The organism is Coprococcus sp. AF99-45, from assembly GCF_027663865.1.
Classification (GTDB): Bacteria; Bacillota; Clostridia; order Lachnospirales; family Lachnospiraceae; genus Allocoprococcus; species Allocoprococcus comes.
Genome location: NZ_JAQDGZ010000005.1, coordinates 23583 through 138925 on the forward strand (window position 1 = coordinate 23583; position 115343 = coordinate 138925).

109 protein-coding genes and 2 pseudogenes (1 of these 111 only partly in view) are annotated in these 115343 nt (G+C 41.6%); 100 read left to right on the forward strand and 11 right to left on the reverse strand.

What is annotated here, in order from left to right; translation table 11 throughout:
* The coding region (locus PGR14_RS05530) for a transglycosylase domain-containing protein (RefSeq protein WP_270223120.1) at window positions 1–2529 on the reverse strand (2529 nt) is incomplete at its 3' end.
* Between the two features lie 216 nt (window positions 2530–2745).
* On the opposite strand from PGR14_RS05530, the gene PGR14_RS05535 reads away from it, so the two are divergent.
* Window positions 2746–3402 carry a YigZ family protein gene (locus PGR14_RS05535; RefSeq protein ID WP_008374480.1) on the forward strand — a complete coding sequence of 219 codons (657 nt, stop codon included), beginning with the start codon at window positions 2746–2748 and terminating at the stop codon, window positions 3400–3402.
* 114 nt (window positions 3403–3516) lie between these two features.
* On the opposite strand, the gene hpf is transcribed toward PGR14_RS05535, so the two are convergent.
* From hpf to typA, 3 genes are all read right to left on the reverse strand, one after another.
* Complete coding sequence (gene hpf, locus PGR14_RS05540) at window positions 3517–4053, reverse strand: ribosome hibernation-promoting factor, HPF/YfiA family (RefSeq protein ID WP_022220288.1); 537 nt, start codon at window positions 4051–4053, stop codon at window positions 3517–3519.
* Between the two features lie 208 nt (window positions 4054–4261).
* The gene (locus PGR14_RS05545) at window positions 4262–4873 is read right to left on the reverse strand and encodes a transporter (RefSeq protein WP_008374483.1); all 612 of its coding nucleotides are present in this window, start codon (window positions 4871–4873) and stop codon (window positions 4262–4264) included.
* Window positions 4874–4951: 78 nt separating this feature from the next.
* The gene (gene typA / locus PGR14_RS05550; protein WP_008374484.1) at window positions 4952–6778 is read right to left on the reverse strand and encodes a translational GTPase TypA; all 1827 of its coding nucleotides are present in this window, start codon (window positions 6776–6778) and stop codon (window positions 4952–4954) included.
* A 218-nt stretch (window positions 6779–6996) separates the two neighbouring features.
* Here typA and PGR14_RS05555 point away from each other — a divergent pair, with 218 nt between their 5' ends.
* From PGR14_RS05555 to PGR14_RS05605, 11 genes are all read left to right on the forward strand, one after another.
* Window positions 6997–7641 carry a single-stranded DNA-binding protein gene (locus PGR14_RS05555; protein WP_008374486.1) on the forward strand — a complete coding sequence of 215 codons (645 nt, stop codon included), beginning with the start codon at window positions 6997–6999 and terminating at the stop codon, window positions 7639–7641.
* A gap of 56 nt (window positions 7642–7697) precedes the next feature.
* On the forward strand, window positions 7698–8588 hold the full coding sequence (gene dapA / locus PGR14_RS05560) for a 4-hydroxy-tetrahydrodipicolinate synthase (RefSeq protein WP_008374488.1): 891 nt from the start codon (window positions 7698–7700) through the stop codon (window positions 8586–8588).
* Window positions 8589–8707: 119 nt separating this feature from the next.
* Window positions 8708–9466, forward strand: coding sequence for a 4-hydroxy-tetrahydrodipicolinate reductase (dapB, locus tag PGR14_RS05565; protein ID WP_022220287.1), 759 nt, complete (start codon window positions 8708–8710; stop codon window positions 9464–9466).
* Window positions 9467–9500: 34 nt separating this feature from the next.
* Complete coding sequence (locus tag PGR14_RS05570) at window positions 9501–11453, forward strand: fructose-1,6-bisphosphatase (RefSeq protein ID WP_055246730.1); 1953 nt, start codon at window positions 9501–9503, stop codon at window positions 11451–11453.
* Between the two features lie 73 nt (window positions 11454–11526).
* Window positions 11527–11799: a hypothetical protein gene (locus tag PGR14_RS05575; protein WP_055156975.1), complete on the forward strand. Its 273-nt coding sequence runs from the start codon at window positions 11527–11529 to the stop codon at window positions 11797–11799.
* Window positions 11800–11925: 126 nt separating this feature from the next.
* Window positions 11926–12699: a phosphoribosylformimino-5-aminoimidazole carboxamide ribotide isomerase gene (hisA, locus tag PGR14_RS05580; RefSeq protein WP_270223121.1), complete on the forward strand. Its 774-nt coding sequence runs from the start codon at window positions 11926–11928 to the stop codon at window positions 12697–12699.
* A 115-nt stretch (window positions 12700–12814) separates the two neighbouring features.
* Complete coding sequence (gene secA, locus PGR14_RS05585; protein WP_055156979.1) at window positions 12815–15382, forward strand: preprotein translocase subunit SecA; 2568 nt, start codon at window positions 12815–12817, stop codon at window positions 15380–15382.
* A gap of 50 nt (window positions 15383–15432) precedes the next feature.
* A protein-coding gene (gene prfB / locus PGR14_RS05590) for a peptide chain release factor 2 (RefSeq protein WP_117556961.1) occupies window positions 15433–16543 on the forward strand; the annotation gives its coding sequence in 2 pieces (ribosomal slippage) (window positions 15433–15507 and window positions 15509–16543; 1110 coding nt in all).
* Complete coding sequence (locus PGR14_RS05595; protein WP_008374505.1) at window positions 16536–16976, forward strand: ACT domain-containing protein; 441 nt, start codon at window positions 16536–16538, stop codon at window positions 16974–16976. The genes prfB and PGR14_RS05595 overlap by 8 nt, the downstream gene beginning before the upstream one ends.
* Window positions 16977–16984: 8 nt before the next feature.
* Window positions 16985–18202, forward strand: a complete 1218-nt coding sequence (locus tag PGR14_RS05600; RefSeq protein WP_055246727.1) for a homoserine dehydrogenase — start codon at window positions 16985–16987, stop codon at window positions 18200–18202.
* Between the two features lie 26 nt (window positions 18203–18228).
* Complete coding sequence (locus PGR14_RS05605) at window positions 18229–19437, forward strand: aspartate kinase (RefSeq protein ID WP_055246725.1); 1209 nt, start codon at window positions 18229–18231, stop codon at window positions 19435–19437.
* A gap of 68 nt (window positions 19438–19505) precedes the next feature.
* On the opposite strand, the gene PGR14_RS05610 is transcribed toward PGR14_RS05605, so the two are convergent.
* Window positions 19506–19955: a CYTH domain-containing protein gene (locus tag PGR14_RS05610; RefSeq protein ID WP_055246723.1), complete on the reverse strand. Its 450-nt coding sequence runs from the start codon at window positions 19953–19955 to the stop codon at window positions 19506–19508.
* 132 nt (window positions 19956–20087) lie between these two features.
* Here PGR14_RS05610 and PGR14_RS05615 point away from each other — a divergent pair, with 132 nt between their 5' ends.
* The 7 genes from PGR14_RS05615 (at window position 20088) to yihA (ending at window position 27630) form a co-directional block, all read left to right on the forward strand.
* Complete coding sequence (locus PGR14_RS05615) at window positions 20088–20639, forward strand: DJ-1 family glyoxalase III (RefSeq protein WP_008374514.1); 552 nt, start codon at window positions 20088–20090, stop codon at window positions 20637–20639.
* On the forward strand, window positions 20629–21309 hold the full coding sequence (locus tag PGR14_RS05620) for a hypothetical protein (protein WP_055246721.1): 681 nt from the start codon (window positions 20629–20631) through the stop codon (window positions 21307–21309). Before PGR14_RS05615 ends, PGR14_RS05620 begins: the two co-directional genes overlap by 11 nt.
* Before the next feature lie 83 nt (window positions 21310–21392).
* Window positions 21393–22679 (forward strand): trigger factor, encoded by a 1287-nt coding sequence (gene tig, locus PGR14_RS05625; RefSeq protein ID WP_055246719.1) that lies wholly within the window; start codon window positions 21393–21395, stop codon window positions 22677–22679.
* 40 nt (window positions 22680–22719) lie between these two features.
* The gene (gene clpP, locus PGR14_RS05630) at window positions 22720–23304 is read left to right on the forward strand and encodes an ATP-dependent Clp endopeptidase proteolytic subunit ClpP (protein ID WP_008374523.1); all 585 of its coding nucleotides are present in this window, start codon (window positions 22720–22722) and stop codon (window positions 23302–23304) included.
* Between the two features lie 64 nt (window positions 23305–23368).
* Window positions 23369–24619, forward strand: coding sequence for an ATP-dependent Clp protease ATP-binding subunit ClpX (gene clpX / locus PGR14_RS05635; RefSeq protein ID WP_008374524.1), 1251 nt, complete (start codon window positions 23369–23371; stop codon window positions 24617–24619).
* A gap of 79 nt (window positions 24620–24698) precedes the next feature.
* Window positions 24699–27038 carry an endopeptidase La gene (lon, locus tag PGR14_RS05640; protein WP_055246717.1) on the forward strand — a complete coding sequence of 780 codons (2340 nt, stop codon included), beginning with the start codon at window positions 24699–24701 and terminating at the stop codon, window positions 27036–27038.
* A complete protein-coding gene (gene yihA, locus PGR14_RS05645; RefSeq protein WP_008374529.1) occupies window positions 27028–27630 on the forward strand; it encodes a ribosome biogenesis GTP-binding protein YihA/YsxC in 603 nt (200 codons plus the stop codon). Before lon ends, yihA begins: the two co-directional genes overlap by 11 nt.
* A 304-nt stretch (window positions 27631–27934) precedes the next feature.
* Here yihA and fucO read toward each other — a convergent pair whose 3' ends face one another.
* The 3 genes from fucO to PGR14_RS05660 form a co-directional block, all read right to left on the reverse strand.
* Window positions 27935–29080, reverse strand: a complete 1146-nt coding sequence (gene fucO, locus PGR14_RS05650) for a lactaldehyde reductase (RefSeq protein WP_055246715.1) — start codon at window positions 29078–29080, stop codon at window positions 27935–27937.
* A 116-nt stretch (window positions 29081–29196) separates the two neighbouring features.
* Window positions 29197–29757 carry a TetR/AcrR family transcriptional regulator C-terminal domain-containing protein gene (locus tag PGR14_RS05655; protein WP_055246713.1) on the reverse strand — a complete coding sequence of 187 codons (561 nt, stop codon included), beginning with the start codon at window positions 29755–29757 and terminating at the stop codon, window positions 29197–29199.
* Window positions 29758–29769: 12 nt separating this feature from the next.
* On the reverse strand, window positions 29770–31119 hold the full coding sequence (locus tag PGR14_RS05660; protein ID WP_055246711.1) for an MATE family efflux transporter: 1350 nt from the start codon (window positions 31117–31119) through the stop codon (window positions 29770–29772).
* A 176-nt stretch (window positions 31120–31295) separates the two neighbouring features.
* Between PGR14_RS05660 and PGR14_RS05665 the strand changes: the two genes are divergently transcribed.
* The 15 genes from PGR14_RS05665 to PGR14_RS05735 all read left to right on the forward strand — a co-directional run bounded on the left by PGR14_RS05665 (window position 31296) and on the right by PGR14_RS05735 (window position 45861).
* On the forward strand, window positions 31296–32033 hold the full coding sequence (locus PGR14_RS05665) for a peptidylprolyl isomerase (RefSeq protein WP_008374535.1): 738 nt from the start codon (window positions 31296–31298) through the stop codon (window positions 32031–32033).
* Between the two features lie 226 nt (window positions 32034–32259).
* Entirely contained in the window at window positions 32260–33099 is an 840-nt protein-coding gene (locus tag PGR14_RS05670) for a C39 family peptidase (RefSeq protein WP_055246709.1), read from the forward strand.
* Between the two features lie 230 nt (window positions 33100–33329).
* Window positions 33330–34238, forward strand: coding sequence for a trans-4-hydroxy-L-proline dehydratase activase (locus tag PGR14_RS05675; RefSeq protein WP_055246707.1), 909 nt, complete (start codon window positions 33330–33332; stop codon window positions 34236–34238).
* A gap of 4 nt (window positions 34239–34242) precedes the next feature.
* Window positions 34243–36615, forward strand: coding sequence for a trans-4-hydroxy-L-proline dehydratase (gene hypD / locus PGR14_RS05680; protein ID WP_055246705.1), 2373 nt, complete (start codon window positions 34243–34245; stop codon window positions 36613–36615).
* Window positions 36616–36802: 187 nt separating this feature from the next.
* Window positions 36803–37219, forward strand: a complete 417-nt coding sequence (locus tag PGR14_RS05685; RefSeq protein ID WP_055246703.1) for a Fur family transcriptional regulator — start codon at window positions 36803–36805, stop codon at window positions 37217–37219.
* A 42-nt stretch (window positions 37220–37261) separates the two neighbouring features.
* Window positions 37262–37561 (forward strand): hypothetical protein, encoded by a 300-nt coding sequence (locus PGR14_RS05690; protein ID WP_055246701.1) that lies wholly within the window; start codon window positions 37262–37264, stop codon window positions 37559–37561.
* A 93-nt stretch (window positions 37562–37654) separates the two neighbouring features.
* Entirely contained in the window at window positions 37655–37885 is a 231-nt protein-coding gene (locus PGR14_RS05695; RefSeq protein WP_055246699.1) for a metal ABC transporter substrate-binding protein, read from the forward strand.
* Window positions 37886–38060: 175 nt separating this feature from the next.
* Entirely contained in the window at window positions 38061–39143 is a 1083-nt protein-coding gene (locus PGR14_RS05700) for a YibE/F family protein (RefSeq protein WP_055157331.1), read from the forward strand.
* Entirely contained in the window at window positions 39137–39907 is a 771-nt protein-coding gene (locus PGR14_RS05705) for a YibE/F family protein (protein WP_055246697.1), read from the forward strand. Before PGR14_RS05700 ends, PGR14_RS05705 begins: the two co-directional genes overlap by 7 nt.
* A gap of 126 nt (window positions 39908–40033) precedes the next feature.
* On the forward strand, window positions 40034–40501 hold the full coding sequence (locus PGR14_RS05710; RefSeq protein ID WP_055246695.1) for a MarR family winged helix-turn-helix transcriptional regulator: 468 nt from the start codon (window positions 40034–40036) through the stop codon (window positions 40499–40501).
* Window positions 40498–42249 (forward strand): ABC transporter ATP-binding protein, encoded by a 1752-nt coding sequence (locus PGR14_RS05715; protein WP_055246693.1) that lies wholly within the window; start codon window positions 40498–40500, stop codon window positions 42247–42249. The genes PGR14_RS05710 and PGR14_RS05715 overlap by 4 nt, the downstream gene beginning before the upstream one ends.
* Window positions 42249–44144, forward strand: a complete 1896-nt coding sequence (locus PGR14_RS05720; protein ID WP_008374550.1) for an ABC transporter ATP-binding protein — start codon at window positions 42249–42251, stop codon at window positions 44142–44144. Before PGR14_RS05715 ends, PGR14_RS05720 begins: the two co-directional genes overlap by 1 nt.
* A 310-nt stretch (window positions 44145–44454) precedes the next feature.
* A complete protein-coding gene (locus PGR14_RS05725; protein WP_055157237.1) occupies window positions 44455–45330 on the forward strand; it encodes a YitT family protein in 876 nt (291 codons plus the stop codon).
* A gap of 80 nt (window positions 45331–45410) precedes the next feature.
* Window positions 45411–45674 (forward strand): type II toxin-antitoxin system prevent-host-death family antitoxin, encoded by a 264-nt coding sequence (locus tag PGR14_RS05730; protein WP_055246691.1) that lies wholly within the window; start codon window positions 45411–45413, stop codon window positions 45672–45674.
* Window positions 45675–45687: 13 nt separating this feature from the next.
* On the forward strand, window positions 45688–45861 hold the full coding sequence (locus PGR14_RS05735; RefSeq protein ID WP_156330660.1) for a type II toxin-antitoxin system RelE/ParE family toxin: 174 nt from the start codon (window positions 45688–45690) through the stop codon (window positions 45859–45861).
* Window positions 45862–46097: 236 nt separating this feature from the next.
* Here PGR14_RS05735 and PGR14_RS16390 read toward each other — a convergent pair whose 3' ends face one another.
* Entirely contained in the window at window positions 46098–46331 is a 234-nt protein-coding gene (locus PGR14_RS16390; RefSeq protein WP_172676575.1) for a relaxase/mobilization nuclease domain-containing protein, read from the reverse strand.
* 245 nt (window positions 46332–46576) lie between these two features.
* Between PGR14_RS16390 and PGR14_RS05740 the strand changes: the two genes are divergently transcribed.
* The 31 genes and pseudogenes from PGR14_RS05740 to PGR14_RS05890 all read left to right on the forward strand — a co-directional run bounded on the left by PGR14_RS05740 (window position 46577) and on the right by PGR14_RS05890 (window position 74767).
* Window positions 46577–48028, forward strand: a complete 1452-nt coding sequence (locus tag PGR14_RS05740; RefSeq protein WP_055246689.1) for an alanine/glycine:cation symporter family protein — start codon at window positions 46577–46579, stop codon at window positions 48026–48028.
* A gap of 3 nt (window positions 48029–48031) precedes the next feature.
* Complete coding sequence (locus PGR14_RS05745) at window positions 48032–49642, forward strand: amidohydrolase (protein ID WP_055246688.1); 1611 nt, start codon at window positions 48032–48034, stop codon at window positions 49640–49642.
* Window positions 49643–49875: 233 nt separating this feature from the next.
* A pseudogene (locus PGR14_RS16250) lies at window positions 49876–50216 on the forward strand (nucleotidyltransferase domain-containing protein).
* A gap of 27 nt (window positions 50217–50243) precedes the next feature.
* Window positions 50244–50633, forward strand: a complete 390-nt coding sequence (locus PGR14_RS05755; RefSeq protein ID WP_242859500.1) for a HEPN domain-containing protein — start codon at window positions 50244–50246, stop codon at window positions 50631–50633.
* 1 nt (window position 50634) lies between these two features.
* Complete coding sequence (locus PGR14_RS05760; RefSeq protein ID WP_270223125.1) at window positions 50635–50769, forward strand: hypothetical protein; 135 nt, start codon at window positions 50635–50637, stop codon at window positions 50767–50769.
* 184 nt (window positions 50770–50953) lie between these two features.
* A pseudogene (locus tag PGR14_RS05765) lies at window positions 50954–51223 on the forward strand (DEAD/DEAH box helicase family protein); the annotation flags it as partial.
* A 307-nt stretch (window positions 51224–51530) separates the two neighbouring features.
* Window positions 51531–52238 (forward strand): hypothetical protein, encoded by a 708-nt coding sequence (locus PGR14_RS05770; RefSeq protein ID WP_270223126.1) that lies wholly within the window; start codon window positions 51531–51533, stop codon window positions 52236–52238.
* Between the two features lie 14 nt (window positions 52239–52252).
* Window positions 52253–53866: a hypothetical protein gene (locus PGR14_RS05775; RefSeq protein WP_270223127.1), complete on the forward strand. Its 1614-nt coding sequence runs from the start codon at window positions 52253–52255 to the stop codon at window positions 53864–53866.
* A gap of 127 nt (window positions 53867–53993) precedes the next feature.
* On the forward strand, window positions 53994–54821 hold the full coding sequence (locus tag PGR14_RS05780; RefSeq protein ID WP_270223128.1) for a ParA family protein: 828 nt from the start codon (window positions 53994–53996) through the stop codon (window positions 54819–54821).
* On the forward strand, window positions 54799–55701 hold the full coding sequence (locus tag PGR14_RS05785) for a ParB/RepB/Spo0J family partition protein (protein WP_330663440.1): 903 nt from the start codon (window positions 54799–54801) through the stop codon (window positions 55699–55701). The genes PGR14_RS05780 and PGR14_RS05785 overlap by 23 nt, the downstream gene beginning before the upstream one ends.
* 266 nt (window positions 55702–55967) lie before the next feature.
* Window positions 55968–59036 carry a VaFE repeat-containing surface-anchored protein gene (locus PGR14_RS05790; protein ID WP_270223130.1) on the forward strand — a complete coding sequence of 1023 codons (3069 nt, stop codon included), beginning with the start codon at window positions 55968–55970 and terminating at the stop codon, window positions 59034–59036.
* Complete coding sequence (locus tag PGR14_RS05795) at window positions 59008–59322, forward strand: hypothetical protein (RefSeq protein WP_330663436.1); 315 nt, start codon at window positions 59008–59010, stop codon at window positions 59320–59322. Before PGR14_RS05790 ends, PGR14_RS05795 begins: the two co-directional genes overlap by 29 nt.
* 98 nt (window positions 59323–59420) lie before the next feature.
* Window positions 59421–59900, forward strand: a complete 480-nt coding sequence (locus PGR14_RS05800; protein ID WP_270223131.1) for a JAB domain-containing protein — start codon at window positions 59421–59423, stop codon at window positions 59898–59900.
* 137 nt (window positions 59901–60037) lie between these two features.
* Window positions 60038–61129, forward strand: a complete 1092-nt coding sequence (locus tag PGR14_RS05805) for an ABC-three component system protein (RefSeq protein WP_270223132.1) — start codon at window positions 60038–60040, stop codon at window positions 61127–61129.
* Window positions 61116–61574: an ABC-three component system middle component 2 gene (locus PGR14_RS05810; RefSeq protein ID WP_055246666.1), complete on the forward strand. Its 459-nt coding sequence runs from the start codon at window positions 61116–61118 to the stop codon at window positions 61572–61574. Before PGR14_RS05805 ends, PGR14_RS05810 begins: the two co-directional genes overlap by 14 nt.
* Window positions 61564–63417 carry a hypothetical protein gene (locus PGR14_RS05815; protein ID WP_270223133.1) on the forward strand — a complete coding sequence of 618 codons (1854 nt, stop codon included), beginning with the start codon at window positions 61564–61566 and terminating at the stop codon, window positions 63415–63417. The genes PGR14_RS05810 and PGR14_RS05815 overlap by 11 nt, the downstream gene beginning before the upstream one ends.
* A 170-nt stretch (window positions 63418–63587) precedes the next feature.
* Window positions 63588–64040, forward strand: a complete 453-nt coding sequence (locus PGR14_RS05820; RefSeq protein WP_055246662.1) for a hypothetical protein — start codon at window positions 63588–63590, stop codon at window positions 64038–64040.
* Window positions 64018–64593 (forward strand): DUF6575 domain-containing protein, encoded by a 576-nt coding sequence (locus PGR14_RS05825; protein ID WP_270223135.1) that lies wholly within the window; start codon window positions 64018–64020, stop codon window positions 64591–64593. The genes PGR14_RS05820 and PGR14_RS05825 overlap by 23 nt, the downstream gene beginning before the upstream one ends.
* A 12-nt stretch (window positions 64594–64605) precedes the next feature.
* Entirely contained in the window at window positions 64606–64989 is a 384-nt protein-coding gene (locus PGR14_RS05830; RefSeq protein ID WP_055246658.1) for a hypothetical protein, read from the forward strand.
* A 110-nt stretch (window positions 64990–65099) separates the two neighbouring features.
* Window positions 65100–66086, forward strand: a complete 987-nt coding sequence (locus PGR14_RS05835; RefSeq protein ID WP_117835686.1) for a DUF3991 and TOPRIM domain-containing protein — start codon at window positions 65100–65102, stop codon at window positions 66084–66086.
* Window positions 66087–66101: 15 nt separating this feature from the next.
* Window positions 66102–66413, forward strand: coding sequence for a hypothetical protein (locus PGR14_RS05840; RefSeq protein ID WP_055171646.1), 312 nt, complete (start codon window positions 66102–66104; stop codon window positions 66411–66413).
* A 189-nt stretch (window positions 66414–66602) separates the two neighbouring features.
* The gene (locus tag PGR14_RS05845; protein ID WP_117559215.1) at window positions 66603–66689 is read left to right on the forward strand and encodes a DUF3789 domain-containing protein; all 87 of its coding nucleotides are present in this window, start codon (window positions 66603–66605) and stop codon (window positions 66687–66689) included.
* 120 nt (window positions 66690–66809) lie between these two features.
* The gene (locus PGR14_RS05850) at window positions 66810–67796 is read left to right on the forward strand and encodes a DUF5688 family protein (protein ID WP_117559217.1); all 987 of its coding nucleotides are present in this window, start codon (window positions 66810–66812) and stop codon (window positions 67794–67796) included.
* Window positions 67793–68131 (forward strand): plasmid mobilization protein, encoded by a 339-nt coding sequence (locus tag PGR14_RS05855; protein WP_270223136.1) that lies wholly within the window; start codon window positions 67793–67795, stop codon window positions 68129–68131. The genes PGR14_RS05850 and PGR14_RS05855 overlap by 4 nt, the downstream gene beginning before the upstream one ends.
* The gene (locus tag PGR14_RS05860) at window positions 68122–69567 is read left to right on the forward strand and encodes a relaxase/mobilization nuclease domain-containing protein (RefSeq protein ID WP_195389438.1); all 1446 of its coding nucleotides are present in this window, start codon (window positions 68122–68124) and stop codon (window positions 69565–69567) included. The genes PGR14_RS05855 and PGR14_RS05860 overlap by 10 nt, the downstream gene beginning before the upstream one ends.
* The gene (locus tag PGR14_RS05865) at window positions 69542–70423 is read left to right on the forward strand and encodes a DUF3801 domain-containing protein (RefSeq protein WP_055157277.1); all 882 of its coding nucleotides are present in this window, start codon (window positions 69542–69544) and stop codon (window positions 70421–70423) included. Before PGR14_RS05860 ends, PGR14_RS05865 begins: the two co-directional genes overlap by 26 nt.
* Before the next feature lie 5 nt (window positions 70424–70428).
* Window positions 70429–71433: a hypothetical protein gene (locus PGR14_RS05870; RefSeq protein ID WP_270223137.1), complete on the forward strand. Its 1005-nt coding sequence runs from the start codon at window positions 70429–70431 to the stop codon at window positions 71431–71433.
* 26 nt (window positions 71434–71459) lie between these two features.
* Entirely contained in the window at window positions 71460–71663 is a 204-nt protein-coding gene (locus PGR14_RS05875; RefSeq protein WP_005342524.1) for a hypothetical protein, read from the forward strand.
* A complete protein-coding gene (locus tag PGR14_RS05880) occupies window positions 71650–73446 on the forward strand; it encodes a VirD4-like conjugal transfer protein, CD1115 family (protein ID WP_055157281.1) in 1797 nt (598 codons plus the stop codon). The genes PGR14_RS05875 and PGR14_RS05880 overlap by 14 nt, the downstream gene beginning before the upstream one ends.
* A 33-nt stretch (window positions 73447–73479) precedes the next feature.
* Entirely contained in the window at window positions 73480–73845 is a 366-nt protein-coding gene (locus PGR14_RS05885; RefSeq protein ID WP_009243983.1) for a hypothetical protein, read from the forward strand.
* 85 nt (window positions 73846–73930) lie between these two features.
* A complete protein-coding gene (locus PGR14_RS05890; RefSeq protein WP_235232916.1) occupies window positions 73931–74767 on the forward strand; it encodes a hypothetical protein in 837 nt (278 codons plus the stop codon).
* Between the two features lie 28 nt (window positions 74768–74795).
* On the opposite strand, the gene PGR14_RS05895 is transcribed toward PGR14_RS05890, so the two are convergent.
* Window positions 74796–75176 carry a hypothetical protein gene (locus PGR14_RS05895; RefSeq protein WP_029731817.1) on the reverse strand — a complete coding sequence of 127 codons (381 nt, stop codon included), beginning with the start codon at window positions 75174–75176 and terminating at the stop codon, window positions 74796–74798.
* 81 nt (window positions 75177–75257) lie between these two features.
* On the opposite strand from PGR14_RS05895, the gene PGR14_RS05900 reads away from it, so the two are divergent.
* The 4 genes from PGR14_RS05900 (at window position 75258) to PGR14_RS05915 (ending at window position 80213) form a co-directional block, all read left to right on the forward strand.
* Window positions 75258–75650 (forward strand): PrgI family protein, encoded by a 393-nt coding sequence (locus PGR14_RS05900; RefSeq protein WP_270223138.1) that lies wholly within the window; start codon window positions 75258–75260, stop codon window positions 75648–75650.
* Window positions 75631–77970, forward strand: a complete 2340-nt coding sequence (locus PGR14_RS05905) for a VirB4-like conjugal transfer ATPase, CD1110 family (RefSeq protein ID WP_270223139.1) — start codon at window positions 75631–75633, stop codon at window positions 77968–77970. Before PGR14_RS05900 ends, PGR14_RS05905 begins: the two co-directional genes overlap by 20 nt.
* Window positions 77971–78058: 88 nt before the next feature.
* Complete coding sequence (locus tag PGR14_RS05910; protein WP_005337968.1) at window positions 78059–78466, forward strand: DUF6075 family protein; 408 nt, start codon at window positions 78059–78061, stop codon at window positions 78464–78466.
* Between the two features lie 25 nt (window positions 78467–78491).
* The gene (locus tag PGR14_RS05915) at window positions 78492–80213 is read left to right on the forward strand and encodes a lysozyme family protein (RefSeq protein WP_270223141.1); all 1722 of its coding nucleotides are present in this window, start codon (window positions 78492–78494) and stop codon (window positions 80211–80213) included.
* A 105-nt stretch (window positions 80214–80318) separates the two neighbouring features.
* Here the strand turns inward: PGR14_RS05915 and PGR14_RS05920 are convergent, their stop codons facing one another.
* Entirely contained in the window at window positions 80319–80675 is a 357-nt protein-coding gene (locus PGR14_RS05920; protein ID WP_270223142.1) for a helix-turn-helix domain-containing protein, read from the reverse strand.
* 326 nt (window positions 80676–81001) lie between these two features.
* On the opposite strand from PGR14_RS05920, the gene vanR reads away from it, so the two are divergent.
* The 31 genes from vanR to PGR14_RS06075 all read left to right on the forward strand — a co-directional run.
* The gene (vanR, locus tag PGR14_RS05925; RefSeq protein WP_070101381.1) at window positions 81002–81697 is read left to right on the forward strand and encodes a VanR-ABDEGLN family response regulator transcription factor; all 696 of its coding nucleotides are present in this window, start codon (window positions 81002–81004) and stop codon (window positions 81695–81697) included.
* A 16-nt stretch (window positions 81698–81713) separates the two neighbouring features.
* Entirely contained in the window at window positions 81714–82223 is a 510-nt protein-coding gene (locus PGR14_RS05930) for a VanZ family protein (RefSeq protein WP_055290350.1), read from the forward strand.
* 13 nt (window positions 82224–82236) lie between these two features.
* Window positions 82237–83301 carry a sensor histidine kinase gene (locus tag PGR14_RS05935; protein ID WP_270223143.1) on the forward strand — a complete coding sequence of 355 codons (1065 nt, stop codon included), beginning with the start codon at window positions 82237–82239 and terminating at the stop codon, window positions 83299–83301.
* A gap of 139 nt (window positions 83302–83440) precedes the next feature.
* Window positions 83441–84328, forward strand: coding sequence for an ABC transporter ATP-binding protein (locus PGR14_RS05940; RefSeq protein ID WP_119241012.1), 888 nt, complete (start codon window positions 83441–83443; stop codon window positions 84326–84328).
* 1 nt (window position 84329) lies between these two features.
* The gene (locus PGR14_RS05945) at window positions 84330–85571 is read left to right on the forward strand and encodes an ABC transporter permease subunit (RefSeq protein ID WP_270223144.1); all 1242 of its coding nucleotides are present in this window, start codon (window positions 84330–84332) and stop codon (window positions 85569–85571) included.
* Between the two features lie 460 nt (window positions 85572–86031).
* Window positions 86032–86502, forward strand: a complete 471-nt coding sequence (locus PGR14_RS05950; protein WP_064786979.1) for an RNA polymerase sigma factor — start codon at window positions 86032–86034, stop codon at window positions 86500–86502.
* 593 nt (window positions 86503–87095) lie between these two features.
* Entirely contained in the window at window positions 87096–87617 is a 522-nt protein-coding gene (locus PGR14_RS05955; RefSeq protein WP_009243963.1) for a type II toxin-antitoxin system PemK/MazF family toxin, read from the forward strand.
* 150 nt (window positions 87618–87767) lie between these two features.
* Entirely contained in the window at window positions 87768–87995 is a 228-nt protein-coding gene (locus tag PGR14_RS05960; protein ID WP_005337954.1) for a helix-turn-helix domain-containing protein, read from the forward strand.
* On the forward strand, window positions 87992–89209 hold the full coding sequence (locus PGR14_RS05965; RefSeq protein ID WP_270223145.1) for a site-specific integrase: 1218 nt from the start codon (window positions 87992–87994) through the stop codon (window positions 89207–89209). Before PGR14_RS05960 ends, PGR14_RS05965 begins: the two co-directional genes overlap by 4 nt.
* Before the next feature lie 2 nt (window positions 89210–89211).
* Window positions 89212–90504 carry a site-specific integrase gene (locus PGR14_RS05970; protein ID WP_270223146.1) on the forward strand — a complete coding sequence of 431 codons (1293 nt, stop codon included), beginning with the start codon at window positions 89212–89214 and terminating at the stop codon, window positions 90502–90504.
* A 335-nt stretch (window positions 90505–90839) separates the two neighbouring features.
* Window positions 90840–92825: an excinuclease ABC subunit UvrB gene (gene uvrB / locus PGR14_RS05975; RefSeq protein ID WP_270223147.1), complete on the forward strand. Its 1986-nt coding sequence runs from the start codon at window positions 90840–90842 to the stop codon at window positions 92823–92825.
* 27 nt (window positions 92826–92852) lie between these two features.
* Window positions 92853–95693 (forward strand): excinuclease ABC subunit UvrA, encoded by a 2841-nt coding sequence (gene uvrA / locus PGR14_RS05980; RefSeq protein WP_008374560.1) that lies wholly within the window; start codon window positions 92853–92855, stop codon window positions 95691–95693.
* Window positions 95694–95790: 97 nt separating this feature from the next.
* The gene (locus tag PGR14_RS05985) at window positions 95791–96780 is read left to right on the forward strand and encodes a rod shape-determining protein (protein ID WP_055157310.1); all 990 of its coding nucleotides are present in this window, start codon (window positions 95791–95793) and stop codon (window positions 96778–96780) included.
* A 61-nt stretch (window positions 96781–96841) separates the two neighbouring features.
* Window positions 96842–99064: an SF1B family DNA helicase RecD2 gene (gene recD2 / locus PGR14_RS05990; RefSeq protein WP_008374564.1), complete on the forward strand. Its 2223-nt coding sequence runs from the start codon at window positions 96842–96844 to the stop codon at window positions 99062–99064.
* 38 nt (window positions 99065–99102) lie between these two features.
* Window positions 99103–99843: a ComF family protein gene (locus PGR14_RS05995; RefSeq protein ID WP_022220307.1), complete on the forward strand. Its 741-nt coding sequence runs from the start codon at window positions 99103–99105 to the stop codon at window positions 99841–99843.
* A 54-nt stretch (window positions 99844–99897) separates the two neighbouring features.
* Window positions 99898–100293 (forward strand): hypothetical protein, encoded by a 396-nt coding sequence (locus PGR14_RS06000; RefSeq protein WP_117836238.1) that lies wholly within the window; start codon window positions 99898–99900, stop codon window positions 100291–100293.
* The gene (locus tag PGR14_RS06005) at window positions 100293–101459 is read left to right on the forward strand and encodes a hypothetical protein (protein WP_173685498.1); all 1167 of its coding nucleotides are present in this window, start codon (window positions 100293–100295) and stop codon (window positions 101457–101459) included. The genes PGR14_RS06000 and PGR14_RS06005 overlap by 1 nt, the downstream gene beginning before the upstream one ends.
* Window positions 101460–101514: 55 nt before the next feature.
* Window positions 101515–102402, forward strand: coding sequence for a diadenylate cyclase CdaA (gene cdaA / locus PGR14_RS06010; protein ID WP_008374575.1), 888 nt, complete (start codon window positions 101515–101517; stop codon window positions 102400–102402).
* A gap of 58 nt (window positions 102403–102460) precedes the next feature.
* On the forward strand, window positions 102461–103660 hold the full coding sequence (locus PGR14_RS06015) for a CdaR family protein (RefSeq protein ID WP_172676574.1): 1200 nt from the start codon (window positions 102461–102463) through the stop codon (window positions 103658–103660).
* Window positions 103650–103913, forward strand: a complete 264-nt coding sequence (locus tag PGR14_RS06020) for an HPr family phosphocarrier protein (RefSeq protein ID WP_022220312.1) — start codon at window positions 103650–103652, stop codon at window positions 103911–103913. The genes PGR14_RS06015 and PGR14_RS06020 overlap by 11 nt, the downstream gene beginning before the upstream one ends.
* A 7-nt stretch (window positions 103914–103920) precedes the next feature.
* Entirely contained in the window at window positions 103921–105102 is a 1182-nt protein-coding gene (locus PGR14_RS06025) for a MerR family transcriptional regulator (protein WP_055246632.1), read from the forward strand.
* Between the two features lie 247 nt (window positions 105103–105349).
* The gene (gene rfbA / locus PGR14_RS06030) at window positions 105350–106246 is read left to right on the forward strand and encodes a glucose-1-phosphate thymidylyltransferase RfbA (RefSeq protein WP_055156554.1); all 897 of its coding nucleotides are present in this window, start codon (window positions 105350–105352) and stop codon (window positions 106244–106246) included.
* Between the two features lie 19 nt (window positions 106247–106265).
* Window positions 106266–107285: a dTDP-glucose 4,6-dehydratase gene (gene rfbB / locus PGR14_RS06035; protein WP_055156571.1), complete on the forward strand. Its 1020-nt coding sequence runs from the start codon at window positions 106266–106268 to the stop codon at window positions 107283–107285.
* A gap of 22 nt (window positions 107286–107307) precedes the next feature.
* Window positions 107308–108249, forward strand: coding sequence for a dTDP-4-dehydrorhamnose reductase (gene rfbD, locus PGR14_RS06040; protein ID WP_055246630.1), 942 nt, complete (start codon window positions 107308–107310; stop codon window positions 108247–108249).
* Between the two features lie 16 nt (window positions 108250–108265).
* Entirely contained in the window at window positions 108266–108877 is a 612-nt protein-coding gene (gene rfbC, locus PGR14_RS06045; protein WP_055156550.1) for a dTDP-4-dehydrorhamnose 3,5-epimerase, read from the forward strand.
* Between the two features lie 154 nt (window positions 108878–109031).
* Window positions 109032–109943 (forward strand): nucleotidyltransferase family protein, encoded by a 912-nt coding sequence (locus PGR14_RS06050; protein ID WP_055246628.1) that lies wholly within the window; start codon window positions 109032–109034, stop codon window positions 109941–109943.
* 18 nt (window positions 109944–109961) lie between these two features.
* A complete protein-coding gene (locus tag PGR14_RS06055) occupies window positions 109962–110906 on the forward strand; it encodes a glycosyltransferase family 2 protein (protein WP_055246627.1) in 945 nt (314 codons plus the stop codon).
* Between the two features lie 7 nt (window positions 110907–110913).
* Window positions 110914–111330: a GtrA family protein gene (locus PGR14_RS06060; protein ID WP_055156544.1), complete on the forward strand. Its 417-nt coding sequence runs from the start codon at window positions 110914–110916 to the stop codon at window positions 111328–111330.
* A gap of 5 nt (window positions 111331–111335) precedes the next feature.
* The gene (locus PGR14_RS06065) at window positions 111336–112130 is read left to right on the forward strand and encodes a glycosyltransferase (RefSeq protein ID WP_270223150.1); all 795 of its coding nucleotides are present in this window, start codon (window positions 111336–111338) and stop codon (window positions 112128–112130) included.
* Window positions 112131–112162: 32 nt separating this feature from the next.
* On the forward strand, window positions 112163–114508 hold the full coding sequence (locus PGR14_RS06070; protein WP_082424172.1) for a GH25 family lysozyme: 2346 nt from the start codon (window positions 112163–112165) through the stop codon (window positions 114506–114508).
* A gap of 159 nt (window positions 114509–114667) precedes the next feature.
* Window positions 114668–115343 carry the start of a glucosaminidase domain-containing protein gene (locus tag PGR14_RS06075; RefSeq protein ID WP_055246621.1) on the forward strand. The gene runs 2660 nt beyond the window's last position, so the window shows 676 of its 3336 coding nt (coding positions 1–676); the start codon lies at window positions 114668–114670; the stop codon falls past the right edge of the window.

Consider the following 115343-nt stretch of genomic DNA (forward strand, 5'->3'; position numbering starts at 1 on the left):
AGAATTGCCACTATTATTACCGGAATCAGTGCCGCCGCCGGTATTGCCGGAATCACCGCCGGTACCACCGGTAGTATCCCCATTAGTGCCGGTAGAGTTACCGGAGGAGTTTCCACCCGTTGTACTATTAGAATCGGATTTGTCATTCGAATTTTTTGTACTGTTTGTGGTAGTTGACTTGCTTGCATGTCCGGAACATGTCTCGGTCGGGACAGTATCCGGATCAAACCATTCGGTCTGTGACGGACAGCCGGAACCGGCAAGTTTACCGGAAATTGTACATACGCTCTTCTGAACGAGAGAACCTGGCATCGCGAAGTCTTTGTAGGTTAGTCCCAAAGCTTCATCGATCCGGTTCATGATCTTAGCCCAGATCTTGAAATGATAGTTCCAGCTTCCTTCAGACATTTCCTGGTTACCATCGTAACCCATCCAGATACCACAGGTATAATACGGTGTAAATCCTTCGAACCAGAAGTCACGGTTGTCGGAGGTTGTACCGGATTTACCGGATGCAGGCATATTATTGAGCTGTGCATCGGTTGCAGTACCCTTTGTGACAACATCCTGCATGGCGTTGGTAAGAAGTGCTGCAGTTGTATCTTTGATCACAGTGTGGCTTTCCGGATTGGAGTTGTCGATCAGGACATTACCATCATGATCCAATACCTTTGTGTACAGGGATGGTTTGTTATATACACCGCCGTTTGCAATGGATGCATAGGCTGCTGTCAGTTCATAGTTGTAAACACCATGGGAAATACCACCAAGAGCAAGAGACTCTACAGCATCGTCTTCGGTAAGTGTGGAAAGACCAAATTTCTCGCAGTATTCAAAACCAAGATTGATACCAATCTTATTCAATGTCTTTACCGCAATGATGTTCATGGACTGTTCGATCGCCTGACGGTATGTTACGGTACCTTTATAGTAATCGCCCCACCAGTTATGAACCTGATGATGTTCCAGGTCGTGCTGATAGTAGTATTCTTCATCAACTTCGGTGGTAGCAAGTGTAAGATCTGCGCTGTCCAATGCCGGAGCGTATACGGCAAGAATCTTGAATGTAGAACCTGCGTTACGGGTAGAACCCTTGTATGCGCGGTTCAGTCCACGGTTGGTTGTCTTTTGTCCACGGCCACCGACAAGAGCTTTGATCTGCCCTGTTTTCTGATCGATGATGGTAAGTGAAGTCTGCGGCTGTGGAGAGAGGTTGACATACTCATCATAGGTCTCGCCATCCTGGAGAAGACTGTTACGGAATGCGTCAATTCTTTCCTGCGCAGCTTCCTGTGATCCGAAGAGAAGTCCTTCATCATCACCGTACTGATCTGCCCCGAATTGTTTCAGGTGTCCGGCACTGTAGTTATCTACCGAGCCATCAGTATGATAGACTGTGAGGGCATAATCAACACCCCAGTCAATATTGGCCGGATAATTGTTGTCATCATTCAATTCTTCATCACAGATGTTCTGCATCGTAAGATTCTGAGTTGAATAAATGGTGAGACCACCGCTGTACAGTGCGTTCTCTGCCTGTGTCTGGGAATATCCAAGTCCGTCTTCTGAGGTGAGATCTTCGATCAGCTGCTCAGACAGGGCATCAACAAAATAAGAGTTGACGGTGTTGGTCTCTTCGATCCGTGTATTTACGTTCTGAATTCTGGAATATACGTCATCTGCCAGTGCCTCATCATGGGCAGCCTGGTCGATCCAGCCCTGATCGAGCATATTATCCAGAACTTTTTTGCGGCGGGTTGCGTTGTCTTCCGGATTGGTAATCGGATTGTATCTTCCCGGATTCTGTGTGATTGCAGCGATGGTTGCAGATTCGGAAAGGTTAAGTTCATTGACATCCTTATTAAAATATCTCTGTGCGGCTGACTGTACTCCCAGACAGTCCTGACCAAGGTTGATCGTGTTCAGGTAGCTTTCAAGGATTGAATCTTTATCAAGCTGCTTTTCAACCTGAATTGCGAGATACTGTTCCTGGATCTTACGTTCCAGCTTTTCTTCAAAAGTGCTTTCATTTACAAAGTCAGGGAAGACATTGTTCTTGATCAGCTGCTGGGTAATGGTACTGGCTCCTTCAGAGAAGTTGCCACCATGAGTGATACCAACAACAAAAGCACGGATAATACCTTGGATATCAACACCGTTATGCTTGTAAAAACGGGAGTCTTCGATTGCGACGAATGCATGCTGCAGATCCTCCGGGATCTGATCAATCGTCTTATATACACGGTTGGCACCTGCACCGGTGAATTCGGCTATTGTTGTCGTGCCGTCATCTGCAAGTGCGGTAGACGTATAACCCTGTGGTTTGATGCTGTCAGCTGTAATCTCAGGTGCATTATCAATCACATGCTTGATGATAAAGCCACCTCCGATCGCTGCGAGGATACAGCAGACAAAGATACATAATAGAAAACCTTTAAAAAGGCGAACGCCCAGTTTCTTTTTGTGCATATTCTTTTTCGATGTTATGCGTTTTTGTTTTTTAGAAGCTTTTCGCTTTCCATAATTCATGAATGCTTCCTCCTTCATATTGCAATATTATATCAAACTTGATAATCTAAATAAAGGAAAAATTGAAAACTTCAATGTTCCATTTTACAAAATTAAGAAAAATTTCGGAAATATAGGGAAATTGTAACATTTTTGTAATTTTCTTGCATCTGAAGAAATAGATTTGTATACTGGGAATAGTGAAAATATAAGGAAAATGAAGGGAAAAACGCAGACATGCAGGAAGAATACAAAACAGTATACCGGGGAGGAGAAGGGGAAATTGTTGAAAAGAAATCCCGTTTTATCGCAACGGTAAGACCGGTACACTCAGAAGAAGAAGTACTGGCATTTATAGAAGAAGTGAAGAAAAAATACTGGGACGCAAGACATAACTGTTTTGCTTATGTGATCGGTGTAACAAATCCAACTCTGAGATGTAGTGATGACGGGGAGCCTGCAGGTACAGCAGGAAAACCGATGCTGGATGTGCTTACAGGGGAAGGTCTTCACGATACGGCGGTTGTTGTGACCAGGTATTTTGGCGGGACGCTTCTGGGAACAGGTGGTCTGGTGCGGGCTTATCAGGGAGCAGTAAAGGAAGGTCTTCAGGCAAGTACTGTGATCACAAAGCGCCTGGGTTACCGGTATGAGATTGGAACGGATTATACCGGACTTGGGAAGATCCAGTATATCCTCGGACAACGGCAGATCAGTGTGCAGGATACACAGTATACGGATAAAGTGCTGATGAAAGTGATTCTGCCTTATGATCAGGAGCAATGTGTGGTTTCCGAGATTACAGAGGGAACAAATGGACAGGCTGTGATCGAAAAAGGAGACAGCTGCTATTTTGCGGAGGATGGAAAAGAAATCCTGGTTTTTGAGGAATAGAACAGGAAAAAGAACCCCTATACAGAACGGAGAATCCGTTCTGTATAGGGGTTTTAATGTCTTAGTATACAGGAGGAACTGCAGACAGCAGGTTCTCTGTATGAGCTTATTGGTTTACTGGAATTCCGGTTCGATCAGACCGTAGGTTCCATTCTTTCTCTTATATACGACATTGACTTCGTCTGTCTCAGCATTGCTGAATACGTAGAAGTTATGTCCGAGAAGTTCCATCTGAATGCAGGCATCCTCCGGGAACATTGGTTTGATGCCGAAACGTTTGGTACGGACGATCTCAATCTCATCTGACTCTGCTGCCGAAGTATCGGATTCAATAAATTCCTGACGGAAATCATGTCCGCCCTGCTGTTTTGCAATCAGTTTGGTTTTATACTTTCTGAGCTGACGCTCGATAATTTCTTCTACGAGATCAATGGATACATACATATCGCTGCTTTCCTGCTCGGAACGGATAATGTTTCCTTTTACAGGGATCGTAACTTCGATTTTCTGACGTTCTTTTTCTACACTGAGTGTAACGATAATGTCAGTTTCAGGAGTAAAATACTTTTCCAGTTTTCCTAATTTCTGTTCTACAGCCTGTCTGAGACCAGGTGTGATGTCAATGTTTCTTCCGCTAATGATAAAATTCATACAGCTCAACTCCTTTTTTCTCATATTTCTCATAGTATGTACGGAGATAAGTGCATCTATAAGAGCTTGACCGGCAGGATGTATAGATAGTTTTTATATCCTTCCGGCTATAGCTACATTATACTCTATCATAGGGGAGAGATGCAATGGTAAATGCAAAAAAATTATTAAAATTCTGTAAAGAAAACTGAATTATCAGAAAATTCTGTCAATGTATGGAGCGGATTACTTCGATACGACTGATCTTGCCGTTATGCATTTTGGCAACGCGCAGACCAAAATTGTCGAAGAATGTACTTGCACCAACACCAATTTCTGTTTTTTCCTGTTCAAATCTTTTAGTGATCACGTCATATAAGGTTTGTTCATCTTCATACGGAATATGGACGTGCAGGATGCTGTTTACAATCCGTGCTTTTGTAGTAGCACGGAAAATGATTTTTTCAGATTCATCAAATTCAATAAAAAGGAACTTTCTGGTTGCAAATAAAAGTGCGATGGAGATCACACCGATCAGGCTGGATACCGGATTATTATGTGCCATGATCACCTGTCTGGCGATGGCAAATAACAGCACCTCAAACACAGTGGAAGGCTTGTGCTGATAAAGCATACGGATCAGCTCGACACCAATGATCAGATTGAAACAGGTTTCTACCAGGTCTTCGTAATTTGGATAAATATTCAGATCCGGAACATTTGGCATGGACAGGATCAGCTGGACAAGCAGAATGATGATTCCGGCAGCCAGAACGAATGAAATGATAAATTCCAGAAGTACGGTCAGCTTATGGAGTGCTGCGTTTAAGTATTTTTTCATAAAAAATCCCCCTTGTTCGTTGTATACAAAGATTGTAACGGATACAAGGGGGAAGTGTAAAGAAAAATCTATAGTTTTTTACTGGAAATTGCTTCTCTTACGGAGTTTAGGATCCAGAATCTTTTTACGGATACGCAGGCTCTTCGGTGTGACTTCCAGAAGTTCATCGGTATCGATGAAATCAAGTGCTTCTTCCAGACTGAGGATTCTCGGCGGAGTAAGCTTTAAGGCTTCATCAGCACTTGAAGAACGGGTATTGGTAAGGTGTTTGGTCTTACATACATTCAGTTCGATATCATCTGTCTTCGCATTCTGACCGATTACCATACCGGAGTAAACCTTTTCACCAGGTCCGATGAAGAGTGTTCCACGATCCTGTGCGTTGAACAGACCGTAAGCTACAGCTTCACCTGTCTCGAAGGCGATCAGGGATCCCTGGCTTCTGTACTGGATATCTCCTTTATACGGAGCGTAGCAGTCAAAGGCTGTGTTCATGATACCGTTACCTTTTGTATCGGTCAGGAATTCTCCACGATAACCGATCAGACCTCTTGACGGGATGGAGAATTCAAGACGGGTGTATCCGCCATTAGACATTCCCATGTTGCGGAGTTCGCCTTTTCTCTGGCTTAATTTATCAATAACTATACCTGTAAATTCATCCGGTACATCAATGTATACGGTTTCCATTGGCTCGAGCTGCTTGCCGTTTTCGTCTTTTTTGTAAAGAACTTCGGCTTTGCTGACTGCGAATTCATAACCTTCACGACGCATGTTTTCAACGAGGACGGAAAGATGAAGCTCTCCACGTCCGGATACCTTGAAGCTGTCTGTGTTGTCTGTCTCTTCAACACGAAGGCTGACGTCTGTATTCAGTTCACGGAACAGACGGTCACGGAGGTGACGGGAAGTGACGAATTTACCCTCCTGTCCTGCAAACGGACTGTCGTTGACAACGAACTGCATTGCGATCGTAGGCTCGGAAATCTTCTGGAATTCGATCGGAACCGGATTGTCCGGCGAACAGATCGTATCACCGATGGAAATATCTGCAATACCGGAGATTGCAACGATAGAACCGATGCCTGCTTCTTTTACTTCTACTTTATTCAGACCGTCAAATTCATATAATTTGCTGATCTTTACTTTTTTCTGTTTGTCCGGATCATGATGGTTTACAACAACTACATCCTGGTTGACAGAAATCGTTCCGTTATCGACTTTTCCAACACCGATACGGCCAACGTATTCATTGTAATCGATGGTGCTGATCAGCATCTGTGTACCTGCATCAGGATCTCCTTCCGGAGCCGGGATGTAATCCAGGATGGTCTCAAACAGAGGAACCATGTCTTTCGGTTCATCGTCGATATTGTAAGTTGCATATCCGTCTCTTGCAGAAGCAAAAAGGAACGGGCAGTCAAGCTGTTCGTCAGATGCGCCCAGATCGATGAGAAGTTCAAGAACTTCATCGATAACTTCATCCGGACGTGCTTCCGGACGGTCGATCTTGTTGATACATACGATAACCGGGAGCTTCAGTGCAAGAGCTTTTTTCAAAACAAATTTGGTCTGTGGCATGGCACCTTCAAAAGCGTCAACCAGAAGAACCACTCCATTGACCATCTTAAGGACACGTTCTACTTCTCCGCCGAAATCGGCATGTCCAGGAGTGTCAATGATATTGATCTTTGTATTTTTATAAACAACTGCAGTGTTTTTGGAAAGAATGGTAATTCCACGTTCACGTTCGATATCGTTGGAATCCATTACTCGTTCGGCTACTTCCTGATTTTCACGGAAAACACCGCTCTGTTTTAAAAGTTCATCTACTAATGTTGTTTTACCATGGTCAACATGGGCGATGATAGCGATATTTCTAATGTCTTCACGTTTTGTCTTCATATTCTCAAAACCCTTCTTATTACCTATTTAAAGTTACAACCCGTATAGTTTATCACATTTTGAAAAATTTACAAGTAGAAAGAAAAAAATTTGACTTTCTGCAAAAAAAGAGTTTACTTTTTGTTCTAAAAACTGGAAAAGCTTCATAGATTAGATAGTGATCAAGAGTAAGAACGCGGTAAAATACGCCTGCGAAGAGGAAGGAGATTTACATTATTATGTCAGATAAGATTATTGAAAATAACCAGGTAACGATCATGGGAAAGGTAGCAACTGAATTTTCATTCAGCCATGAGGTCTTTGGAGAAGGCTTTTATATGGTAGAGGTAGAAGTGAAAAGACTGAGCAATTCAGAAGACCGTATTCCGCTGATGATCTCAGAGAGGCTGATCGACGTGACACAGGATTATACCGGAGAGTATATTATGGTGCACGGACAGTTCCGCTCTTACAATCGGCATGAAGAGCAGAAAAACCGTCTGGTATTATCCGTATTTGTACGGGAGATTTCCTTTATGGAAGAAGAACCTGACGGGACAAAGACCAACAGTATCTGGCTGGATGGCTATATCTGCAAGGAACCGATCTACCGAAAGACACCGCTTGGAAGGGAGATTGCAGATCTTTTGCTTGCGGTTAACCGCCCATATGGAAAATCGGATTACATTCCATGTATCTGCTGGGGGAGAAATGCAAGATATGCCTCCGGCTTTGAAGTGGGAGAGCATGTACAGCTTCTGGGAAGGATCCAGAGCAGGGAATATGTAAAACGGATTTCAGATACCGAGACAGAAAAGAGGGTTGCTTATGAAGTTTCGGTCAGTAAACTGGAAAAGACTCTGATTGACAGTGCCTGCATTTAATGCTAAACTTGATTTGATCGTTTAGTATCATAAAGCAACATGTCAGGAGGAATATTATGGCTATATTTACAGGATCAGGAGTGGCACTTGTAACGCCGTTTCATGAGGACGAGAGTATAAATTATGACAAACTGGATGAAATGCTGGACTACCATTGTACACATGGGACCGACAGTATTATCATCTGCGGAACAACAGGTGAATCCTCTACTTTATCAGAAGAAGAGCACATGGAATGCATCAAATTTGCGATCGAGCGTGTCAAGGGAAGAATCCCGGTGATCGCAGGTACCGGTTCCAACAGTACCTACACAACGATCCAGATGTCAAAAGAGGCAGTAGAAGACGGTGCAGACGGACTGCTGCTTGTAACACCATATTATAACAAATGTACACAGGACGGACTGATCGCACATTATACCGCTGTTGCAAAAGAAGCAAAAGCACCAATCATCCTTTACAGTGTGGCGAGCCGTACCGGTGTGAATATTGCTCCGGAGACAGTTGCAGCTTTACATAAAAATATAGAGAATATTGTTGCGGTAAAAGAAGCATCAGGCAATATTTCCCAGATTTCAAAGATCATGCAGCTGACAGATGGCAAGATCGATCTGTATTCAGGCAATGATGACCAGATCGTACCGCTCCTTTCTGTTGGAGGAAAGGGTGTCATCTCAGTTCTTGCGAACGTGGCTCCGCAGTATACACATGACATCTGTGCAAAGTTCTTTGAAGGAGATGTCAAGGGAAGCTGTAAGATGCAGCTGGATGCGATTCCGCTGATCGAGAAGTTATTCTGTGAAGTGAATCCGATTCCGGTTAAAAAGGCTTTAAATCTGATGGGATGGCAGGCAGGTCCTCTGCGTATGCCTTTGACAGAGATGACAGAAGCACATACAGCACAGCTTGCAAAAGAACTGGAAGCATTTGGAATTAAACTGGCATAATAAAGGGTCAGATTATAGAGAAAAGGGACTGACTGGAGTATCCATCAGTTCCTTTTGTGCTATACAGGAATTTGTGAAAAGATACACAAGAAAATGGAGATAACAAGGAGGAATACAAAATGGTTAAGGCAATTATGCATGGATGTAACGGAAAAATGGGACAGGTGATCTCGGGACTTGTAAAGGAGGATGATGTGATCGAGATCGTGGCAGGTATTGATAAATTCACCGGAATCGAGAATCCGTACCCGGTATTTACAAGCCTTGCAGAGTGTGATGTGCAGGCAGATGTTGTGATTGATTTCTCAAACGCAGCAGCAGTTGATGAGCTTCTGGATGTATGTGTGGAGAAAACTCTTCCGGTTGTTCTTTGCACAACAGGACTTTCTGAGGAACAGCTTGCAAAGGTGAAAGAAGCAGGAGAAAAAGTTGCGGTTCTCCGTTCTGCAAACATGTCACTGGGAGTCAATCTTTTGATGAAGCTTTTAAAGGATGCAGCAAAGGTTCTTGCTCCGGCAGGCTTTGATATTGAAATTGTAGAAAAACATCATAATCAGAAAGTTGATGCTCCAAGTGGAACAGCGATCGCACTTGCAGATTCGATTAATGAAGCGATGGCTGACCAGTATGTATATAATTATGACCGCAGTCATGAACGAAAAAAACGTGAGAAAAACGAAATCGGGATCGTTGCAGTACGTGGAGGTACGATCGTTGGACAGCATGACGTCATCTTTGCGGGGGCAGATGAAGTGATCGAATTCCACCACACTGCATATTCAAAAGCAATTTTTGGAAAAGGTGCAGTTGAAGCTGCCAAATTCCTGGCTGGAAAACCGGCAGGAATGTACGATATGAGTGATGTGATCGGACTGTAAGCAGAAAAAGCTTTTATACAAGAGGGAGGAAGTTATGAAAGCATTAGAGGAGAAATATCTGGAAGGGCTGTCGGAATTATTTCCATCAATCGCAGCTGCGTCCACAGAAATTATTAATTTACAGGCAATCGTGAATCTTCCAAAAGGAACGGAACATTTTCTGACGGATATTCACGGAGAATATGAAGCGTTTGCACATGTGCTGAAGAACGGATCGGGTTCGGTAAAGCGCAAGGTCGATGATGTATTTGCAAACACAATGAGCAGTCGGGACAAGCAGACGCTGGCAACCTTGATCTACTATCCGCGGGAGAAGATGGAGCGGATCCGGGAAGAAGAACAGAATATGGATGACTGGTACAAGATCATGCTGTACCGTCTGATCGAGGTAGCAAAACGTTCGGCGAGCAAATATACCAGATCGAAGGTCAGAAAAGCACTCCCGAAGGATTTTGCATATGTGATCGAGGAACTGATCACAGAAAAGTCAGGAATGACAGATAAGGAATCATATTATAATTCGATCATCAGTACAATTATCCAGATCGGAAGAGCGGAGGAATTTATTGTAGCCTTGTGTGAACTGATCCAGCGTCTGGTTGTGGATCACCTGCATATTGTCGGTGATATTTACGACAGAGGTCCGGGACCGCATCTGATCATGGACAAGCTGATGGAGTATCATTCGGTGGACATCCAGTGGGGGAATCATGATATCCTGTGGATGGGAGCGGCAGCGGGGCAGAAATGCTGTATTGCGAATGTAATCCGTATCTGTGCCCGCTATGGGAATCTGGATATTCTGGAGGATGGATATGGGATCAATCTGCTTCCACTTGCAACTTTCGCATGGAAACAGTATGCAAAAGATCCCTGTGAATGCTTTTTATTAAAAGGGCAGGATAACTGCAAACCACAGGAGCTGGAACTGAATATGAAAATGCACAAGGCAATTTCTGTTATCCAGTTCAAAGTAGAAGGACAGGCAGCAGAGCTTTATCCGGAATTTGGTTTCCAGAGAAGAAACTTTCTGGATAAGATCAACTACGAGGAAGGGACTATAACGATAGGAGGAAAAATCTATCAGCTTCTGGATGATTATTTTCCGACAATAGATCCGAAGAATCCATATCAGCTTTCAGCTGAAGAAGAAGAGATCATGAACCGCCTGGTAAAAGCGTTCCAGAGCTGTGAAAAATTGCAGCGGCATATGCGTTTCCTTTTGAACAAAGGAAGTCTTTACAAGATTTACAATTCCAATCTGCTGTATCACGGCTGTGTTCCACTGAATGATGACGGATCACTCAGAAAGGTAAAGATATACGGTAAAAGCTATCAGGGAAGGACACTTTATGATGTGATGGAGTCCTATGTGAGAAAAGGATTTTTTGCGGTAGATCCGGATGAAAAGAAAAAAGGGCGTGACCTGATGTGGTATATCTGGCAGGGTGCGAATTCTCCTCTTTTCGGCAAAGATAAAATGGCGACCTTTGAGCGTTATTTCCTTGCAGAAAAGGAGCTGTGGAAAGAGAAAAAGAATGCGTATTATCTTCTTCTTGAAGATGAAAATGTGATGAACGGAATTCTGGATGAATTTGGCCTGGACAGAGAAATTTCCCATATCATCAACGGACATGTTCCGGTGAAAACGAAAAATGGAGAGAATCCGGTCAAATGTGGTGGAAAAGTGCTTGTAATTGATGGCGGATTTTCAAAAGCGTACCAGAAAGAAACCGGAATTGCAGGATACACGCTGATCTATAATTCCTATGGACTGATCCTTGCGGCGCATGATCCGTTTGAATCGACGGAGGCAGCTATTGAAAAAGAAAGAGATATCCATTCGGACAGTGTGATCGTAAAACGGACACTCGAACGCAAGACGGTAGGAGATACTGATGTTGGAAAAGTACTGAAGGAACGGATCGCGGATCTGGAGGCATTGCTGGACGCTTACAGAAGTGGTCAGATCATCGAAAAAATTTAAAAATAAGTATAAAAATCCTTTTTCTGCGGATAGTAATAGTACAAGTATTTTACAGAAAAAGGAGAATTACAACATGCAATATCTAAGAAGAATGGTTCTGGTTTTTACCTGTGTGATGCTGATGGGAGGAATTACGGCGTGTGGAAATGGTGATAACGCTGCAAATCCGGATACGAATACCGGTGGGACGAATCAGAATGGAACGGTAAATGATGTCACAAACGATATCGGAGATGGTGTTGAGGATGCAGTAGATGATGTGGAAGACGGAGTCGATGATATGACCAGAAACAGGACAGAGGACCGGAATGTAAATGATAATCATACAATAGATGGTCAGGAATAGGGAAAAGGCAAGACTTTGCGGAAAAGTCTTGCCTTTTTTACAGACAAAAGGTAGTAAAATGTCCGTGGGTGTGATACAATATGACGGTATGCAAAGACGAGATCAACAGAAAAAGCGGAGGACTTCATGAAATTTCGACCATGTATAGATATTCATAACGATGCAGTCAAGCAGATTGTGGGTGGCAGCCTGAAAGATGCGGGAAATGCAGCGGTAGAAAATTACATATCCAGACAGGATGCAGATTATTATGCGACAATGTATAAGAAAGATGGACTTACCGGAGGACACATTATTTTGCTGAATCCGCCGGCATCGGAATACTATGATGCGACAAAGGCACAGGCACTGAAAGCACTACATGCCTATCCGGGCGGAATGCAGATCGGCGGAGGAATTACTGCAGAAAATGCTGCAGAGTATCTGGAGGAAGGGGCAAGTCATGTGATCGTTACATCCTATGTATTTCAGAATGGACAGGTGCGGTATGACCGGCTGGACCGGCTGAAAAAGGCAGTAGGGAAAGAGCATCTGGTACTGGATCTCAGCTGCCGGAGGCGCGAGAACAGTTATTATATTGTAACCAACAGATGGCAGACATTTACTGAGCTCAGACTGATACCGGAGGTCCTGGAAGAGCTGTCCGGATGGTGTGATGAATTTCTGGTTCACGGGGTTGATGTAGAAGGAAAAGCATCTGGTACAGAGGAGGAACTGGTCAGGATGCTTGCGGCGTGGAACGGACTTCCGATCACCTATGCCGGTGGAATTGGAAGCATGGAGGATCTGCGGGAGTTTGCACGGATCAGCGGGGAAAAGCTGGACTATACGATCGGCAGTGCACTGGATCTTTTTGGCGGTAAGATTCCGTATGCCGAGCTGACAGAACCGGTGAAATAAACTGATTGAAGAATAAAAGAAATGGTGCTACAATGGATACTGTCTATCTATAGCGGAAAAAAGCAAAACACTTCAGACAGAAGTGATAAGCAAGGAATATAAGGAGCTTAATAAAATGGGAATTATTGAAAAGATATTTGGAACGCACAGCGAACATGAATTGAAGCGAATCTACCCGATCGTGGATCATATTGATGCGCTGGAGCCGGAGATGCAGAAGCTCTCCGATGAGGAATTGAAAGAAAAGACGAAAGAATTCAAGGAGAGGCTTGCAAAAGGAGAGACACTGGACGATCTTCTTCCGGAAGCGTTTGCTGTTGTAAGAGAGGCAGCTGTCCGTGTACTTGGAATGCGCCACTACCGTGTACAGATGATCGGGGGTATCATCCTGCATCAGGGCCGTATTGCCGAGATGAAGACCGGTGAAGGTAAAACACTTGTATCTACACTGCCGGCATACTTAAATGCACTGACCGGAGAAGGGGTGCATATTGTAACAGTCAACGACTATCTGGCAAAGCGTGATGCTGAGTGGATGGGAAAGGTTCATGAATTCCTGGGACTGACTGTTGGAGTTGTTCTGAACCAGATGGATAATGATGAACGACGTGCAGCGTATAATTGCGATATCACTTATGTGACGAATAATGAACTTGGTTTCGATTACCTCCGTGATAACATGGTTATCTACAAAGAACAGCTGGTACAGCGCGGTATGAAATATGCACTTATCGATGAGGTTGACTCAGTTCTGATCGATGAAGCGAGAACACCGCTTATCATTTCCGGACAGAGTGGAAAGTCAACCAGACTTTACGAAGCATGTGATGTTCTGGCAAGACAGCTGGAGAGAGGTGAAGCAAGCGGGGAATTCTCTAAGATGAACGCCATTATGGGAGAAGAGATCGAAGAGACCGGAGACTTCATTGTCAATGAAAAAGAAAAGAATATCAACCTGACCGAAGAGGGTGTGAAGAAGGTTGAGAAGTTCTTCCATATTGAGAACCTTGCTGACCCGGAGAACCTGGAGATCCAGCACAACATCATTCTGGCACTGCGTGCACATAATCTGATGTTCCGTGACCAGGATTATGTAGTAAAAGATGATGAGGTCCTGATCGTTGATGAATTTACCGGACGTATCATGCCGGGACGCCGTTATTCTGACGGACTTCATCAGGCAATCGAAGCAAAAGAGCATGTAAAGGTCAAGAGAGAAAGCAAGACTCTGGCTACCATTACATTCCAGAATTTGTTTAATAAATATGAGAAGAAATCCGGTATGACAGGTACAGCCCTCACAGAGGAACAGGAGTTCCGTGATATTTACGGAATGGACGTTATTGAGATTCCGACGAATGTTCCGGTACAGAGAATTGACCTGGAGGATGCCGTTTACAAATCAAAGAAAGAGAAATTTAACGCGGTTATTGATGCAATCTGTGAAGCGCATGAAAAAGAACAGCCGGTTCTGGTTGGTACGATCACGATCGAAACTTCCGAGCTCCTCAGTAAGATGCTCAGTAAACGCGGCGTAAAACATAATGTACTGAATGCCAAGTTCCATGAACTGGAGGCTGAGATCGTTGCACAGGCAGGACAGCATGGGGCTGTTACGATCGCAACCAACATGGCAGGCCGTGGTACGGATATCAAGCTTGATGAAGAATCAAGAGCAGCCGGCGGACTGAAGATCATCGGTACAGAACGTCATGAATCCCGTCGTATTGACAACCAGTTGCGTGGACGTGCCGGACGTCAGGGCGATCCGGGAGAATCCAGATTCTATATTTCTCTGGAGGATGACCTGATGCGTCTGTTCGGTTCCGAGAGACTGATGGATGTATTTACCAAGCTTGGAGTAGAAGAAGGAGAACAGATCGAGCACAAGATGCTTTCAAGTGCGATTGAGAAGGCTCAGAAGAAGATTGAGAGCAATAACTTTGGTATTCGTAAGAACCTGCTTGAATATGACCAGGTAATGAATGAACAGAGAGAGATCATCTACGATGAAAGACGCAGAGTCCTTGACGGTGAGAATATGAGAGATTCTATCTTCCATATGATCACAGACTTTGTGGAAAATACTGTCGATGCCAATCTTTCTGAGGAACAGGATTTTGAAGAATGGGATCTTGGAGCAATGAACCGTGAACTTCTGGATGTGATTCCAACGCTTCCGCCGGTTACGGAGGAGGATGCAAAGGATAAAGAGCCAAAAGAGATCAAGCATCTCCTGAAAGAACGTGCTGCAAAAGCATACGAAGAAAAAGAAGCACAGTTCCCGGAAGCAGAGCATCTGCGTGAGGTGGAGCGTGTGTTCCTTCTGCGTGTGATCGATGCAAAATGGATGGATCACATTGATGATATGGATCAGTTACGTCAGGGAATCGGTCTGCAGGCTTACGGACAGAGAGATCCTCTGGTTGAATACAAGATGATCGGATATGATATGTTCGGTGAAATGACACGTGCAATCGAAGTGGATACAGTCAGACTTCTCTTCCATGTCAATGTAGAACAGAAGGTTGAAAGAGAACAGGTTGCAAAGGTAACCGGTACCAATAAAGATGACAGTGTTGCAAAGGGTCCAAAGGTACGTGCCGAGAAAAAGATATATCCAAATGATCCATGCCCGTGTGGAAGCGGCAAGAAATACAAACAGTGCTGTGGAAGAAAATAAATACGACTGTTTGGATTTTTATATAATTTTATGAGATTTGAGGTGATACAGTGGTTGAATTAGACGGATTTAAGCAGACATTAAATGCGTATGAAGAACCCCTGAAGGAAATGAGGGATTCACTTTGACCTGGCAGGCAAAGAAAAACGGATTGAAGAGCTGGAAAGAAAGATAGAAGAACCGGGGTTCTGGGACAAGACAGAGCTTTCGCAGAGGATTATGAAGGAACTCCGGAAAATGCAGGACTGTGTGAAGGAGGTCCGGGATCTGGAAAGTTCATATGAAGATATCAATGCACTGATCGAACTTACGGAAGAGGAAGAAGACCGGGAGATGATCAAAGAGATCCAGCGTGAGATCGCTAAATTTGAAAAAGAATTTGAAGATCTCAGGATCCGGACGCTTCTTTCGGGAGAATATGATTCCTGCAATGCAATCGTGACACTGCATGCAGGAGCCGGAGGAACAGACAGCTGTGACTGGGCAAATATGCTGTATCGTATGTATACAAGATATGCACAGTCAAAAGGATTTCAGATAACCGTGCTGGACTATCAGGACGGAGATATTACCGGACTGAAAGGAATCACGTTTGAAGTAACGGGAGATAATGCATATGGCTATTTTCAGTCAGAAAAGGGAGTGCACCGTCTGGTGCGTATTTCTCCGTTCAATTCAGCAGGCAAGAGGCAGACATCTTTTGCATCCTGTGATGTGATACCGGATATTGAAGATGATATTGACATTGAGCTGAATGACGACGACCTGCGGATCGATACCTACCGTTCGAGCGGAGCCGGAGGACAGCATATCAACAAGACTTCGTCTGCGGTGCGGATCACGCATCTTCCGACAGGAATCGTAGTGCAGTGCCAGAATGAACGTTCGCAGCTTTTTAATAAGGACAAAGCGATGCAGATGTTGAAAGCCAAGCTGTATCTTTTGAAAAAGCAGGAGCAGGAAGAAAAGGTATCCGGCATCCGGGGGGAAGTTCAGGATATCAATTTTGGAAGCCAGATCCGATCCTATATTTTACATCCTTACAATCTGGTCAAGGATCACCGTACCGGTGAAGAGACCGGAAATGTAAGTGCAGTTCTGGATGGGGAGCTGGATCCATTTATCAATGCTTATCTGAAACAGAGGAGTAACAATGGATAATACAAAGTACTATGTGGTAAAGAAAAAAGCAGTGCCGGAGGTGCTCATAAAGGTTGTCGAGACAAAGAGACTGCTCGCAACCAGACGTGGAATGACTATTCAGGAAGCGACAGAAGAGATCGGTATCAGCAGAAGTTCTTTCTATAAATATAAGGATGATATTTTCCCATTTCACGAAAATGAAAAAGGAAGGACTGTTACGATGGTTATTCAGCTTGATGATACACCGGGGGTTATGGCAGAGCTTTTAAACGCGGTGGCAAGGTATCAGGCGAATATCCTGACTATTCACCAGAGTATTCCGATCAACGGGGTGGCAACACTGACGCTCAGTGTGGAGGTGTTGCAGACAACGAAGAATCTGTCGGAGATGGTGGAAGAGATTGAACAGCATTCAGGTGTGCATTATTTGAAAATCGTAGGCAGGGAGTAGACAAAAAGATGAAGATTGCAGTATTGGGTTATGGTACCGTAGGTTCTGGTGTGGTAGAGGTTCTGGATGTAAATCAGAAGCTGATCGCGTCACGGGCAAAAGAAGAAATTGAAGTAAAATATGTGCTGGATCTGAGGGATTTCCCGGGAGATAAGATCCAGGAAAAGATTGTTCATGATTATGAGATTATCCTGAATGATCCGGAGATTGGAATTGTAGTAGAAGTGATGGGCGGTGTGGAACCGGCGAATACCTTTGTCAGAAAAGCACTGGAAGCAGGAAAAAGTGTTGTGACATCCAATAAGGCGTTGGTTGCCAAGCATGGATCCGCACTCCTTAAAACAGCACGGGAAAAGAATGTGAATTTCCTTTTTGAAGCAAGTGTGGGAGGGGGGATTCCAATCCTCCGGGCACTTGGATCATCCCTGACAGGTGATGAGATCGAAGAAATCGCAGGAATCCTGAACGGAACAACCAATTACATGATGACCAGGATGTTCTACGAGGGAGCGAACTATGAAGAGGTTCTCCGTGAAGCACAGAAGAATGGATTTGCAGAGGCAGATCCGACTGCTGATGTGGAAGGACAGGATGCATGCCGGAAGATCGCGATCCTTGCATCGATCATCTCAGGAAAATATGTGGATTTTGAAGAAATTTATACCGAAGGTATTACAAAGATCACAACAGAAGATATGCAGTATGCAAAGGCTCTGGGAATGAATATCAAACTTCTTGCTGAATGTAAGCATGTGGACGGAACTCTTTATGCGGGAGTTGCACCGGTGCTTCTTCATGCAGAACATCCGCTTTACAGTGTGAATGGTGTATTTAATGCCGTATTTGTAAAGGGGAATATGCTGGGAGATGCGATGTTCTACGGAAGTGGGGCAGGAAAGCTTCCGACTGCAAGTGCGGTTGTGGCTGACATTGTGGCAGTTGTACAGAATCAGGGCAGAGATATCATGAATTTCTGGAGCGAAGAAAAGCTTACATTGGAAGACAGAAGCAAGACCAGTAAGAAGTTCCTGGTGCGAATCCTTGGAAATGAGGATGCGTTCAAAGAACGAATCGGCAATGATTTTGGTGAAGTAAGATTTGTAGAGGCAGGGGTCAATGGAGAATTCGGTTTTGTCACACCGGTGATGACCGAGGGAGAATACGAGGAAAAAGCAAAAGCTTATCCGGAAATCCTGCATATGATAAGAGTAGAAGAAGAAGTCTAAAAATGCAGGAACTGTAGGAGGAAATTATGCTGGTAGTTAAGAAATTTGGCGGCAGTTCAGTTGCAGATAAAGAGAGGATCTTTAATGTGGCAAGACGCTGCGCAGAAGAGTATCAGATGGGGAATGATGTGATTGTTGTTCTCTCTGCAATGGGAGATACAACAGATGAACTGCTTGAGAAGGCAGCCGAGATCAATCCGTATCCATCAAAACGAGAACTTGATATGCTCCTTACCACGGGAGAGCAGGCATCTGTGGCACTGATGGCAATGGCACTTCAGTTTTTGAATGTTCCGGCAATCTCGCTGAATGCATTCCAGGTAAAGATGCATTCTACGGCGCGGAACGGAAATGCAAGATTTAAAAGAGTGGATACAGACCGTATCACCCACGAACTGGAGAACCGTAAGATCGTGATCGTAACCGGATTCCAGGGAGTCAACCATTATGGAGACTATACCACACTTGGAAGAGGTGGATCCGATACGACAGCTGTGGCACTTGCGGCTGCAATGCATGCAGACAAATGCGAGATTTATACAGACGTAGACGGTGTTTACACTGCAGACCCGAGAGTGGTACCGAATGCACGCAAAATCGAAGAGATCACCTACGATGAGATGCTGGAGCTTGCAACATCAGGGGCAAAGGTTTTACATAATCGTTCTGTAGAGATGGCGAAAAAATACGGGGTTGAGCTGGTTGTACGTTCCAGCCTGAACACAGAAGAAGGAACCCTGGTCAAGGAGGTAGCAAAGGTGGAAAAAATGTTAATTACCGGCGTTGCGGCAGATAAAAATACAGCGAGAATTTCAGTAATGGGTGTAGAAGACAAACCAGGTACTGCGTTTAAGATTTTCAATACACTTGCAAAGCATAATATTAACGTAGATATTATTCTTCAGTCAGTTGGACGTGACGGAACAAAAGACATTACGTTTACTGTATCACAGGATGATCTTAAAGAGGCAATGGAAGTTATGGAAGCCAGAAAAGAAGCCCTTACGATCAAAGAGATGAATTATAACGAAAAAGTTGCAAAGGTATCGATCGTAGGAGCTGGAATGCTCAGCAATCCGGGCGTTGCTGCGACCATGTTTGAGTCACTGAGCAATTCCAATATCAATATCAATATGATTTCTACATCAGAGATCCGTATCACGGTTCTGATCGATGAAAAAGATGCAGACCGTGCACTGGTTGCAATCCATGACGGATTTGGTCTGGAAGACTAATAAAAAGAATGTGGTCGCAAATGTACCGGATGGCGCATTTGCGAAAGAAAAAAGGATTGGGAAATTTCTCAATCCTTTTTCTGACTCAGTGTACTGTTATGATATTTGCTGGAAAAGGTGACATCCTCACCAAACCAGTCCGGCGGGGTAAAGGAATTTGCCTCTTCTTCGGAAGAAAATTCGACTTCGGCAAGGAGAAGAGGGGAGAGATCACCGGCGAAGACGTCAAGCTCGATCGTGAGATGATCTTCGTAAGGGATGCAGTAGCGTTCTTTTGTGATAATGCGCCCGTCTGCCTTTTCGCGCAGATGGCAGTAGGCTTCCTCGGTAAGAGGAAGATTATGTTCTTCACGCATCATCAGACCTTTGGATTTGTAGGTCAGGATGTAGTCATCAGCATCTCTGCGGACACGGACAACCGGTTCGGTGCATAGATAAGCCTGCTCAAGTGTGCGGTGCGGATAAGCTTCAAGGTGATCCGGAAGCTTATGAATCAGATATTTGCGTTCGATTTCCATGGGAAAGCCCTCCTTATACATTCATTAACAGTATAGCGGAGTTTTTCAGGGGAGACAAGGCAGAAAGTTGCCATTTTTGCAGGCTTCTGTTACAATGGGGAACATCAGGAAAAAGAAAGGATGGACAAGATTATGAATGAAGTATGTGTATTTCTTGCAGATGGATTTGAAGAGATTGAAGGTCTTACGGTCGTTGATCTTTTAAGAAGAGCCGGGATCGAGACCAGAACCGTTTCCATCATGGGACAGGAAGAAATCAAGGGGGCACACGGAATTATAGTAAAAGCAGACAGCTTGTTTGAAAATACAGATTTTTCAGAGGTGAAGATGCTGGTGCTTCCGGGGGGGATGCCGGGAACAATCCATTTAAAAGAACACAAAGGTCTTGAAGAGCTGATCCTAAAACATAATGAAGAAAAAAAATATCTGGCTGCAATCTGTGCGGCACCGACCGTATTTGGCGGAATGGGAATCCTGAAAGGAAAGAAGGCAATCTGCTATCCGGGAATGGAAGAAGGACTTATCGGAGCGGAAGTTACCTGTCAGCCGGCAGTGACAGATGGACATATCACAACCAGCCGGGGACTTGGAACCGCGATCGATTTTGCACTTGCGCTGATCAGCGAGCTGCGGGATAAAGAAAGCGCAGATACCATTTCAAAGCAGGTAGTCTATGAACGGTAGTTTCTGGAAAAAGAGAAAAGCAGGCAGTGTGTTTCTGGCAGTGCTGCTTTTGACTACACTGCTTGCCGGATGTGGGATCAATGAAGGAAAGGCGGAAAAATATGTGCAGGCGAACCTGGATCTGACTTTTCAGGGACAAACCCAGGAAGCAAAAGAAATCCTCGGAGCATCAGACAGTGATCTGAAAAAGGTCTATGAGAACGGGATCAATGCTTTTGTCCAGGACTGTCTGCTAAATGGTGTGGAGACGGAAAATGACTTTTCTGAGACATATGGTGTATTGATTAAAGAGATCTTTAGTTCCGCCCGTTATCAGGTAAGTGGTGTAAAAAAGACGGGGAGTAAGACCTGTGAGGTGACGGTAAAGTACCAGCCGGTGGATGTATTTACCCGCTTCATGCCGAAGCTGAAGGAAGAGTCCGAGAAGATCCAGGCAGACAAAGATGCAGGAAAGTACAGTGGAACAGATGAAGAAATCAAAGAGGCAATGGTGCTGGATTACATGACCGGTGCATACAGTCTTTTAAGAAGTTCTTATCTTGATATGCAGTATGGAGAGAAGCAGGAATATACCTTTACCGTGACGCAAAAAGGGCGGAATACCTGGTCGATCGGTGATGAGGAATTAAATGGCTTTATAGAACGAATTTTAGAGCTTGATAAACTGTAGAAGTTGTGCTATACTTGTAAAATGATTGTAATGTAGATAAGTCTGTCGACTTTTTGCATATGTAAATTTAGGAGGAAATGGTAATGAGTTTACAAGTTGAACAGTTAGAACACAATATGGCGAAACTCACAATCGAAGTTTCAGCAGAAGAATTAGAAGGAGCACTTCAGAAAGCATACCAGAAACAGAAAAGCAGAATTAATGTTCCTGGATTCCGTAAAGGAAAAGTTCCGCGCCAGCTCATCGAAAAGATGTACGGACCGGAAATCTTCTATGATGATGCAGCAAACGCTCTGATTCCGGAAGCATATTCAAAAGCATACGATGAAAGCGGACTTGAGATCGTATCTCAGCCGAAGATCGATGTAACACAGATCGAAAAAGGAAAACCGTTCATCTTCACAGCTGAAGTAGCTACAAAGCCGGAAGTAGAACTTGGCGAATACAAAGGAATCGAAGTTCCGAAATATTCTAACCGCGTAACACAGAAAGAAATCGACGCTAAGCTTGAGGAAGAACAGCTTAAGAACGCAAGAACAATCACAGTAGAAGGACGTCCGGTACAGGATAAAGACGAAGTTGTCCTTGATTTTGAAGGATTTGTAGACGGAGAAGCTTTTGAAGGTGGAAAAGGAGAAAACTATCCGCTGACAATCGGTTCAGGATCTTTCATTCCGGGATTTGAAGAACAGCTGATCGGTGCAGAACCGGAAAAAGAAGTTGAAGTTAAGGTTACATTCCCGGAAGATTACCATGCAGAAGACCTCAAAGGAAAAGAAGCTGTATTCAAATGCACAGTTCATGAGATCAAAGCAAAAGAACTTCCGGAGCTTGATGATGAATTTGCTTCAGAAGTATCAGAATTCGATACTCTTGATGAATTAAAAGCTGATATCAAAGCTAAGATCAAAGAGCAGAAAGTAAACGATGGCAAGAGAGCACAGGAAGATGCAGCTGTAGATGCGATCATCGAATCAGCTAAGATGGATCTTCCGGAAGCTATGGTTGATACACAGGCAAGACAGATGCTTGATGAATTCGCTCAGAGAATGCAGCAGCAGGGACTGACTCTTGACCAGTATATGCAGTTCACAGGCATGACAGCTGATAAGATGATGGATGAACTTCGTCCGCAGGCTGAGAAGAGAATCAAGACAAGACTTGTTCTTGAAGCAATTGCAAAAGCAGAAAACATCGAAATCACAGATGAAAAATTAGACGAAGAGATCGCTAAGATGGCAGAAGCTTACCAGATGGAAGCTGACAAGCTTAAGAGCTTTATGGGTGACAAAGAAAAAGAACAGATGAAGCAGGATATGGCAGTTCAGGAAGCAATTACATTTGTAGTTGACAATGCCGTAGAAAAATAAGTATCTGTTTTGTACTTTAATATAGCAGGAGGAGTGTTACATGAGTAGTTTAGTACCTTATGTCGTTGAACAGACAAGCCGTGGAGAACGCTCTTACGACATTTATTCAAGACTTTTAAAAGATAGAATCATTTTCCTGGATACCGAAGTGAATGATGCATCAGCGAGCCTGATCGTAGCGCAGCTGCTGTTTCTGGAAGCAGAAGATCCGGAAAAGGATATCCAATTTTATATTAACAGTCCTGGCGGATCGATTTCAGCAGGTATGTCGATCTACGACACTATGAATTACATCAAATGTGACGTCTCTACGATGTGTATGGGAATGGCTGCAAGTATGGGAGCCTTCCTTCTCGCAGGCGGAGCAAAGGGAAAGAGATATGCCCTTCCGAATGCAGAGATCATGATTCACCAGCCTTCAGGCGGTGCACAGGGTCAGGCAACCGAGATTGAGATCAATGCACAGCATATTCTGAAGATCAGAGAAAGAATGAACAGATTGATGGCTGCAAATACAGGTCAGAGTTATGAGACAATTTGTGCAGATACGGAAAGAGATAACTGGAAGACTGCCGAAGAAGCTTTGGCATATGGATTGATTGATAAGGTTATTACAAGCCGTTAACGGGAAAAGGGAATGTCCTTATTGGGACATTCCCTTTACGTGTAAAAAAGTGCGAGGTAAGAATATGGCAGGAAAATATGAAGAAATCGTAAGATGTTCTTTTTGCAATAAACCACAGAGTCAGGTACGCAAGATGATCGCCGGACCAAATGGGGTGTTTATCTGTGACCAGTGTGTGGATGTATGTACTGAGATCATTGAAGATGAACTTGGTTATGAAGAAGAAAATGCATATGATGATATCAATCTTCTGAAACCGGAAGAAATCAAGGCATTTCTGGATGATTATGTGATCGGACAGGACGAAGCAAAGAAAGTACTTTCTGTTGCGGTATATAATCACTATAAGCGTATTATGGCAGAAAAAGATCTGGGCGTGGAGCTTCAGAAGAGTAACATTCTGATGGTAGGACCGACAGGATGCGGTAAGACTTTTCTGGCACAGTCTCTCGCAAAAATTCTGAATGTACCGTTTGCAATTGCAGATGCAACTGCGCTTACAGAAGCAGGATATGTCGGAGAAGATGTAGAGAATATTCTTCTTAAGATCATTCAGGCAGCAGATGGCGATATTGAACGTGCAGAGCACGGAATCATTTATATCGATGAGATTGACAAAATCACAAGAAAATCTGAGAATCCGTCGATTACCCGTGATGTATCAGGAGAAGGTGTTCAGCAGGCACTTCTGAAGATCCTGGAAGGTACAATCGCAAATGTACCGCCACAGGGTGGACGTAAGCATCCGCAGCAGGAGATGATCCAGATTGATACCACCAATATTTTATTTATCTGTGGTGGAGCGTTTGAGGGAATAGATAAGATCATAGAGAACAGAATAGATAAGAAATCCATTGGATTTGAGGCACAGATCGCGCAGCGGCATGAGGAAGATATCGACCGGCTTCTGCAGCAGATCCTTCCACAGGATCTTGTGAAGTTCGGACTGATCCCGGAACTTGTAGGACGTGTGCCGGTAACTGTATCCCTGGAACTTCTGGATAAGGAAGATCTGATCCGCATTCTGACGGAACCAAAGAATGCGATTGTAAAACAGTACCAGAAGCTTCTGGAGCTGGATGATGTGGAACTGGAATTCGACAAAGAGGCGCTGGAGGCGATTGCTGAGACTTCCCTGAAGCGTAAGACAGGAGCCAGAGGACTCCGTGCGATCATGGAAAATGTAATGATGGATATCATGTATAAAGCACCGTCTGATGAGAATCTGAAATACTGTCTTGTGACAAAAGAGGCAGTACTTGGGGAGAAAGCACCGAGTACAGAAAAGATCGAGGCAAGACCGGAAAGTGCATAAGAAAATCAGACGTATGGAAATGGGTGCTGACGGTTAAGGCCAGAAGCATCCATTTTTATTTAACAGGAGAAAAAACTATATGAACAGAACAGAAAGTCTGCCAATGGTTGCCCTGCGGGGAATGACAATTCTGCCGGAGATGGTGGCACATTTTGACATCAGCCGGGAACGCTCGATTGAAGCGGTTCAGGAAGCGATGGCAAGCGACCAGAAGATTTTTTTGCTGACACAGAAAGATGTGGAAGTGGAAAATCCGGGAGAAGCAGATCTCTACCGTGTGGGAACAGTTGCGACAGTAAAACAGATCATCAAACTGCCAAAACAGATTCTGCGGGTGCTTGTATCAGCAGAAGAACGGGCGGTTTTAAATACAATAGAATTTGCAGATCCGTATCTTCGGGCAAATATTACGATCCCGGAAGAGAGTGATCCGGATATTGCAGGTGAGATCAACCGGGAAGCGATGATGCGGGGACTTCGGGATCTGTATCTGGATTATGCGGCGAGAATGCCGAAGATCACAAAAGATATGGTAAACCAGATCAAAGAGATCACGGAATTGAAAAAGATGGTGAATCAGGTGGCAGCGAATATGCCTCTGGATTACCGGGAATTGCAGGAAATCCTGGAAGAACTTGATTTTGACAGACGTTATGAGCTTATTTCCTTTAAGTTGGTCAATGAGATGCAGATCATGAACATCCGCGATGAGATCCAGATGAAGGTGAAAGAGCGTGTGGATAAGCATCAGAGAGAATATATCCTGCGCGAACAGTTGAAGTTGATCCGAGAAGAGCTTGGTGAGGATACTACAATTTCCGATGCGGAGGAATTTGCACAGAAGACAGAAGCGCTGGATGCACCGGATGAGGTAAAAGAAAAGCTGAAAAAAGAGATCAGCAGATTTAAAAATTCCATGCAGAGTCCGGCAGAAGCGGGCGTGATCCGTACATATATTGAAACCATGCTGGAAATGCCATGGAATAAGCGGGCTGAGGATTTTACAGACATTGCATATGCGAAAGAGCTTCTGGAAGCAGAACATTACGGACTGGAAGAGGTTAAAGAACGTGTGCTGGAGTTTCTGGCAGTACGTGCTCTTACGAAAAAGGGTGACAGCCCGATCCTGTGTCTGGTAGGTCCTCCGGGAACTGGAAAGACATCCATTGCAAGATCACTTGCAAAAGCACTGAAAAAACCGTATGTGAGAATTTCTCTTGGCGGTGTCCGTGATGAGGCTGAAATCCGTGGACACAGAAAAACTTATGTTGGTGCAATGCCGGGACGGATCGCAAACGGTATTAAGAGCGCCGGGGTAAAGAACCCACTGCTCCTTCTGGATGAGATTGATAAAGTCAGCACAGACTATAAGGGAGATACTTTTTCTGCGCTTCTAGAGGTGTTAGACAGTGAACAGAACAACCGTTTCCGTGATCATTATCTGGAAGTCCCGGTCGATCTGTCTGAGGTGACATTTGTAACGACGGCTAACTCGCTGCAGACAATCCCCCGGCCACTTCTTGACCGTATGGAAGTAATTGAGGTCAGCAGTTATACGGAGAATGAAAAGCTGCATATTGCGACAGAACATCTGATTCCAAAGCAGTTGGAAAGACATGGACTAACAAAAGAACAGCTTACGATCAGCAAGGGCGTGATCTGGAAAATTGCGCAGAACTACACCAAGGAAGCCGGTGTGCGTCAGATGGAGCGTGAAATCGGTAATATCTGCAGGAAAGCTGCCAGAGAGATCTATGAACATGATAAAAAGAGAGTTCAGGTAACAGAGCGGAATATTGAAAAGTATCTTGGAAAAGAAAAGTACACCTATCAGATGGCAAATGCCGAGGATGAGGTGGGAATCGTCCGTGGTCTGGCATGGACCAGTGTAGGAGGAGATACCCTGCAGATTGAAGTGAATGTAATGCCGGGAAAGGGTGAGATCATTCTGACGGGACAGCTTGGCGATGTGATGAAAGAATCTGCGCAGGCAGGAATCAGTTATATCCGGTCAATCAGCAGTAAATATAAGGTTGCTGAAGATTTCTTTGAAAAACATGATATCCATATCCATATTCCGGAAGGGGCAGTTCCGAAAGATGGACCTTCAGCCGGCATTACGATGGCGACTGCGATGCTCTCTGCAATTACAGACAAGAAAGTGCGTGCCGATCTTGCCATGACGGGTGAGATTACGCTGCGGGGAAGAGTACTTCCGATCGGAGGACTGAAAGAGAAGCTCCTGGCGGCAAAGAATGCCGGAATCAGGACGGTACTTGTACCGAGGGAGAACAAAAAAGATGTGGATGAACTTTCTTCTGAGATCACAAAGGGACTGGAGATTATTCCGGTATCGCAGATGGAAGAGGTTCTGAAAATCGCACTTATGCGCACACGGAGGAAAAAAGATGGTAATTAAGAATGTAAATCTGGAAACAGTCTGTGGAATTACAAGTAAATTGCCGGATCACACCTTGCCAGAGATCGCATTTGCCGGAAAATCCAATGTCGGTAAATCCTCTCTGATCAATGCACTGATGAACCGGAAGGCGCTTGCCAGAACTTCGGCAAAACCTGGAAAAACACAGACCATCAACTTTTACAATATCAACGAAGAAATGTATCTGGTGGACCTTCCGGGATACGGTTATGCAAAGGTTTCCGAGCAGGAGAAGGCACAGTGGGGAAAGCTGATCGAGCGTTATCTTCATGGCTCTAAACAGCTGCGAGCCGTCTTCCTTCTGATCGATATCCGTCATGATCCATCTGCGAACGATAAGATGATGTATGACTGGATCGTGGATCAGGGATTCAATCCGATCATTATCGCGACAAAGCTTGATAAGCTGAAGAGAAGTCAGGTACAGAAGCAGGTAAAGGCAATTAAGACCGGACTGAAGCTGCTTCCGGGAACTGTTGTGATTCCTTTCTCAGCAGAGACAAAGCAGGGACGGGATGAGATCTGGAATCTTGTAGACACAGAATTCCTGGGAAAAGGAACAGAGGAATAACCTTGAAAAATCCATTGCATTATCAGTTTTCGGATTATGATTGTGGACTGACGTCCATGCAGAATGCGAGCAGCTTCCTCAATGCATCCAAACAAGATGTATGGCGATTCGGGCGCTGATACCTCAAGTGGGTTGCATCAACTAAGATACGGGGAGAAAAAGTTCACCCCCACAAATTCCACTTTGGGCGGGATTTGTGGGGGTTGCTTTTTCTACTTTGTTGGTAAGAAAAGCAAGTGGAATATCAATTTATAGGATGTGAATATTATTTTGCTTTATTACCACACTATGTATATTTTGTTCTTTACATCAGTTTTCTGAAGAGATCTTTGAGGTCTTCTACGGAAGCGTCTTTCGGGTTTCCTGGTGCGCAGGCGTCGGCGTGGGCGGATTCTGCGAGGAACTGGAGATCTTCTTCTTTGAGGGCTTCGAGTTTGGATGGGATTCCTACGTCTTCGGAGAGTTTGCGGACTGCGTCTACAGCTGCTTTTCTGTATTCTTCCTGAGACATGTTATCAACATCTTTCACTCCCATTGCGCGGGCGATTTCACGGTATTTTTCGCCTGTGCAGTCTGCGTTGTATTCCATTACGATTGGAAGCATCATTGCACATGCAACACCGTGTGGTGTGTCATAGACTGCTCCAAGGGTATGAGCCATTGAGTGAGCGATTCCAAGACCTACGTTTGAGAAGCCCATTCCGGCGATGTACTGTCCAAGAGCCATTCCTTCTCTTCCTTCTTTAGTGTTTTCAACAGCACCGCGGAGAGATTTGGAGATAATCTCTATTGCTTTTAAGTGGAACATATCTGTCATTTCCCATGCGGCTTTTGTGGTGTAGCCTTCGATCGCATGAGTTAATGCATCCATACCGGTTGAAGCGGTCAGTCCTTTTGGCATAGAAGACATCATTTCCGGGTCTACAACAGCGATGATTGGCATATCATGTGGGTCTACACAGACGAATTTACGTTTCTTTTCTACATCTGTTACTACATAGTTGATCGTAACTTCTGCTGCAGTACCGGCTGTTGTCGGAACGGCAATGATCGGAACGCAAGGTTTCTTTGTCGGAGCTACACCTTCCAGGCTTCTTACATCTTCAAATTCCGGGTTTGCGATGATGATACCGATTGCTTTGGAAGTATCCATAGAAGATCCGCCGCCGATTGCGATGATGTAATCAGCACCTGAATTTTTGAAAGCCTGTACACCGTGCTGTACGTTCTCGATAGTCGGGTTTGCTTTGATATCAGAGTAGATTTCGTAAGCAAGTCCTTCTTTGTCTAAGATATCTGTTACTTTGGAAGTAACATTGAATTTGATCAGATCCGGGTCAGAACATACAAGAGCTTTTTTGAAACCGTGAGCTTTTGCTTCTGTTGCAATCTCTGCGATTGCACCTGCTCCGTGATAAGATGTCTGATTTAACATAATTCTGTTTGCCATGATACATATCTCCTTTTCGTTTATGGTAAAACCACTTGTTTCTGATACTATTTTAACAATAAGAAGGCGGTAAAAAAAGTTACAGAATATGAAAAGTGTAACATTTATACAAAAGCTTAAGACAAAATATGCAAATTAGTGAAGAGTTGCACAAGTTTTTCCGGCATGCCAAGTACCAGTTGTTTTGCAAGCTGCGCAGGCGGAAATTTCATTCCGCCAAGCAGCCATTTGACAGTCATGTAAATCGAGCCACGGCAGTACATCTCTAAAAGAAATGAAGTTTCTGCATCCGGGCGTCTTCCGGTTTTCTGGAAAATAAGGTTTGAATAGAATTCCAGAATCAGTTCAAAATCATGTTCTTTTAAAGAGTTCTGATCGTCAGAGCGGAATGCTGCAGCGAAAAACAGGTGCTCTTCCTTTAAATATTCAAATTTTTTGACCAGTCCGTCATAAACAGTGGTACCTTCTCCCATATGTTCAAATGATTTTAGAAGAAGTTTGTCAAAATACCAGTTGATCAGATCGTATTTATCAAGAAAATTGCGGTAAAAGGTCTGGCGTGTGACGCCACAGACTTCCACAATCTGGCGGATGGTGATATCATCGACAGAAGTGGTCTTCATGCAGGTTTTCATTGCTTCGGCGAGCCGGTATTTGGTAGATTCGGATTTGGCCATGTTCAATTCTCCTTAATCGTAGGCATGTTTTTTTCTATATAAGTAGTACGGTATGATCAAAGCTGTGGTAGTGATCCAGGAAATCGGATAACTAAGCATTACACAGGTTGTGGTATGGTGTGCCGGTAAGACAAACATAATCCACGGAATACGGATCAGACATACGCCGCCAAGTGTGATCAGTGTCGGCAGCAGGACATCGCCGGTTCCGCGAAGTGCACCGGAGAGAACTTCAATAAATACATAAATAGTGTAGCACGGTGCCATAAAACGCAGCATATCAATACCGATATTGATCACATTTTGATCTGTCGTAAAAATTGAGAACAGTGGGTGGCAGAAGATGGCTAAAAACAGCACGATCCCTCCGCACACAGCCACAGCCATTGCAAGGCAGATACGGACACTTTTGAAAATACGTTCTTTTTTACCTGCTCCATAATTTTGTCCGGCAAAGGTTGTGATCGCAATTCCGAATGCTCCGTTGACTGTCCAGAAAAGCGCATCCAGTTTACCAAAAGAAGCCCATGCAGCGGCAGTATCGGTTCCGAAACCATTGATTGCTGCCTGAATAATGATATTGGTAATACTGTACATAAATGCCTGCAGTGCACTTGGAATACCGATGCGGAATTCCATACGCAGCTTCAAAAGGTCTATGTGTAGTTTGCTCAGATAAAGCTTGCAGTCATCATATTTTTTCATCAGTGCATTGGTGACAAGGATTGCACTTACTGCCTGTGAAATAATGGTTGCGATAGCGGCTCCGACAATTCCCATATCAAATACGATTACCAGTACCAGATCGAGGATGATGTTTAGAAAACAACAGACGATCAGGTAATATAGTGGTCTGCGGGAATCACCGATGGAGCGCATGATGGCTGAGCCTATATTAAAGATCAAGGTACCGAAAATACCTAAAAAGTAAATCCGCAGATAAAGAATAGAATCCGCAAGTGTATCTGCAGGTGTATCGATGAGCTTCAAAAGAAATGGTGTTAAGGCCCATCCGAGTATTGTAAATACAATACTGAGGATAACGGAAAAAGCATAAGCGGTATGCAGACTCTTTTGCAGATTCCGCTCATCCTTTGCACCATAAAACTGGGAAACAATTACAGATGCACCGCTTGCAAGTCCCGTAAAACATCCGATGATCAGATTGGAAAGAACGGCAGAAGATCCCCCGACTGCGGCAAGTGCGCCCTTTCCGACAAAACGACCGACGATGACAGCATCTACGGTGTTATAAAGCTGTTGAAACAAAGTTCCAACTACAATAGGAAAGAAAAAAATCAATAATTGCTTCCAGATAACTCCTTCGGTAATCTGATTGGTTTTTGTACTTTCGTTTGACATGTTAATAACCTCCAATGAAAAAACTAAAAAAACATACCTAAACGAAGTATAACATGAAGTCGGAAGAAAAGATATCAGATGAAGAGAAGTTTCATAGAAATAAAACCAACTTTGACTAACACCGTATGAAATGGTACAATTGAAACACTACGAGAAAAAAGGAGTACAAAGAAATTATGGAAAAAACAGTTGAAGCAGTAATCTGCGGACATGAAATTACATCAGCAGAGGTAGATGCATTTATCGCAAGCCTTCCGAGAGAACAGCAGGTATACGCATCCCATCCGGATTTCCGCAAACAGTGTGTTGATCAGCTGATCGCAGTTTATGCACTTGCAAAATATGGTGAAGAAGAAAAGTTAGACGAGACAGAAAAGTTTAAAGCAATTCTGGAAAATGCAAGAAAAGATATCCTTGCACAGATGGCGATCGGCAAGATTTTTGAGGGAATCATAATTTCAGATGAAGAGATCAGAGAATATTTTGAAGCAAACAAAGCAAGATTTGCAAAAGGAGCATCTGTTCATGCAAAACATATTCTGGTTGATTCCGAAGACAAATGTAACAAACTACTTGAATCCATCGTAAGTGGTGGGAAAGCATTTGAGGATGTTGCAAAAGAATCTTCTACCTGCCCGTCAGGAGCAAACGGTGGAGACCTTGGCGAATTCGGAAAAGGACAGATGGTCAAAGAATTCGAAGATGCCGCATTTGCAGCAGAAATCGGACATGTGGTTGGACCGGTCAAGACACAGTTTGGATACCATCTGATCAAAGTGGAAGATAAGAAAGAAGCCGAAGATGCGAAGCTTGATGATGTAAAAGAGCAGATTAAGAGTGAGATCATGCAGAAAAAGCAGCAGGAGGCTTATACCGCGAAGGTGGAAGCACTGAAGAAGAAATATATGGCATAGTATTTGCCAGGATTTCATTCGATTGATAAAAAACAGCAGGACAGATTAATTTTTATCGGATCTGCACCCATTGCGCAGGCAATCCTTCTATCTGGAATCACTTGTGCTGCCAACTCTCATTTATGAAATATTTGTGAAAACTCCCCCGCAGATTTGACGAAACACGAAAAAAGTTGTAGTATATATGACGGAATTGTTACAGAAGTGTTAAGAAACGGAGGTACGGATGCAGATTCGCAGTGCAGCAAAATGGATCGCAGTGGCAGCAGGGATACTGGTTGGCGCCGTTATCGTAGGATTTACATTAAAAGATACTACATATATAGAAGCAAAATTAGAACAGATCAAAGGAGCAAGACAGTCTGTTACAGCAGTGGAGAAAACGACAGCAAAGACGCAGAAGATAAAAAATGCGGAAATAGTGAAAGAGACACCCCTTCCGGAGAGTAGCTGTATTTCTGATTTTGCATTTACAGGACAGATGCCGGAGCTTCCTACCGGATGTGAGATCACATCTCTTACAATGACTTTGAATTATTATGGATATTCTGCAGATAAGATGGCAATGGCACTCGAATATTTACCGACAGTTGGATGGACCAACACTTATTACGGAGACAATGAAACTTTATATGGAAATGATATTTACAATTATTTTATAGGAAATCCACAGTCAGAGACGGATGGATTAAGCTGCGGAGCAGGAGCAATCGTGACGGCAGCAGATGGCTATCTTGCAGATAATGGAAATGCAATGAAAGCAGAGGACGAGACAGGATCAGAGCCGGAACAGCTGTATCGTTTTGTAAGTGAAGGAACCCCCGTGGTTGTATGGGGAACAATTGGTATGGAAGAACGTCAGATAATGGAAAGCTGGAATACGGAAGATGGAAGAGAAGCCAGCTGGGCGATGAACGATCATTGTGTTGTACTGATCGGATACAGTGCAGACAGTGTGACTGTTGCAGACCCGATCGAAGGGATTGTGAGCTATGACAGAGCACAGTTTGAATCGGCTTTTCGTTCCAGAGGTAATCAGTGTGTGATTTTGAAGAATGTACAATAGAGAAGTGGGAGGTACTTTGCAGATAAAGACAGTCTGTGAAGTATCTCTTCTTTATATATGTGATGAGTTGAGTGCAGAGTTTCGTCTGCTTAAGGAAAGAAGATCAGGATTGTAAAAATATTTGAGAAGAAGTTTGCCAAAGGATTGACAATTATTTGTTTTTTTGGTATCTTTAGACTATGGTACAAACGTTAGTCTAAAAAAGCGAAATGACAAGAAGGAGAGCTACCATGAATTTAGTAACGAATATTCAGAAGTATTCGATCCATGACGGAGATGGAATCCGTACTACTGTATTTTTTAAAGGATGTCCATTAAAGTGCGAGTGGTGTCACAACCCTGAGACACAGCGTTTTGAGAGAGAACTTCAGTGTGATAAAGAAAAGTGCGTCGGATGTGGAACCTGTGCGAAGGTCTGTCCGAACAATGCCATCACTATGGTAGATGGAAAGCCGGAGCTTGACAAAGAGAAATGTCAGCTTTGCGGAAAATGTGATAATTTCTGTCCGCAAGGCATTCGGGAGATTGTCGGGCAGGAGTATCCGGTAAAGGAACTGGTAAAAGAATTGATGAAAGACCGGATGTTTTATGAACAGTCCGGCGGTGGAGTCACACTTTCCGGCGGGGAAGTGATGGCGATGTCAACGGATTATATTTTACAGATCGCGAAAGCACTTAAAAAAGAAGAAATTTCGCTTACCATTGACACCTGCGGATATGTTTCGTATGATAAATTTGAAGCAATTTTACCGTATGTAGATACGTTTTTATATGACGTCAAAGTGATGGATCCGGAATTACATAAAAAGTATATCGGAGTTGACAATAAGCTGATTCTGGATAACCTGGTGAAGCTTTCGGATGCAGGGGCAAGGATTTACGTCCGAATCCCGACGATCAAAGAAGTGAACGGCAATGTGCAGAACATGGAAGATACCATTCATTTTCTGAAGAAACACGGCATTCATCCGGCACAGGTCAATCTGCTGCCTTACCATAACACAGGAAGCAGTAAATATCCGAAGCTGGGTATGGAATACAAGGGAACTGATTTACATGCACCGGAAAAAGAAGAGATGGAAAGTTTTGTAAAGCTTTTTCAGGATGCAGGGTATACCAACACAAAAATAGGAGGATAAAAAAATGGCAAGAGGCATGAATGAAAGAATTCAGAAGCTGAGAGAACTGAGTGTTACAACACCGGTTCACATTGATCTCGAAAGAGCAAGAATCGAGACAGATTTTTACAGAAAAAATGATGGAAAATATTCGATTCCGGTTATGAGAGCCATGGTATTAAAAGAATATTTTTCAAAGAAGACACTTTATCTGGGAGACGGTGAGCTGATCGTTGGTGAAAAAGGAAAAGATCCACAGGCGTCTCCTACATTCCCGGAACTTTGCTGCCACAGCAAAGAAGATATGGTAGTTATGAGTGAACGTGATCTCGTATCTTTCCATACAACAGAAGAAGATCGTGAGATCCAGGAGAAGGAAATCATTCCTTACTGGTCAGGACGAAGCATGAGAGAGAAGATCCTTGCAGCTATGACTCCGGAATGGAATGACTGCTATTCAGCAGGTATGTTCACAGAGTTCATGGAACAGAGAGGACCTGGACATACATGCGGTGGTGAACAGAACTTTAAAGTTGGATATCTGGAATACAAAGAAAAGATCAAAAAGACTATGGATGCGCTGGATTTCATGAATGATCCGGAAGCTACCGATAAAATGGAAGAACTCAAAGCGATGGATATTGCATGTGATGCAGTAATCATCCTTGGTGAGAGATATCACAAACTGGCTCTTGAAATGGCAGAAAAAGAAGCAGATCCTACTCGTAAGAAAGAATTAGAGCAGATCGCAGCCAACCTGGAAGTTGTACCGGCTCACAAACCGCAGACCTTCTGGCAGGCAATCCAGTTATACTGGTTTACACATCTTGCGGTTACAACAGAACTGAACCCATGGGATGCATTCAGTCCGGGACGTCTGGATCAGCATCTGATTTCTTATTATGAAGCAGATACAGAAGCAGGAATCCTTGATGACGAGAAAGCAAAAGAACTGCTTGAATGCTTATGGATCAAATTCTACAACCAGCCGGCACCGGTTAAGGTTGGTATTACCTTAAAAGAAAGTGCTACTTATGTAGACTTTGCGAATATCAATACAGGTGGAGTTACACCAGATGGTAAAGACGGTGTAAATGCAGTCAGCTACCTGATCCTTGACTGTATGGATGAGATGAAGCTTGTACAGCCGAACTCTAATGTAACCATCAGCAAGAAAACACCGGCACGTTTCCTTAAGAGAGCATGCGAAATCTCAAGAAAAGGATGGGGACAGCCAGCATTTTATAATACAGAAGCCCAGATCATGGAACTTGTCAATGCAGGTAAATCTCTGGAAGATGCCCGTCGTGGTGGATCTTCAGGTTGTGTAGAGACAGGAGCATGGGGAAGTGAAGCATATATCCTGACCGGTTATATGAATATTCCGAAGATTTTCCAGCTGACTCTTTACAACGGTTATGATGCAATGTCAGGCAAACAGCTCGGACTGAAGCTTGGTTATGCAAAAGATTTTAAGACATTTGATGAACTGTGGAATGCATTCAAGAAACAGATGAAGCATTTCATCGATATCAAGATCCGTGGAAACAACGTAATCGAGAGATTATATGCAGAAAATATGCCGGCACCGTGTCTTTCCGTTGTAACAAACGACTGCATCAGTAATGCAAAAGACTACAATGCAGGTGGAGCAAGATACAACACCAACTACATTCAGGGTGTTGGTATCGGAACTGTTACAGACTGTATCGCAGCTGTTAAATACAATGTATATGATAAGAAGAACTTCACAATGGAAGAACTGGTCGAAGCAATGGATCATAACTTTGAAGGATACGATGCAATCTATCGTATGGTACACGATAAGACACCAAAATATGGTAATGATGATGACTACGCAGATGATCTGATGCAGGATGTATTCTATCTGTATCATGACCTGATCACAGGACGTCCGACTATGAGAGGTGGAAAGTACGGAGTTGATATGCTTCCTACAACCTGCCATGTTTACTTCGGAGATGTGATCGGAGCAACAGCTAACGGACGTAAAGCACACATCCCGGTTTCAGAAGGTATTTCACCGGAGAAATCCGCAGATGTGAACGGACCGACAGCAGTTATCAAATCCTGCGCTAAGATGGATCATCTTGCTACAGCAGGAACACTTCTGAATCAGAAGTTCACACCGGACGTTGTAGCAGGAGAGAAAGGTCTTGACAATATGGCAAGTCTGATCCGCAGCTACTTTGCAATGGATGGACATCATGTACAGTTCAACGTTATCGACAGAAAGACTCTGCAGGAAGCGCAGAAGCATCCAGAAGATTACAGAGATCTGATCGTGCGTGTTGCAGGATACAGTGATTTCTTCCGTAACTTAAGCAAACCGCTTCAGGATGAGATCATCAACCGTACAGAGCAGTCATTCGAATAGAAAATAACCAGAGAAATTGAAAAAGGTTAAATAAAGGAAGAGGCAGGAGCACCGCAATGCAGAGAGTAATCTGTGTGTGGTGCTTCTGTTTTTTTTGAACAATGAAAAACATTTTCAAATTTCATTGACATATAAAAATAATGTGATAAAATGAAAACGATTTCCAAATTGAAGGGAGGAGGTCAGTATGGCAAAAGCACCATATAAAACAAAACAAATGACCGAAATACTTACCTTCCTGAAATCGGTACAGGGAAGACATGTTACCGTGAATGAAATCTGCGATTTTTTCAGGGAAAAAGGGATTTCCGTCGGAACCACGACCATTTACCGTCATCTGGAGAAGATGGTGAAAGAAGGTCTGGCCGCGAAGTATGTAATAGACGGTTCGAGCAGTGCCTGTTTTGAATATATCGGAGATCATGGGGAAGAATATGAAAACTGCTATCATTGTAAATGTGAGAAATGTGGAAAGCTGATCCATTTACAGTGCAATGAGATAGAAAGCTTAAAACAGCATATGCAGCAGCATCATGATTTTCAGATGGATCCGCATCGTACTGTGTTTTACGGAATCTGCGGTGAATGCAGTAAGAAAGAATAAATAAAATTTATTAACAGATGAAATCTGGGAAAGGAGAAGGAGATGGATACAGGAAAGAAAAAAAGTATAGCAGCGGTTATATGTATTTTTCTTATATTTGTAACCTTTGCTTCTCTTTTTTATGTTGCCAGAGAGGAAGATCATAACTGTACGGGAAAGGACTGCCCGATCTGTGCCTGCGTTCATCAGGCAAAGCAGGTCCTTCGGAATCTGGGAACAACACCTGCAGTAGGATTTTTTGTCAGTCCGGTGATCTTTATCGCAGAAACTGTTATTTTGCCGGGGTTCTGGATCATTTTGTCGATTTCGTTAGTTCATCAAAAGGTAAGATTAAATGATTGAATAAAACTTTTTATAAAGCAGAAAGGGTATGAAAAGTCATACCTTTCCTTTGGATATGATGAGCATGTATGGCTGTCTGTAAAAAATGCAGAAGTGCTGAGTAAGGCAATTGCAGACGCGCTGGAAAAAGCAGACCCGGATCATAAGAATATTTATCAGGAGAATGCATCTGCATACAGTGAAAAGCTGAAAGACCCGGATGCTAAGTACCAGGAAGTTGTTGATGGCGCGTCACAAAAAACACTGCTGTTTGGCGATCGTTTTCCATTCCGTTATCTGGTAGATGATTACGGATTAAGCTATTATGCTGCACTTGTCGGATGAAGATTATCCGGAACAGGAAACAGAAATTATCGTTCAAGGAACGTTCGAGACATATAAAGAACCAAATGATGAGACTTTGTATTGCAGGATCACAGATGCGGATATGCAGATAAAAAAATAAGAAGAGAAAAGATGGATCATGAAGGAATACGGGAAAAAGATTAGCAGATATTTGATGAAAAACAAAAAAGGAAGATTTTATTGTGTGGCAGGTGTGTTATATCTGCTGGCAATTTTGTTTGTCATGAATGATGCCTGGCTGTATCAGACACCGATCGTGAAAGTGACAAAAGTGGTGACAATTGTAGAAGGGAAAAGCAAAAGTACACGTGGAACAGAAGAAACGAAATATAAGCAGAGTCTTTATGGCAAAATCATAAACGGAGAAGACAAAGGAAAAGAAGTCCGGATTGCCAATGAATACACAACAACAGAAATGGCTGACCAAAAATACCATAAAGGTGACCGGGTGTTTTATAAGGGATCATCGATCATTGGAGTAAAGCGGGATACGATGCTGGTTGTTATGCTTGGCTTCCTTGCACTTCTGCTCCTTGGGATTGCCGGACGGCAGGGCGGTTTGACGATCATAACAGCAATGATGAATATCCTGATTTTTGTGATCGGTTTCTGGACGGCGGATGACACATCGGAAATTCTAAGTGTATGTAGCAGACTGATCCTTTTTTTTGCAGTGGTAACGCTTGTTGGATTAAATGGAATCCACAGGAAAACTTTTGCCGCATTATTGACAACACTATGTGTCCTGCTTATGATCATGGGGATATTTGATCTTGTTATGCAGCATATGGAAGAACTGGATTATTCGACGATGGAATATCTGGGCAGTATTGATAATCCGGATGAAATTTTCCATGCAGAGATCCTGTTGTCAGGACTCGGTGCCATCATGGATGTGGCGGTTGCCATATCGGTGGCTTTAAGCGAGATTGTTGAGCAGAAACCGGAAGTAAAATTTGTGGAACTTTTCCGTTCGGGCAGAGAGATCGGATATGACATTATGGGAACAATGATCAATGTGCTGTTGTTTGTGTTTGGCTGCGGTCTGATCCCTACATGTTTGATCCGGATGAACAATGAGGTGCGTTTTGTTACCATTGTAAAATTGCATATTCCATGTGAATTATGCCGTTTCTTTGTAGAAAGTATCGGAATTGTACTGGCGATCCCAGTGTCTATTTTCATAACAGCAGTTATGATGAAACTATCTGTGAAAAAGAGGGAAAAAAGATGTTGATCATATTGGGACTGATTCTAATGATAGTAATAGTGCTTGTTGGAGGGGACAGAGGCGCCATGTCTCTGATCGCTCTGGCGGGAAATATTTTGTGCCTGAGTCTTGCAATCTGGCTTTATGCCGTCGGAGCACCCGTGTTTCTGGTTACTGCCGGTGCAGGAATTTTAATTTCCTGTATCACTTTGTTTTATCAAAATGGGACGAATATTAAAACCTGGAGTGCATTTCTTGCGGTTGCAATTACAATGTGTGTGTTATTTGCATTTATTTATCTGGTCGTATGGAAAAGCGGGGCGGGAGGCTTGAATGAGATCCAGGCAGCCGGAGAAGATGTTTTCTATTATAATATGAACCTGGATATCAGTATGCCCAAGGTTGCAACAGCCGTAATTGTACTCAGCACGTTAGGAGCTGTGATCGATATGGCACTGACAGTAACAACTTCCGTATATGAGGTGAAATGTCATAAGCCGGATATCAAAATGAACAAACTGGTTCAAAGTGGAATGAAGATTGGAAAAGATGTGATCGGAACAACGGTTAATACGTTATTGTTTGCATATCTGGGAGAATCGCTGTTGTTATTTGCGTATTTGAGAATGCAGAATTATTCCATTGAGTTGTTGCTTAACTCCAAAATTCTTTTTCAGAACTGTATTTCCATGATTTTTGGAGCAATTTCCTGCACAATGATAATGCCGGTTTCAGCGGTTTTGATCGCAAAAAACTGTGAGCTTTTTGATTGGATGGAAAATAGTAAATAGCAGGTTGACAGCAGGGAAATATCTGTGATAAACTTGTTTAGGATTAAACTGTTTACGGATGAACAATTTATTCGTGAACAGTTTTCTTTTTTTTGAAGAAGCAAAAAGTGGAAGGAGGAAAGTCATTTGTGTGAAGGATGTGAAGAGCGAATCCACGTAGGACATCAGGTGCACCGGATAGACCGTTCGATTTCAAAACTGCTGGAAATGCGTGTAAAAGAAGAAGGACTGGATGAGATTGCCCTGATGCATGGCTGGATCTTACGTTATCTATATGAACATCAGGATAAGGAAATTTATCAGAAAGATATAGAAAAGTATTTTGGTATCTGCCGTTCAGCGGTAACAAATATTATCCAGACTCTGGAGAAAAAAGGGTACATCTGCCGTGCATCGGTTGCAAATGATGCGCGTCTGAAAAAAGTAATGCTGACAGAAAAAGGACGGGAAAACCATGAAAAACTGGGAGAAATTTTTCAGAAAATGGATGCGCAGTTGGAAGAAGGCATTACAGAAGAAGAATTACATGCATTTATGCATGTGATCGATAAAGTTTATTACAATATGGGAAAAATGAAAGGAGAGAATTCATGATTCGGACTTTATTAAAAGAAGTAAAAGAATATAAAGCGGCATCGATCGCAACACCGTTTTTTATGATTCTGGAAGTATTGTTTGAGACATTGATTCCATTTCTGATGGCATCTATTATCGATAAGGGTGTCAATACCGGAGATATTCACCATATTTACAAAGTTGGTGGAATTATGATTGTGGCTGCATTTTGTGGCCTGCTTGCCGGAATGGCAGGAGGACGATACGGAGCAAAGGCTTCGACCGGGTTTGCGAAGAATTTGAGAAATAAGATGTTCGATCAGATCCAGACCTATTCGTTTGCAAATATTGATCATTTCAGTACAGCAGGTCTGGTTACACGTCTGACAACAGATGTGACCAATGTGCAGAATGCGTACCAGATGATGCTGCGTATGATGATGAGAGCACCGGCAAGTATGATCTGTGCAATGGTGATGGCATTTACGATCAATGCCAGACTGGCAAGTATTTACCTTGTGGCAGTTGTGATCCTGGGAGTGATCCTCTTCTTTATCATTCGTCATGCAACGGCTTATTTCCAGCAGGCATTTCCAAAATATGATGCTTTAAATGCATCCGTTCAGGAAAATGTATCTGCGATCCGTGTAGTAAAAGCATATGTAAGAGAAGAACAGGAAACAAGTAAATTTCAGTATGCAAGTAAGAATATTTACGATATTTTTGTAAGAGCAGAGAAAAATGTTATATGGAACTCACCGATTATGATGTTCACTGTTTATACCTGCATCATCCTGATCAGCTGGTTTGGTGCAAAGATGATCGTAGTGAAATCGTTGACAACAGGAGAGTTGATGAGTCTTCTTGCATACTGTATGAACATTCTGATGAGTCTGATGATGCTGTCTATGGTATTTGTCATGATTTCCATGAGTATGGCAAGTATGCAGCGTATAGCAGAAGTACTGGATGAAACCAGCGATATCCATAATCCGGAACATCCGCTTTATGAAGTGGAAGATGGAAGTATTTCATTTAAGAATGTAGATTTTGCTTACAAAAAAGACAGTGCAGAGAAAGTCCTGAAGAATATCAATCTGGACATCCATTCCGGTGAGACGATTGGCATCATTGGAGGAACCGGAAGTGCGAAGACGAGTCTGGTGAATCTGATCAGTCGTCTGTATGACGTGACAGGCGGAGAAATCCTGGTTGGCGGAAAGAATGTCAAGGATTATGATCTGGAAGTACTGAGAAACCAGGTATCTGTTGTATTGCAGAAAAATGTACTGTTTACCGGAAGTATTCTGGATAACTTGCGCTGGGGAAACAAAGAGGCGACCGATGAAGAATGTATGGAAGCATGTCGGCTTGCATGTGCAGATGAATTCATTGAGCGTTTCCCGGATAAATATAATACCCACATTGAGCAGGGAGGAAACAACGTATCCGGTGGTCAGAAGCAGAGACTGTGTATTGCAAGAGCACTGCTTAAGAAACCGAAGATCCTGATCCTGGATGACAGTACCAGTGCGGTAGATACTGCTACAGATGCAAAGATCCGCCGTGCATTCCGTGAAGAAATCCCGGATACAACAAAGCTGATCATTGCACAGCGTGTATCCAGTGTGCAGGATGCAGACCGTATCATCGTTATGGATGAAGGGCAGGTTCATGGATTTGGTACACACGAAGAATTGCTGAAGACCGATGAAATTTACCGCGAAGTATACGAATCGCAGACTCAGGGCGGAGGAGATTTTGATGAAAACGGAGGTGAAGCATAATGCCAAGACCGATGGGAAGACCACAGAATAAAGTGAAATATCCGGGGAAACTTTTGATGCGTCTGATAAACTACATTTTCCGTGATTATAAAATTCATTGTATTGCAGTATTTATCCTTATATTTGTAGGAGTTATCGCAAATGTGCAGGGAACGATGTTTACAAGAGATCTGATCGACAAATATATTACACCGTTCCTGCTGTCTGACGGTACACCGAACTTTTCACCGCTTGCACATGCAATTGAAAGGGTTGCGGTATTTTACGGAATCGGAATCGTTGCGACTTACGCATATAACCGTATCATGATCAATGTGACACAAGGAATGATGATGAATATGCGTAATGAGCTGTTTGAACATATGGAAAAGCTGCCGATCAAATATTTTGATACCCATGCACATGGTGATATCATGTCAATTTACACGAACGATATCGATACCCTGCGGCAGATGGTCAGCCAGAGTATTCCGCAGATCATCAACAGCGGATTTACGATCATCAGTGTATTTGTCAGTATGTTGATCTTAAATATTCCACTTACGGTTGTGACGATGATCATGGTTGCAATTATGATATTTGGTACCAAGAAAGCCGCCGGACAGAGTGGGAAATATTTCCTGGAACAGCAGAAAAATCTTGGAAAAGTCAATGGTTATATTGAAGAAATGATGAATGGACAGAAGGTTGTCAAGGTCTTCTGCCATGAGGAAGAAAGTAAGGCAGAATTTAAAGAGCTGAATGAGGCACTTTTTGTAAGCGCAGACCGTGCGAATACCTATGCAAACTACCTCGGACCTTTGAATGCGCAGATCGGAAATATCAGTTATGTAGTCTGTGCGATTGTCGGAGGTGCCCTTGCGCTGAATGGTGTGGGAGGATTTACACTGGGTGCACTGGCAAGCTTTCTGACATTCAATAAAAGCTTTAGTATGCCGATCAACCAGGTCAGCCAGCAGATGAATGCTATTGTAATGGCACTTGCAGGAGCAGAGCGTATCTTTACCCTTCTGGATGAGAAAGTGGAAGTAGATGACGGGTATGTGACTCTGGTCAATGTGAAAAAAGAAAATGGAAAACTTATAGAATGTAAGGAACATACCCGATGCTGGGCATGGAAGCATACACATCAGGCAGATGGTTCGGTAGATTATATTGAGCTTAAGGGAAATGTAGTATTTGATGGTGTGGATTTCGGGTACAATAATGATAAGATCGTGCTTCATGATGTGAAATTGTATGCAGAGCCAGGACAGAAAATTGCCTTTGTAGGTTCGACAGGAGCAGGAAAAACAACCATTACAAATCTGATTAACCGGTTTTATGATATTCAGGATGGAAAAATCCGCTACGATGGAATTAATATAAACAAGATTCGGAAAGCGGATCTGCGACGTTCCCTTGGAATTGTACTGCAGGATACACATCTGTTCACAGGAACGGTAAAAGACAATATCCGTTTTGGAAAACTGGATGCAACAGATGAAGAAATCTTTGCAGCAGCAGAATTGGCAAATGCAGATGGATTTATCCGCAGACTTCCGGAAGGATATGATACGGTCATCACCGGGGATGGGGCAAACTTAAGCCAGGGACAGAGACAGCTTCTTGCAATTGCCAGAGCAGCAGTTGCAGATCCGCCGGTACTGATCCTGGATGAGGCTACAAGCTCTATTGATACGCGTACTGAACGTATTATTCAGGAAAGCATGGACAGACTGATGCATGGACGTACTACGTTTGTGATCGCACACCGTCTGTCTACGGTTCGGAATTCCGACTGTATCATGGTCCTGGAACAGGGACGCATTATCGAAAGAGGTACCCATGACCAACTGATTTCAGAAAAGGGAAAATATTATCAGTTGTACACCGGGAATGCAATTGCTGAATAAGATTCAAAAGACAGGATGTTACTGTTCACAGTACCTGTGACCAGCAACGCATCTCGCCATTTTAAATCGCCTCTGGCGATGGGCCAGATGCCGTTCAAGATAAAACGTGCATCCTCCGTGCCAATCAGCGTAGTGATTGACACGGGAGTGAACAGTAACAACAGGATTCAACAAAATTTACATAAATTAAAAAATACTATCAATTTTTTTGTGCATACGCTATACTTGTATATATAGCACTGCAAGTCCTTCCGAGCAGAGAAGTAAAATAGCAGTTCTATAAAAATGTCATGATAGGGTAGGTTTGGGAATGAAAAAACAAATCAATTGCAAAGAAGTTGTATGGGAACTATTTACACTTACCGCTGCAGTGGCAATTATCGCTGCAGCGGTTTATTTCTTTCTGGTGCCGAGCCATGCATCGGTCAGCAGTATTTCCGGTCTTGGAATTATTCTTACGAATTTTATACCTTTACCGCTTTCAGTGATCACGATGGTCCTGAATGTTGTTCTTTTGATCATCGGATTCATAACATGTGGACGGGAATTTGGTACGAAAACCGTGTATACCAGTATCTTACTGCCGGTATTTATCGGTATTTTTGAACGGATTTTCCCGAATATCGGTTCCCTGACAAAAACCCAGGAACTGGATGTCCTCTGTTATGTTCTGGTAGTCAGTGTAGGACTCAGTATTCTCTTTAATATGAATGCTTCTTCCGGCGGACTTGATATTGTGGCTAAGATCATGAATAAATATCTGCACATCGAATTGGGGAAAGCCATGTCTTTAGCCGGTATGTGTGTGGCGCTTTCGGCAGCACTTGTATATGATAAGAAGACGGTGGTTTTAAGCGTTCTTGGTACTTATTTTAATGGGATGGTGGTAGACCATTTTATCTTCGGGCAGAATCTGAAACGAAGAGTGTGTATTATTACAAAGTATGAAGAAGAACTTCGGAATTTTATTCTGCATGAGCTTCATAGTGGAGCGACCATTTATGATGCCATCGGAGCGTACAATTTAGATAAAAGACACGAGATCATTACGATCGTAGATAAAAATGAGTATCAGAAACTCATGAATTACATCAATAATCTTGATCCGAAGGCTTTCATCACAGTGTACACGGTGGCAGACATGAGATACCAGCAGAAGGTTTTGGAAAATGAAGAAAGAAGTTAGTGATCTACTCCATCAGGTTTGCAAAATAATAAATGTACAATATTCTGTTATAATAATGTACAAAGAAAGGAGGAGTTACAATGCCAATAATAAAACCAATTACAGATTTAAGAAATACAAATGAAATATCTGAAATATGTCACAAACAACAGCAACCAGTATTTATTACAAAAAATGGTTATGGAGATTTAGTAGTTATGAGTATGGAAACTTATGAAGAATTACTCAGCACAAATCAGATTGATAAGGCAATTTTTGAAGCAGAACGGGAAGTCGCAGAAGGTGCAGAATTATTAGATGCACGTGAGGCATTGAGAGAACTCAGGAGGAAACATTTGGGATAAATATACCGTAAAAATGTTTCCACAGGCATATAGAGATATTGATAAGATATACGAGCAGGCACTTCTTGTTAGTAATTATGCTGATAATGCAATTGCACTGGCAGAAAAACTTAAAAAAGCAATTTTAAGTTTGGAAGAACAGCCATATCGAGGGGCAGAAAGAAAATATGGAAAAAGTGAGTTTTAGAATCAAGAAATCTCATTGAAATATAAAGGGTACTAAAAAACGTCACAATTTGTGGCGTTTTTTTAGTGCAGGAAAAAGGAGACCAAGAGTGTCAGAAATCAGATTTTCATCAAAGGAAAGAAGCTGATATCTTATTTGAAAAAAGAAAAGAACCATTTAATATTTATGAATATTGCAAAAAGTAGTAATTTTTTCTGTTAAAAAAGTCCTGAGGGATAATTTTATATAAACGGATATTATTCTAATAAGCGCAACGGATGATCCCCATACCACAAACGGTATGATTGTAGAACAAATTTAACATGGTTTCTGATAGCATAGAAATTATGCATATCACAGTTATAGAGCATACCATTAGTCAAATCTATTGTATTTACAAGAATATGGACGTGAAGATGACTGTTATTTTCATGAATCGAAAAGATAACCTGGTATTGAGCATTACAAAATTCAAACGGAAAAAGTAGCAATTCCTCCGGAACTGTGATATACTGTGATCGTTTGGAAGATTAGTGGACTGAAATGTAAGATCCCCAGAGCATGAAGTATAAAGAGGGCAGAAACGGGGCTCGCAGATATATGGCAGAAGAGCTGTATGTCGAGAACACCGGGTATCCGTATCTGACTTCATGTTCTGGGGATTTTTTATATTCTGTACGCGGATTTTCCGAATGTATGCAAAAGAAAAACAATAAAAAGGATAGGAGAGGAAAAGATGTTTGAATTATTTGAAAATCTGACCAATTGGCTCTGGGGACTGCCGCTGCTGATCACGATTCTCGCTACAGGCGTATATCTGACAGTACGTTCCGGTTTCTTCCAGTTCCGCCATTTTGGTTACATTGTGAAAAACATGTTCAGTAAAGAACGCCGTCAGGAAGGCGGAGACGACGGAAAGAGCCTGACACCGTTCCAGGCTATTTCCATTGCGATCGGCGGTACCGTTGGAGTATCCAACATGTCCGGTGTTGCAACAGCCATTGCAACAGGAGGACCTGGTGCATTATTCTGGCTCTGGATCGCGGCGCTTCTTGCTATGGTCATCAAGATGGCAGAGGTAACACTTGCTGTGTACTACAGAGAAAAACAGCCAAACGGTGAGTACCAGGGAGGCCCGACCTACTACATGCAGAAGGGTCTTGGCGGAGAGAAAAAGCTTCCCTTCTGGAAACTTTTTGCAGTACTGTTCGGCGGCTGTATTTTTATGACATGGTTCATCACCTTACAGAATTATACAGTATCAGAGGCTGTCGGAAGTACCTTCCACCTGCCGTACATCGTGCCGTCACTTCTGTATGTGGCAGCGATCTACCTGATCATCATTGGTGGTGTAAAGAAAGTCGGTGTGATCTCTTCCTATATGACACCGATCATGTGCATGCTTTACATTGTAGGATCTCTTGCAATACTGGTAATGAATTTTGACAAGCTGCCAGAAACCTTTGGACTGATCTTCAAGGGTGCATTTACAACACAGGCAGCAGTCGGCGGATTTATGGGAGCCGGTGTTGCAACAGCTATGCGTCTTGGATTTGCCCGTTCTGTATACAGCAACGAGGCAGGCTGGGGAACCTCACCTATGATCCATGCTTCCGCAAAAACAGACCATCCTGTAAAACAGGGACTGATGGGAGCATTTGAGGTATTTGCAGACACCATCGTAGTCTGCTCCATGACAGGTCTTGTTGTTATCACCACAGGCTACTGGAATTCAGGACTTCAGGGATCAGAGCTGACACTGACAGCATTTGAGTCCGGAATGGGCTCTGTTGCGAGAGCGCTGATCGCGATCAGTATTTTCCTTTTCGGACTGACAACATCAACCGGATGGTTCACCTATTACAGCGTGATCCTGAAGCACTGGCTGAAAAACAATCAGAAGGTTCTGAAGATCGCAGAGAAGGTTTTTATCCTTGGAACGCCATTATGGGGTCTTCTGGTCACAGTGCTTACTCTTTACGGAAACGGAACACCGGCACAGCTGTGGGTAATTGCAGACTTTACAACCGTATTCCCTACATTTGTAAATGTTGCCACATTATTTATCTTAAGTGGTACCTTCTTTAAGCTGCTGAAGGATTATAAGGCGCGTTACATGGGAATCGGAAAAGTAGACAAGGATATGGCACTTTTCTACGAGGATAAAAAAGAAAAAGAGGAAAAATAAACAGTGGATACGATTTTTTTTAACGGATGTATAAGAACACTGGATAACAGTGAAAAAGTGGCAGAGGCTGTGGGAATCGAAAATGGCCGGATCGTTTTTGTGGGAACTGATAAAGAAGCGGAAGCTTTTTCCTGCAAAAAACGGATTGACCTTAAGGGAAGGCTGATGCTGCCCGGTTTTGTGGATACACATATGCATATGTTGCATTATGCATTTGTGGAAAGATCTGTGAAACTGTTTGACTGCACAAGTGTTGAGGAAATGCTTGCTGCAGCAAAAAAAAGACTGGAGGAGAGTAAAGGTCAGAAGCTGACCTGGCTCTACTGCAGAGGCTGGAATGAGGAGCATTTTGATAAGCCGCGCTATCCGCATAAGGATGAGCTGGATGCACTCTCAACGGAAATTCCCATCATTATGGTGCGTGTCTGCGGGCACGTGGCTGTGTGCAACAGCTGTGGTCTGGAGCTTCTGAAAAAAATCCCGGAGTTTCCGGAGATTGAGAAGGAGGTTGATCTTGATACCGGACTTCTGAAGGAGAATGCAGTACAGTTTTATTCTTCCGTATTGGAAGCACCATCCCAGGAAGAAGTGGAAGGCTACATCAGATACAGTGCGAAGAAACTGAATGAATGTGGATTTACAGGTGTACAGTCCGATGATCTTGCCTCCCTTCCGGGAAAAAATTGGCGTCGGATCATGGCCTCCTACAAGGCACTGGATGCCAGAGGAGAGCTGAGTATCCGCCATTATGAGCAGTGCCTTTTTGAGCGGGCGGAGGATGCGAAGGCTTTTATCGAGGAAGGATATCGTACCGGGCAGAGGGGAGATCACTTTACTGTTGGACCGATGAAGCTGATACAGGATGGTTCCCTTGGTGCAAGAACAGCGGCCATGAATGAGCCTTACGAGGATTCGCCGGAAAATACCGGGATCATCACATTCAGTCAGGATGAGCTTGACGATCTATTTGCTTTTTTTGACCGGCATCAGATGCAGGCGGCGGTACACTGTATAGGCGATCGTGCCATGGATATGGTCATTGAGGCAGTTGCGAAATCTCCTTACCGGAAGGATAACAAAAAGGGCAGACATGGTATCGTGCATTGCCAGATCACCAATCCGCGTATTTTGCAGGGTATGAAAGACCAGGATCTGCTGGCATATATCCAGCCGGTATTTATCGATCTGGATATGAACACAGTGGAACCTGCCATCGGCGCACAACGTATGGATAAGGTGTATGCATGGAAGAGTATGCTGGATATGGGAATCCATACGTCCGGCGGCTCGGATGCTCCTGTGGTAAGCTTTGATGCAATGGAGAATATTTATTTTGCAGTTACCCGTAAAAATATCAGCGGTCAGCCACAGGAAGGCTGGATCCCATCCGAAAAAATATCCGTAGACGAAGCGGTGAAGCTTTTTACAAAAAACGCAGCTTACGCTTCCTATACAGAAGACGAGAACGGAACCATCGAAGTGGGAAAAAATGCGGACTTCGTAGTTCTCGAGAAGAATATCTATGAGATCGACCCGGATGAGATCAAGGCCACGAAAGTGGATATGACAGTTCTTGGCGGTGAGATCGTTTATGAGAGAGAAGTAGAAGAATAGCGGCAGTATAAAAAGAAAAAAGTGAGAGGCAGAGTCTGAGAGGAGCAGGCTCTGCTTTTTTTGATTTCAGTAAAAATATAGAACAAGATGTATACCATAACGGTGAACAAAATTCGTCGAAGAAAGCAGTAACATTGTTACATGGAAAATATTGATTGAGAAACGAGGGTAAACTGGTTATAATAAAATCAAGAAATTTATAGTATTATCAGCAGAAAATGAGGTGATGATGTATGCCAAAGATTATGCAGGATTTAATTAAACAGTATGTGGAAGCGGTCAAGAAGATTTATGGTTCCCATGTACGCCAGATAATCCTTTATGGTTCTTATGCAAGGGGGACTTCCGCCCGGATTCTGATGTAGACATTATGATCCTGGTGGATATATCAGATCTGGAATTAAAGGCATATGCACAACAGCTCTCGTACATGACCTATGACTTTAATATGGATCATGACACGGACATAAAGCCTATTGCAAAAAGTGAAGCACATTTTAACAAGTGGATTGTGAACTATCCATTTTATTCCAATATTCATAAAGAAGGGGTAGTTTTGTATGGAGCAGCATAATCAGGAATCGGTACTAGGCGGGATCTGGTGTTATATCGTCGGGAAACAGCCCGAAATGATCTGAAATCAGCAAGAGCATTATTTTTTATTGAAGATTATAAAGGAGCTAATAACGGAGCGTACTATTCCATCTTTCATGCAATTAATGCAGTACATGCTGTCAGCGGTAAAGCATATAAAAGACATAAAGATGCTGTGGCAAACTTCAATAAGGATTATGTGAAGACGTCTGTGTTTCCAAGGGAAATGGGAAGGAAAATCGGTCAGGCAGAAGAGATTTGCCATGCCAGCGATTATGATGATTTTTATATTGCAAGTAAAGAAGAATCAGAACGGCAGATTTCAGTTGCAGATGAATTTATAATTCTGGCAGAAAAATATTGTCTGGAACAGCTTGAAGAACAAAAGGAATACTGAAATGAACGAGGATGAAAAGATAACGGCATTCAGAGAACTGGTGAAATCAATTAAAGAAAATTCAAAATATCTATCAGAAGACTTCAATCCAGATACAGAGCTGGAAAAGGGAAAAAAGAAAAATATTCAGAAATAGTTTTTGAATAAATAATATAGAAAACGTATAAAGTACAGAACAAACATTCGCTTGTTCTGTACTTTTTTTACTCTGAATGATATACTGTAAAAGCAAGAATAATAAAGATAAAAACACTTTTTTTACGTGTAGTAATAGGCAGTATTTACATATCCACAAATTTCAGAATAACAAGGAGAAACGTATGGATCATTTCAAATTACACTCCGAATACAAACCAACAGGCGATCAGCCCCAGGCAATTGAAAAACTGGTCAAAGGCTTTCAAGAAGGCAACCAGTTCGAGACTTTGCTGGGTGTCACAGGTTCCGGTAAGACCTTCACCATGGCGAACGTCATCGCCCAGTTAAACAAGCCAACTTTGGTACTTGCGCACAATAAAACACTTGCAGCACAGCTGTACGGTGAGTTTAAGGAATTCTTCCCTGAGAACGCAGTGGAATATTTTGTCTCCTAGCATGAGAAAATCACAAAACAGGTAGTATTTTGTGGTATGTGGGTGGTTGAACATCCAGATGTTGTGGAAGTGGTAGTGGTGAGAGTACAGGTAAAAAGTAGGTGTATGAAGAGGTTTTGTGACTTTTTATCGCCTGCTTTTTTGATTATAGAATTTGAAAAAATTAGTGTATAGGGGTTGAAGAGTTGGTATAATAAAAACGTAGAAGCATATTTTGAAAGGAAGATTTATTAGATTGTGTATATAATAAATTGAAAGTTAATGAAATCATATGATAGAGAGAATATTCATTTGGAGGACTTTTATGGAAAAATATTTAAAAGAGTATCAAAATATTAATGAAAAATTTTCAGGTATTATTTCAGAATCACTAACAGGAAAAAATCTTCAAATGCATGCGAAAGCATCAAGGTTTGTTGAAGATTATAAACAGTGGATAGATTTTTTAGAAGATTCTTATGAAGTGGTAATCTATAAAGAGGCTTTAGCTGAGTATCAATCGATGTTATTGTTTTGGTGTATGGGATTATATAAACATGCATTTATTTCCTTGAGGAGTTATTTTGAAGCTACAATGTTTGGAATACAACTTTCAACCAATGAATTAAATTTTCGATTATGGAAATCAGAAACATTAGATTTATATTGGTCGCAAATAATGGATGATAATGAAGGAATATTTTCAAAAAAATTTGTACAAGCATTTGAACCATTATTTGCTGATGAAGCTTATGGGATGAAAGAGATAGCTAAGAGAGTTTATAGAGAGTGTTCGGAGTTTATTCATAACAATTATGGGGCAACATCTTTGTTGCCTAAGGCAACACAATTTAATCAAGCTATTTTTGAATTATTAGCTGATAAAGTAGAAAGTATCAATCAAGTTATTATTTTTGCATTAACAATGAGGTATGTGGAGGATATAATAGAAAGGGACAAATTATCTGAATTTGAAGAGGTAATTATGGATGAAATTGGTTATTTAGGATGTGCACAAGAAATATATAATTAAGGAGCTAATAGAGAATGAATGATTTTATAATACGAACAGAAGAACTTGAAGAAGATCAACTTAAAGAATTATACGTAGAAAGTGAAGATGATAAAAAAATATTGAAAAGTTTGAAATCCCAGTCTCCAGTTTTGTTAGTTGGAAGTAGGGGAATGGGAAAATCATTTCTTTTTAAAATATCTCAAATGCAGCTGCTTGAGAATTTTGAAAAGGATAGAATCTTTCCGGTTTTTCTTACTTTTAGGAGTGCTTCTTTAGTGCAGACGGGAAATAATGTGCAATTTGAATTATGGATGTTAAATAAAATCTGTACGGTAATCATTAGAGAATTAAAAAAATACGGGTTGATATCTAGTGTTAAATGGAATTTTGGAAATGTTACTAGTGAAGAGAGTCCATATGGAAATTCTATAAAAACGTTAATAGAAAAAAATAAAGAATTTGAAAATTCTTGGAAAAATCCAGGGAAAATAATAGACACGACGGCAGTACCGACAATAGATGAATTGATGGATATTATTGAAGATTTATGTGTAGAACTGAATATAAAACGAATGGTTATATATATTGATGAAGCAGCACATGTTTTTATTCCTGAACAGCAAAGACAATTTTTTTCAATTTTTCGAGAAATACGTTCATCATATGTTAAATGTAATGCAGCGGTGTATCCAGGGGTTACTTGTTATGGAGATATTTTTGAACCAATGCATGATGCAGTAACAATTAATTTAACGAGAGATTTGAGAGAAGAGAATTATGTTACCAATATGAAGGAAATGGTTCTCAGGCAGATTAAAGATAGTGAAACTACAAAAAATTTGATAAGGAATGGAGAAAACTTTTCAGTATTGGCGTATGCAGCGAGTGGAAATCCAAGATTATTATTAAGAAGTGTTGAGAAAGCTGGAAACTTTAAAACTAATTCAGTTATGGCTGTTTTTAGAGAATTTTATAGGGAAGAAATTTGGTCAGAACAATCATTATTAGCAGAAAAATATCCTAGCAATAGTGAATTTATTGATTGGGGAAGAACTTTTATTGAAACTGTAGTATTACCGGAGATAAAGAATAAAAATGATAGAGCTTTAGAAAATAACAAAGCATCATCAGCATATTTCTGGATTCATAGAAATAGTCCACAAGTTATTAAGGAAGCGCTTAGAATATTAGAATATACAGGAATTATCAAGCTTCAAGCTACGGGAATAAAAGCGACAAATTCAGAAATTGGTAATAGGTATGAGGTTAATTTAGGCTGTTTATTTGCACTAGAAAATGCGCCTCTTAGTGTTGGAATCAACATAGTGAATAATTTATCACTTAAACGAATGAGTGAATTTGGAGCTAATAGCAAAGCATACGAAACATTAATAAAAAAAATTCCTAAATTTACAGAGCCAGATATGACAGAGTGTCTCAAATTTCAGCTTGCAAAAAGTATTGATGTATTGGAGATTTCGGAGTGGCAGAAAGGAAAGTTAAGAGAATTGAATATCAATACATTAGGGGAATTAATAGTAAGCAAAGAAAGTGATTTGATGAAAGCATATCAAATTGGCAAAGTAAGATCCCGGCAGATGAAGAATGCAGCATTTGCAGCTGTTTTTGAATATCTATTTGGTTAAAATAGAATTTTGTACATAGCCGATTGGTTCAATATGAGTCAGTCGGTTTTTTCATGTCCATTTTTATACATAGCCAGTCTCATAAAACGGATTGGCTATTAAATTTTTCGAGAAAGGAGGAAGCCATATGACTAAGTGTAAAGTAATCGCCCTTGCAAATCAGAAGGGAGGAACAGCTAAGACCACAACAACATTGAATCTAGGAATCGGTCTTGCACATCAAGGGCGAAAAGTATTATTGGTCGATGCTGATCCACAGGGAGATTTAACAACCGCATTGGGGTGGACTGATGCAGATAATCTTCCGATTACGTTGGATACACAGATGAAGAAAGTATTACAAGACGAACCATTTGTGTATAATGAAGGCATTTTACACCATAAAGAAGGAGTTGACATTATTCCAACTAACATTGAATTATCGGGCATGGAAATCTCCCTGGTAAATGCCATGAGCAGAGAGCAGACACTAAAGCTGTATCTGGCAGATTTGAAAAAAGATTATGATTATATCCTAATTGATTGTATGCCTAGCTTGGGGATGTTGACTATCAATGCATTAGCTGCTGCAGACAGTGTAATTGTTCCAGTTCAGGCTCATTATCTTCCATTAAAGGGTATGACACAGCTCATGAAAACAATCGGTAAGGTACAAAGACAGCTAAATCCTAATCTGAAGATTGATGGAGTATTGCTGACACTTGCAGATATGAGAACAAAACTTGCAAGGACAACAGAGGATAGCCTTCGAGAAAATTACGGGAAACATATTCGAATTTTTAAAACGGTTATTCCAGTGGCTATCACAGCGGCAGAAAGCAGTGCGACAGGACAGAGCATTTATGAGTACGACAAGAATGGAACTGTTGCAAAGGCGTATGCAGAATTTACGAGGGAGGTGATTCAATGTGGCGAAAAGCAGAGAAATAAACATGGATCTTCCCTCAGCCGATGATCTTTTTACAACGCAAGAAGAAAGAGACCAGAAGAATCAGGAATATGTAAAAAATATTTCTATTTATGAAATTACAGACTTCCCGAATCATCCGTTTAAGGTAAAAATGGATGATAAGATGTTGGAAACAATTGAGAGTGTCCGTGATCATGGTGTATTGGTGCCTGCACTTGTCAGGGAGAAACCAATGGGCGGGTATGAAATGATTTCTGGACATCGCAGAAAAATGGCAAGTGAACTGGCAGGAAAAGAGACAATGCCATGTATTGTAAGAAATCTTAGTGATGATCAAGCAGTCATTGTCATGGTTGACAGCAATCTTCAGCGAGAAGAAATCTTACCATCCGAAAAGGCATTTGCTTATAAAATGAAATTAGAAGCAATGAATAGACAAGGCAAGAGAACAGATTTAACTTCGACACCACTGGTGTCAAAGTTCCGGACAAATGAAATTTTGGCACAAGAAGCAGGGGAAAGTCGAGAAACAATCCGTCGCTATATCCGCCTTACGGAGCTTATCCCGGAAATCCTTGAAATGGTCGATGACAAAAAGATTTCTATGCGTCCGGCGGTGGAGCTGTCGTATTTGACGAAGGAGGAACAGGAGATATTGTACGACACCATGGAGTCGGAGGCTTGTACCCCAAGTCATGCACAGGCAATTAAAATCCGCAAATTTTCAGCAGAGGGCAGGTTAAATGAAGATGTTTTGCTGTCGATTATGGCAGAGGAAAAGCCAAATCAGGTAGAGCAGTGGAAAATCCCAAAGAACCGACTGAAGAAATATTTCCCGTCGGGAACTACACAGCAGAAAATGGAAGAAACCATTATCAAAGCACTGGAATTATACCGGAAAAGGGAAAAAAGCAGGGAACGCTAGGTATTTTGACACCAAGGGAAAAGTCTATCCTTTTGGGCATAACGAGAAATCAGTCTATTCCCGCTTTCCCCTCCCCACACCCTACCCCTTTGGTTTACCAGCAGATTACCAGCCGAAAAGACAATAAGGAGCCGGGAACATTTTCTCTTTCGGCAGGTCAGAGATTCCCACACCCTGCATGACAGCAGGGAATAAACAGCACAAAGCAACAACAGGCGTTCCAGACGGACGTCTTTTTTTGATTGAAAAGAAAGGAATTGTAGAAAATGAAGAAGATATGGAAACGAGTGTGTACAGGGATTCTTGCCCTGACCACGATTTTAACCGCATTACCGACTACATCGGTTCAGGCAGCGGAAACACAGTATTGGACGGAATCCTCAGAGAGAGTCGGATATATTGAACATGTGATGAATGATGGAACCATTCATTCTACATTCAATGAAGGTCACATGCGAGTAGAGGGCGAAACAGCCTATTGCGTAGATATTAATACCGGATTTAAAAATGGATATAAAACCAGACACGATGCAAGTGCCAGTATGAGTGCTGCACAGATCGAAGATGTGGCATTGTCATTGGAATATGTAAAGCAGTATAGGAGCAGTCACAGTAACCTGAATGCGAATCAGGGATATCTGTTGGAACAGTGTGTGGTATGGCAGAGACTGAGTGAGTATTTAGGCTGGCAGTGTGATAATGTACGAGCTGCATATTCTGAGATTTCACAGGATATTCAGAATGAAGTGTATGCAGGAGCGAGAGCATTTGTACAGGCGAACAAAGGTCGGTATAAATGTGGAGGATATATCTATACTGGAGAGGGACAGGATCTCGGACAGTTTTGGGCAGAACTGAATGTCGGAAATGCAAAAGTAAAAAAGACAACCGCAAATGAGATTGTCACAAATGGAAATGCAATGTATACTATTGCCGGAGCAACCTTTGGCATATTCTCAGACCAGAATTGCAGCAATCAGATTGGAACACTTACAACAAATGAGAATGGTGAGACAAATGAGGTTGAAGTGACTGCAGGGAATGTTTACATCAAAGAGCTTTCTGCACCGAAGGGATATAAGCTGGATACGACAGTACACAGTCTGAAGGTTGAAGCCGGAAAAACAGCCGTATTAAATGTTTCCGATGTTCCGAAAGTGACAGAGACACTGGTAGACCTGTTCAAGATTGATATGGAGACGGGAAAAGCAACCGCACAGGGGAATGCAGCACTGACAGGAGCAGAATTTACCTGGCATTATTATGACGGACTTTATACAAAAGACAATTTACCAGAGAGAGCAACACGTACCTGGGTTACAAAGACGGTAGCTGAAAAAGACAGTAATGGAACTGTTCATTATGTGACAAAACTGGCAGATGCTTACAAAGTATCAGGAGATACATTTTACACCCAGAATGAAAAAAGCGTATTGCCACTTGGAACACTGACTGTTGAAGAAACCAAAGCACCAGACGGATATTTACTGGACGGAGCTTATATGCAGGCAGGGGACAGTACAGAGCAGATCAAAGGAATGTATCTGACACAGATCACAGAGGACGGAGAACTTGCAGTTCTTTCCGGAAGCAACCAGTATTCCGTATCTGATCAGGTAATCCGAGGTGGTGTGAAGATTCAGAAACGTGATATGGAGACAAAAGACACTAAGGCACAGGGAAGTGCCACATTAAAAGATGCAGCATTTGCAATTATTTCTCTGAACGAGAATCCGGTTCTGGTAGAAGGAAAACTGTACAAGAAAAATGAGACAGTTAAGACAATTCAGACAGGAATTGACGGAGTAGCAACAACATCGGCAGATTTACTTCCGTATGGTAAATACAAACTGGAAGAAACCAAAGCACCGGAAGGTTATCTGACTGACGGGGCAAAAGCGATTGAATTTTCGATTACGGAAAATGGAAAAATCGTAGATTTAACAGACGAAAGCCATTCCATTTACAACCAGATTAAACGTGGAGATTTAGAAGGAGTAAAGATTGGAGCAGGTACACATAAGAGGCTTGCAAATGTTTCTTTTAAGATTACAAGTAAAACAACCGGAGAGAGCCATATCGTAGTGACAGATAAGAACGGTCAGTTTTCAACTGCTTCCAATTGGGCATCTCATAAGAGAAATACAAATGCCGGGAAATCCAGTGAGGACGGAATCTGGTTCGGAACTTCTGAGCCGGATGACAGTAAAGGTGCATTACTTTATGACACTTATGAGATTGAGGAGTTAGCTTGTGAATCTAACAAAGGTATGAAATTGATTCCAGCATTTGAAGTTGTTGTCAGCAGAAATAAAGTAACAATCGACCTTGGAACACTGACCGATGAGCATGAAAAAGAGATTACTATTCATACAACAGCAACGGATAAAGAAACGGGCGAAAAAATAATTGTTGCAGGAAAGAAAGTAACGATTGTAGATACGGTTACGCTGGACGGTCTAGAAGAAGGAAGAAAATATCAGTTAAAAGGCTGGCAGATGCTGAAAGAGGAAAATGCAGAACTGCTCATTGATGGAAAGCGTGTGGAGAGTGATTATACTTTTGTCGCTGACAGCGAGAAAATGAAGGTAGAGATTTCTTATACGTTTGATGCATCAGAACTTGGCGGACAGAATCTGGTTACATTTGAAGAATTATACGATCTGAAGAATCCGGAAGAACCTATAAAAGTTGCAGAGCACAAGGACATTGATGATGAAGGGCAGACAGTCCTGATTACGGAGCGAAAGATTTCGATTCATACCACAGCAACGGATAAGAACGGTAAGAAAGAGGTGGAAGCCGGAAAAAATCTGACGATTGTGGATACGGTTACTTTAGAGGGATTGGAAATTGGTACGAACTATAAGTTGTCCGGTTGGCAGATGGTTAAGGCAGAAAATGCCAAGTTGCTCATTGATGGCAAAGAGGTTACCAATGATTATGAATTTACAGCGGACAAGGAAAACATGGAAGTGCAGATTGAGTTTACCTTCAACGGCAGCACGCTTGGAGGAAAGCAGCTTGTAACCTTTGAAGAACTGTATGATATGACAAATGCGGAAGAACCGAAAAAGGTAACAGAGCATAAGGATATTGACGATGAAGGTCAGACCGTAACTATCAAAGAAGTACCGGAAACATCAACTCCAGAGACACCGGGTACTATTACAAAGACAAGTAATCCTCCAAAAACGGGCGATACTGCGAATGCAGTTTTATGGATAGCCATTCTGGTATTATCGGCAGCCGGAATCACGGGAGTTCGTATCTGGAATAAAAAGAAGCAGGTTAAGAGATTAGGAATTGAAGAAAAGAAAGAAGAGAAGGAGTAAAATAGAGGGCGGCGATAAGCTGCCCTTTGATATTGAAATGGGAAAGAATCAGAAAGCAATAAAAGTATTACAGCGTTTATTTGATGCCGGATACGGAACGGAGAAAGAGATTGTCAATATGACGATGGATGAAATGCTTGCTTTGCCAGGAGTAAATGTAGCAGACCTGTGCATTATCAGTGAGTTACAGAAAAGCATTAAGGCAAACAAAGTGATAAGCTATTTGTCAGAGAAAACAGAAGCAAGGGAAGAAACGAAAGGAGCAGATTATGGTGGAACAACCTAAATATTTGGAAATGACATTATCACAATTGAAAGCATATGTGGAATCTTCAGAGAGTAATGTTCTTCTAGTTGTAGAATTTCCAAAAGGAGATCAGAACAATGGAGAATGAATTGGAAGTTGTGAATATCCGTTTGGTAAAAGAACCATCTCTTTATAGTGAGCAGACATTGGACAGTCCACAGGCTGTTGTAGAATTAATGGCGAAGGAGTTATCCCAATATGACAGAGAGGTATTTTGCATCTTGAATATGAAAAATAATGGACAGGTAATCAATATGAATCTGGTCAGTGTTGGAACAATCAATGCATCTTTGGTAATTCCCAGGGAAGTTTTTAAGAGCAGTATTCTGGCAAATGCTTCTGCAATCATTGGACTTCATAATCATCCCAGTGGCAATGTGAAACCGTCAAAAGAGGATATGATTGTTACGAGAAAGCTGCAGAAGTGCGGACAGCTACTGGGGATAGAATTGTTGGATCATATCATTGTCGGTGGAACTAATGGAAAGATGCTCAGCTTCCGAGAAGAAAAGATGTTGAATGTGACAGGAAGGATGGATTGGGAGAGAGAATTATAGAATAAACAAGATATCTACTATTATCGATAACAGGTTCGGTGATGGTAGATATTTTTATGGAGAATTATATAGTATGGTGGTAAAATATAACTTAGAATAAGTATTGTATGATTGTGCTAGAGCGAAAGGGTTATATTATGAAAACACAGCCGTTATCCTCTCCTGAAAGACCAAAGAATACATCGAGGATATTTGATACAACAGAACCACAGTTAAGACTAAAAACTATGGGAGAAGATGAATTTGAAAGAGTTGTTGGAGAATGGGCATATTCATGTTTGAGAAAAGAAAAAAAGTATAGTAATGTTGCATTATTAGGAGGATCAGGTGACTCAGGAAGAGATTTGGTGGCATATATAGATGATAACATGCAAAAGTTTGATATATATCAATGTAAGCGATATGAAAAACCATTATCACCATCGACATATATGATTGAATTTGGAAAACTTTGCTATTATACATATATAGGAGAATATGCAGTTCCCAACAAATATTATATTGTAGCAAGTAATGGAATTGGTCAGTCATTAAGAAAATTAATAGAGCATCCAAAACAAATTAATACTGAATTAATAAATACATGGGATGAAAAATGTGGAAAAAAAAGACAGATTATAGCTGAAGGCATAAAAATGACAGACAGTTTAAGAAAATATATAGAGGAATTCGATTTTTCTATAGTTTCAGATATAGCACCAATTACACTGCTTGATGAGTTCAGTAAATCACCATGGTATAAATACCATTTTGGTGGTGGTATAAAAAAAAGACCAACATTTGAAAAGCCTTCTGAACAATTGAAAAAGTCAGAAAAAACTATGCCATATGTAAAACAGTTATTAAAAGTGTATTCAAAAGAAGCAGGACAAGTATACGAAACGCAAGAGGACTTAAAAAATAATCAAAAATTGTATAAACATTTTATGAGACAGAGAGAAGGATTTTTTTCAGCACAATCATTAAAAAGATTTGCAAGAGATGAATTACTTAATGAAGATAGCTATAACTCTTTAAAAGGTCAGGTTGAATTTGGAATAATGGATGTTTATGAAAATGAATATTCAAGCGAATTAGAGAGAGTAAAAGAAACAACTAAGCAAGCAAATTCTTTAGGTATTAGTTGCGAAGAAATAAAAGATATTACTATTTACGATAAAACGGGCATGTGTCACGAACTTGTCAATGATGAAAAAATAATTTGGAGTGATATTGATGAAAATATATAATACTAATCAAGAAATTGGTTGCAGAATATTATTGATTTTACAAATTGTGAAAGAAACTTACTCGATAGAAAGAATTGGATATTATGATTATTTTTCATTACATTTTAGTGATTTAAAAAAGACAGGGGAGAGTTTGCATCCGTCTAATCCTAATCATTCGGCAGAAATTATTATTAAAAGACATACTATTGAAAATGCAATAAATTTTTTAATCGGTAAGGGATTGATTGAGCCGCAATATAATTCTCAAGGGATAAAGTATCAAAATACAAATCTGGGAAATAAAATAGTAGATATGTTTAACAATGAATATACGAAAAAGTACCAGTATTACGTAACAGAGGTAGACAAAATATTTTCAAAAATGAATGAAGATAAAATCAGAAATTATGTAAATAAAAACATAGGAAAATGGATAGGGGAATTTGAAAAAAATGAAAAGTAGAATGCAGGGAAGGTTGAAGTTGACAAAATTAATTTTGGCCGGGGAAAATAAAAAAGATGCAATTATTAATTTCAAAGGTGGATTAAATGTTATTGCGGGAGCATCTGATACAGGAAAATCGTTTGCTTTTGAATGTATTGATTTTGCATTGGGTTCATCTTCCAATCCTAAAACAGTTCCAGAAATGAAAGGCTATCGGAGTGTTTTCCTTGAAATTGAAGATATTGGGCAGGAAGAAATATTTACATTAAGACGAAATTTTTCTGAAGATGAAAAAAACGAAATATTTATTTATTATAGCAATTATCAGGAGAAAGATGCAGCGGAGGTAGAAAAATTATCTGTAACTCATAATGCAAAAAAAAGCTTGTCTAAAAAATTATTGAATTGTTGTGATTGTACATACAAATATGTGATGAAGAATACAAAAGGAGATACGCAAGCCTTTACATTTAGATCCTTCAGTCCATTAATTATGATTAATGAATTAAGAATTACGGCAAGACATTCTCCGATTTATCATACAGATTCTAGGGGAAGTACTTTTGCAACGCCTGCAAGAACGGCTTTTAAAACAGTTATATCGGGAATTGATTATAAAAAAGAAGAGAAAAAAGAAAATACTGAAATTATAAAGGCAAAATTAAAAGGTAAGATAGAACAATTAAGCCAAATTATTGATGAAATTCGTATAGAAAACAATGAGTTGATAAAAGATGCGGAAGATATAAATACAGAGAAAAGTACAGAGATTATTGAATTAAATAAATTTATAAAGGAAAAAAGTGAAGAAATTAAGAAGTATGAATTAGATTATAAAGAAATTCAAACAGAGATTGAAATAAAAAATACAGAACTAAAGCATTTATTAAATAATAATAACAAATTTGTTTTGTTGAAGAAAAATTATTTGTCTGATCTTGAGCGATTAGAGTTTATTTATGATGCATTTGATTTGACGCAACAATTGGTAGAGGTAGAATGTCCAATATGTCATTCACCTATGAAGGTTAATGAGATGGAAAAATCAGATGATTATTATGAGGCATTAGCAACAGAAAAGATAAAAATTGAAGTTCAATTAGCAGAATTAGATGAGACAATAAAAGATTTATCTGATGAAATAATAAGCAAAAAACAGCGTATTAGTAAATTAGAAAATTATAAAGAAGAAATTACAGATAACCTAAATAATAACTTAGGACCGATAGTAGCAGAGAAAGTGAAAAAGGTTCAAGAATTGATGGATGCACAAGAAAGAATAAATTTAATAACAAGAAATGAAAAAAGAATAAACAAATATAATACAGAAATTAGTAAATGGCAAGAAAAAATAGACAGTACAGGACAAGAGAAAGGAAAGAAAATAGAAGACTTACCTGAGGCATATACAAATGAACTTTGTAAGGAAATTAAATTTTTATTACAAGGGTGTGATTTTATTGGCAAAGAGGGGAAAATAAAATACAATAATGCTACAGAGGATGTAGAAGTTGGAGAAAAAGAAAAAGCTTCTTATGGAAAAGGAGCTAGAGCAATAATTAATTCAACATTTTTAATAGGAATAATGAATTATTGCTATAAAAGGAATTTGTGTCATCCAGGCATTGTTGTTTTGGATTCGCCATTAACAACATACAAAGAGAAGGATAAAAAAGATGGGGATGATGAAACCATAACAAAAGGAACAAAAGAGAAATTTTATGAAATGTTGGCAGAACAAAAGAATGGACAAATTATAATATTCGATAATGAGGAACCAAGTAGTACTGTAAAAACAAAAATAAATTATTTGCATTTTTCAGGTGATTCAACAGTAGGAAGAAAAGGGTTAATTCCCTAAAATCTAAAAATATAATTGGATAAAATACTGTTAGAAAGATTCTTTGATTATATTGGTAAAAAGGGCTAGATATCTTTTGGAGTCAGATGCTAGAAAAAGATATTTTAATATGATATGATACAATAAAAAAGAGGTTTATAGGATATATATTTAATGAATTGAGGCATTGAATGAATAATAAACAAGCAGAAAAAAAGTTTCCCTCATATTTCAAAAATTTTGAAATTCCTGAATGGGCAAGAGAGCAGGAACTAGAGGTATTTAGAGCTTGCGCAACAGGAAAAGTTGATAGAGAATCGTTTATGAATAGTTTCGAAGAAAATGGATACAAAATAAGTAAAGATGGTGATGAACATGATCCACAAGAATATTCATTATCGACTTATATTAAATTTAGAGATGTAAAAAGATTTATGGCAATGGATAGCCGTTATGGAGTTCCATTTGTGATAGCGAAAGGTGTTACAAAACCTGCTCATGGAATATGCTTGGAAACTAAAGAATGGAAACGAAATTTAGGTATAAAATATAAAGGGTCTCATGTGGATTGGTGGTTATATACAGATGCAGAGCCGTATAGAGAATTTGAGGTGTTTGAAAATGAAAATAGAAAAGATATTTAGAAAAATACCGAATTTTCAAAAAGTTATTTTAGATACAATTCTTTTTGAAAGTAAGTATCCAGTGTTATTTACATGCAAAAATGATAAAGATATATATTTGTTTATTTGTTGTTTGGTAAATTCTGAAAAGATTAAATGGATTGGAACAAGAACAACGTATGATAATTTAATTGATTTGTTGGAAAATAAAATTACTATCAGAGATGCGTTTTTAAATGTAACAAATAACAAAATTATGATTGAATATGATGGAAAAGAAGTTGAATATGAATTAAAAAAATCTAGTGAGATTCCTGATGAGGTATTGCCAACCGTAGGTGAGTATATGGATGCAGAAGAAGGAGAATATGAAGAAGAAATTGTTGAATTCCAAAAAAGAAACAAAAATATTGAGTATGTTATTCAACCACAAATTAGTAAATTTTTAATTTTAAGATATAAAGCTGTGAGTGTCTTGAGGGTGGAAAAAGATTCAGAAATAGATTTGGATACAAAAGATGTATTTCGTTATCCAATAGGAACAATTCATAATCAAAAAGTAAACTTGGCATAGAGAGGTGGAATAATGAATAGTTTTAAATTGGTGCAACATAATGTGAAGTCAGCTTCTTTTATTGAAAATAAGGAAAAAGAAAAGAAAAAAGATATAGAAGTTGGTGTTGAAGGTGGAATTTTAATTCCAAAAGATTTGAGAAAAACAAAATATTTGATTGTTCAATTAAAGTTGAATTTAGGAAAATCAGATGAACGTTTATATTTGACTTTAGAAACGATATCTAGATTTGAAGTCGAAAAAGATAGTGATGAAATTAGCGAGGAAGAGGTGCGACTCAAATGCTTTCCGGTTGCATTGTCGGAACTTAGAAAGACGGTTAAAAAAGTAACTGAAGCGTATGGGATACCAGTTGTGGATTTACCTCCATTTGAAGAAGAAACAGAAAGCGAATAATGTTTTTTACATAGCCAGATGGTTCCAACTCAAGGAATCACCTGGCTATTTTCATGCCCGGATATTATCCCCAATAATATCAATCTAAGGCAAGAAAGGAGATGAAAATTATGCCATATATACCACCATCGGTCGTGCGGGAGGTCAAGCGGATGGATTTGCTTACGTACTTGAAAAATTATGAACCATACGAATTAGTTCACTTTTCTGGCAACACCTACACTACCAGAACACACGATAGTTTGAAAATATCAAATGGGAAATGGATGTGGTGGAGTCAGAGAACCGGTGGCAGATCAGCACTGGATTATCTGATCAAAGTAAGAGGATACAGTTTTTTAGAGGCGGTTGAATTGCTTGCAGAACGGGCAAATATTCAGCCGCCTCTTTTTGTATCTGAGAATGTTCCGATGGAGAAACAGTTACTGTTGCCAAAGAAAAATCAAGATGATCAGAAAGTGATTGCGTATCTTTCAGGCCGTGGGATTGATAAGGAAATCATTCAGTTTTGTTTAGAGTCTGGAAGAGTTTATGAAAGCGCATTTCATCACAACGCGGTGTTTGTAGGGATGGATGAGAAAGATAATCCGAAATATGCAGCCATTAGGGGAACCGGAACCAGTTTTATCGGAGAAGCAAATGGAAGTGATAAGAACTATTCTTTTTCCATTTTTACAGAGAAACCAAATGATATGATGCATCTGTTTGAGTCAGCCATTGATCTGTTATCTTATGCAACATTGCAGAAATTGGACGGGAAGGAGTGGAGAAGAGAACATTTATTGTCACTGGCAGGTGTCTATCAGCCAGCAAAAGAAATTGAAAAAAGTAAAGTTCCTGCAGCGTTGGCAAAAGCACTAAAAATGCATCCAGAGGTGAAGACAATCGTATTTCATTTGGATAATGACCGTATTGGAAGACTTGCCACAAAAGCAATTTCTACAGTACTTCCAAAGCAATATCAGGTAAAAGATGTACCACCAAAACAAGGAAAAGATTACAACGATCAACTCTGCGTCAAGCTAAATCTGGCAATTACAAAGCGAGAAAAAAACACGAAAAAGAGTATGTCTGGTCATGAAAAATATGAGAGATAGAAGGTGAAAAAAGATATGAAAATTGCAAGATATGAGCTGAAGGTTGTGTATAAGAAAGAACTGATTTTGATGATGGAAGACGATGTAGACAGCGAAGATCTGTTGAAGATTTTTCTGGAAACACAGTTGAAAGAGGAAAAAGAACAGAGTGAATTACTTGGAATTATTGCTGAAAAAGTGTCAGAAGAAAGCTGTACGGAGCAGTGTGAAAGTTGTCAAAAGTATTGTCCGGCAAGTGAAGAATGTATGGCAACTGATGAAAATGTACGATGCACAAAGTGTGAATACTTGTGTGAAACTTGCGGGATTTGTGAACTGAAAGAATAAAAAAAGCAAGTGCTTTTTCGGCAAGTAAATCTTCTGATACCCGGAACAGTGAGACGGGTGCAGAAGAATACACAATACCAGCAAGCAACGCCTTTGGATTGCCACACAGGTTTCCTGTCTGGCAGTCTGCGGCAGCTTGTCAGGGAGAATCCCTGAAACCCTCAGAAAATGAAAAAGGAGAAAGTAACAATGTTGAAGTTTATTTGTGGAGTATTAGTAGGTGGCATTATAGGAGTAGTGTTGATGTGCTTGTTGCAGATTAACAAGATTCGGTAGACAAAAAGAAAGGAGATACAAGATGCAGGTTGAAGTATCAATGAAAGACAAGAAGAAAGCAGAAAGACGGTATCAGGAATATTTAAAGAAAATGAACAAGAAGAAGGGAGAACAGAAGAAATGATTGTAAAAGAGATGATAGCAGAAAAGGTATTTGCGGAAGGTGTAGCAAAAGACATTCGGAATTTTCTCCCAGCTAAATATGAGAATGCAGAATTTCAGGTAATGCAGATGAATAAAAATAATGGAGTCCAGATGGTAGGAGTACAGGTAAGACTACAGGAAGAAAATGTGTGTCCAGTTGTTTATGTAGAGCCGTTTTTCAATGAAATACGTCTAGGTGAACCTGTTGAGAAAGTGATGAATGAAATTGCAAAATGCATGGAAGAAGCAGGCAATGCTCCGTTTGTGCACAACGGTATCAACCCAATGGATTATGATTCAGTGAAGGAACATCTGGCAGTGATGCTTGTAAACACCCAGGCAAACAAACGAATGTTACAGGAAATGCCTCATGAAAATATCGAAGATCTGTCGGCTATCTGTTATGTGGATTTCCCGGTAGAGTCTAACGATGGAAAAGCGACTATGAAGGTGAAAAATGAACATCTTAAGATGTGGAATGTGGATGCAAAAGAAATGTTCCATCAGGCCAGAGCAAATACCCAGCCTGTAAATACACCGATTCTTCAGTCAATGGACGAAATGATGTTGAGTATTTTTAATGAAGAAGGACATGCAACAAATTTATTAGATGAAAATGTTGATTTTGGATTTCGTTCACATGATATGTTGTATGCACTTACGAATGTAGAAAAGCAATATGGGGCATCTATGATCACGCAGCCAGAAGTTTTAAATAAATTGGAACAGCTTTTTCCAGAAGGATTTTATGTGTTACCGTCATCTGTGCATGAAGTTCTGATCGTTCCGGATAATGGAGAGATGGAACCGAAAATGCTTGGTGAAATGGTACGGGAAGTAAATAAAAATGAAGTGGAACGGCAGGAAGTCCTTTCAGACAGAGTTTACAGCTACGATAAAGAAAAACACCAGATTCGCCAGGAACCAGATTCTATACAGAAAGTAAAGGAGATGGAGCGTTGAGAAAACGTAATGTAGCAATCCTTTTTCGATTGAACAAAAAAGAAGCAGAGGTATTGGATAAGAAAGTAAAGAAAAGTGGACTGAACCGGGAAGCTTACCTGAGACAGTTGATTTCCGGTGTTGTTCCAAGAGACGCACCGTCACCAGATTATTATTCCATGATGCGGGAACTTCATAAGATTGGAAATAACTTAAATCAGATTGCACAGAAAGCACATGTGTTAAATGTGATAGATGTGCAGCGTTACGATCAGGAAGTGTGGAAGTTCAATGAAGCGGTCCGTAAGATTACAGAAACAGTAATACTTCCGGAGAAAAACGAATCATGGCAGTGACATCAATCTGGAGCATCAAAGGTTGGATTGGAAAAGTAATCAATTATGCGGAAAATCCAGATAAGACCAAAGAACAGACGAGCCAAGAACTGATTTCAGAAAGTGAAACCGGGCAATTACAAGGACTTAATGATGTGATTACCTATGCGGTGAATGCAGAAAAGACCAGACTGAGACAATCTAAATCAATGGAAATGGAAGTTGTCGGAGAATCGGAAGAACTGATGGAACAGTATGTATCGGGACTTAATTGTGCACCGACAACCGCCAGAGAAGAAATGATTGCAGTCAAAAAGCGTTTTGGAAAGGAGGACGGAATTGTTGCGTTTCATGGATACCAGTCTTTTGCACCGGGAGAATGTAGTCCGGCAATGGCACATGAGATTGGAAAGAAGATGGCAGAAGAATTGTGGGGCAGTCAGTATCAGGTATTGATCGCAACCCATTTGGATAAGGCGAACCATCTGCACAATCATTTTGTGGTGAACTCAGTTTCATTCCTTGACGGGAAAAGATACCACAGGACAAATCAGGATTACCGGGATATGCGAATGGTGTCGGACCGTTTATGTAAAGAATATCAGTTATCGGTTGTCGGGCAGCCGGAACAGGGAAAAGGAAAACATTATGCCGAGTGGCAGGCGGAGCAGCAAGGGAAGCCAAGTTATCATAGTATGGTAAAAGCAGATGTTGATGAAGCAATCCGAAAAGCGAGGACTGAAAAACAGTTCTTTTTTTATTTGCGGGAAAAAGGATACTCGTTTAAGTTTGGAAAAGACATCACTATTTGTCCGGAAGGGCGAGAGCGAGGTTTGAAGCTAAAGCGGAACTTTGGAGAGAATTATTCGCTGGAAGCAATCAGGGTTCGGATTCTGGAAGAAAATGAATTACCTGCCGAGAAGAAATTTCCGGTTCAGCGGCATTACCGGATTCGGATATCCGGCAACTTCAAGCAGACGAGAAAAATCGGAGGACTTCGGGGATTGTATCTGCATTACTGTTATCTTTTAGGAATCCTACCGAAGAACCGCCCGTCAATGTCTGCCAAACAAATTCATGTATTGTTCCGAGAGGATTTATTAAAACTGAATACCATTTCCAAAGAGACAAAGCTGCTCTGCCATTATCACATAGATACTGCAGAGCCGCTTTTTTCGTTGAAAGAAAGTTTGCAGAAGAAAACGGAGCAGTGTGTGGAGGAACGGAAGCATCTGCGTTATAAGATTCGGGCAGACAGACCGGAAGAAGAAATACAGGAAATGAAAGAGCAGATAAAAGTTCTGACAGAGAAAATTGGAACACTCAGAAAGGAGGCAGCACTTTGTGATGGAATTGCCGCACGTTCCAAGGTGATCGAAGAAAAATTTAAGATGATGCGGGAAGAAAAAGAGAAGAAGGAGGAACAAAGCCATGAACACATCAGGCGAAGCCGCTGATCAGGTGGTACGAATGTCGTTGGAAGTCGGTGAAGCAGCATTGAAGATCAGTGGTACAGGTGCGAAGCATCTGGCAGTGATGCTGTATACAGTCTTAAAAGAGAAGAAAAAGACAAAAGGCAGAGTAAGACTTGAAACATTGGTTAAATCAGGTAGACCACTGACGGTATTTTCGGTGAAAGAAAGTGATCTGAAACAATTCGTGCAGGAAGCAAAGCGATATGGCGTGTTATATTGTGCAGTCCGAAATCCCAAAGGAAGCAGTGACGGACTGGTAGATGTGATTGTAAAGGAAGAAGATGCACCAAGAATCAACCGTATCGTAGATAGATTCCAGTTTGCATCTGTAACGGAAGCAGCGAAGATTAAGACGGAAATTGAGCGGACACGTGCAGAAAAAGCAAAAGCCGGAAAATCAGAGAAGCAGGAAAAGAAGCCGGAAAAAGTACAGGTTCAGCAGGAAAAACAGGGACAGGCAGAACCGGAGAAAGATTATCCGCAGAAATCCAAGGAGGATCAGCTTATGGATGAGCTTTTTGGAGAGCCGGTAAAGAAAGAGGGGAAGGAGCAAAACCCCTCTTTGGCAAAGACGACCAAATCCCGTCTGTCCGAGCCTACCTCAAAGAGGCAAGAGAAAACCGCAGAGGGTACTTCTAAGCTATTTATCTCGGAAAAACCAGAGAAACCATCGGTCAGAAAGGAACTTCGGGAAATACAGAATGCAAGGAAGAAAGAAGCGGAGCGGCGTGAGAATAGAAATGATCCGGTGAGAAATCAGGGAAATAAAGACCGGAATCAGATTCGCCACCAGCAGCCACAACAGAAACGAAAACCAAGGAAAGGGAAAGAGAGGTAAATTTTATGGATAATAGTTTTGATTCTTTATTAAATGCATCGGCTGTACCACAGGATGAAAAGGTACAGGCATTTATTGCGGAAAGCAAAAATAACAGGAATCGCTGCTATGAGTTGTCAGAGCAGGTAACCGCACAAGTGGCAACGGATGGGAAAATGCTGCAGAAGTATCTGGATGTACAGAGTACCTTTGATCGATATACTACCAATAATGCACTTCTGATTCTGGCACAAAGACCAGATGCACAGAAATTAGGTGACTATGGATACTGGAGAGATCATGGATTTTATTTAAAACGTATGGAACGACAGAATCCAGTTCTGATTTTAGAGCCAGGAAAAACATATAAGCGTGAAGATGGTACAGTTGGAAATTATTATAATGCGAAAAAGCTATATGATATTTCTCAGACTACAATGTCCGATACAACAATTCAAAAGTCAGAATATGAAGAACATGATTTAATCCGGGCGTTAGTCAGTACACCTCCGGTAAATATTGTTGCAGCAGAACCAGAACAGATGCCGGATGAAAAAGGAGCATTTTTTAAACCGGAAGAAGGTTGTATTTATGTAAGAAAAGGGATGAGTGCACAGGAAATCTTTCAGAATCTTGTGCCGGAATTGGTATTTGCCGGATATGCGGATGGGAATCCGCACTATGATAAAAATGAAGATGCATTTCATGTATCGTGTGCGTCTTATATGTTGTGTAAAAAATATGGAATAGATACCAGTCGATATGATTTTTCACATGCACCAGAGTTCTTTGAAAAAATGGAGACTCAGGAAGTGCGGGCGGAACTTTCCAGAGCCAGAGATGCAGCGAATGCAATTTCCGCAAGAATGGAAAAGGTACTGGATCAGAATCGAAATGCAACTTACCGACAGTCAGAGGCTGAAAAAAACGGGCAAGACAGTTCTGAAAATGTGAAAGATAAGAAAGAAAATCCAGAGCCTGAAAAGAAAGAACAGAAATCCAGAGGACAACATAGAAAAGAAGCACGCTAGAAAAATTCGGGAAAGGAGAATGCAAAATGAGCAGTGATACGATTACGTTAGAACTGGACAAATATGAGAGCGGTGTAGTGTTCCATTCCCTGAAGGACAAGCGGAATCAGATGCTGAAAGAGGGAAAAGATACGGAGCTTGTCGATGATGTTTTAATGAAAGTCATTGAGAAAATCGAAGTACCGCCGGAGAAGGAAAAGCGAGGACGCAGAAGCCATGAAGAACGATGATGAGCAGAGCAGTCTGATGTTGGCGGTGATTGGAATTATCCCGGTTATCTGGTTTGCGTTACTTGTCGCACCTTATCTTTCGTCTGGTCTTATGGGGATTCTGGATGGAGTCCCGGAAGCAATGAACCATCCGTTTTCCATTCGGTTATGTGGGGACAGTGTAAAAACTGTCCTTATTTTTTTGCTGTCTTACGGCATGGGAATCGGGATTTATATTTCTACCAAGAAACATTACCGACGAGGTGAAGAACATGGTTCTGCTAAATGGGGAAATGTGAAGAAAATAAATCGCAGATACAAGGAGAAGCGGTTTACAAAAAATAAGTTGCTGACCATGCATGTGCAGATCAGTTATAACATGAGGAAACATTTGCGAAATGTATTGACGGTTGTGATTGGCGGTTCTGGTTCCGGAAAGACCAGATTTTTTGCAAAGCCGAATCTGATGCAGGCGAATACTTCTTTTGTGGTTTTAGATCCAAAAGGAGAAAATCTAAGAGATACTGGGTATCTTCTGGAAGAAAAAGGATATGAGGTAAGAGTGCTTGACCTGATCAACATGGAAAAGAGCCATTGCTATAACCCGTTTGTATATTTGAAGGACGATAACGATGTGCAGAGATTGGTAACGAACCTATTCAAAGCGACTACACCCAAGGGAAGTCAGTCGAACGATCCGTTTTGGGATACTGCAGCTTCCATGCTGTTGCTGGCACTGATTTTCTATTTACGGTATGAAGCACCAGAGGAAGAACAGAATTTCCCGATGGTAATGGAAATGTTACGTGCCGGAGAAGTCAGAGAGGATGATGACCAGTACCAGTCACCACTTGATGAACTATTCGAGCGGTTGGAAATGAAGAACCCGGAACACATCGCGGTGAAGTATTACAAAGATTATCACTCTGGTAGTGCCAAGACATTAAAATCCATTCAAATCACATTAGCAGCAAGACTTGAAAAATTTAACTTATCCAGTCTGGCAGCACTGACCGCAACTGACGATTTAGACCTGCCATCACTGGGAGAGCGAAAAGTGGCTTTATTTGCGTTAATCCCGGACAACGACACCAGTTACAACTTTCTGGTGTCAATTTTGTATACCCAGTTATTTCAGCAGTTGTTCTATCTGGCAGACCATAAATACGGCGGGAGACTTCCGGTTCATGTGCATTTCCTCATGGACGAATTTGCAAATGTTTCACTGCCAGATGACTTCGATAAGATTTTGTCCGTTATGCGTTCCAGAGAAGTGTCAGTCAGTATTATTTTGCAGAATCTGGCACAGTTAAAGGCATTGTTCGAAAAGCAGTGGGAAAGCATTATGGGAAACTGTGACGAATTTTTATATTTGGGTGGCAACGAGCAGGGGACGCATAAATATGTCAGCGAACTTCTGGGAAAGGCAACGATTGACACGAACACCTATGGAAAGTCAACGGGACATTCCGGGAATTATTCCACCAATTATCAGAATACAGGGCGGGAGCTGATGACACCCGATGAAGTTCGCATGTTGGATAACCGATATGCGATTCTTTTTATTCGTGGAGAACGACCAATTTTAGACGAGAAATTTGATATTTTAAAGCACCCCAATGTGGGACTTACAACTGACGGAAACGGAAAACCATATCTGCATGGAGCAGTTGACCGGGCAGTGGCAAGTATCTCACTGGGAGACAGCTTAGAAGGTGAACTCACAGACGATGCACTGGAATCGGAAGATTACGAATTATTATCTGATGAAGATTTGGAAGAAATTATACAGAAATATGAGTAAATCCAAGAAAAATATATAGGAGGCTATCAAAAAATGAAGTTAGATATGCGAAAGAAGCAGGAGAAGAAAGAAACAATAAAAGTAACGAAAAAGCTGCCAATGACAGCAAAAATGAAACGTGCCATGGCAGTGTATATTGCAATGGTACTGATTATGACAGCAGGAGCAAGTACCGTATTTGCGGCAGACGATCCACTGACCGTAATCAATAATCTGTCCACATTTATCTTTGGACTGATTCGTGCTATCGGAATGATTTTACTGGGATTTGGAATTGTGCAGGTTGGTTTATCACTGAAATCTCACGATCCAAGTCAGCGAGCCAATGGATTCTTAACATTAGCAGGTGGTGTAATCATTACATTTGCAAAAGAAATCTTGAATTTGATTACGGGTTAAGAAGAATAGAAAAATAAAAGAAATGGGACGGTGCAGGCCCATATGGAGCCGCACCGTTCCGACTAAGACAGGAGGTGTTTAGAACGTGTCAGATAACTGGGTAGTACAGAACTTGCAAAATGCTTTGGACACCTGGAACAGTAAACTTGCGGAAATCTGGCAGATACTCACACAGTCGCCGGAGACCTTTAAGGGTGGCGGTATCTGGCAGGTGATTGTGCAGATCCATGGAGCATTGCAGGCAATCGGCTATGCTTTGTTAGTGCTTTTCTTTGTAGTCGGAGTGGTCAAGACTTGTGGCAGTTTCACAGAGGTAAAAAGACCGGAACACGCATTGAAAATTTTTATACGCTTTGCGATTGCAAAAGGCGTAGTCACGTATGGATTGGAATTGATGATGGCACTTTTTAATATTGTACAGGGAGTAACGAGTACGATTATGAAGACAGCAGGATTTGGAAGTACGGAAGATACAGTATTACCGGACGAGATTATAAAGGCAGTAGAAGATTGTGGATTTTTTGAAAGTATCCCACTATGGGCGGTGACACTGATCGGTGGACTGTTCATTACGGTATTGAGCTTCATTATGATTATGAGTGTATATGGAAGATTTTTTCGATTATATCTTTATACAGCCATTGCACCGATTCCGTTATCTTCCTTTGCAGGAGAACCAAGCCAGAATATCGGAAGAAGTTTTTTAAAGTCTTATGCAGCAGTGTGTCTGGAAGGAGCAATCGTGGTGCTTGCCTGCATTATTTTTTCACTATTTGCATCATCACCGCCAGTAGTTGATCCAGATGCAGCAGCAGTGACCATGGTGTGGAGTTATATCGGGGAATTGATTTTTAATATGCTTGTACTGGTCGGTGCGGTGAAGATGTCAGACAGGGTAGTGAGGGAAATGATGGGATTGTAAAAAGGACGCCCGAAAGCATCCTTAAAATTTATTCTACAATGTTGTTGCTATTGTTATACCGCATATTCCCCTGAGAATCAAAATGGACAGAATCTAAAGGAATCCCTCTTTGTCTGGCACGAGAAATCTGGAAGGACATATCGTCTTTCATAGCTTTGTAGTATTGATGTTCCTGCCACTTGCGTCGTAGAGCAGAAATCCAGCTAAGAACAGAAAAGGCAGTCAGCAGATAGAGGATTGCAAATGCTAGTTTCTCATGGCTTGCTGCCCATGGATTCAGAATCGTGGAAACAGCAAGGAAGTATAACAGCGGTAAGGTCAGATTTAATCTGGCAGCAATCCGAAACAGCAGAGAAATCAGGAATAGAGCAACGGTAACAACAAGTGAAATCATAACAGTGATTGGCATAGGTCAGTCCCCCTTTCATTTACTCAAAGTGTAACAGAACAGGAAAAATATAACAAATGTGCGATTTGGAGGTGTATCGTTTTGGAAGTAAAAATTAACAAGGAAATCAGGGATTACACAGAGGCAATCTTTTTCGGATTGTCCCTGAGACAGTTTATCTTTTCAGGATTAGCCTGCGGGATTGCCGTTGGGCTTTATTTTTTGCTTCACCCATACATGAGTATGGAAACAGTGAGTTGGATTTGTGTACTGGGAGCTGCCCCATGTGTAGTGTTCGGGTTTGTAAAATATCATGGAATGACAGCGGAGCAGTTTATCTGGGCATGGATAAAATCAGAAATCCTGATGCCGAAAAAACTGGTGTTCCAGTCAGAAAATCTTTATTTTGATGCGGTAGAACCAATCATTAAAAAATATGAGAAAGAAAGTCTGAAGAAGGAGGGACGCAAGAAGAATGATAAAAACGCTGAGTAATATTTTCAAGCAGGATAAAGAAAAATTTGTAATTCCAAGAAGCGTACAGCAGGTAATTCCCATCGAGACTATCTGGTCTGATGGGATATTTAAAATCGGGAGAAATAAATTTGCACGTACTTATAAATTTACGGATATCAACTATGCGGTGGCAAGCAAAGTAGATAAGGAAACCATGTTCCTGGAATATATGGATTTATTAAATTCTTTCGATTGCGGTGGAACAACAAAAATAACGATCAATAATCGCCGCTTGAATAAGGTGGATTTTGAAAAAGCAATTCTGATTCCGATGCAGGAGGACGGACTGGATTTATATCGGAAAGAGTACAACAATATGCTTTTAGATAAGGCAACCAGTTCCAACAGCATGGTGCAGGAAAAATATGTGACAGTATCCTGCTATAAGAAAACAATCGAAGAAGCCAGAACGTATTTTGCACGAGTGACAACAGAGCTGAACAGTCATTTTGCAAGATTGGGTTCCAAATGTGTAGAGATAAATGGAGAAGATAAGTTACGGATTCTGCATGATTTTTACCGTACAGGAGAAGAATCTGGTTTCCATTTTGATATTCAGGAGAATATGAGAAAAGGACACAGCTTCAAAGATTATATCTGTCCGGATACCTTTGAATTTGAAAAAGATTATTTCCGCATGGGAGATCGTTATGGAAGGGTACTTTTTCTTCGTGAGTATGCTTCTTACATCAAAGACGATATGATAGCAGAACTGACCGACATGAATCGAAATCTGATGTTGAGTATTGATGTGATTCCGGTTCCGACTGATGAAGCAGTACAGGAAGTGGAAAAACGTCTGCTTGGTGTGGAGACAAATATCACGAACTGGCAGAGACGGCAGAATGCAAACAATAACTTTTCTGCAGTGATTCCTTATGATTTGGAACAGCAGAGAAAAGAGAGTAAAGAGTTTATGGACGATCTGACCACGAGAGATCAACGCATGATGTTTGGAATACTGACTATGGTGCATACGGCAGAATCAAAGAAACAGCTTGACGCAGATACAGAAACACTTCTGACAATTGGACGGAAAAAGTTATGCCAGTTTTCGATTCTAAAATTTCAGCAGATGGACGGACTAAATACAGCACTACCCATCGGACACCGGAAGATTCCAGCAGTCCGCACACTGACTTCGGAGAGTGTAGCAGTGTTGATGCCATTCCGGGTGCAGGAGATTATGGACGCAGGAGGTATCTATTGTGGAGAAAATGCAATCTCCCATAACTTAATCATGTGTAATAAAGAAAAACTGTTGAATCCAAACTCATTCCTTTTGGGTGTGCCGGGAAGTGGAAAATCCTTTAATGCAAAAATGCAGATTGTATTTCTGGCACTGGCAACGCAGGACGATATCCTGATTTGTGATCCAGAGCGAGAGTATGCATCATTAGTTGAAGCAATGGGCGGAGAAGTGGTTCGCATTGCTGCAGGAAGCCGGGATTATATCAATGCAATGGATATGGTAGACGGTTATGGAGATGGCGGTGATCCAGTGATTGAGAAGTCACAGTTTATTTTATCTCTGTTTGAACAGTTGGATAAAAAAGGAATCAATGCAAAGGAACGTTCTATTATTGACCGATGTGTGGGAGAAGTTTATGAGGAATATCAGCATGGCGGAGCAGTGCCGACTTTGCGGGTGCTGCGTGAAAAATTTTTAGAACAGGAAGAACCGGAAGCACAGGATTTGGCACTGGTATCAGAATTATTTACCAATGGAAGTCTGGACGCATTTGCACATGAAAGTAATGTTGATGTGAATAACCGTATCATGGTATACGACATTCTGGATTTAGGAAAACAGTTAAAGACCATGGGACTTCTGGTAATCACTGATGCAATGTTGAACCGGGTAACGGAGAACTGGAAACAGGGAAAGCGAACCCATATTTTCTTAGACGAGTTTCATGTAGTATTTGAAAATGAGTATTCCGGAGCATTTTTTAACTCTGCATGGCGAAGATTTCGTAAGCGTAATGCATTTCCGACAGCAATTACCCAGAACGTGGAATATTTGTTAGATTCTGTTCTTGCAAGTACGATGATTTCCAACAGTCAGTATATCGTGATGCTTAATCAGCCAGAGCGCGATAGGGCAAAATTGGCAACACTCCTAAATATCTCCACAGAACAGATGGGATATATCACAAATGCAGATGCCGGTTGTGGTCTGGTGAAATACGGAAGTTCGCTTGTACCGTTCGTCAATAGATTTCCAACCAATACAAGGTTGTATAAACTGATGACCACAAAGCCGGGAGAGGACAGTATCAACCGGGGAAGAATGTAAAATTAAAAATATTTTGAATAATGAAAAGCAAGGCACTGGAAATCGTCACAATTTGTGGCGTTTTTTAGTGCCGGAAAAGGAGCCAAATATGTCAGAAATCAGATTTTCATCAAAGGAACACGAAAAGTTTTTTTATCAGATGTTAGCTAAATGCGGAAAGCACGACAGTTATTACAGTTCATTTTTCTATTGTGTGGGAATTTCTGAAGATACCAGAAATCATGTTGATCGCATGTTTGATTTTAAAGAGCGTTTGATTAAACCAGAAGCATTGCATGAAGGGTGGCAGACAGGCGGTTCGGCACGATTGACCAGACTGGCTTTCAACTTGTGGAATGGATATGTGGAGAAGGGAGAAGAAAGCTTGTCTACTCCATACGAGATGTTCGATTGTGGCTATGCACCATATTTTTATGAAGCAATCCGCATGAAATACCCGGAATACTGCCGGGAACTGCCACAGGTAAGTAAAAAAGAAACTAATCATGAACGCTAGATAAAGATTCAAATGGAGGAAAGCGATGGATCGTAAGATAAAAACACGCCAAGTCCATAAGGATATTAAAGTATTAGATAAGACGGTTACAGTGACAGACCATATTAAGCAGTCCTATGTCAGAACAAAAGAAAATGTCATGCAATCGACAGAAAGACCTAATGACAGAGAGAATAATCCAGTGGGGTATGCAGAAGATGCGGCCAGCGAGTATGCTGACCGCATCTTTCACGAAACAGGGCATCAGGTACGCAGACAGGCAGGAAAGATTATTGAACGGAAGAAAGAGAAAGCTTCTGTTTCTTCGACAGGCGAAGAAACAGTTTACCAGCCGAAAGAACAAATCCGACCAGTACCGCCTTCAGGCGGGGAAAAGGCACAGGAGCAGGGGAAAAAACTTGCTGTAAAAAAAATCAAGACTGTTGAGCGGGATAAAAGAACCATTAAGACCGGGAAAGCATCGGAGCAGGTTGTAAAGAATACCGGAAAGGGTACCATCAAGACATCTGGAAAATCAGTCAAGACTGCAGAACAGACGGCAAAGACCAGCATTAAGACATCGGAGCAGACTGCAAATGCTTCTGTCCGGGCAATGCATTATTCTATGAAAAAAGCAGAAAAAGCAGTGCAGACAGCAAGGCAGACTGCACAGAATACCAGGATTGCAGTGAAAAAGACAGCAAAAGCGGTAACACATGCAATAAAAGCGGTGATTGAAGCTACAAAAGTATTACTGAGTGCATTGACTGCAGGCGGTTGGATTACGGTTATGATTTTGATTATCGTCATTTTATTTGGTGGATTTCTATGCATGACAGGTGGGGATAATTCCAGTACGGTTTCTTCGGTTAGTGCAGAAGTAGAAGCATACGAACCACTAATCCGTCAGTATGCAAATCAATATGGCATTGGAGAGTATGTGGAACTAATCAAAGCCATTATGATGCAGGAATCAGGTGGGAGAGGACTTGACCCGATGCAGTGTTCAGAAGGGAGCTTTAATACAAAATACCCCAAACAGCCGAATGGAATCACTGATCCAGAGTATTCGATTTCTTGCGGAGTGCAGGAGATAAAAAGCTGTCTGGAACGTGCAGGAGTAAAAAATCCTCTGGATATGGAAAATATTAAACTGGCATTGCAAAGTTACAACTACGGAAATGGATATCTGGAATGGGCGAAAGCCAGAGGTGGATACACCCTTGCAAATGCGGCAGAATTTTCCGATATGATGGCACAGAGAATGGGGTGGAGCAGTTATGGGGACAAGCAGTATGTACCACATGTGCTTCAGTATTATGCATTTGGAAGAATCCCGACAGGCATCGGCAATCAGGCAATCGTTCAGGTGGCAGCATCGCAGGAAGGAAAAGGCGGAACAATCTACTGGAGTTGGTATGGATTTGGAAGCCGGGTAGAGTGGTGTGCCTGCTTTGTGTCATGGTGTGCAGACCAGAGTGGTTATATCCAGAGTGGAGTCATTCCGAAATTTTCTCTTTGTTCGGACGGTGTGAAATGGTTTGAAAGTAAAGGCAGGTTCCGGGACGCCAGTTATACTCCGGCGGCAGGAGATATTATTTTCTTTGACTGGGGAAACAATGGAACGATTGACCACGTTGGAATTGTAGAGAGCGTCAGTGGTGGAACCGTAAATACCATTGAAGGCAACAGTGGGGATAAAGTAGCAAGACGGAGTTATAGTATCGGAAGCAGTAACATTTATGGATATGGTGTTCCGGCATATTAGAGAAAAATGTTGTTTGGAATGATAGCGGAGATATTTATAAAAGAAAATCGCCTTTTTAAAAACGAAAAGAACCAGTGAGAGAATCGTTAAACTTCACTTACTGGTTCAATTCGTTTTAAATTTCTCGGACAACTCTGTCAGCTCTTTCGCAGTTTCTTGAGTGTGATGTAACAGGGTGTCACGCATTTCTGGCGGACAACTGGAATAAAGTATTTTCATCTGATTGGTACCTTCATCCTCCAGAGAAATATCTGGATTTATAAGCGTATCTAAAGAGATGTGCAGGACCTTTGCCAATGCTCTCAAAATCAAATAGGAAGGATTCATTTTTCCCTTTTCAATATTGGCGATTTGCTTTACAGAAACATGGCTCAGATCAGAAAGTTCCTGCTGTGTCAGCTCTTTATTCTTTCGGGCTTTCCGCATTTTCTGCCCTAAAGCAGTTAAATCATCAATCGGCATAATCGTTCACCTCAATAATATTGTATCGTTCCGGTTTATACAAAGGAATAACCTTATCATGCCGGATATAAGGACTAATTATACCGATTTATATTGAGAAATAATCTTGTTAACATTGTATTGCAATAAGTAGAGAACTATAATGTATTATGTTAGAGGATGTATAGTGCATAAAAACATCAAATATGAAATAAGTTTCAGTGATTTTTTTGTTGTCTAAATTCAGAAATTAGGAAAACCTTAATAATTTCTCAGGCAATCCATTGTGAATTTAGATGTTGTATTTGCTATACTTAATTGGATATATGAGCAAAGGAGTTGAAAATATGTCTGAAAAGATATTGATTATAGATGACGAGCAAGATATAGCGGATCTGTTGGAGGTCTACTTGAAAAACGAAAATTACGTCGTTTATAAATTTTACTGCGCAACGGATGCCATGTCGTGTATTGAAAGCGGCGACATTGATCTTGCCATTCTGGATATTATGCTCCCGGATATGAACGGCTTTTCACTTTGCCAGCTTATCCGAAAGAAATATACTTATCCAATCATAATGCTAACGGCTAAAATTGAGGAAACGGATAAAATAACGGGGCTGACATTGGGCGCGGACGATTATGTGACAAAACCTTTTCGCCCACTTGAAGTAGTTGCCAGAGTGAAAGCGCAGTTAAGACGTTACAAGAAATATTCGCCCGGTATCATCACAGAGAAAGTTCCATCGGAACTTTCCTATAACAAATTGTGCTTGAATGTTCAAACCCACGAATGTTTGTTGGATGGGGAACCTGTTTCTCTAACCCCGACAGAATTTTCTATTCTCCACGTCCTTTTGTCAAGTGCTGGAAATGTTGTAAGCATTGAGGAACTGTTTCATGCGGTTTGGAAAGATGAATACTACTCTAAAAACAGCAGCACAATTACTGTGCATATCCGGCATCTGCGCGAGAAACTGAACGATACTTCCGATACTCCGCAGTATATTAAAACGATTTGGGGTGTCGGCTACAAAATTTAAGCGAAAGGAGAACGCTATGAAGAGAAAATCAAATTGTTTGGCAACTATTTTATTCTTAATTTATCTGGCACTTCTGGTTTGGATCATACTGTTCAAACTACAGTTTTCAATCAGTGATCTGGATAAAGTAAGGAGTATAAACCTTATTCCTTTTCACTATGACAAGGAAATTGGAGCAGCATTTCACTTAACAGAGGTACTCGAAAATTTCTTGATTTTTGTTCCTATGGGCATTTATCTTCAAATGCTTCTGCCAAGAACAAAATTATATGTGAAGTTCATGCTGATTGCTGGAACAAGTTTTTTATTGGAAACTATGCAGTATATCTTAGCAGTCGGACGTTCTGATATTACTGATGTACTCACAAATACGGCAGGTGGTCTTTTGGGGCTTGCTGTATATTCGATGGCAGCCCGGTTAATCGGAAATAGAATAAAAGCAAACAGACTGTTTTCCATTCTGGCAGGCATAGTAAGTGTTGTCGTGATTGGCCTACTTGGCTGTCTTCTGTTTGCTAATCGGTAGGAGGTGTATTCTCATGTCGAAGAAAGAAATGACAACAGAAAAGCGCCTTAAAGTGCGCTTATACCTATCATTGCTGGTTTATACCGTTGTTGGATATGGTTTGACCCTTATCTTGGACTACATCTTTTCAAAATTTGACAACGGTATTTTTTCATGGCTCTACTGGCGGCTCGATCTGCTTTTTATTTTGTATCTGATGATCGGCTTTGTATGTATTTTCAATTACTATTGGAAAAAGCCGTGGGGCTATCTGGATGAAGTAATTGATGCGACCCAAACGGTCTATGAGCAGAACAATCATACCGTATCATTGTCTGACCCACTGAAAGAATTGGAGGCACAACTCAATCAAATCAAAATGTCTGTTCTGTTGAGCAAACGGGCTGCAAAGCAGGCAGAAGAAAAGAAAAATGAAATTATTATGTATCTGGCACATGATATACGCACCCCTCTCACAACGGTAATCGGCTATTTGAGCCTGCTCCATGAAGCCCCTGACATGCCTGAACAGCAAAAGGAAAAGTATGTAAAAGTTGCGTTGAATAAGGCAGAACGCCTTGAAAAGCTCATCAATGAACTTTTTGAAATTACCAAGTACAATGCACATACGGTCATTATCAAAAAAGAAAATATAGATTTACATTGTTTGATTGCGCAGGTAATAGATGAAATATACCCGACACTCTCTGCAAATGGCAACACGGCGGTATTTACTGCGGAGGACAACTTATCTGTGAACGCTGATCCCGAAAAGCTGGCGAGAGTTTTCAGTAACCTTTTACGAAATGCAGCGTCATATAGCTACCCGCAGACAGAGATTACTATATCCGCCAAACGGTTAGAGCATGATATACAGATCACTTTTGAAAATCGTGGAAAAACAATTCCACAGGAACAGCTTAACAGTATATTTGAAAAATTCAATCGCTTGGATGATGCTCGGCTTTCTAATACAGGTGGTGCGGGGCTTGGCCTTTCTATTGCGGAAGAAATTATACATTTACATGGTGGAAAGATTACTGCATCCAGTCAAAATGAAACCATAGACTTTGTGATTACATTACCCCTTTCCGCTTAGGAAAATAAGAATGTGATCTTAGGAATTACTTAGGAATTTAAGCGTGTGATTTTTGAGATTGAAAAGCCTTTGTTCGGTACAATGATATCGAACAAGGGCTTTTTATTGTTCAGCTGAAGCAAAAGAAAGGAGTGTAAGCATGGAACTGAAAATAGAGCATTTAAGCAAGCAGTTCAAAGACAAAACAGCAGTAAATGATGTCAATCTGACGTTGACTCCCGGCGTTTGGGGACTTTTGGGGGCGAATGGTGCAGGGAAAACCACGCTCATGCGCATGATTGCTGATATTATGACACCAACCAACGGAGCGGTTTACTATGACGGAAAAGACATTCGAGAGTTAGGTGAAGTCTACCGAAGCAAGTTTGGCTTTCTACCGCAGGATTTTGGGTATCACCGGGATTTTACGGTCAAAGATTATTTGGAGTATATGGCTGCGCTGAAAGATATTCCTACAAGGGCAACTACCAAAAAGATCAATTATTTGTTGGACATTCTTTCGCTCTCCGATGTGAAAAAGAAAAAAATCTCCAATCTGTCAGGCGGCATGAAGCGTCGTGTTGGTATTGCGCAGGCTATGTTGAACGACCCGGAGATACTTGTCATGGACGAACCGACAGCAGGACTTGATCCCGGAGAGCGCGTGCGTCTGCGGAATTTCATTTCCGAATTTTCGCATGATCGAATCGTGTTGATTTCCACCCATATCGTATCTGACATAGAATATATTTCTACGCGCAACGCAATTATGAAAGCCGGAGAAATTGTTGATGTCGGAACTACCGCAGAACTTGTCAAGCGGATTGAGGGCAAGGTTTGGAATTGCATAATTCCGACCTCAAAGCTGCCGGAATGTGAAATGCGGCTGCGCATTATCAATCAGCGAGGCGAAGATCACAATCAGGTTTCTATTCGTTATCTGTCCGAACATTCGGAAATTGATGGGTCTGTTACAACGGAGCCACGATTGGAAGATCTGTATCTGTGGTTGTTCCCGCAGACAGACTTGGAAAAGGAGGACAGATAATATGCGGCTCTTTAGACTTGAACTAAAACGTATTTTGAAGTCACGGCGTACCATGATTTTACTTGCAATCGCACTTTTGCTTTCCGTAGCCATGGCATACCTGCCTATTTCATTTGAGGGTATTAACCGTCCAAACGAAGATGGCACGGTTACAGAATTAGATGGCTTGGCAGCTATCAAGTACAAACAAGATTTATATAAAACATCCGCTGGTGAAGTGACCCCGGATAGGATCAAATCGGCTTTGGAAACTTATCAAAGCTGCGTTCGAGAATATGGGCCGGTCGAGGAAGATGGCTTTCCTCTGACGGTATATGTTGAAAAAATCGTCCCGTTCCGTCACTTGCTGATGGGTCTGTCCGAAGCGTTTGCTGATCCATCAACAGGCATTGGTGCTGATTTAATGGATATTGACCCGAATGACATTGACGGAGCCTATTACGAAAAGTGCGCAGAACATTTACAGGATGTCATGCGGAATGAGCAAAGAGAAAACGAAACCGCACAGCAGAAAGCTCTTGAAAAATATTCAGAACTTGATACGCCATTTTATCTTCATTCTGGAATTTCTAAAGATGCATTTGATTATATTGAGTTTTATATTTTGTTCCTTGCTATTTTGTGTGTGGCAATCGCAGCACCTACTTTCGCCGGAGAATATCAAACGGGCGGTGATAGCATCCTGCGAACCACCAAATATGGGCATAAACAATTAGCAATTACCAAAATTCTGGCGGCATTTACACTTTTCGTTGTTACTTTCCTTGTTGGGATCACGGTACACATTCTGATTTTAGATGCAGCGTTCGGGACGGATTGCTTAAAAACATCGTTTCAGATGCGATACTCTATCATTAATCTGCCAAACATCAATCTGGGGCAGTTGCAGATAATTCTCGCAGCAGCGGGCTTACTTTCTGTATTAGCAACGGTTAGCTGTACGTTGTTCCTGTCTGCAAAATGTAAAGACACATTGACAGTTTTGCTGATCTCTATTGTAGTTCTTCTCATGCCGCTTTTTGCTTATGTGGCGATGGGAGCAACATGGCTCTCTACCATACTTCCATCTGCCGGAATTGGTATGCAGAACAATTTCCTTTCTCAGCTTGCAGATTTCAATTACCTGAATATCGGTGGAATGAGTTTCTGGACACCGCATGTTATTTTGATTTCGGCAGGAATTGAATTATTTGTGTTTACATTCTTGGCGATTCATTCCTATTGCAGACATCAGGTAGCATAAAAGAAGTTCAGAATAGAACGAATAGGTTATCTGCCGCGCGACGGCAAAAGAAAAAAAGCCGTCGCAGAGCAGACACATTTTCACGCGCCTATGAAGCGGCGGCTTTGATTTCCAGAGCCGCCGTTTCTTTGCGTTTACACAAACCAATGACGACTTGCAGGGACACGGTAGCCGATTGGAGGTTATTTTGCCGTGTCTCGTTTGCGTTTTCAAACGTCGCATGATCTACTACATCAGTTAAAAAAAGGGTTGCTCCTCCTCCAGGCAAGTATAGCATTGCATCGGCACGATCGTTCCATGTAATCCAGTATAATAGTGGCTGTTCTTGGCGCGCCAGTTTTCCATCGCGGAAATCTGGCGTTTTTTGTTTCCAATTTTTAGAAAATACTCGGACAATATGTCGATGTCGTGCCCCGCCTACTGATCTGAATTTAAAAAAATTCAGATTGGAGGAAAGGACATGGAAGGCAGACAGCCAAAAAGAAGAAAAGATAAATATAACCCATATGAAATCTATGAGAAGGACGGAAAATATTATGTTTCATTCCGCAATGGTGAAAAAGAGTACAAGGATTTGGAAATAGGAAAGAATGTATATGAGGCTTTTAATACGTTTGAATTGCAGGACGTGTCGCATATGAATGTTGTGGACAGGCATCTGGAACAGTCAGAAATCTGGGATTCCAGTTTATATGAACGAGTATTTCAGAAAGAGGAAGGTGTAGAGGATACTGTTCTGAATAAACTGGAAGCAGAACGGTTACATAGTGCAATCCAGCAGTTGTCGGAAATTCAGAGAAGACGATTGATGAAGTATTATTTTGAAGATAAGAATTATGAGCAGATTGCACAGGAAGAAGGCTGCTCTTTTCAGATGGTAGCAAAGTCTGTAAAAGCAGCAATCAGAAATTTGAAAAAGATTTTGAGATAGTGGGTTGAAAAATAGCGTTTAAGTGAGGAAACAGGTGGAAAGAGAAATATTCTGATCCGCCTGTTTCTTCTTTTGTCACGAAAAGACTGGGGAGCGGGACGAACCTTGACAAATTCATATACATTCATCAGACACATTCCTGTTGTTATCGTGATGAGCGTAAGCCACATTAACAGATACGCCATAACACAGGCTGGGTAAAGACAGCGAAATCCCACCCGTATACTTCCTTTTGGTTTCAGTTTGTATTACCCGGACTGTTGAGCGAAAAATATCTGGTTATAACTGTCAGATTGCTTCTGGCAAGGCGATGACAGACAACAGGCATAATGATACTCCTGTCCGGTCATAAAGTCGTGTATACAAAATATTTCTTTGATGCCGCAACAAGTGAGGGCAGCTTCAGGAGATTCCTGGAGAGGAAAACTCCTAATCCCATATATTTATTTTAGATAAAATCCTGTGGAGCTGATTAGCAGTCAGCCGTCTGATGATTTCCCAATTACAAGTCGGGGCGTCGGGGACAAATAGGCTTGTATTTTACATATTTAGGGATAACAACAGTTAGAAAGACGAGAGGAGATAAAGCAAAGATGGAAGATAGAAACGTCAGGCGTGGGGATATTTATCACGCCGACCTTGATCCTGTATTTGGAAGTGAGCAGGGCGGTTATCGTCCGGTGCTGGTGATTCAGAATAATATAGGAAATCAATACAGTCCGACAGTGATCGTGGCAGCAATTACAAGTAAAGAAAAAATGAAACTGCCGACACACATTGCAGTCCCGGAAATGGAAGGTTTGGAAAAGGATTCTGTAGTGCTGTTGGAGCAGCTTAGAACTTTAGATAAAAGACGGTTGGAAAATTATGTGTGTACCTTAGATCGTACTGAAATGGAGAAAATCAATAAAGCAATCCGAAGAAGTACCGGGATACCGAAGATAATTGAAAAACCGTTAGTCGTGAGCCTGTGCAGAGTATGTGCAGGCAATTTTTATGAGGTGCCGGGACGTTATATCCGGCGGGTGAATCCGGAGCAGCGATATAAGGAATTATGTATGTTCTGCAATGTCCGGAATGGGTACGACTATTATATAGGAAGAAAGAACAAGTAACACGTAAAAGTCAAGTGTGCGATTTGAAAATTCGCACATTGGACGATGTAGACGAAAATGGATATCTTAGTGGTGTACCGTTTTTAGATGTTACACAGTTAAAAACTACCGGTAGTAAAGCGCAAAGATTAGGACGAGGAGGATAACGTCATGGCAATGATAGAGAATGAAATGGAAAAGAAAGTATATAAAGTAGAAGATGTTCAAAATTTGCTTGGGCTGGGACGCTCCAAGGCATATGAATTTATAGAAAATGTTTATTATGACAGAAAACCATTCCGGGTGTTGAAGATTGGCAGATCTTATCGTATCCCATGCAATTCTTTTGATAAGTGGCTGAATGGAGACGAGGAGAGAGAAAGAGTGAGAGCAGAATGAAACAGAAAGAAACGCAGCAGGAGACAATGTCAAAGGAAAAGAGAGTTGTCTTTTTTGAAGGAAAATCATGGTATCACAGAACCAAAGAGCTGCAGGACGATCTGACGACAAAATATGGGAAAAAAGGTGGATTTGAAACGCCGGAAGAAGCAGAGAAAAGTTACTGGGAATATGAAAAGAGATACCAGAAGAAGCAGAGAAATCTCCAGATTGCAAAAATGCAAAAGACAGATGTGATGCTTGGCGATTATCTGGAATACTGGTTTGAAAATATTTTCAGTCCGAGAATTGAGACAACCACGAGAATGGTTGGAGCATATACCTTATATAATCTGATTCTTCCGAGTATGGAAGCGGATATCAAATTAAAATACATTTCAGTAGAGTATTTAGATGCTCTACTGGAACGTGTCGCGAAAATCTGTCCTTCAGCGGGAAATAAAGGGCGGGAGCTTTTGAGCATCGCCATGAAAGATGCAGCAGGAGATAAGTTCATAAGCTATAATCCAATGCCTGAGACAAAGCCATATCCGAGAGCAAAACCAAAGGTAAGGGTATTAGGCAAAGAAAAATTGAAGTTTTTTCTTGAAGCTGCGAGCAAGAATCCTTGGTATCTGGAAATTTTACTGGGACTGTTTTGTGGATTACGAAAAGGAGAAATTCTTGGATTGAAATTTCAGGATTTTGATTTTGAAAAACAGACCGTCAGAATTAGCAGACAGCTTGTTGGAAACCTGAAACTGAAAGAAAAAGAATTTACGGTTACGGAATATGCTGTTATTGAACGGAATCCAAAGACTGAGAATAGTTATCGGATATTAAGAGTTCCGAAAGTAGTGATGCGGGAAGTAAAACGCAGACAGCAGTTGATTGAATTGCGAAAAACTGATCCGGGCATAGAATACAAGAATTTTGATTATGTATGTTGTCAGGAAAATGGCGAACCCCGATCATTAACGGCAATGAATCAGGCACTTACGAAAATCTGTAACAGAAATGGATTGCCAAATATCACCGTACATGGACTCAGACATATGTTTGCGACCATTTTAATTGAGCTTGGAGTTCCATTGTTTAAAATATCTGGTCTGTTAGGTCATAGTTCCGTTCATACGACTTACGAATATTATTGTGAGATTATGGACGAGCAAGATAAGATTATTGCGTTTGTAAATAATACATTTGTACCACAACAAACCGGAACGGAGGGATAGCCATGCATAAGACCTTTGACTTTAAGAAATATGTAGAATATAAGGTCTATTCGGTGACAACAATCAAAAAGGGATATGGATTTCGTGTGTTGCTGACGTTTGCAGACGAAAGTACAAAAACGCAGCAACATGCGGGATTCACGACCAAAAGAGAAGCCAATGCATTTCGTGATGAAGTCATTGGACAGCTACATACCGGAACCTATATTGTGTATGGGAAAATCCGGGTAGAGGAGTTTATGATCTTCTGGCTGGAAGATATTATGCGTCCCCGAATAACAGACGACACATATACAACTTACAAAAGTGCCATTAGGAATTATATCGTTCCACAGCTTGGAAAAATGTATATGTCTACACTGAATCAGGGGTATATCAGAAAATTATATAATACAGTTGCAGAAAAGTACGAATCAGTTGCGAAAAATGTCAGGACGATCATGAAAACATCATTGGAGTATGCATTTAACAAAAATGTATTGGCAACTAATCCTGCGAAGGGAATCAATTTACCGAAGAAAATAAAAAAGACAGAGTATCGTGTTCTGAAAATCGACGAAAAGAAAACATTGACACTTCCGCAGGTGCTACAGTTGATTGAGGCAAGTAAAGAAACACCGATTCATATGCAGATTTTATTTGCTGTATTGATGGGGCTCAGAAGAAGTGAAATCAACGGTTTGAAATACAGTGATGTCGATTACATTCACAGGACGTTGAGAGTCGAGCGTCAGTTGGGAAAGAAGCCAAACAGTAAAGCAGAAGACTGTGCACCTAAGATGTTGACAAAGCAGGAAATTAAAACAAAAACACCTGCTGGTGTGCGTGAACTTCCAATACCGGATTATGTATTTGAAGCAATTCTGGAAGAACGGAAAACTTATGAGAAGAACCGCAGACGCAGACCAAAAGAGTTCCGGGACTGGAATTATATTTGTTGTTCTACATATGGGAATCCAAGGAGTAAAGGCTTTCATCAGAAATACTATAAAGACTTGTTGAAATCCTTGGATTTGCCTGATATTCATTTTCACCAGTTGAGAAATACCTATGCAACTATTTTGCTGAAGAATAGCTTTAATTCAAAAGGTGTTTCGCATTTATTGGGACATGCCAAGGAAATCATATCAGTAGATGTCTATGGAGATACGCAGGAAATCATAGAAGACTGTCTGGATATATTGGAACCATTTATTGAAGAAGTTATTCCAAAAGAGCGGAAAGATCAGTATTATGATTATTCAGAAGTGATTGAAATAGACTTAATTCTGGAGGAATATTTCCACGCAGCATGATAAAAAATAGAATAGTAGTGAGAGAGAAAAGTACAAATAAGAATCGAACATTTGTACTTTTTTCTTGCCTTCATCTATATACTTTCAAAAAAATGTCTGATATAATAGGGACTGTTACAAGAACAAACAGTAAAAATATGACAGAACCGGAGCCTGGTATCATCAGGTATTTCCGAGTGCTGTTTTATCCGCAAATATGAATTTTGTGACTTTTATTCGTAACGAGACAAAAATGACCTCTATTCGAGACAAAAATGGGCATTTCGTTACGAATCTGATTACGAATTTTTGGCTGATAGTGATCGTACTAAAAGTCACAAATGGAGGAATTTACCATGAATGAGTTCAAATTAAAAGCCCCATACGAGCCAACCGGAGACCAGCCACAGGCGATTGCAGAGCTTGTAAAAGGGTTCAAGGAAGGCAATCAATGCCAGACTTTACTAGGGGTTACGGGTTCTGGAAAAACTTTTACGATGGCAAATGTGATTCAGCAATTACAGAAGCCGACGCTTGTCATCGCTCATAATAAAACACTTGCAGCTCAGTTATACGGAGAGTTCAAGGAGATGTTCCCCGATAACGCAGTGGAATATTTTGTCTCCTACTACGACTACTACCAGCCGGAAGCTTATGTTCCGTCATCCGACACTTACATTGCCAAGGACTCTGCCATCAACGATGAGATCGACAAGCTCCGCCACTCTGCGACAGCAGCGCTTTCTGAGCGGAATGATGTCATTATTGTGGCAAGTGTGTCCTGCATTTACGGACTGGGTTCGCCGATTGATTACAAGGAGATGGTGATTTCACTTAGACCGGGCATGATCAAAGACAGGGATGAAGTTCTGAAGAAGTTGGTTGAGATCCAGTATGACCGCAATGATATGGATTTCAAGCGTGGAACGTTCCGGGTGCGAGGAGATGTGGTTGAGATTTTCCCGGCGTATTCGGAAAAAATTGCATACAGAGTTGAATTTTTCGGTGATGAGATAGACAGAATAACAGAGATTGATACATTGACCGGTGAAGTGTTGAATGTGATCGGGCATGTGGCAATTTTCCCGGCATCTCATTATGTAGTGTCCAAGGAGAATATGGAGCGTGCCATCGGGGAGATTGAAGAAGAACTGGAGCAGCAGATTCGTTATTTTAAAGGGGAAGATAAGCTTCTGGAAGCACAGCGTATTTCTGAGAGAACGAATTTTGATATAGAAATGATGCGAGAGACAGGATTTTGTTCCGGAATTGAAAACTATTCGAGGCATCTGACCGGGCAGAAAGCAGGAGAGCCGCCATGTACATTGATTGACTATTTTCCGGATGATTTTCTGATCATGATCGACGAGTCGCATAAGACGATTCCACAGATTGGAGCCATGTATCACGGCGATCAGTCGAGAAAGACAACACTGGTAGATTATGGATTCCGTCTGCCATCGGCAAAGGATAACAGACCGCTCAGCTTTGGGGAATTTGAAAGTAAGATTGACCAGGTACTGTTTGTATCGGCGACACCGGGAGAGTACGAGGAGTCTCATGAACTGCTGCGGGCAGAGCAGGTAATCCGACCGACAGGTCTTCTGGATCCGGAAGTAGAAGTGCGTCCGATCGAAGGACAGATTGATGATCTGATCAGTGAGGTAAATAAAGAAACAGCGAAGAAGAATAAGGTACTGATCACAACGCTGACAAAGCGTATGGCGGAAGATCTGACCGATTATATGCGGGAGCTTGGCATTCGTGTGAAATATTTACATTCGGATATTGATACTCTGGAAAGGACAGAGATCATCCGGGATATGCGTTTGGATGTATTTGATGTACTGGTTGGAATTAACCTGCTTCGAGAAGGTCTGGATATTCCGGAGATCACACTGGTAGCGATTCTGGATGCGGACAAAGAAGGTTTTCTGCGTTCGGAAACTTCATTGATCCAGACCATTGGCCGTGCGGCGAGAAATGCAGAAGGGCATGTTATCATGTATGCGGATAACATGACGGATTCGATGCGGATGGCGATTGATGAGACGATGCGCCGTCGTGAGATTCAGATGAAATACAATGAAGAACATGGAATCACGCCACAGACGATCAAGAAGTCGGTGCGTGATCTGATCAGTATTTCAAAGAAGGTTGCAGCAGAAGAGATGAAGCTGGAAAAAGATCCGGAATCCATGAGTGCGGCAGAGCTGGAGAAGCTGATCAAGAAGCTGGAAAAGCAGATGAAGAAAGCGGCAGCAGAGCTGAATTTCGAGGCGGCAGCAGAGCTGCGTGATAAGCTGATCGAGCTGAAAAAGCATTTGAATGAGACGGAGTAAAGCGAAGAGATAGAAGAGGAAGAACAGATGGCTGAAGAAAAGAAAGAACTGATAAAGATCAGAGGTGCGAACGAGCACAATCTGAAGAATCTTGATGTAGATATTCCGAGGAACAAACTGGTAGTACTGACCGGTCTCAGTGGTTCCGGCAAATCATCCCTTGCATTTGATACAATTTATGCAGAGGGACAAAGACGATATATGGAATCTCTGTCTTCTTACGCAAGACAGTTCCTTGGGCAGATGGAGAAGCCGAATGTAGAAAGTATTGAAGGGCTTTCACCGGCGATTTCCATCGACCAGAAGTCTACGAACCGCAATCCGAGATCCACAGTCGGAACCGTGACGGAGATTTACGATTATTTTCGACTGCTGTATGCAAGAATCGGGATTCCGCATTGTCCGAAGTGTGGAAGAGAGATCAAGAAGCAGACGGCAGATGAGATGACCGATCAGATCATGGCACTTCCGGAAGGAACAAAGATCCAGCTGATGGCACCGGTTGTGCGGGGGAGAAAAGGAACCCATGTCAAGCTTCTGGACAGAGCAAAGAAAAGCGGTTATGTCCGTGTAAGGATTGACGGAAATATGTATGAGCTTTCCGAAGAAATCTCATTGGACAAGAATATAAAACATAATATTGAGATTGTTGTAGACCGTCTGGTTGTCAGACCGGGGATTGAAAAAAGACTTGCAGATTCCATAGAAAGTGTATTAAGTCTTGCGGAGGGGCTTCTGGTTGTGGATGTGATCGGAGGGGAACCGCTGAATTTCAGCCAGAATTTTGCCTGCCCAGACTGCGGAATCAGTATTGATGAGATCGAGCCGAGAAGCTTTTCATTTAACAATCCATTTGGTGCCTGCCCGGTATGTTTCGGACTCGGATATAAAATGGAGTTTGATGAAGACCTGATGATTCCGGACAAATCACTCAGCATCAATGAAGGAGCAATCGTGGTGACAGGATGGCAGTCTTGTACCGATAAGAGCAGTTTTACTCATGCGATTCTGGAAGCACTCTGCAAGGAATATCATTTTGACCTGGATACGCCGTTTGAACAGTATCCGAAAGAAATCCAGGATGTTTTACTTCGTGGGACTAATGGAAAAGAAGTCAAGGTCTATTATAAAGGACAACGCGGGGAAGGAATCTATGACGTTGCATTTGACGGACTGATCCGGAATGTGGAGCGAAGATACCGTGAAACGGGATCGGAGACTATGAAAGCAGAATATGAGAGTTTTATGCAGATCACACCTTGCCGAGAATGTGGCGGACAGCGACTGAAAAAGGGCGCACTTGCGGTAACGGTCGGAGATAAAAATATTTCAGAAGTAACAGCAATGTCGATTGAACGGCTTCAGCGGTTTATCAGCAGTCTGGAACTGTCAAAGACGCAGCAGATGATCGGCGGACAGATATTAAAAGAGATCAAAGCGCGCCTGCAGTTTCTTTTGGATGTGGGTCTGGAATATCTGACACTTGCCCGTGCAACAGGAACTCTTTCCGGTGGAGAAGCACAGAGAATCCGGCTTGCGACGCAGATCGGTTCCGGTCTTGTGGGTGTGGCTTATATTCTGGATGAGCCAAGTATCGGTCTGCACCAGAGAGATAATGACAAACTTCTCGCAACACTCAAGCATCTCCGTGATCTTGGAAATACACTGATCGTGGTTGAGCATGATGAAGATACCATGTTTGCGGCAGACCAGGTAATCGATATCGGACCGGGAGCCGGAGAACACGGTGGAGAACTGGTTGCCCAGGGAACGGCACAGGAGATCATGAAAGTAGAACGGTCGATCACAGGTGCATATTTAAGCGGAAAGATCAAGATCCCGGTTCCGGAAACCCGCGCAGTTCCGACCGGCTGGATCAAAGTTGTAGGTGCAGCAGAGAATAACCTGAAAAATATTGACGTGAAGTTCCCACTTGGCGTGATGACCTGTGTAACCGGCGTATCAGGTTCCGGTAAGAGTTCATTGGTGAATGAAATCCTTTACAAGAGTATGGCGAAAAAGCTAAACCGTGCCCGTGTGATTCCTGGAAAGTATAAGCGGATTGAAGGACTGGAAATGCTGGACAAAGTGATCGACATTGACCAGTCTCCAATCGGAAGGACGCCAAGATCCAATCCGGCGACATATACCGGAGTATTCGACCTGATTCGGGATCTGTTTGCGGCAACCGCGGATGCGAAGGCGAAAGGCTATAAAAAAGGAAGATTCAGCTTTAACGTCAAGGGCGGACGCTGTGAAGCGTGTAGCGGAGATGGAATCATCAAGATTGAGATGCATTTCCTTCCGGATGTATATGTGCCGTGTGAGGTATGCGGCGGAAAGCGCTACAACCGTGAGACACTGGAGGTAAAATATAAAGGAAAAAGCATTTATGATGTTCTGAATATGACGGTAGAAGAGGCGCTTCATTTCTTTGAAAATGTACCGAGTATCCGTAGAAAAATGGAGACACTTTACGATGTAGGACTTTCTTATATTCGTCTTGGCCAGCCGTCTACAACCCTTTCCGGCGGTGAAGCACAGCGGATCAAGCTTGCAACTGAACTGAGCCGGAGAAGCACTGGGAAGACAGTGTACATTCTGGATGAACCGACAACCGGACTTCATTTTGCAGATGTGCACAAGTTGACGGAAATCCTGCGCAGACTCGCGGCAGATGGCAATACGGTTATCGTGATCGAACATAATCTGGATGTGATCAAGACAGCAGATTATATTATCGATATCGGACCGGAAGGCGGTGACAAGGGGGGCACAGTTGTTGCGTGCGGTACACCGGAAGAAGTGGCAGAAAACCCGAATTCATATACAGGAAAATACATCAAAATGATGCTGGACAGAAAATGATACAGAAATCTTAAAAAATCCTGAACTTGAAAAAAAAGACTTCCTATTTATTAAAGATTTGATTATAATAAGGTGAGTATGTGAAAGGGGAATCGTGATGTCAATAGATTTAGGAATTGATTTAGGAACAGCAAGTATCCTCGTTTATGTGAAAGGAAAGGGAGTTGTACTGAAAGAACCTTCAGTCGTTGCCTTTGACAGAGATACCAATATGATAAAAGCAATCGGTGAAGAAGCAAGGCTGATGCTTGGAAGGACACCGGGGAACATTGTTGCGGTAAGACCTCTCAGACAGGGCGTTATTTCCGATTACATTGTCACAGAAAAAATGATCAAATATTTTGTTCAGAAAGCACTGGGAAAGCGTACATTTAAGAAGCCGAATATCAGTATCTGTGTGCCAAGCGGTGTTACAGAGGTTGAAAAAAAGGCAGTAGAAGAGGCTGCTTTTGCAGCCGGTGCGCGGGAAGTACATTTGATTGAGGAACCGGTTGCGGCGGCAATCGGAGCCGGAATAGATATTTCAAAACCATGCGGCAACATGATCGTGGATATCGGTGGTGGTACATCCGACATTGCGGTGATTTCCCTTGGAGGAACTGTTGTGAATACATCATTAAAAGTTGCAGGTGATGATTTTGATGAAGCAATCGTCCGTTATGTCCGGAAAAAGCACAATCTGCTGATCGGAGACAGGACAGCAGAAGACATCAAGATCAAGATCGGAACGACATATCCTCTTGTAGAAGATGAATCAATGGAAGTAAGGGGACGAAATCTGGTAACAGGATTGCCAAAGACGGTTACGGTAACGGCTTCTGAGACCGAAGAAGCACTGCATGAGACTACAAGTCAGATCGTCGAAGCGGTCATTGGGGTTCTGGAGAGAACACCGCCGGAACTTTCCGCGGATATTCTGGATCGTGGAATTGTACTGACAGGTGGAGGTGCGCTGCTTCGCGGGCTGGAAGAACTGATCGAAGAAAGGACAGGCATCAATACGATGACAGCGGAAGACCCGATGAAGGTTGTTGCAATCGGTACCGGTCAGTATGTGGAGTTTATGAACGGAAAAAAAGATTTCTAGTGATAAGCACATGAGAAGGCTGTTTCTGTAGAGAGACAGCCTTTTTAAAAAGGAAAAAAGTATGGAAACAGTAAAAGGTTACGTAGAACACATTGTATTTCGCAATGAAGACAATGGATATACCGTATTTAATTTGAATAATGATGATGGCGATCTGACCTGTGTCGGAAACTTTAACTATTTATCAGAGGGAGAGCTGGTTGAGGTGAACGGAGAATATGTGGTTCACAGTGTATATGGAACACAGCTCCGAGTGCTGAATTATGAGATCAAAGCACCGGAAGATCTGCTTTCGATTGAACGCTATCTGGGATCAGGGGCGATCAAAGGGGTTGGTGCATCTCTTGCCGGCAGGATTGTGAAAAAATTCAGGGAAGACACCTTCCGGATCATCGAAGAAGAACCAGAAAGACTTGCGGAGGTGCGTGGGATCAGCGAACGTATGGCAAGAGAGATCGCTGTACAGGTAGAAGAGAAAAAAGATATGCGGAAGGCAATGATCTATCTTCAGAAATTTGGGATTTCGACGACACTTGCAGCAAAGATTTATCAGTTTTACGGTCCGAAGACCTATCAGGTACTGGAAGGAAATCCATACCAGCTTGCAGATCAGATTCAGGGGATCGGATTTAAGATCGCTGATGAAATCGCAACGAAGATCGGCATTCATTCAGACTCGGATTTCCGTATCCGGAGTGGTATTTTTTATACCTTACAGCAGAGTGTTGCCGAAGGGCATGTCTATCTGACAAAGGACGTGTTGCTTCGTCGGGCATCTGCACTTCTGGAAGTGGAGATTAAGGATATTGAGAAATACCTGATGGATCTGTCGATGGAAAAGAAAATCGTACTCAAAGAATCTGAAGAAGGTCTGCGGGTATACGTGTCCCACTTCTATTATCTGGAACTCAATACCGCGAAAATGCTGCATGATCTGAATCTTGAATATGAAGAAGCCAATGTAGTGATCGAAAAAAAGATCCATCAGATTGAAAAAGAAGCCGAAATGCAGCTTGACGAGAAGCAGGAAAATGCGGTCATGGCGGCTGTGCGGAATGGAATTATGATTCTCACAGGAGGTCCTGGAACCGGAAAAACGACGACGATCAATGCTATGATCGAATATTTTCACAGTGAGAATATGGAAATTATGCTGGCAGCACCAACCGGGCGTGCCGCAAAAAGAATGACAGAGGCAACCGGATGGGAAGCGCAGACGATCCACCGGCTTCTGGAGGTGAACGGTAATCCGGAGGAGGATGAGAACCCGAACCGGAACGGATTTGCAAGAAATGCAGATAATCCACTGGAAACCGACGTGATCATCATCGATGAGATGTCTATGGTAGACCTGCCTCTGATGAATGCACTTCTTACCGCAATTGTACCGGGGACAAGGCTGATCCTGGTAGGGGACTGTAACCAGCTTCCATCAGTAGGCCCGGGAAGTATTTTGAAGGATCTCATCGCATCGGAATGTTTTCCGGTTGTCATGCTGACCCGGATTTTCCGACAGGCACAGGAGAGTGATATTGTGGTAAATGCACATAAGATCAACCGGGGAGAACCGGTTCTTTTGGATAATAAAAGCCGGGATTTCTTCTTCTTGAAAAGACAGGATCCGAATGTGATCATCAGTGTTCTGCTGACACTGATCCAGAAGAAGCTTCCCAAATATGTCAATGCAAAACCATATGATATCCAGGTACTCACACCGATGCGGAAAGGACTGCTGGGAGTGGAAAGGCTGAACAGTATTTTGCAGGAGTATTTGAATCCACCGGAGCCGGGAAAAGCGGAAAAAGAATATGGCGATCACAAATTCCGCGTGGGCGACAAGGTGATGCAGATCAAGAATAACTATCAGCTTGAATGGGAGATCACAACCAAGTATGGACTGACGGTGGATAAAGGGATGGGGATTTTTAATGGCGATATGGGAATTGTCACCGAGATCAATACATATACTGAAACACTGGAAGTTGAATACGATGAAAAGAGAAAAGTAAAGTATCCGTTTGAATTGCTGGAAGAACTGGAGCTTGCCTATGCGATCACCATTCACAAGTCGCAGGGAAGCGAATATCCGGCGGTTGTCATCCCTCTTCTGAGCGGACCGAGACAGCTGTTTCACAGGAATCTTCTTTACACGGCAATCACAAGAGCCAGAAAATGTGTGACAATTGTCGGAAATGACCAGACCTTCCAGGAGATGATCCGGAATACCAATGAACACAACCGGAATACCAGTCTGGCAGAACGGATCCGGGAGTTCTGCGGATAGTTACACAGAAAATGTAGAAAATCAAATCCGAAAAGTGGATGGAAAACTTAAAAAAGGTCAAAGAAACAATTCTGGAACTAATTTATCCCTCAAAATGTCCGTTTTGTGGAGAAATTGTAAGTGCAGGAAAGAAACATTCTACGGAACACAATGGAATCTGCAAGGCGTGCCGTGAAAAACTTCCTTATATTGGTGAAGTAAGATGCATGTGCTGTGGAAAGCCTTTGACAGATCCGGCTGAAGAATATTGCTATGACTGTACCAGGCAGAAGCATCTTTTTGTTGATGGCAGAAGTCTCTGGGTGCATAAAGATGCAGTGGAAAATGCAGTTTATGCAATGAAATATCAGAACCGGAGGATTTACGGACAAACGTTCGGAAAAGAAATGGCAGAGCATTTTCTTCCTTATCTATGGGAAAGAAAGATCACCTTGATCGTGCCGGTTCCGCTGCATTCCCGGCGAAAAAGAAAGCGGGGATTTAATCAGGCAGAAATTGTAGCAAAGGTATTATCAGAAAATACCGGAATTGCTATGGATGCAGGTGCTGTTAAGAGAATTAAGGCGACTAGTCCTCAGAAAGAGCTGGGCGATAAAGGGAGAAAACGAAATATCAGGGGAGCATTTGCAGTGCAGAAAAATGTAAAAGGAGAAAATATCGTTTTGATCGACGACATTTATACGACAGGAAGTACCTTAGACGAGGCGGCGAGAGTGCTTAAAAAGGCAGGAGCCGAAAATGTATACTTTTTGACGGTAAGTATTGGACAAGGAATCTGATATTTGTTATACTGAAAGTAATGCATATACGAATAAAACGTATGAGGTGACAAAATGTTAAATGAAAGCAAAGTTAAGCTGATGACAAGGATGGCGATGTACGAAAGCAAACAGGGAGAGGAAGATTTTAAGATCAGTTCTTATTATAAGAAAGATTACCGGAGCTTTCACACCATTGCTACGATCATATGGGTCACGGTCGGCTATGCTGTTGCAGTGGGAATCGGAGTTATTGCTTTTCTGGATGAACTGATGAAAAATCTGAATATGCAGTTTCTTGTGATGCTTGCGGCAGCTGTGATAATTGGATATCTGGTACTTGTTATTTTTTATGGAATCGTTGCTTCCCATTTTTACGGAACCAAACATGAAAAAGCAAGAAAGCGTGTGAAACAATTCAATCACGATCTTACAAGACTGAACAGAATGTATGAAAGGGAGAAACGATAATGAATGATCTGATAGTATGGAGAGATAAATTACAGGAATTATACGCGATGAAATCAATCTATATTGATAAAGCTGTGCAGTTTGTTCTGGCACTGGTTACATTTCTTATGATCAACCAGAATATTGGACTGATGAAAGCGGTGGCGACACCGGTTGTAGCGGTGGCACTGGCAGTGATCTGCACCTTTCTTCCACCGGTTGTAACGGCGTATGTGGCGGCAGGACTTGTAATTGTGCATCTGTTCAAACTGTCTATAGGAGTGGCAGCGGCAGCGGCACTGATCTTTGTGGTAATGTTTATCTTTTACTGCAGATTTACTCCGAAAAAGGCACTTCTTCTGCTGGTCACACCGGTAGCATTTATGCTTCATGTTCCGTATGTGGTGCCGGTTGCCTGTGCGCTTGTACTTGGACCGATTTCAGCAGTACCGGTTGTATTTGGAACGATCATTTACTATATGATCGAATGTGTGAGAACTTCGGCAACAGCGATCACCAGTGCGGATGGAATTACCAGGCAGATTTCGCTGTTTGTGAAGACGGTATTCCAGGATAAGACTCTGTGGATCACTGTGATCGCATTTATTATCTCTATTTTTGTGGTGTATACAGTGCGCCGGCTTTCGGTAGATCATGCGTGGAAAATCGCAGCAGCATCCGGTGCGGTTGTGAATATTGTTGTAATTGTGATCGGAGATATTGTATTCGATATACATACCTCTTATAATATGCTGATCATTGGAAATATTGCAGCAGTCGTGATTGGTTTTATCATGGAATTTTTCCTGTTCTCGGTGGATTATTCCAGAACAGAACGTCTTCAGTTTGAGGATGATGAATATTACTATTATGTAAAAGCCATCCCTAAGATTTCGGTGACAGCTCCGGAGAAGACGGTCAAACATATCAATGAGCGGAAAGAAACAGGTGAGATTGCGGGAACAGAGCCGGAGAGAAGACAGAGGTCGAAGAGTGGGCAGACGGAAAAACCGGCAGTACGCAAAACAAAAACGGTTTCTAAGGTAAAACGGCCAAAGAGTCCGGCAGTTCAGCGACCGACAAGAGTTGGGGGCAATACAGATGAAATCCTTCTTGCACAGAGCCTGAAGGAAGAACTGGATATTCAGAGCATTGTGGAAAATGAACTGAATAGCGATAACAAATAGGGAAATATTATAAAAACAGGGGTATAAATAACGGATAGAAAAAGGGGGTACACTGTTGAACACAGTATTAACACAGGTTTTAAAAGAATTTGTATCAGAATCGTGGTACTTCCCGCAGATCCGGGTAGTAGATGCTGTTGAGATACTGATTATTACATTTTTATTCTATCAGATTATTCTCTGGATAAAGAATACAAAAGCCTGGATGCTGCTGAGGGGGATTCTGGTTGTTGCATTGTTTATTCTGGTGGCTGCAGTTTTTAAAATGTATACGATTTTGTGGATTGCACAGAATTCACTTCCGGTCATGGCAACCGCAGTCGTGATCATTTTCCAGCCTGAGCTCAGAAGAGCATTGGAAAAACTGGGGGAAAAACAATTTGTTCCCAATATGGTGGCACTGGATAAAAGAGGAAAAGATAATGTACGTTTCAGCCAGAAAACGATCGATGGAATCGTAGAAGCATCCTTTGCGATGGGAGCAGTGAAGACAGGAGCACTTATCGTCGTAGAGCAGGCAATCATGCTGACAGAATACGAGAGCACCGGAATTGCGCTGGACTGTATTGTATCACCGCAGGTATTGATCAATATTTTTGAACACAACACACCACTTCATGATGGTGCAATCATTGTCCGTGGAGACAGGATCGTATCAGCGACCTGCTATCTTCCATTGTCAGACAATATGGGAATCAGTAAGGAGCTGGGGACCAGACATCGTGCAGCAGTCGGAATGAGTGAGGTGAGTGATGCTCTGATCGTCACCGTATCAGAAGAGACCGGGTATGTATCTGTAGCGATGGGAGGACAGCTTGTGCGCAATGTTACACCGGAATATCTGAAAAAACGTCTGGAATCTATCAGTAAGAAGAGTGTGGAGATCGGACGTTTGAAAAAAATATGGAAAGGATGGAGATCGCATGAAAAGGGCGTTGACTAAAAACTGGGGTCTTAAGTTGTTGGCATTTGTATTCTCTGTCCTTTTATGGATAATTGTTATGAATATTGAAGATCCGGTGGACGAACGGACATTTTCCGGAATCCAGGTGACAGTGACACATCCGGAAATCGTAACAAATCCGGGCAATACATATCAGATTCTGGATGACAGCAGGACGATATCCGTAACAGTAAAGGCAAAACGTTCTATTTTAAATAAAATTAAAACTGATGATATCAGAGCAACAGCGGATATGAAGAATCTGGATGTCAGAACCAGATCCCTGATCCCGATCGATATATCGATCCCTTCTTATGCAGGAAGGTTTGAGGCGACTGCCAATCCGATCAATCTGCGAGTAAGCATTGAACTTGGAAAATCAGAGACTTTCCCGATCACTGCAACCAGTTCGGGAACACCGAGAGACGGATATCAGGTGGGTGAGCTGAAAGCAAATCCGGAGAAGATTAAGATCAGCGGACCAGAATCAGTAATCGATTCAATCGACAAGGTGGTAGCACTTGTCGATGTTTCAGGACAGTCTAAAGATGAGGAAAAAGAAGCAGAGCTGATTCTTTATGATAACAATGGAAAGATCGTAGATTCGACACAGATTGAGAATAACCTGGGAGACGAAGGACTGAAGGTAAAAATCACCATGCTTCAGACAAAGAGTATTCCGGTAGAATTTGATACTTCACTGATCGGTACTGCGAGCGGATATCATTTCAGCGGAATCAGTATCCAGCCGGAAAGCATTCAGATCGTAGGCACAGAGGAGCAGCTGGAAACGGTAGATTCTATTGAAATTCCGGCAGAAGAGCTGGCAGAAGATGGTCTGGACCAGACAATAGAGAAGACAGTAGATATCGCCAATTATCTTCCGTACTGGGCAAAGACAGACCAGGACAGCGCAGGAGGCGTACCGATCGTTATAAAGATCCAGGTAGAGAAATTCGGAACTAAGACAGTTGAATTCCCATACAATTCCATTGCGCTGCTGAATGCACCAAAGGATTACAAGGTGTCATATGCAGAACAGGGCGATCTGGAAATTGTTGTGCGTGGTTCTAAAGAGGATCTGGATGATTTTACTCTTGAAAAAGGAAGTGTGTCAATCAATCTGAACGATTGCAAGACAGCGGGAACCTATAATGTTCCGATCCAGGTTACACTTCCTGACGGAATTGAACTTGAAGATACGATCAATGTACAGATCACATTGACAAAGAGCAGTGGAGGAGAAAATGATCAGTAAAAAGGTAACGATCAAAAATCCGACGGGATTGCATTTGAGACCGGCAGGACTTTTCTGCAAGATGGCACTGGAATATGAAAGTAAGATCACTTTCCGATATCGCGAATCGGAAGGTAATGCGAAAAGTGTGCTAAGCGTGTTGGGGGCATGCATCAAGTCCGGTGATACCATTGAGATCGTGTGCGAGGGGAAAGATGAGAGCAAGGCACTTGACGCTATGGTAGAATTAGTGGAAAGTGGGATTGGAGAGTAAGAGATAAATGAAAAAAGAGGGATTTTATTCATCGGGAGAATTTGCCCGTATGGCACATGTCACCGTGCGTACCATCAGATATTATGACAGCCATGATATATTAAAACCGTCTTTTGTAAATGAATCAGGAGCTCGTTTTTATACAGATGAGGATTTCACAAGACTTCAGCAGATACTTCTGCTGAAGTTTTTGGGTTTTTCGTTGAATGATATCAAAAATATGACTATCGGAGATATGGATTATCATTTTTTGTCAGATTCGCTGGAAGTACAATTAAAACTGGTTCGTGATAAGATCGAACAATTGCAGCTGGTTGAAAAGGCAATTGAAGATACTTCCGGTGAGATCAGAGAGTATCATACGGTAAACTGGAACAAAATGCTGGAACTGATTCATCTTACAGGAATGGAAAATGCGGTAAAGAAGCAGTATCAAAATGCCACCAATATTGCTTCCCGAATCCGCCTGCACCGATTATATTCGGTAAATAAAGAGGGATGGTTCCCCTGGATCTATCGAAATCTTGAATTGAAAAATGGACTGAAGGTTTTAGAAATCGGTTGTGGAAACGGAATGCTCTGGAAAGAGAATATACAGAAAATACCAGACAGCATCAGCATAACACTTTCTGACCTGTCCGAGGGTATGTTAAGAGATGCCAGAAGAAACATCGGTCAAAAGGATAAGAGATTTGAATTTGAAATCCTAGATGCAGAAAAGATTCCCTTTATGGCAGAAACCTTTGATCTGGTGATTGCCAATCATATGCTGTTTTATTGTGAAGATCTGAGTCAGACCTGCAGGGAAGTGGCAAGAGTATTAAAGAAATTCGGAAGATTCATATGCAGTACCTATGGAAAAAAACATATGAAAGAAGTAAGTGAGCTGGCAAAAGGATTTGACAATCGGATTGTACTGTCAGCTGACAATCTGTATGAGAAATTTGGGAAAGAAAACGGAAAAGAAATCTTGAAACCATATTTTCATGAAATTTCGTGGCAGGAATATAAAGATAAGCTGGAAATTCAGGATGCAGAACCGTTGATCGCATATATCCTTTCCTGCCATGGCAATCAGAATCAATACATCTTGAGCAGATACCAGGAGTTCAGAGATTATGTAAAACAAAAAGCTGGCAAAGGATACGATGTGACAAAAGAAGCAGGCATTTTTGTCTGCAGGAAATAAACAGTGCAAAAATGTCTGCCTCTATCTTGAGAACAGGATAAATAATATTAGGATAAATCCGGTCAAGAGGCTAGACTTCTGAAATCAGGATCTCCAAAAAAGTATATGCTTTAATCTAGAGTCTTTAAGGATATCATAAAAAAATACTTGAAGGTAACGTAACGTCATCTTTTATAATAGTAATTGTAAATAATAGAACTAAATTGCTGCATACAGACAAGATCGTGTACAGAGAGGAGAATTTTAGATGAAAGGAATCATTCTTGCAGGTGGATCAGGAACAAGACTTTATCCATTAACTATGGTAACATCGAAACAGCTACTTCCGATTTATGACAAACCAATGATTTATTATCCAATGTCAGTGCTTATGAATGCGGGGATCAGAGATATTCTGATTATTTCGACACCTGCAGATACACCGAGATTTCAGGATCTGTTAGGAGATGGACACCAGTTTGGCGTAAATCTTCAGTATGCTGTACAGCCAAGTCCGGATGGACTGGCACAGGCATTTATCATAGGAGCAGACTTTATTGGTGATGAGCCGGTGGCAATGGTTTTAGGAGATAATATTTTTGCCGGACATGGCTTGAAGAAGAGATTAAAAGCCGCAGTAGAAAATGCAGAAACAGGAAAAGGGGCAACCGTTTTCGGATATTATGTAGATGATCCGGAACGTTTTGGAATTGTAGAGTTTGATAAGAATGGAAAAGCTGTCTCTATTGAAGAGAAGCCGGAACATCCAAAGAGTAATTATTGTGTAACAGGTCTTTATTTTTACGATAACCGTGTTGTTGAATACGCAAAGAACTTAAAACCAAGTGCAAGAGGAGAACTGGAAATCACAGATCTGAACCGCATTTATCTGGAAGATAACAGCTTGAATGTGGAACTTCTTGGACAGGGATTTACCTGGCTTGACACAGGAACCCATGAATCACTGGTAGATGCAACGAATTTTGTAAAGACAGTAGAGCAGCATCAGCATAGAAAAATTGCGTGTCTCGAGGAAATCGCATATCTGAACGGATGGATTTCAAAGGAAGAAGTTCTTGAAGTTTATGAAGTTTTAAAGAAAAATCAGTATGGACAGTACCTGAAAGATGTATTAGATGGAAAATATCAGGAACATTTGTATTAAGAAAGATGAGGAAATAAGAATGACGATAATTGTAACCGGAGGAGCCGGATTTATAGGAAGTAACTTTGTATTTCATATGCTGGAAAAATATCCTGACTATCGAATTGTATGCGTAGATAAGCTGACATATGCAGGAAACTTATCTACTTTGGCACCGGTCATGGATAATCCGAACTTCCGTTTCTGTAAGATTGATATCTGCGACAGAGAGGCAATCTATCAATTGTTTGAAGAAGAACATCCGGATATGGTTGTAAACTTCGCAGCAGAATCCCATGTAGACCGTTCTATTGAGAACCCGGAAGTATTCCTTGATACTAATATCAAAGGAACTGCTGTTATGATGGACGCCTGCCGTAAATATGGAATCCAGAGATATCATCAGGTAAGTACAGATGAAGTATATGGTGATCTTCCGCTGGACAGACCGGACCTTTTCTTTACAGAAGAAACACCGATCCACACAAGCTCTCCGTACAGCAGTTCCAAGGCAGGAGCAGACCTTCTGGTTCTTGCTTATCACAGAACCTATGGACTTCCTGTAACCATCAGCCGTTGCTCCAACAACTATGGCCCATATCATTTCCCGGAAAAACTGATTCCGTTGATGATCGCCAATGCATTAGCTGATAAGCCGCTTCCGGTTTATGGAGAAGGCTTAAATGTACGTGACTGGTTATATGTTGAGGATCATTGCCGTGCCATCGACCTTATTATTCATAAAGGACGTGTCGGAGAAGTGTACAATGTCGGCGGACATAATGAAATGAAGAATATCGATATCGTAAAGATCATCTGTAAAGAACTTGGAAAACCGGAAAGTCTGATCACACATGTAACCGACCGTAAAGGACATGATATGCGTTACGCCATCGATCCGACTAAGATCCACAATGAACTTGGATGGCTTCCGGAAACCAAATTTGAAGATGGAATCAAAAAGACCATTCAGTGGTACTTAGATAACAAGGAATGGTGGGAGACAATCATTTCCGGCGAATATCAGAATTACTATGAAAAAATGTATGGCAACAGATAAGAATAGTAGGAGCGATAGTCGAATGAAAGTATTTGTAACAGGTGTGGCAGGTCAGCTTGGCCATGATGTCATGAATGAATTGAAAAAAAGAGGCTATGAGGGCATCGGTTCTGATCTTGCACCGGAATATGCGGGAGTGCAGGACGGAAGTGCTGTTACCACAATGCCATATGTTCCTTTAGATATTACAGATAAAGAAGCAGTAGAAAAAGTTCTCACAGAATGCAGACCGGATGTTGTGATCCACTGTGCTGCATGGACTGCGGTAGATCTTGCAGAAGATGAGGATAAGATGGGAAAGGTTCGTGCTATCAATGCCGGAGGGACAGAAAATATTGCAAAGGTTTGCAAAAAGCTTGACTGCAAGATGGTTTACATTTCCACAGACTATGTATTTGACGGACAGGGAACAGAACCATGGCAGCCGGATTGCACTGCTTATAAGCCCCTGAATGTTTACGGACAGACAAAGCTGGAAGGTGAGCAGGCGGTCAGCAGCAATCTTGAACGCTACTTTATCGTTCGTATTGCATGGGTATTTGGAGTAAATGGAAAGAACTTTATTAAAACGATGCTGAATGTAGCGAAGACTCATGATACGCTGAAGGTTGTAAATGACCAGATCGGTACCCCGACATATACCTATGATCTGGCACGTTTGCTGGTGGATATGATCGAAACCGACAAATATGGTTATTATCATGTGACAAACGAAGGCGGCTATATCAGCTGGTATGATTTTACTAAGGAAATATTCCGACAGGCCGTAGAGATGGGAAGAACAGAATATGCCGAGGATGCTGTGAAAGTGCTTCCGGTTACAACGGAAGAATACGGAGTTTCCAAGGCAAAACGACCGTTCAACAGCAGATTAGATAAGAAGAAGCTGGTGGAAAATGGTTTTGTACCTCTCCCGACATGGCAGGATGCTTTGAAGAGATATTTGAAAGAAATTGAGTTCTAGGTAAGGAGCGGAAAAAATGGGACAGATTAAAGTAGAAAAAAATGCGGGTGGAATCGAAGGACTTTGCGTGATCGAACCAACCGTACACGGTGATGCGCGCGGATATTTTATGGAGACATACAATCAGAAAGATATGGAAGAAGCAGGACTTACAATGACCTTTGTACAGGATAATCAGTCTTCTTCTACCAAAGGAGTACTCAGAGGTCTGCATTTTCAGAAACAGTTTCCTCAGGGAAAACTGGTCCGTGTTGTAAAAGGAAGCGTTTTTGATGTCGCTGTGGACTTGAGAAGCGGATCCGAAACCTATGGGAAATGGTTTGGAGTAGAACTGACAGAAGAAAATAAAAAACAGTTCTATATTCCGGAAGGATTCGCTCACGGATTCCTGGTGTTATCTGACCTGGCAGAATTCTGCTACAAGTGTACAGATTTTTATCATCCGGGAGATGAAGGCGGACTTGCATGGAATGATCCGGAAATCGGCATCGAATGGCCGGAGCTGACGGGAGAATATCATGGTACAGCAAGCGGCGAAGGTTATGCATTGACAGATGGAACCAAACTGAATTTAAGTGAAAAAGATGTATTATGGAAAGGTTTGAAAGATACCTTCCGATTTGAATAACAGGAATACTTATCCTCGGCACGAGTTGTGCCGGGGATTTTCATTTTATGAGAAAAATCTTAAAAAAAAGGAAAAATGTTTTAATTGAACCTTGTATGTGTTATAATCAGAGGTAAATGTTAAAATTTTGCTATATACAAATGGAGGAATTATTATGAATAAAGCTACATTAGTTGTTATGGCAGCTGGGATTGGAAGCAGATTTGGCGGTGGCATTAAGCAGTTAGAGCCGGTAGGACCAAAGGGCGAGATCATTATGGACTATTCTATTTATGATGCAATACAGGCAGGTTTTGATAAAGTTGTTTTCGTTATCAGAAAAGACTTGGAGGAAGATTTCCGTAGAATTATCGGAGACCGTATCGAGAAAAAAATCAAAGTCGAGTATGCTTTCCAGGAGGTGGATGATATACCGGCAGAATATAAAGAAAAGTTTGCCGGAAGAACGAAACCTTGGGGAACCGGTCAGGCCATTTTATGCTGTAAGGATGTAGTAAAAGAACCATTCCTTGTAATAAATGCGGATGATTATTATGGAAAAGAAGCTTATGTAGAAGCTTTTCGTGAACTGACGAAGGAAGAAGAAAAGTCAGACAAGATGCAGATCAGCATGGTAGGCTTTGTTCTTAAGAATACATTGAGTGAGAATGGCGGTGTGACACGAGGAGTCTGCAAGGTGGATGAGAACCAGATGCTGACCAAGATCGTGGAAACCTCCAATATCGTGAAAACAGAAACAGGTGCCGCAGTTTTAGCTGATGGAAAGGAAGAAATCATTAATGCGGATACTCCGGTTTCTATGAATATGTGGGGACTTACACCAGAATTTTTTGGTATTTTAGAGAGTGGTTTTGCTGAATTCCTTGACAAACAAGAAGCAGGCAATCTGAAAGGAGAATATCTGCTTCCGACCATTATCGGAGATCTTCTGGAAAAAGATCAGGTTTCGGTAAAAGTGTTAAAATCCCATGACAAGTGGTTTGGGGTTACCTATAAAGAAGACAAAGACCTTGTCGTAAGAGAAGTAAAAGCTCTGATAGAAAAAGGGCTATATCCAGAGAATTAAGGAAGAGGAAAAGAATAAATGGGTGATGTATTATATATAGTAGTTCCTTGCTACAACGAAGAAGCGGTTCTTCCGGAAACGCAAAAAGAACTGGGCAATAAGCTGGAAACAATGATTACAGCTGGTGCTGTTTCCGAAAAGAGCAGAATTATTTTTGTAGACGACGGATCAAAAGACAAAACATGGGAACTCATCGAAAAATATCACAGTGAGAATCCGAGAATTGGCGGTGTCAAGCTGGCACACAACAGAGGTCATCAGTTCGCAGTTCTGGCCGGTCTTATGACAGTAAAAGATCTGTGTGATATGGCGATTACCATGGATGCGGATCTACAGGATGACATCGATGTAGTAGACAAATTTGTTGAAAAATACAAAGAAGGTTGTGAAGTTGTATATGGAGTCAGAAATTCCCGTGCAACGGATACGTTCTTCAAAAAAACGACTGCAGAAGGATTTTACAAGATCATGCAGGCGATGGGAGTAGACATCGTATTTAACCATGCAGACTATCGACTGATGAGTAAAACCGTATTAGATGCCTTATCTGAATATAAAGAAGTAAATCTGTTTCTGCGTGGAATCGTTCCACTGATCGGATACAAAAGCGATACCGTAGAATATGCAAGAAAAGAACGTTTTGCCGGAGAATCCAAATATCCGCTGAAAAAAATGCTTGCCTTTGCTATTGATGGAATTACTTCATTCAGTATTAAACCAATCCGTCTGATCACAACTCTCGGTGTAGGAGCCTTATGCGCCAGTGCGCTGATGATCATCTGGTTTATTATCGGAGCAGTCAGAGGAAACACAGTTTCGGGCTGGGCAACCATCGTTATTTCCATCTGGCTTTTTGGAGGACTCATCTTATTAGGTCTGGGCGTTGTCGGAGAGTATATTGGAAAGATTTATATGGAAGCAAAAGGAAGACCACGCTTCAGAGTAGAAAAATTCTTAGGGTAGAAGTAGAATGCGGAAATTAAAAGAATTATGGGATAAAATCGGAGTCCAGTTTATTAAATTTGGCATGGTAGGAGTAAGTAATACGGTTGTTTCACTGGCAACTTATTATTTGTTTACATTTTTTGGTGTGCATTATCTCATCGCGAATGCACTTGGATTTGTGACAGGAACGCTGAATGCATATTATTGGAACAGCAAATTCGTATTTAAAGAAGAAGCAAAAGAGAGTGGCAATAAAAAAGAATCCCTGGTAAAAACCTATATTTCTTATGGATTCAGCTTCATCCTCAGTACTCTTTTACTTTATTTACAGGTAAACATCCTGGGAATATCACAGGCTGTGGCACCGATTATCAATATTATGATCACAACGCCGATTAATTTTTTGATGAATAAATTTTGGACATTTGCTAAGAAGGGATAAATGGAATGGAATATCAAAATACAGATCACACATTTGCAGTGTGTGCATACAAGGAATCGCCGTACCTGGAAAGCTGCATCAAATCGCTTGTAAACCAGAAGGTAAAAAGTAATATTATCGTTTGTACGTCGACACCTTGTGAGTTTATCGAGAATATGGCAAAAAAATATGACATTCCCTATTATGTAAGGGAAGGAAAGAGCGATATTTGTGATGACTGGAATTTTTCTGTTGCATGTACAAAAACGAATTATGTGACAGTTGCGCATCAGGATGATGTGTATAATGAACATTATGTGGAAGAACTTTTGAAACATATTCCGGATGAAAAGATGTCGATCTTTATCGCAGATTATCTGCCTCTGAAAGGCGGAAAAGCCGGAAAACGAGATATAAACAGTAAGCTTCGGAAGTTTTTGAGACAGCCTATGAGATGTAAAAAACTTGCTGCCTCAAAATGGTGGAGAAGAAGGATTCTATCTCTGGGAAACAGCATCTGCTGTCCGGGAGTTACCTATAATAAAAGTGTGGTAGGACTTCCAATCTTTACTTCCAAGATGAAGTTCTGTATTGACTGGGATACTTTTTTGAAATGTGCAGAGATTAAAAATTCACATTTTGCTTATTGCGATACACCTATCATTTATTATCGAATTCATGATGGGGCAACAAGCAAGGAATTTATCGTCGATCACAGAAGAATCAAAGAAGATACCGATATGTTTAATAAATTCTGGCCTTCTTTTTTAACAAAGATCATTATGGTTTTTTACAAAAGGGCTTATGATACTTACAATTAGGAACAGACAGTTTAGAATGACGGAGTAAGTAAATGAAAATAAATAGAATATTTGTAGTGCTGATGGCAGTAATTTTTATAGGAAGTCAGCCAATGGCAGTTCTGGCAGAAGATGTGTCAAATGAAATAGAAGATGTATCAAACGAAACAGAAGAGCTGCTAAATGAAACGGAAGATGTAGCAAATGAAACAGAGAATGTATCAGATGAAGCAGAAACTGTTTCAGACGAAACAGCAGAGAGTGCAGGACTGAGGGATCAGAGCGGATTTGTGGAGAACAGTTTCCGATATTCCAACGGACAGCCGATCCAAAAGAGGTCAGCCAGTGCATATGCCATCAGTGATACATCGAATGCCTATAAAAAAATCAACGGCGTTTGCTATAATTCACAGGGAGAACCGGTTGAGGGGGCAATCGGAAAGGTCATCGACGTGAGTGAACACAACCAGGATATTGACTGGGAAAAAGTAAAGAACTCAGATATCGATTTTGCAATTCTCCGTGTTGGATATGGAAATGATGTTTCTTATCAAGATGATAAAAAATGGCAGTATAACGTATCTGAGTGTACAAGATTAGGAATTCCTTTCGGAGTTTATATCTATTCTTACGCTGAGAATACAACGGAAGCCGAAAGTGAAGCGGATCACGTACTGCGACTGATCAAGGGATACAATCTGGCATATCCGGTGTATTATGATCTGGAGGATAACAGCCAGGTCAGCCTTGGAAATGCCACGATCCAGAAGTTTGCTGAAACCTTTTGCAATAAGATCAGCAATGCAGGATATCAGGTGGGTGTGTATGCGAATCTGAATTGGTGGAACAATTATCTGACAGGCAGTGTCTATAACAACTGGCATCGCTGGGTGGCACAGTATAATTATCAATGTGATTATAACGGGAATTATGATATGTGGCAGTGCACCAGCAAGGCACAGGTGGATGGAATCAGTACAGATGTGGATGTCAGCTTTTACTATGGCAATCTGTTAAGTGATGCAGATGTGAATACACCGGTTGTAGAAGTAGGTGATACCGACCTTATCAGCTATTGTGCAAATATTCAAAATGATGGCTGGACAGACTGGAAGAAAAACGGGCATACCCTTGGAACAATCGGAAAGAGCCTGCGTCTGGAGGCACTGAAAATCCAGACAAACAGCGAAAATCTAGGAGTAAGTTATACCGGACTTGTGGCTGGGTATGGATGGACTGATGAAGTTCAAACCGGCGCAATGCTTGGCACAGAAGGCCAGAGCAGAGCTCTGGAGGCTATTAAACTTAATCTGACCGGAGATGATGCAGAGAATTACGATATTTATTACCGGGTACATAGCAGTAATTTTGGCTGGCTTGGCTGGGCGAAAAATGGAGAGAAAGCCGGAACAGAAGAGTATGGCTATGCGATAGAGGCAGTACAGATTGCTGTTTTGCCAAAGGGAAGCGCTGCTCCTGGAGAAACGGCAGATGCGTATCATTTTAACGAAGAGTGGAATAAACCGTCAGTTAAATATACCGCCCATGTGCAAAATGTCGGTTGGCAGCCGACTTGCTGCAATCAGGAAACAGCAGGAACGATCGGGAAAAACCAGCGTCTGGAAGCTTTGCAAATAAGTTTGTCTGGTCGTGGATTTTCAGGAGACATTCATTATAGTACCCATGTGGAAGATATTGGATGGCAATTAGAAGTTTCAAATGGAGAAATGGCAGGGACAATCGGACAGAATAAGAGGATTGAAGCAATAAAAATCTGGCTGACCGGTGAGATAGAAAAGGAATATGATGTGTATTACCGCGTCCATGTCCAGAACTTTGGCTGGCTTGACTGGGCGAAGAATGGAGAAATTGCAGGAACGGTTAACTATGGTTATCGGATGGAAGCAATAAAGATTGCTCTGGTTCGTAAAGACGGAGAAGGGCTGACACCGGTAGGAACTTCCTCAAAAACCTTTGATACCCAGGCTGTTTACAGTGCCCATGTTCAAAATATTGGCTGGCAGGATGAGGTCTATAATGGAGAGACGATCGGAACCGTTGGTCAGGGACTCCGCATGGAGGCTTTGAAACTGGATTTATATAAGCCATTGTATTCGGGAGAGGTTACCTATAGCGCCCATGTTCAGAATATTGGCTGGCAGGACTGGAAAAAAGATGGCGAGATATCCGGTACAGTCGGAGAAAAACTCCAAATGGAAGCGGTTAAGATAAAACTGACCGGTGAGATGGCGGATCATTACGATATTTATTATCGTGCACAGGTTGAAGAACTTGGCTGGCTGGATTGGGTAAAAGATGGAAAAGAAGCCGGGACTACAGGCAAGGGATACAGACTGGAATCCTTGGAGATTAAACTTGTGCCGAAGACAGAAGGATAAAAAGAAGCATAAGGAATAGAAGAGACGCTGAAGTGATTTGCCATGAACTTCAGCGTTTCTCTGCCTTGAAAGTTATAAAAATGTTGCTACTCTAAGAATGTGGGTGCTATACTAAGACTGAAACAGTGGGGGATCTGATGAATAAGTAAGGAGAATACTATGGGAAAGAAAGCAAAGCAAATGGCTGCACTTTTTATGGCAGGTGCTGTGATAACAGGAATGACAGAAATGCCGCTTCGTGTATATGCCGAAGAAGAACCTCAGAAAGTCGAAGAAAAGCTGATAGAAACAGACGAATATGGAAACGTGTATGAAATAGAACCGGAAATAGGATTAGTTGAAGAAGACAAAAGTATTCGAATGGCAAGATCTTCTTCTGCCCAAATCGTCAATTTTAATACAAAAGGTGCTGTGGTTACAGAATACACAGAAGCAGAAACCGGCGCCCAGGGATATACCTGCGGTGCGTACGGTGCGGACGCTGCTTATCTTGGAACCAGCGATGGAAAAGTGCGGTTTATGCTTTCAGGCGTGATCGGAGAAATCGATCCGGATGAAGTACAGGTCGTAGATATTTCCCAGGTTGAATCCCTTAGTTGTTATCAGGTCTCATCCGGAAGACTCTATCATAATATCGTTGGAAACGTAACGAATAATGATTACAATGCCTGCCTGGACAATGGACCGGCACCGGAGTATCTTGCAGAGGGCACTGATTATTATAGTTATGACGGACATTATTTTTACACCTACGATAATTTTGAAAATATGCTGGAAGATTATCAAAACGGTGACCGTTCACATTCTGTGAATCCGTCTGCTCCATATTATAATT

What these genes read in the sequence shown, in the direction of transcription:
- rfbB (WP_055156571.1), top strand. Translation starts at nt 106,266, where the DNA reads ATGACGATAATTGTAACCGGAGGAGCCGGATTTATAGGAAGTAACTTT.
- PGR14_RS05955 (WP_009243963.1), top strand. Translation starts at nt 87,096, where the DNA reads ATGGAAGATAGAAACGTCAGGCGTGGGGATATTTATCACGCCGACCTT.
- PGR14_RS05535 (WP_008374480.1), top strand. Translation starts at nt 2,746, where the DNA reads ATGCAGGAAGAATACAAAACAGTATACCGGGGAGGAGAAGGGGAAATT.
- PGR14_RS05920 (WP_270223142.1), bottom strand. Translation starts at nt 80,675, where the DNA reads ATGCCGATTGATGATTTAACTGCTTTAGGGCAGAAAATGCGGAAAGCC.
- PGR14_RS05600 (WP_055246727.1), top strand. Translation starts at nt 16,985, where the DNA reads ATGAAGATTGCAGTATTGGGTTATGGTACCGTAGGTTCTGGTGTGGTA.
- PGR14_RS05800 (WP_270223131.1), top strand. Translation starts at nt 59,421, where the DNA reads ATGGAGAATGAATTGGAAGTTGTGAATATCCGTTTGGTAAAAGAACCA.
- PGR14_RS05825 (WP_270223135.1), top strand. Translation starts at nt 64,018, where the DNA reads ATGAAAATAGAAAAGATATTTAGAAAAATACCGAATTTTCAAAAAGTT.
- tig (WP_055246719.1), top strand. Translation starts at nt 21,393, where the DNA reads ATGAGTTTACAAGTTGAACAGTTAGAACACAATATGGCGAAACTCACA.
- PGR14_RS05885 (WP_009243983.1), top strand. Translation starts at nt 73,480, where the DNA reads ATGAAGTTAGATATGCGAAAGAAGCAGGAGAAGAAAGAAACAATAAAA.
- PGR14_RS05665 (WP_008374535.1), top strand. Translation starts at nt 31,296, where the DNA reads ATGGAAAAAACAGTTGAAGCAGTAATCTGCGGACATGAAATTACATCA.
- hisA (WP_270223121.1), top strand. Translation starts at nt 11,926, where the DNA reads ATGAAATTTCGACCATGTATAGATATTCATAACGATGCAGTCAAGCAG.
- PGR14_RS05965 (WP_270223145.1), top strand. Translation starts at nt 87,992, where the DNA reads ATGAAACAGAAAGAAACGCAGCAGGAGACAATGTCAAAGGAAAAGAGA.
- PGR14_RS05705 (WP_055246697.1), top strand. Translation starts at nt 39,137, where the DNA reads ATGTTGATCATATTGGGACTGATTCTAATGATAGTAATAGTGCTTGTT.
- clpP (WP_008374523.1), top strand. Translation starts at nt 22,720, where the DNA reads ATGAGTAGTTTAGTACCTTATGTCGTTGAACAGACAAGCCGTGGAGAA.
- PGR14_RS06050 (WP_055246628.1), top strand. Translation starts at nt 109,032, where the DNA reads ATGAATAAAGCTACATTAGTTGTTATGGCAGCTGGGATTGGAAGCAGA.
- dapA (WP_008374488.1), top strand. Translation starts at nt 7,698, where the DNA reads ATGGCTATATTTACAGGATCAGGAGTGGCACTTGTAACGCCGTTTCAT.
- PGR14_RS05860 (WP_195389438.1), top strand. Translation starts at nt 68,122, where the DNA reads ATGGCAGTGACATCAATCTGGAGCATCAAAGGTTGGATTGGAAAAGTA.
- lon (WP_055246717.1), top strand. Translation starts at nt 24,699, where the DNA reads ATGAACAGAACAGAAAGTCTGCCAATGGTTGCCCTGCGGGGAATGACA.
- PGR14_RS05895 (WP_029731817.1), bottom strand. Translation starts at nt 75,176, where the DNA reads ATGCCAATCACTGTTATGATTTCACTTGTTGTTACCGTTGCTCTATTC.
- PGR14_RS05690 (WP_055246701.1), top strand. Translation starts at nt 37,262, where the DNA reads ATGGATACAGGAAAGAAAAAAAGTATAGCAGCGGTTATATGTATTTTT.
- typA (WP_008374484.1), bottom strand. Translation starts at nt 6,778, where the DNA reads ATGAAGACAAAACGTGAAGACATTAGAAATATCGCTATCATCGCCCAT.
- PGR14_RS05995 (WP_022220307.1), top strand. Translation starts at nt 99,103, where the DNA reads ATGGAAAACTTAAAAAAGGTCAAAGAAACAATTCTGGAACTAATTTAT.
- hpf (WP_022220288.1), bottom strand. Translation starts at nt 4,053, where the DNA reads ATGAATTTTATCATTAGCGGAAGAAACATTGACATCACACCTGGTCTC.
- PGR14_RS06015 (WP_172676574.1), top strand. Translation starts at nt 102,461, where the DNA reads ATGAATATTGAAGATCCGGTGGACGAACGGACATTTTCCGGAATCCAG.
- PGR14_RS05815 (WP_270223133.1), top strand. Translation starts at nt 61,564, where the DNA reads ATGAAAAGTAGAATGCAGGGAAGGTTGAAGTTGACAAAATTAATTTTG.
- PGR14_RS05660 (WP_055246711.1), bottom strand. Translation starts at nt 31,119, where the DNA reads ATGTCAAACGAAAGTACAAAAACCAATCAGATTACCGAAGGAGTTATC.
- PGR14_RS05570 (WP_055246730.1), top strand. Translation starts at nt 9,501, where the DNA reads ATGAAAGCATTAGAGGAGAAATATCTGGAAGGGCTGTCGGAATTATTT.
- hypD (WP_055246705.1), top strand. Translation starts at nt 34,243, where the DNA reads ATGGCAAGAGGCATGAATGAAAGAATTCAGAAGCTGAGAGAACTGAGT.
- rfbD (WP_055246630.1), top strand. Translation starts at nt 107,308, where the DNA reads ATGAAAGTATTTGTAACAGGTGTGGCAGGTCAGCTTGGCCATGATGTC.
- PGR14_RS05865 (WP_055157277.1), top strand. Translation starts at nt 69,542, where the DNA reads ATGAACACATCAGGCGAAGCCGCTGATCAGGTGGTACGAATGTCGTTG.
- PGR14_RS05845 (WP_117559215.1), top strand. Translation starts at nt 66,603, where the DNA reads ATGTTGAAGTTTATTTGTGGAGTATTAGTAGGTGGCATTATAGGAGTA.
- rfbA (WP_055156554.1), top strand. Translation starts at nt 105,350, where the DNA reads ATGAAAGGAATCATTCTTGCAGGTGGATCAGGAACAAGACTTTATCCA.
- uvrA (WP_008374560.1), top strand. Translation starts at nt 92,853, where the DNA reads ATGGCTGAAGAAAAGAAAGAACTGATAAAGATCAGAGGTGCGAACGAG.
- PGR14_RS05685 (WP_055246703.1), top strand. Translation starts at nt 36,803, where the DNA reads ATGGCAAAAGCACCATATAAAACAAAACAAATGACCGAAATACTTACC.
- PGR14_RS05700 (WP_055157331.1), top strand. Translation starts at nt 38,061, where the DNA reads ATGAAAAACAAAAAAGGAAGATTTTATTGTGTGGCAGGTGTGTTATAT.
- PGR14_RS05930 (WP_055290350.1), top strand. Translation starts at nt 81,714, where the DNA reads ATGAAGAGAAAATCAAATTGTTTGGCAACTATTTTATTCTTAATTTAT.
- PGR14_RS05915 (WP_270223141.1), top strand. Translation starts at nt 78,492, where the DNA reads ATGGATCGTAAGATAAAAACACGCCAAGTCCATAAGGATATTAAAGTA.
- PGR14_RS05960 (WP_005337954.1), top strand. Translation starts at nt 87,768, where the DNA reads ATGGCAATGATAGAGAATGAAATGGAAAAGAAAGTATATAAAGTAGAA.
- PGR14_RS05715 (WP_055246693.1), top strand. Translation starts at nt 40,498, where the DNA reads ATGATTCGGACTTTATTAAAAGAAGTAAAAGAATATAAAGCGGCATCG.
- PGR14_RS06020 (WP_022220312.1), top strand. Translation starts at nt 103,650, where the DNA reads ATGATCAGTAAAAAGGTAACGATCAAAAATCCGACGGGATTGCATTTG.
- vanR (WP_070101381.1), top strand. Translation starts at nt 81,002, where the DNA reads ATGTCTGAAAAGATATTGATTATAGATGACGAGCAAGATATAGCGGAT.
- PGR14_RS05875 (WP_005342524.1), top strand. Translation starts at nt 71,460, where the DNA reads ATGAGCAGTGATACGATTACGTTAGAACTGGACAAATATGAGAGCGGT.
- PGR14_RS05835 (WP_117835686.1), top strand. Translation starts at nt 65,100, where the DNA reads ATGCCATATATACCACCATCGGTCGTGCGGGAGGTCAAGCGGATGGAT.
- PGR14_RS05770 (WP_270223126.1), top strand. Translation starts at nt 51,531, where the DNA reads ATGGAAAAATATTTAAAAGAGTATCAAAATATTAATGAAAAATTTTCA.
- PGR14_RS06005 (WP_173685498.1), top strand. Translation starts at nt 100,293, where the DNA reads ATGAATGATCTGATAGTATGGAGAGATAAATTACAGGAATTATACGCG.
- uvrB (WP_270223147.1), top strand. Translation starts at nt 90,840, where the DNA reads ATGAATGAGTTCAAATTAAAAGCCCCATACGAGCCAACCGGAGACCAG.
- PGR14_RS05735 (WP_156330660.1), top strand. Translation starts at nt 45,688, where the DNA reads ATGTTTCCACAGGCATATAGAGATATTGATAAGATATACGAGCAGGCA.
- PGR14_RS05935 (WP_270223143.1), top strand. Translation starts at nt 82,237, where the DNA reads ATGTCGAAGAAAGAAATGACAACAGAAAAGCGCCTTAAAGTGCGCTTA.
- PGR14_RS06055 (WP_055246627.1), top strand. Translation starts at nt 109,962, where the DNA reads ATGGGTGATGTATTATATATAGTAGTTCCTTGCTACAACGAAGAAGCG.
- PGR14_RS05945 (WP_270223144.1), top strand. Translation starts at nt 84,330, where the DNA reads ATGCGGCTCTTTAGACTTGAACTAAAACGTATTTTGAAGTCACGGCGT.
- PGR14_RS06070 (WP_082424172.1), top strand. Translation starts at nt 112,163, where the DNA reads ATGAAAATAAATAGAATATTTGTAGTGCTGATGGCAGTAATTTTTATA.
- PGR14_RS05775 (WP_270223127.1), top strand. Translation starts at nt 52,253, where the DNA reads ATGAATGATTTTATAATACGAACAGAAGAACTTGAAGAAGATCAACTT.
- PGR14_RS05610 (WP_055246723.1), bottom strand. Translation starts at nt 19,955, where the DNA reads ATGGAAATCGAACGCAAATATCTGATTCATAAGCTTCCGGATCACCTT.
- fucO (WP_055246715.1), bottom strand. Translation starts at nt 29,080, where the DNA reads ATGGCAAACAGAATTATGTTAAATCAGACATCTTATCACGGAGCAGGT.
- PGR14_RS05555 (WP_008374486.1), top strand. Translation starts at nt 6,997, where the DNA reads ATGTCAGATAAGATTATTGAAAATAACCAGGTAACGATCATGGGAAAG.
- clpX (WP_008374524.1), top strand. Translation starts at nt 23,369, where the DNA reads ATGGCAGGAAAATATGAAGAAATCGTAAGATGTTCTTTTTGCAATAAA.
- dapB (WP_022220287.1), top strand. Translation starts at nt 8,708, where the DNA reads ATGGTTAAGGCAATTATGCATGGATGTAACGGAAAAATGGGACAGGTG.
- PGR14_RS05905 (WP_270223139.1), top strand. Translation starts at nt 75,631, where the DNA reads ATGATAAAAACGCTGAGTAATATTTTCAAGCAGGATAAAGAAAAATTT.
- PGR14_RS06025 (WP_055246632.1), top strand. Translation starts at nt 103,921, where the DNA reads ATGAAAAAAGAGGGATTTTATTCATCGGGAGAATTTGCCCGTATGGCA.
- PGR14_RS05740 (WP_055246689.1), top strand. Translation starts at nt 46,577, where the DNA reads ATGTTTGAATTATTTGAAAATCTGACCAATTGGCTCTGGGGACTGCCG.
- PGR14_RS05880 (WP_055157281.1), top strand. Translation starts at nt 71,650, where the DNA reads ATGAAGAACGATGATGAGCAGAGCAGTCTGATGTTGGCGGTGATTGGA.
- PGR14_RS05780 (WP_270223128.1), top strand. Translation starts at nt 53,994, where the DNA reads ATGACTAAGTGTAAAGTAATCGCCCTTGCAAATCAGAAGGGAGGAACA.
- PGR14_RS05870 (WP_270223137.1), top strand. Translation starts at nt 70,429, where the DNA reads ATGGATAATAGTTTTGATTCTTTATTAAATGCATCGGCTGTACCACAG.
- PGR14_RS05730 (WP_055246691.1), top strand. Translation starts at nt 45,411, where the DNA reads ATGCCAATAATAAAACCAATTACAGATTTAAGAAATACAAATGAAATA.
- recD2 (WP_008374564.1), top strand. Translation starts at nt 96,842, where the DNA reads ATGGAAACAGTAAAAGGTTACGTAGAACACATTGTATTTCGCAATGAA.
- PGR14_RS05790 (WP_270223130.1), top strand. Translation starts at nt 55,968, where the DNA reads ATGAAGAAGATATGGAAACGAGTGTGTACAGGGATTCTTGCCCTGACC.
- PGR14_RS05595 (WP_008374505.1), top strand. Translation starts at nt 16,536, where the DNA reads ATGGATAATACAAAGTACTATGTGGTAAAGAAAAAAGCAGTGCCGGAG.
- PGR14_RS05805 (WP_270223132.1), top strand. Translation starts at nt 60,038, where the DNA reads ATGAAAACACAGCCGTTATCCTCTCCTGAAAGACCAAAGAATACATCG.
- PGR14_RS05850 (WP_117559217.1), top strand. Translation starts at nt 66,810, where the DNA reads ATGATTGTAAAAGAGATGATAGCAGAAAAGGTATTTGCGGAAGGTGTA.
- PGR14_RS05725 (WP_055157237.1), top strand. Translation starts at nt 44,455, where the DNA reads ATGAAAAAACAAATCAATTGCAAAGAAGTTGTATGGGAACTATTTACA.
- PGR14_RS05940 (WP_119241012.1), top strand. Translation starts at nt 83,441, where the DNA reads ATGGAACTGAAAATAGAGCATTTAAGCAAGCAGTTCAAAGACAAAACA.
- PGR14_RS05970 (WP_270223146.1), top strand. Translation starts at nt 89,212, where the DNA reads ATGCATAAGACCTTTGACTTTAAGAAATATGTAGAATATAAGGTCTAT.
- PGR14_RS05655 (WP_055246713.1), bottom strand. Translation starts at nt 29,757, where the DNA reads ATGGCCAAATCCGAATCTACCAAATACCGGCTCGCCGAAGCAATGAAA.
- PGR14_RS06065 (WP_270223150.1), top strand. Translation starts at nt 111,336, where the DNA reads ATGGAATATCAAAATACAGATCACACATTTGCAGTGTGTGCATACAAG.
- PGR14_RS05910 (WP_005337968.1), top strand. Translation starts at nt 78,059, where the DNA reads ATGTCAGAAATCAGATTTTCATCAAAGGAACACGAAAAGTTTTTTTAT.
- rfbC (WP_055156550.1), top strand. Translation starts at nt 108,266, where the DNA reads ATGGGACAGATTAAAGTAGAAAAAAATGCGGGTGGAATCGAAGGACTT.
- PGR14_RS05785 (WP_330663440.1), top strand. Translation starts at nt 54,799, where the DNA reads ATGGATCTTCCCTCAGCCGATGATCTTTTTACAACGCAAGAAGAAAGA.
- PGR14_RS05545 (WP_008374483.1), bottom strand. Translation starts at nt 4,873, where the DNA reads ATGAAAAAATACTTAAACGCAGCACTCCATAAGCTGACCGTACTTCTG.
- PGR14_RS06060 (WP_055156544.1), top strand. Translation starts at nt 110,914, where the DNA reads ATGCGGAAATTAAAAGAATTATGGGATAAAATCGGAGTCCAGTTTATT.
- PGR14_RS05950 (WP_064786979.1), top strand. Translation starts at nt 86,032, where the DNA reads ATGGAAGGCAGACAGCCAAAAAGAAGAAAAGATAAATATAACCCATAT.
- PGR14_RS05985 (WP_055157310.1), top strand. Translation starts at nt 95,791, where the DNA reads ATGTCAATAGATTTAGGAATTGATTTAGGAACAGCAAGTATCCTCGTT.
- PGR14_RS05720 (WP_008374550.1), top strand. Translation starts at nt 42,249, where the DNA reads ATGCCAAGACCGATGGGAAGACCACAGAATAAAGTGAAATATCCGGGG.
- yihA (WP_008374529.1), top strand. Translation starts at nt 27,028, where the DNA reads ATGGTAATTAAGAATGTAAATCTGGAAACAGTCTGTGGAATTACAAGT.
- PGR14_RS05620 (WP_055246721.1), top strand. Translation starts at nt 20,629, where the DNA reads ATGAACGGTAGTTTCTGGAAAAAGAGAAAAGCAGGCAGTGTGTTTCTG.
- PGR14_RS05830 (WP_055246658.1), top strand. Translation starts at nt 64,606, where the DNA reads ATGAATAGTTTTAAATTGGTGCAACATAATGTGAAGTCAGCTTCTTTT.
- PGR14_RS05670 (WP_055246709.1), top strand. Translation starts at nt 32,260, where the DNA reads ATGCAGATTCGCAGTGCAGCAAAATGGATCGCAGTGGCAGCAGGGATA.
- PGR14_RS05810 (WP_055246666.1), top strand. Translation starts at nt 61,116, where the DNA reads ATGAAAATATATAATACTAATCAAGAAATTGGTTGCAGAATATTATTG.
- PGR14_RS05760 (WP_270223125.1), top strand. Translation starts at nt 50,635, where the DNA reads ATGAACGAGGATGAAAAGATAACGGCATTCAGAGAACTGGTGAAATCA.
- PGR14_RS05575 (WP_055156975.1), top strand. Translation starts at nt 11,527, where the DNA reads ATGCAATATCTAAGAAGAATGGTTCTGGTTTTTACCTGTGTGATGCTG.
- PGR14_RS05675 (WP_055246707.1), top strand. Translation starts at nt 33,330, where the DNA reads ATGAATTTAGTAACGAATATTCAGAAGTATTCGATCCATGACGGAGAT.
- PGR14_RS05615 (WP_008374514.1), top strand. Translation starts at nt 20,088, where the DNA reads ATGAATGAAGTATGTGTATTTCTTGCAGATGGATTTGAAGAGATTGAA.
- PGR14_RS06000 (WP_117836238.1), top strand. Translation starts at nt 99,898, where the DNA reads ATGTTAAATGAAAGCAAAGTTAAGCTGATGACAAGGATGGCGATGTAC.
- secA (WP_055156979.1), top strand. Translation starts at nt 12,815, where the DNA reads ATGGGAATTATTGAAAAGATATTTGGAACGCACAGCGAACATGAATTG.
- PGR14_RS05840 (WP_055171646.1), top strand. Translation starts at nt 66,102, where the DNA reads ATGAAAATTGCAAGATATGAGCTGAAGGTTGTGTATAAGAAAGAACTG.
- PGR14_RS05820 (WP_055246662.1), top strand. Translation starts at nt 63,588, where the DNA reads ATGAATAATAAACAAGCAGAAAAAAAGTTTCCCTCATATTTCAAAAAT.
- PGR14_RS05605 (WP_055246725.1), top strand. Translation starts at nt 18,229, where the DNA reads ATGCTGGTAGTTAAGAAATTTGGCGGCAGTTCAGTTGCAGATAAAGAG.